Consider the following 113692-nt stretch of genomic DNA (forward strand, 5'->3'; position numbering starts at 1 on the left):
GGCGTCACCTCCGAGACCGCGGGCCTGGTGTACTCCGGGGAGTCCGGCGGGCTCAACGAGGCCACCAGCGACATCTTCGGCACCATGGTGGAGTTCTCCGCGGGCAACGCCGCCGACCCGGGCGACTACCTCATCGGGGAGCGCATCGACCTGTTCGGCACCGGGGAGCCGCTGCGGTACATGGACGACCCGACCAAGGACGGCAAGTCGGTGGGCTGCTGGACCTCCAGCACCGGCGGCCTGGACGTGCACCACTCCTCCGGCGTGGCGAACCACTTCTTCTACCTGCTGGCCGAGGGCAGCGCGAACAGCCCGACGTGCGGCGCCCCCGCGGTGACCGGGATCGGCCGGGAGAAGGCCGCCGCGATCTGGTACAACGCGCTGACCACGAAGTTCGTCTCCACCACGGACTACGCCGACGCGCGCACCCAGACCCTCGCCGCCGCCGAGGAGCTCTACGGCGCGGGCAGCGCTGAGGTGTCCGCGGTGGCCGCCGCGTGGTCGGCGGCGGCCGTCGACTGAGGCCCCCACCTGGTCCGACCGCCCCGGCGCTGCCCTCGGCGCCGGGGCGGTCCCCTGTCCCCGGCGGGAATGGCAGGGCATTGCGGCAAGCTCTGAAAAGCTTGAGGTATCAAGCGTTATCTGGATCTGACAAACTGGCCGGTAGCCTTTTGCGCCGTCGCGCGGTGCCGCTGGACCTGCGGTAACGTCGTCACAGATGATCTGCGCCACTGCACGCTCACCGAGGTGAGTGTTCGGCGCGGCGGCTTCTGCGGATTGGTGCGCTCTTTCCTGTCGCCTGTTTTCCCGCGTGTAACGCTGCATTAGCGTGCGAACCCCAGGACCCGTTCAGTGTCGAGGAGTTCGGACGTGCGAGGTACTTTCCTGAAGCGCTCGGCGGTGGCCGCCGCGGCGCTCGCGGTGGCCACCACCGCGGCGTTCGTGGCGCCCCAGGCGTTCGCCGGGCAGGCGCCCACCACCGCGGCGCAGGTGCGTGCGAGCGCCTTCGCCAAGGGCCCGGACCCGACGGAGCAGACGATCAAGGCCCAGCGCGGGCCGTTCCAGATCAAGCAGCTGTCGGTGGCCGCGCAGTCCGGTCGCGGCTTCAACCGCGGCACCATCTACTACCCGACCGACACCGGCCAGGGCACCTACGGCGCCATCGCGGTCATCCCCGGGTTCCTGGAGCCGGAGTTCATCACCTCCTGGTACGGCCCGACGCTGGCCTCCTACGGCTTCGTGGTCATGACCCTGGAGCCCTTCGCCATCACCGACTTCCCCGACCCGCGCAGCAACCAGCTGCTCGCCGCGGTGGACTGGCTGGCCGCCGACTCCCCGGTCAAGGCCCAGGTCGACCCGAACCGGCTCGCGGTCATGGGGCACTCGATGGGCGGCGGCGGCGCGCTGCTGGCCGCGAGCAAGCGCCCGTCGCTCAAGGCCGCCGTCCCGCTGGCGCCGTGGAACCTCTACGCCGACTTCGCGGGCGTCACCGTGCCCACGCTGGTCATCGGCGCGGACAACGACTTCATCGCCCCGGTCGGCATGCACGCGGACCCGATGTACGCCTCGATCAAGGCCAGCCCGAACGAGGGCTACCTCAAGCTGAAGAACGCCGACCACTTCACGGTGAACAGCTACAGCGCCACGCTGACCAAGTTCACCGTGTCGTGGATGAAGCGCTACGTCGACGAGGACACCCGCTACACCCAGTTCCTCTGCCCCGCTCCGCAGCCGGACCCCTCGTTCGCCAGCTTCCAGATGACCTGCCCCAGCTAGCCCGGCCGGTGGGGGCGGCCCGCGCCGGCCGCCCCCACCCACCCGTCCCGAGTACAGCCCGAGGGTGGAGGTGCACGATGACGACAGCCAGGACGACCACGAGGACCGCACGACCCCGACCCGCAGGCGAGCAGGACCACCGCCGCCTCGCCACCGCGGCCAGGGCCCGCCTGCCCGAGCTCGTCCGCGCCGCCGTCGGGGCCATCACCGGCGGGGTGGGCCCGGTCGACGCCCCCGCCGTCACCGCGGTCGAGGCGGCCGTGCTGGCGGGCATCGACGCGGTGTTCGCCGACGCCCCCACCCCGGCCGCGGCCAGGGCCGTGCTCAAGGGCGTCGGCGCCCAGGAGCGCCGCGCGGGCCGCGGCCTGGAGCGCGTGGAGTCGGCCGCCCGGCTGGCCTCCCGCGCCGTGTGGCGCAGGCTCACCGCCATCGCGGGCGAGCTGCGGGTGCCGCCGGTGGTGATGGTCTCGACCGTGGACGCGCTGTTCGCCTTCACCGACGACCTGGTCGACGCCGCCCGCGAGGGCCACGACTCGGTCACCGAGCCCTCCGACCCCCGCCGCGCCGAGCTGCTGGCCCTGCTGGTCACCCCCGGCCCGGTCAGCGACCTGGAGCGCCGCGCCGCCGACGCCCGCTGGCCGCTGCCCGAGCGGGTCGTGGCCGTGGTGTCCGACCTGCCCTTCCGCGTCGAGCCCGGCGAGCTGGACCCGCGCATCCTGGCCAACACCGACCGCGAGACCACCTGCCTGCTGGTGCCCGCCGACGTCGAGCTGCCGCAGGAGCTGGCGCAGGAGTTGGCCCGGGGCCGCGACACCCGCTTCGCCGCGGGCCTGCCCATGCCGGTCGCCGAGGCCCACCGGTCGGTGGAGTACGGCCGCAGGCTGCTCGACCTGGTCGAGCGCGGCAGCCTGCCCCCGGCCCGCCTCACCCGCGGCTGCGACCACCTGGTCACCCTGCTCACCGCCGCCGACGGCGGGCTGCTGCGCTGGATCAGGGAGGACAACCTCGGCCCGCTGGCCCAGCTGTCCGAGGGCCGCCGCGCCAAGCTGCTGACCACCCTCGCGCTCTGGTTGCGCCACGACGGCGACGCCCGCGAGGTCGCCAAGCGCGTCCAGCTGCACCCGCAGTCCGTCCGCTACCGCGTGCAGCAGGTCAAGGACCTCCTGGGCGACCAGGCGCTGGAGGGCGAGAAGCGGTTCCTGCTCCAGCTCGCCCTCTGCACCCGCACCCGCGGCCGGTGACCGGGCGCGGGTGACCGGGGCGCCGTGGCGCAGAATGCCCCGGTGCCCACCACCTGCCCCTGCGGCTCCACCCTCCCCCGCGCGGACTGCTGCGGCCGGGTGATCGACACCGGGTCCGCGGCCACCGCCGAGGCGCTGATGCGGTCCCGCTTCACCGCCTTCACCGAGGGCGACACCGCGCACCTGCTGCACACCTGGCACCCCAGCACCCGGCCCGCGCGCCTGGACCTGGACCCGGACTTGCAGTGGGTGCGCTTGGAGGTGCTCTCGCGCACCGGGGGCGGGTTGCTGCACGCCGAGGGGACGGTGTCCTTCCGCGCGCATTTCCTGACGGTGAACGGGCCGGACGTCCTGGTCGAGGACAGCCGGTTCACCCGGTTCGAGGGGCAGTGGAAGTACCTGGCGGCGCGGTAGCCGCGGCGGCGGGTGGTCCCGCTACCCTCGTGCCCATGGCTCGTGAGCGCCGTCCGGCCGCCAAGTACGCGGTCTAGCTGTGCGGACCCAGCCCGCCTGCGACAGCAGGTGGGCCGAGATCCCCTGTCCGCACACACCTCACGAGGCGATCACCCATGCGCAGACTGGTCTTGCCGACCGTCCTGCTGTCCTCCGCCGCATTCCCCCTGACCATCACCGGCGCCTCGCTGGCGCTGGCCGACATCCAGACCACCCTCGGACCCGCCCGCTGGGTCGTGAACGGGTACAACATCGCGTTCGCCGCCTGCCTCGTCCTCGCGGGTTCGCTCGCGGACCGGGTGGGCAAGCGGCGGGTCTACGCCGCGGGTGTCCTGCTGTTCTGCCTGGCGGGCGCGGTCAGCGCGACCGCCGCTGACGTCGCCGTCCTCACCGCCTCGCGGGTCGCCGCGGGCGTCGGTGCCGCCGCGGCCGTGGCGGGCGGCACCGCGATCCTCGCCGAGGTCGCCACCGGGGCGGCCCGGGCGAGGGCCTTGGGGCTCCTCGGCACCGTCCTGGGCGGGGGCCTGGCGTTCGGCCCCGCGGTCGGCGGCCTGCTCGTCCACGGCTTCGGGTGGCGCGCCGTCTTCGCCCTCCCGGCCGGGTTGGCGCTCGTCGCCCTGGTCCTCTCCGCCTGGTTCCCCGCGACCCCGGCCGGGCGGCGCGCCGCCGAACCCGCCGGGGCGCGCTCGCTCGGCAACCCGACCTTCCTGGCCTGGGCGGTCGCGGCGGGGGCGTTCATGGCCGTGCTCGTGCCCCTGCTCGTCTACCTGCCCACTTACCTGATCACCGTCGGCGGGCACGACGCGGGCGCGGCGGGCGCGTGGCTGCTGTTCCTGACCGTGCCCACGGTCGTGCTGCCGTCGGTCGGGGCGCGGCTGGGCAGGCCGGGGGCGGTCGTGCTCGGCGCGCTCTGCCTCACCGGCCTCGGCGCGCTGCTGCTGGTGACCATCGCCCCCGACAGCGGGCTGCTCGCGCTCGCGGGCCCGTTCCTGCTGGTGGGCTCCGGTGTCGGGCTCACCACCGGGCTGCTGGACGGGCTCGCGCTCGGCAGCGTGGAGCCGGGTCAGGCGGGGGCCGCCGCCGGGCTGTTCAACACCTCACGGCTCGCCACCGAGACCGCCTCGCTGGCGGCGGTGGGGGCGTTGCTGCAAGCGGTCAGCGGCGGGGCGCTGGTGGACACCACCGGGTTGCGCGTCGCCTGCGCGGTGCTGGCGGGGGTCGCCGGGCTCGCCGCGGTGCTGGTCGTGGTCCTGCGGCGGGGCACCGGGGCCCGCGTGGCATGATGAACAGTGGAATTCGGTTTCGGTTCACCCCTCCGGCCCTGGTGGGGACCCGACGACCACGTCACGAGGAGAACACTGTGAAGAGCGGCATCCACCCGGACTACGCCCCCATCGAGGTCACCTGCAGCTGTGGTGTCAAGTTCACCACCCGCAGCACCAACACCTCGGGGTCCCTCTACGTCGACATGTGCTCGAGCTGCCACCCGTTCTACACCGGCAAGCAGCGCATCCTCGACACCGGCGGCCGGGTCGCGCGCTTCGAGAAGCGGTACGGCAAGCGCCAGAAGTAACCGCTGGAGCCACCCGGACGGCGCTCGGCCCCCCGCGGGCCGGGCGCCGTCCGGCGTTCCCGGGCGGCCACGCCTGCCCCCGGGGGCAAGGCGGGTCCCGCTACGATCCGCTGACCCGACCTGGAGGGAGGCGGTCGTGGCCTGCGAGGTCACCTTCCGGCTCACGGCCCCCGGGACCACCGCCGGTGGCGAGGAGCTGCTGCTGCGGGTCGTGGACGTGCTCGACGCCGAGGACGGGCACACCGACGCCGACGGGTCCGTGGTGGACCTGGTGGGCGGCGATGTCGCCGGGGCTCCCGGCGCGCTGGTCTGCTCGGTCACCGTCGGCACCGACCGGCTGGCCCGGGCGGTGGAGGCGGGCACCGACCTGGCCGAGCTGCTGCGCGCCCGCATCCCCGACCTGCTGGATTGGCAGCTCGACGCCGTCGGCGCGCAGCGGGTCGACGCCGACGCCGACCCCGGCGGCGAGCCCGACCCCACCCGCGCCACCCCCGCCGAGCACCTGCCGCTGGAGCTGGTCGAGCTGTGCTCGGCGCACCTGGTCGCCGGTGCCGTGCGTGGCCTCTACGCCCCCGACCCGCTGCGCAGGCACATGGTCGACCCCGCCGACCTGGTCGCGGGCGCCGCCGAGGGCGCGCCGTGGGCGCGGACGCTGCCCGGGGTGCTCGGGGACCTGCTGCTGCGCGCGGCGCTGCTGGAGCGCGAGCACGGCGAGCGGGTGCAGCAGGTGGGGCGCGGCGGGGGCGACCCGGCGCTGGCCGAGGCGCTGCTGGCGCACGTGCGCGCCGAGGCCGACCACCCGTCCACCGGGTACGCCGAGCACAACCTGCGGATGCGCGCGCACGCGCTGGTCGAGGAGTTCACCGCGCGCCACGAGCTGTCCCGGCGCGGCGAGCAGGAGCCCGAGCAGCTGGCCGCGTTCCTCTGGGCGGGCCTGCGCGCCCTGACCGCCCTCACCTCCGCCGTGCACGCCGACGCCCCGACCCCGTGGGCGCTGCTGGACGAGCTGGTCGACGACCCGGTGGTGGCGCACTTCGCCGAGCGCGACCGCGACTACCTCGACCGGGTGGGCGTGGCGGTGACCGGGGAGACCGCGGGCGCCGCGCTGGCCGTGCTGCTGGTGCGCGTCGCCCTGGTGCACCCCGACCTGCTCGACGGGCCGCTGCCCGGCGCCGACGACCCGGACGTCGTCGGCGGCCCGCTGCACCACGTGCTCTTCCACGTCCTGCTCGACCTGGGCGCCGACGCGGTGGAGGCGGCGGCCCTCGACGGCACCGACCCGGTGGCCGCCGCGCTGCGCCCGGTGCTGCGCGCGGTGGCCGACGCCGACGCCGAGGACCTGTTCGACCCCTACGACGACCTGCACGCCGCCCTGGAGGACCTGCTGCGCACCGAGGCGGGCGACCCCGGCCCGGCGCGGGCGGTGCTGCGGTCGCTGGCGGAGGCGGCGGCGTTCGCGGGCGCCGACCGGGTGGCGGCCTGGCGGGCGGACCTGGTGCACGACCCGCGCGAGTACGCCTGCGTGCTGGTCGACGCCGACGACGACGAGGTCGACCGGCGCATCCGCGCGCTGCTGCTGGCGCACGCGTGCGCGCTGGACGTGGCGGTGGCCACCGAGCTGGCCGCCGACCTGCCCGAGCTGGTGGGCGCGGACCCCCGGGACGACCCGGCCATCCGCACCACCGCGCTGCGCTGGTGGAAGTCGCTGACCGAGCTGGGCGCCGAGGCCGCGGGCGGCCCCCCGGCAGACGGCCCCGAGCCGGGGTCGCTGGCCACCCGGGACCTGGTGGTCGGCGTGGTGCAGGCGGTGGCCGTGGTGTCCGCCGCGCTCGGCGGCGACGTGGCCTTCGAGGTCTTCGGCGCCTGAGCAGGAACCGCCGCGGGCCGCCGTCCGACCACTCCGGCGGGGGCTGACCCCAGCGGAGGGAGCGGACGGTGCTCGGGTTCGACGGGACGCAGGCGGGCCGGGTGCTGGCGGCGGTGTTCGACGCCGTGGCGGACAAGGGGTACGCGGCGACCACGGTCGCGGACGTGGTGGCGGGCGCGGCCGTGTCCAAGCGGACCTTCTACCAGCACCACGACGACAAGGAGGGCTGCTTCGCCGCCGCGTGCGGCGCGGCCGCCACCGACCTCGCGCGGACCCTGCGCGCCGCCGTGGCCCCGATCGCCCCGCACGACTGGCACGCGCGCGTCCACACCGCCTGGCAGGTCCTGCTCGACGCGCTGGCCACCCACCCGACCGCCGCGTGGTGCCTGTTCGTCGAGGCGCCGAGCGCGGGGGCGGCCACCACCGCGGGGCTGCTGGCCGCGCACGAGTCCGCCGCGGGCTCGCTGGCCCGGCTGCACGAGCGCGCCCGGCTCCGCCACCCCGGCATGCGCCGCCCCTCGCCGGACGCCTTCGGCCTGCACGTCGGCGGGGCTGTCGAACTGGTCCGGCGGACCCTGCTGCGCGCGGGCGCCCCCGCCCTGCCCGGCCTGCTGCCCTCAGTGGTGGAGAACGCGCTCGTCCTGTTCGAGCCCGCGCCCGCGGTCCGCCGCACGGCCTGAGCGGGGGAACGCCGAGCGGGCCAGGCCCACCACCACCGCGGCGACCACGGCCACCCCGGCGGCCAGCGGGGTGAGCAGCCCCAGGTGCCCGCCGCCGACCAGCAGCTCGCCGAAGTAGGCTCCGGACCCGATGCCGACCTGGAACGACACCACGTACACGGCGCTGGCCGCGTCCTGGGCGTGCGGGGCCACGCGCAGCACGGCCGACTGCAAGCAGACGGGGACCGCGGCGAACCCGAAGCCCCACACCAGCACCGACAGCACCGTGACCAGCGGGCCGTCGAACACCGACAGCACCACCAGGGCGGCGGCCACCGCGCCGACGCAGCAGATGAAGGTGGTGCCGGGGTGGCGGTCGACCACGTGCCCGACGGCGACGTTGCCGACCAGGCCGACCAGCCCGTACCCGAGCAGCAGCGCGCTGAGCCCGAACCCGTCCAGGCCGCCGGTCTCGCGCACCAGCGGCGCGAGGTAGGTGTAGGCGGCGAAGTGGCCGACCACGACGACCACCGTCACCAGGCACACCACGGCGACGCCGGGGGAGCGCACGACCGCGCCCGCCGCCCGCAGCCGCCGCAGCGCCCCGTCGCCGCGCGGCACGGCCAGCACGGGCAGCCGCCACAGCAGCGCCACCGCGCTGAGCGCCCCCGCGGCCGCCAGCACGCCGAACGACACGCGCCAGTCGGTCGCCTGGCCGAGGGCGGTGCCCAGCGGCACCCCGAGCACCAGCGCGCCGGAACTGCCGACGAAGACGAACGCGGTGGCCTTGCCCGCCTGGTCCGGGGGCGCGAGCCGGGCCGCGGCGGGGGCCAGGGTGGACCAGAACACCCCGTGCGCCAGCGAGGTCACCAGCCGGGTCAGCACCAGCACGGAGAAGGTCGGGGCGACGGCGGCGAACGCCTGGGACACGGCGAACACCGCCACCAGCGCGACCAGCAGCCGGTGCCGGGGCACGCGCATGGTCAGTGCGGTGAGCGGGATCGTCGTCATCGCGGCGATCGCGGCGTAGGAGGTGAGCAGGAAGCCCACCCGGGACTCCGGCACCCCCAGGTCGGCGGCGATCTGCGGCAGCAGCCCGATCGGCAGCGTCTCGGCGGTGACGAACACGAACGACGCCGTCGCGAGCGCGGCGAGGGCGGCGCGCTGGAAGCGCGCGGGCGGGTCGGTCTGCACCGGCCCGAATATAATCGGTCGCAGAGCAAATTAGGAGCCGCCGGTGCGTGACCTCCCCGAGCGGGCCCGCGCCGTCCTGCGCGCCGCGCACGACCGACCGGGCCTCACCAGGGCCGACGCCGCCCGCCTGCTCGGCATGGGCAGCGGCGCGGTCACCGAGGCCGTGGCCAGGCTCACCGCCGGGGACCTGCTCGCCGAGGCCCCGGCCGCCCCCAGCGGCGCCCGCGGCCGCCCCACCACCACCCTCGTGCCGCACCCCGGCGGGCCCGTCGTGCTCGCCGCCGCGATCTCCCACGAGGGCTGGCGCGTCGACGCCGTGCAGCTCGGCGGCACCTCCCTGACCTCGCGCACCGGCACCCACGGCGGCTCCTGGCCCCGGGCCCGCGACGGCCTGCGCGCCGCCGTGCGCGCCCTGCACCGCGCCCCGGGCCGGGTGGCGGGCCTGGGCCTGTCCGTGCCCGGCACCGTCCTCGACGGCCACCGCCTCGACGCCACCATCCTCGGCTGGCGCGAGGTCGACCTGCGCACCCTGTGGCCGGGCGCCGAGGTCTTCGCCGCCGACAACGACGCGACCCTGGCGGGCCTGGCCGAGGCCCGCCGCGGCGCCGCGGCGGAGGCGGCGCTGGCTCTGCACGTGCTCGTCGCCGCAGGGCTGGGCGGCGCGCTGCTCGACCGCGGGCGGGTGGTCGCCGGGGCCCGGGGCGTGGCGGGGGAGTTCGGGCACATGCCCTTCGGGCCGCCGGACCTGGCCTGCCCCTGCGGCGCCTCCGGCTGCTGGGGCGCGGAGACCGACGCGATCGCACTGTCCACACTGGTCGACGGGCAGGCCCCGGAGGACCCGGTCACCCGCGCCAAGGCCATCCTCGCCGCGGCGGCGGCCCCCGGCCGGGAGCGGGACGCCGCGGTCGTGCTGGCCCGGCGGCTCGGCCGCGGGTTGGCCGCCCTGGTCAACTCGCTGGACCCGGACCTGATCACCCTGGGCGGCCTGGCGGTCGACCTGCTCGTGGTCGCGCCCGAGCCGCTGTTCGAGGCCTACCGCGGCGGCCTGATGGCCTACCGCAGGCAAACCCCGACCCCGGTGATCCCCGCCGCCCTGGGCGACTCCGGGCCCCTCACCGGCGCAGCCGAGGTCGTGTGGGACCGCCTGCTCGCCCCGCCGCACCCATGACGGATGTCATGGCAGACCCGTGACGGGCGGCCTGCGCGTCGGCGCCCCGGCCGCGCCAGGCTCGGTGCATGACGCAGACACAGCAGCGCACCCGGGTCCCCGCGGTGGAGGTCTCCGGGGTGCGCAAGCGGTTCGGGGAGGTGCGCGCACTCGACGGCATCGACCTGACCATCGCCCCGGGCGAGGTGGTCGCCCTGCTCGGGCCCAACGGGGCGGGCAAGTCGACGGCGGTGGACCTGCTGCTCGGCCTGGCGCGCCCGGACTCCGGCAGCGTCCGCGTGTTCGGGCTCGACCCGCGCGCGGCCGTCGTCGCGGGCCGGGTCGGGGCCATGCTCCAGGACGGCGCCCTGCTGCCCGACGCCACCGTGGCCGAGGTCGTCGGCATGGTCGCCGCGCTGCACCGCCAGCCCGTGGGCGCCGCGCTTGACCGCGCGGGCGTCGGGGACCTCGCCGGGCGCCGGTGCGCGGCGCTGTCCGGCGGGCAGAAGCAGCGGGTGCGCTTCGCCGTCGCCCTGGTCAGCGAACCCGACCTGCTCGTGCTCGACGAGCCGACCGCCGCCATGGACGTCGAGACCCGCAGGCAGTTCTGGCGGTCCATGCGCGACTACACCGACGCCGGGCGCACGGTCCTGTTCGCCACGCACTACCTGGAGGAGGCGGAGGAGTTCGCCGACCGGGTGGTACTGGTGCGCCGGGGCAGGGTCGCCGCGGACGGCACGGTCGCCCAGGTCCGCGCCACCGTCGCCGGTCGCACGCTCACCGCCGCCGTGCCCGGCGCCACCGCGGACCGGCTCGCCGCCCTGCCGGGGGTGCGCTCCGCCCAGGTGCGCGCCGGTCGCGCCGAACTGGCCTGCGCGGACTCCGACGCCGCGGTGCGCGCCCTGCTCGCCGCCCACCCCGGCGCCCGCGACATCGAGATCAGCGCCCTCGGCCTGGAGGACGCCTTCCTCGCCCTCACCGCACAGGAGCAGAAGTGAACGCCCGCTACCTCGCGCTGGAGCTGCGCCGCACCGCCCGCGCGCCCCGGTTCCTCATCTTCACCGTCGGCTTCCCCGTCGTGTTCTACCTGCTGTTCTCCTCGGTGTACGGAGGCAGCGCGGACGGCAAGGCCGTGCTCATGGTCGGCATGGCCGCCTTCGGCGGGATGACCGCCGCGGTGTCCACCGGCACCCGCATCGCCGCCGAGCGGGCGGCGGGCTGGCAGCGCCAACTGCTGCTGACCCCGCTGTCGGGCACCGGCTACCTGCTGGCCAAGGCCATGACCGCGATGGTGGTCGCCCTCGGCCCGATCCTGCTGGTCGGCGCCGTCGGCGCGGCCACCGGCGTGCACCTGCCCGCGACCGGCTGGCTCCAGGCGCTCGGCGGCACCTGGGTGGCGCTGCTGCCCTTCGCCGTCCTCGGAGTGCTGATCGGCCAGGTGGCCACCGCCGACAGCGTGCAGGCGATCGGCAGCGCCACCTTCCTGCTGCTCAGCCTGGGCGGGGGCCTGTGGTTCCCGCCCGAGCAGATGCCCGCGTGGCTGCGCGGGGCCGTCCACGTCCTGCCGAGCTACTGGTACGGCGGCATCGGCCGCGACGTCGTCCTGCACGACCTGCGCCCCGGGCAGGCCGTCGCGGTGCTGGCCGCGTGGACGGCGGGCCTCGGGCTGGTGGTCGCCCGCCGGTTCCGGGCCGACGGCGCGCGGGCCTGAGCCGTACCGTGGACGCCGTGCGCAGCGAGGTTGTCGTGGCGGGGTGGACCCGCACCCGGCGGGTGTGGCTGCTGCTCGGCGTCGCCGTGTCGCTGGGCTTCCTGCCCCGCTCGGTGCTGGCGGTGCTGCGCGACGACCACCCCGGCTGGGCGAAGGCGCTGCTGCTGACCGCGGTCGCCGCCTTCGGGGTGGGCGGGGTCGCCGTCCCGTGGACGTCGCGGCGGGTGGGGGAGCGGACCAGGGTCGCCGGGTGCGCCGCGCTGCTCGTGCTCGGCTCCGCGATCACCCTCGCCCTCGGCCCGGACGCCAGCAGCGCGGTGGTGTTCGCCGCGGCGCTCACCGCCCTCATGCTGCCCTCGCTGTGGGTGCTGGCCCTCGACGGCGCCGTGGTGGCGGTGTTCGCGGTGCTGACGGTCTTCGACATCGGGCTCACCGGCGGCTGGGGCGCGCTGACCACCCTGGTGTCGGTCACGATGGCCCTGGGCTTCATCGGCAGGCTCACCCGTACCGTGCGCGAGCTGCGCCGGGCCCGCGACGAGATCGCCACCCTGGCCGCCGCCGCGGAGCGCAACCGGGTGGCCAGGGACCTGCACGACCTGCTCGGCCACAGCCTGACCACCATCACCGTCAAGGCGTCGCTGGCCCGCCGGGTGCTGGAGCGCGGCGACGACCCGGGGCGCGCGCTGGCCGAGGTCCGCGAGCTGGAGGAGCTGGCCCGCCAGGCCACCCAGGACGTCCGCGCCGCGGTCTCCGGCTACCGGGAGGTCACCCTCGCCGCGGAGCTGGCGGGGGCGGGAGCCGCCCTGCGCGCGGCCGGGGTCACCGCCGAGCTGCCCTCCGCCGTGGACACCGTCGCCCCGGCCCTGCGCGGGGTGTTCGGCCACGTCGTGCGCGAGGCCACCACCAACGTCCTGCGCCACAGCGGCGCCTCCCGCTGCACCGTCCGCCTGGGCCCGGACTGGGTCGAGGTGCGCGACGACGGCCGGGGCGGCGCGGCCGGGGCGCCCGGCTCGGGCCTGGCGGGCCTGCGCGAACGGCTCGCCGAGGTCGGCGGGGCGCTGGAGGCCGGACCCCTGCCGCAGGGCGGTTTCCGGCTGCGGGCCGTGGTTCCGTCGGGCGTGGTTCCGTCCGGTGGGGTTCCGTCCGGCGCGGCCCCCTCGGACGGGGTGCGGTCGGGCGTGGTGCCGTCGTGATCCGCGTCCTGCTCGCCGACGACCAGGCCCTCGTGCGCGGCGCGCTCGCCGCCCTGCTGGGCCTGGAACCCGACATCGAGGTCGTGGCCGAGGTCAGCACCGGCGACGAGGTGCTGCCCGCCGCCCGCCGCGCGCACCCCGACGTCGCCCTGCTCGACGTCCAGATGCCCGGCCTCGACGGCCTGTCCGCCGCCGCCGCGCTGACCGCCGCCCTGCCCGCGTGCAAGGTCGTCATCTGCACCACCTTCGGCCGACCCGGCTACCTGGCCAGGGCGATGGCGGCGGGCTGCGCGGGCTTCGTGGTCAAGGACGCCCCACCGGAGCGGCTGGTCGACGCCGTCCGCCGCGTCCACGGCGGCCTGCGCGTGGTCGACCCTGCCCTGGCCGCGGAGTCCCTGGCCAGCGGGCCCGACCCGCTCACCGACCGCGAGCGCGACACCCTGCGCGCCGCGGCCGAGGGCGGCAGCGTCGCGGACCTGGCCCGCGCGCTGCACCTGTCCGAGGGCACCGTGCGCAACCACCTGTCGTCCGCCATCGGCAAGACCGGCGCCCGCAACCGGGCCGAGGCGGCGAAGCTGGCGGAGGCGCGGGGCTGGCTGTGAAGCCCTGGAGCCCGCGTCCCGCCTTCCGGAATGTGAGAGCGGCGCCGCCCGCGCGCGGACCACGTCCTAGGGTCATCACCCATGAGCAGCCAGGAGCAGGTGACCGCCCTCCCGCTGATGGACATCTCCCGCTTCCGCGGTGCGGACCGGGAGGCGTTCCTGGACGACCTGCGGCGGGCCGCGCACGAGGTGGGGTTCTTCTACGTCGTGGGCCACGGCGTGCCCGAGGAGCTGATGACCGGCGTGTTCGACGCCGCGCGGGCGTTCTTCGCGCTCCCGGAGGAGCGCAGGCTCGCGATCGAGAACATCAACTCCCCGCAGTTCCGCGGCTACACCCGCACCGGGTACGAGTACACCGGCGGCACCCGCGACTGGCGCGAGCAGGTCGACATCGGACCGGAGCGGGCCGCGCTCGACGCCCCCGAGCACGCCTGGCAGCGGCTCATCGGCCCGAACCAGTGGCCGCAGGACGTGCCCGGGTTCCGCGACACCGTGCTGGCCTGGCAGGACGAGGCGCTGCGGGTGAGCCGGGAGGTGCTGCGGGCGCTGGCGGCGGCGATCGGGGCCGACGAGGGCTACTTCGACCGGTGGTTCGACGAGGAGGCCTCCACCCACGTCAAGATCGTGCGCTACCCCGGGCGCCCCGACGACGGCACCGAGCAGGGGGTGGGCGCGCACAAGGACTACGGCTACCTGGCGCTGCTCCAGCAGGACGAGGTCGGCGGGTTGCAGGTGCAGGCGCAGGACGGGGGCTGGATCGACGCCACGCCGGTGCCGGGCAGCTTCGTGTTCAACATCGGGGAGATGCTGGAGATCGCCACCGGCGGCTACCTGACCGCGACCCGGCACCGGGTCGTCAGCCCGCCCGCGGGGGTGCAGCGCTACTCGATCCCGTTCTTCCTCGGCCCCCGCCTCGACGCCGTGGTCGAGCCGATCGAGCTGCCCGCCGAACTGGCCGGGCGGGCGCGCGGGGTCAGCCAGGAGGCGGACAACCCGCTGCACGCCGCGTACGGGGAGAACGCGCTGGTGGGTTGGCTGCGCTCGCACCCGAAGGTCGCCCAGCGCTGGTGGGGCGACGTGCTGGCGGAGCGGTCGTGACCCACCGGTTCGAGACCCGGCAGGTGCACGCGGGCGCCCAGCCCGACCCGGTCACCGGCGCGCGCGCCACCCCGGTCTACGCCACCACCTCCTACGCCTTCCGCGACGCAGAGCACGCCCTGGCGGCCTTCGCCCTGCAGGACCTGGAGACCCACGCCTACAGCAGGCTGTCCAACCCCACCTCCGCCGTGGTCGAGGCCCGGCTGGCCGACCTGGAGGGCGGCACCGCGGCGGTCGCGGTGGCCAGCGGGCAGTCGGCCACGGCGCTGGCGGTGCTGAACCTGGCCAAGGCCGGGCAGCACGTGGTCGCCGCGTCCGCGCTGTACGGGGGCACCCACACCCTGTTCGCGCACACCCTCGCCGACCTCGGCGTCGAGGTGGACTTCGTCGACGACCAGGACGACCCGGCCGCGTGGCTGGCCCTGGTGCGCCCGACGACCCGCGCCTTCTACGCCGAGGCGATCGGCAACCCCCGGGGCAACGTCCTCGACATCGCCGCCGTCGCGGCGGCCGCGCACAGCGCGGGCGTGCCGCTCATCGTCGACAACACCGTGCCCACGCCGTACCTGTGCAGGCCGCTGGAGCACGGCGCGGACGTGGTGGTGCACTCGACGACGAAGTTCCTCGCGGGCCACGGCACGGCCATCGGCGGCGCGGTCGTCAGCGGCACCTTCGACTTCACCGCCGACGCCGAGCGCTGGCCCCAGTTCACCCGGCCCGACCCGACCTACCACGGCCTCGCCTTCGCCGACCACGGCGACCTGGCCTACTGCCTGCGCCTGCGCACCCGCCTGGTGCGCGACCTGGGGCCCGCGGTGTCGCCGTTCAACTCGTTCCTGCTGCTGCACGGCGTGGAGACGCTGTCGCTGCGCTTGGAGCGCCACGTCGCCAACGCCACCGCCGTCGCCCGGTGGCTCGACGCGCGCCCGGAGGTCTCGGCGGTGCACTACGCGGGCCTGCCGGGCAACCCCTGGCACGCCGCCGCCCAGCGGTACCTGCCGCTCGGGGTGGGCGGGGTGCTCGCCTTCGAGCTGCCCGACCTGGCCGCGGGCCGCCGCCTGGTCGACCGGCTGCGGCTGTTCAGCCACCTGGCCAACATCGGTGACCTGCGCAGCCTGGTCATCCACCCGGCCTCCACCACCCACGCCCAGCTCGACGAGGACCAGCAGCGCGCGGCGGGGGTCAGCCCCGGCCTGGTGCGGCTGTCGGTCGGGCTGGAGGGCGTGGATGACATCATCGCTGACCTGGACCAGGCCCTGTCGGGCTGACCACCACCAGAGGAGCCCCAGCACCATGCGCCCCCTGCTCAGCCTCCCGGCCGTGCTCGCGGCCGCGATCCTGGCGACCACGGCCTGCGGCACCGGGGCCGACCCGGGCGCCACCACCGCGAGCACCCAGGCGGCCACGCCCACCGACGACCAGCTCGACCTCGGCGCCACCGTGGACGTGCGGTTCGCGCTCGAACCGGTCAGCCTCAACCCGTTCCCCACCTCCGGGGTCGCGGTCGACCAGCTGCTGCTCGACAACGTCTACGAGGGACTGGTCAGCGCCGACACCTCCCAGGGCGACAAGGTCGTGCCGCGGCTGGCGTCCTCGTGGCAGGTCTCCGACGACGGCAAGTCCTACACCTTCACCCTGGTGCCCGGCGCGAGGTTCCACGACGGGTCCCCGCTGACCTCCGCCGACGTGGTGTGGTCGCTCCAGCAGGTGATCGCCCCCGGTTCCAAGGCGCTGCGCGCGGCCGAGTTCACCTCCGTCGCCGCGGTGTCCGCGCCGGACCCCACCACCGTCAAGGTCGACCTCAAGCAGCGCGACACGTTCCTGCTGTTCAACCTGACCCAGCGCGGCGGCATCGTCTACAAGCAGGGCACCGACTTCGCCGCGCTCGACGCGAAGGACAACGGCTCCGGGCCCTACCGGATCACCAACTGGAACCGGGGCGCGGACATCACCCTCACCCGTGACGACGCGTACTGGGGCGCCAAGCCCAAGAACGCCAAGGTGGTCTTCCACTACATCCCCGAGCCCAGCGCGGCCAACAACGCCGAGACCACCGGGCAGACCGACGTGCAGACCAACGCCGACCCCACGCTGCTCGCGCCGTACCAGGGCAACACCGGCTTCACCGTCCTCAAGGGCACGACGACGGACAAGTTCACCCTGGCGTTCAACAACAAGCGCGCCCCCTTCGACAACCCCGACGTGCGGCACGCCTTCCGCCAGGCGATCAACAAGAAGGACGTCATCGCCGCCTACGGCGCGGGCATCCAGGTCGGCGGACCGGTGCCGCCGCAGGACCCCTGGTACGAGGACCTGACCGGCGTCGACGCCTACAACCCCGACGGCGCCAAGGCGCTGCTGGCCAAGGCGGGCGCGGCGAACCTCTCGGTGACCCTGGACATCCCCAACGTCTACCCGCGGGCGATCTCCGACGTGCTGGTGTCCAACCTCAAGCAGGTCGGCGTGACCCTCACCGTGCGGCAGGTGGAGTTCCCGACCTGGCTGTCGCGGGTGTTCACCAACCACGACTACGAGCTGAGCGTCGTCGACCACGCCGAGGCGCGCGACATCGGCAACTACGCCAAGCCGGACTACTACTTCGGTTACGACAACGAGCAGGTGCAGGCCGACTACGCCGCCGCGCGGGCCGCTGCCTCCGACGGCGAGCGCGACGACCTGCTCAAGAAGGTGGCCAAGCAGGCCGCGGCCGACGCCGCGACCGACTGGCTGTTCGTCAACGAGACCCACACCGTCGTGCGCACAGGCGTCTACGGCGTGCCCTCGGCGGAGACGACCAACCGGTTCCCGGTGAGCGGCATCGCGGTCGGCAAGTGACGCTCTGGCTGCTGCGCCGCACGGCCCTGTTCGCCTGCTCCCTGCTCGCCGCCAGCCTGCTGGTGTTCCTGCTGCTGCGGCTGCTGCCCGGCGACGTGGCGGCGACCATCGCGGGCACCGACGCCACGCCCGAGCGGCTGGCGGCGATCCGGGCCGAGCTGGGCCTGGACCGCTCGGTGCTGGCCCAGTACTGGTCGTGGTTGACCGGGGTGCTGCGCGGCGACTTCGGCACCTCCCAGCTCAACGGCGCGTCGGTCAGCGCCGAGCTGGGCAACAAGCTCACCGTGACCGCGCCGCTGGTGCTCGGCGGCGCGGTCGTGGCGGTGCTGGTCGCGGTGCCGCTGGGCGTGCTCGCCGCCGTGCGCAACCGCACCGCCGCGGGCACGGTCATCAGCGCGGTGTCGCAGGTGGGCATCGCCGTCCCCGCGCTGTGGCTGGGGCTGGTGCTCGTGCTGGTGTTCTCGGTGCAGCTGGGTCTGCTGCCCGCGCAGGGCTTCCCGGTGGACGGCTGGTCGTCCCCGGGGACGGCGGTGCAGAGCCTCGTGCTGCCGTGGGTGGCGCTGGGCCTGACCGAGGGCGCGGTGCTGCTGCGGTTCGTCCGCTCCTCGGTGCTGGGCGTGCTGACCTCGGAGTTCCTGCGCGCCGCCCGCGCCAAGGGGCTCACCCGCGGGCAGGCGCTGCGCGCGCACGGGTTCCGCAACGCCGCGCTGCCGGTGGTGTCCGTGCTGGGCGTGCAGCTGGCCACCCTGGTCGTCGGGGCGGTCGTGGTGGAGCGGGTGTTCACCCTGCCGGGCGTGGGCAGCATGCTCGTGGCCGACGTGGGCAACCGCGACCTGGTGAAGGTGCAGGGTGAGGTGTTCCTGGTGGTGGCGGTGGTGCTGCTGATCAGCCTGCTGGTCGACCTCGCGCACCGGGTGATCGACCCGCGGCTGCGGGAGGTGGCGCGGTGAGGGTGCTGGCACTGGTGTGGCGCCGCCGGACCGGCGCGTTCGGCCTGGTGTGGCTCGGGCTGCTGGCGCTGGGCGCGCTGGTCTCGGCGTTCTGGACGCCGTTCGACCCGCAGCGCACCGACCCGGCCGCGTCCTGGCTGCTGCCGTTCACCGACGGGCACGTGCTGGGCACCGACCGGATCGGCCGCGACCAGTTCAGCCAGCTGCTCGTCGGCGCCCGCGAGACCCTGGTGGTGGCGGTGTGCTCGGCGCTGGTGGCCGCGGTGGTGGGGCTGCTGCTCGGGCTCGCCGCGGGCTACGGGCCGCGCTGGCTGGGCTCGGCGGCCGTGGGCGTGATCGACGTGCTGGTCGCGTTCCCGACGCTGCTGCTGGCCATGGTGCTCGCCGCGGTCTACGGCAGCTCGCTGGCCACCGTCGTCGCCGCCATCGGCATCGGCTTCGGGGTGGCGGTCGCCAGGGTCGCCCGCGCGGAGATCACCGCGGTGCGGCGCAGCGACTACGTGCTGGCCGCGCGCGTCGGCGGGGCGGGCACCGGGCGCGTCATCGCCCGGCACGTGCTGCCCAACATCGCCCCCACCCTGATCGTGCAGCTGTCGCTGGTGATGGCGCTGGCCGTGCTGGTCGAGGCGGCGCTGACCTACCTCGGCTACGGCAGCGCCCCGTCCTCGCCGTCCTGGGGCGGGATGCTGCACGAGCAGCAGGCGCACATCGCCGCCCGCCCCCTGCTGGTCATCTGGCCCGGCCTGGCCGTGGCGCTGACCGTCCTGGCCCTCAACCTGCTCGGCGACGCGCTGCGCGAGGCCACCGACCCGAGGCTGGTGCACGCCCGATGACCCTGCTCCAGGTGGCCGACCTGACCGTGCGCGTCGGCGGGCGCACCGTGGTCGACGCGGTCTCGTTCGACCTCGACGCGGGCGGGCGGCTGGGCCTGATCGGGGAGTCCGGGTCGGGCAAGTCGCTCACCGCGCTGGCGGTGCTGGGCCTGCTGCCCGACGCCGCCACCGCCACAGGGTCGGTGCGCCTCGACGGCCGCGAGCTCCTCGGGCTGGGCGACCGCGCGCTCTCGCGGGTGCGCGGCAGGCAGGTCGCCATGGTGTTCCAGGAGCCGCGCTCGGCGCTCGACCCGCTCATGCGCGTCGGCAAGCAGGTCGCCGAGCCGCTGGTGCGCCACCTGGGCCTGTCCCGCGCCGCGGCGGCCCGCCGGGCGGTGGCCCTGCTCGCCGACGTCGGCCTGCCCGACCCCGAGCACACCGCCCGCGCCTACCCCCACCAGCTCTCCGGCGGCCAGCTCCAGCGGGTCGGCATCGCGGGCGCGCTGGCCTGCGAACCCGCCCTGCTGCTCGCGGACGAACCCACCACCGCCCTGGACGTGACGGTGCAGGCGGAGGTGCTGTCCCTGCTCGACCGGCTCGTCGACGAACGCGGCGCCGCGCTGCTGTTCATCACCCACGACCTCGCCGTGCTCGCCAGGGTGGCCCGCCGCGTGCTCGTGCTGGGCCACGGCCGGGTGCTGGAGGAAGGCGCGCTCACCGACGTCCTGCGCTCGCCGGCCCACGACTACACCCGCACCCTGCTCGCGGCCGCCCGCGCCGCGTCGTTCCGGAGGGACGCCTGATGCTCACCGCCGCGGGCGTGCACCGCTCCTACACCCTGCCCCGCCGCTCCCTGTTCGGCCCCGCCGCCGTCCGCCACGCCGTCCGCGACGTCAGCCTCGACCTCGCGGCGGGGGAGCGGCTGGGGGTGGTGGGGGAGTCCGGCTCGGGCAAGTCGACCCTGCTGCGCGTGCTGCTCGGCCTCGACCGCCCGGACGCGGGCACGGTGCAGTTCCGCGGCAGGCCGGTGCTCGCGGGCCGGGACCTGGGCTGGTTCCGCCGCGAGGTCCAGATGGTGCCCCAGGACCCGTACGGCTCCCTCGACCCCCGCATGCGCGTCGGCAGCAGCATCCGCGAACCCCTGGAGTGCCTGTCCGTCCCCGGCGACCACACCGCCAGGGTCGCCGCCCTGCTGGCCGCGGTGGGCCTGGAACCGGACGCGGCGACCCGCTACCCCCACGAGTTCTCCGGTGGCCAGCGCCAGCGCATCGCCATCGCCCGCGCCCTGGGCCCCGAACCCGCCGTCCTCCTGGCCGACGAACCGTTCTCCGCCCTGGACGTGGCCGTCCGCGCCCAGGTGCTCACCCTCGTGCAGGACCTGGTCGACCGCCTTGGCCTGGCCCTGGTCCTGGTCTCCCACGACATCGGCGTGGTGCAGCAGCTGTGCGACCGGGTGCTGGTGCTCAAGGACGGCGTGGCCGTCGAGCAGGGCCGCACGGCGGACGTCCTGCGCGCACCGTCCCACCCGTACACCCGAGCCCTCCTCGACGCCGTCCCCCGCCTGCCGGACCTCTGAGCCCGGGAGCGGTGCCGCGGCGCGGGTGTCGGCGGGCTGGGCGACAATCACCCCATGCGACCCGGTGCCCACAACGCGCTGACCGACGTGCCCGGCGTCCTCGTCGGGCACACCACCCACCTCGGCGGGGGCCGCCTCACCGGCACCACGGTCGTCCTGCTGCCCCCGGGCACCACCACAGCCGTCGACGTGCGCGGCGGCGGCCCCAGCACCCGCGACACCGCGGCGCTCGACCCCCGCCAGGACCACCGCGAGGTCGCCGCCCTCGTCCTGACCGGCGGCAGCTCCTACGGCCTGGCCAGCGCCCACGGCGTCCTGGAGTGGGTGCTCGGGCACCGCCCCGACGCCGACCCCGTCGTCCCCACCGCCGCCCTGTTCGACCTCGGCCGCGGCGGCGACTTCACCGCCCACCCCACCGCCGCGTCCGGCCGCGCCGCCGCCGCAGCCGCCACCGCCGGCCCGGTCGCCCAGGGCAACGTCGGAGCGGGCACGGGTGCGCTGACCGCCCAGATGAAGGGCGGCCTCGGCACCGCCAGCGCCGTCCTCGACGACGGCACCGTGGTCGGCGCGGTCGTCGGCATGAACTCCCACCACCCCGCCCTCGACCACGCCACCGGCCTCCCCCTCGGCGCCGCCTTCGGCTTCCCCGGCGAGTTCCCCCAGCAGCCCCACGGTGAACCGGCCCGCACCCGCGCCGCCGCCCGCCTCGCCGCGACCATGGACACCCGAGTCATGCGCCAACCCCTCAACACCGTCATCGGCATCGTCGCCACCACCGCCCCCCTCACCCGCCCCCAGACCACCCGCCTCGCCGAACAAGCCCACGACGGCCTGGCCCTGGCCATCACCCCCTCCCACGGCCTCAGCGACGGCGACACCATCTTCACCGCCGCCACCGGCACGGCGGGCACCCCCGAAGCCGCCCTCGCCGCCGCCCCCGCCGTCTTCGCCCGCGCCATCGCCCACGCCGTCCTCGCCGCCGAGTCCGTCACGACCCCCTGGGGCCACCTGGCCGCCTACCACGAACTCTTCGCCGACTGACCGCACGCCGCCCGGCGGCACACCTTTCGGCGGGATCGCAAGGGTTCGCCCACGATCCGGGACGCGACGGGAGGGGGGTTCGGCTCAGGTAGCTTCGTGCGCGATCGAGCGAACGGAGTTCCTGGTGGCACAGCGGTTGTCCGGCGTCGCGCGCGACGTCGGGGTGCGGGTGGCGGCGGTGGCGGTGCTGCTCATCATCTGGGAAGGCCTTGCGCTGGCGGCGTTCTGGCCCCCGGTGGTGCTGCCCAGCCCCGGGCAGGTGTGGGACCAGTTCGTGGTGACGCTCACCGACGGGTACGCCGGGTCCACTGTGGTCGAACGGCTCGGGGTGAGCCTGCGGCGGGTGGGGCTGGGGTCGGTGTACGGCATCGGGATCGGCGTCGGGCTGGGGCTGGTGATGGGGTTGGTGCCGCTGGTGCGGACCATCACCGAACCGCTGGTGACGTTCCTGCGGGCGCTGCCGCCGCTGGCGTACCTGAGCCTGCTGGTGATCTGGTTCGGCATCGACGAGGAGCCCAAGGTCTACCTGCTGATGGTGGCCGCCTTCCCGCCGGTGGCGGTGGCGACCGCGGCGGCGGTCACCGGGGTCAACCGGCAGTACGTCGAGGCCGCGCAGGCCCTCGGCGGCAACCGGTGGCACGTCATCGGCACCGTCATCCTGCCCGCGTCGGCGCCGGAGATCATCACCGGGGTGCGGATCGCGGTGGGCATCGCCTACAGCTCCGTGGTGGCCGCCGAGACGGTCAACGGGGCGGACGGCATCGGCGGCATGGTGCTCAACGCCCAGCGCTACAACCAGACCTCCACCGTCATCCTCGGGCTCATCGTCATCGGGCTCACCGGGTTGCTCATCGACACCCTCATCCTGCTGGTCCAACGCGTGCTCTCCCCGTGGCGGGGGCTGGTGTGAGCAGCGATCCCCACCCTGGAGACAACACCGTGCAGTTCTCGCGCAGATCCGTGCTGACCATGCTCGCCGCGGCCCCCGTGCTGGCCGCGTGCGGCGTCGGCGGCTCGTCGTCCTCCGGTGAGCGCAAGAAGGTGCGCATCGCCTACCAGAACTTCGCCGACAGCACCCTGCTGGTCAAGGACCAGGGCACGCTGGAGAAGGCGCTGCCCGACCACGACATCGCCTGGACCCCGTTCGACTCCGGGGCGAGCATCAACACCGCGTTCCTCGGCGGCGCCATCGACCTCGCGGTGATCGGCAGCAGCCCCGCCGCGGGCGGCCTGTGCCCGCCGCTGCAGATCCCCTACCAGGTCATCGAGCTGCTCAACGTCATCGGCGACAGCGAGGCCCTGGTGGTGCGCAACGCCAGCGGCATCACCGACGTCAAGGGCCTGGTGGGCAAGAAGGTCGCGGCGCCGTTCAGCTCCACCGCGCACTACAGCCTGCTCGCCGCCCTCCAGCAGGGCGGGGTCGACCCGGCCTCGGTCACCCTCGTCGACCTGGAGCCGCAGAACATCCAGGCGGCCTGGCAGCGCGGCGACATCGACGGCGCCTACGTCTGGACGCCCGTGCTCAGCGTGCTGCAGAAGGACGGCAAGACGCTGACCGACAGCGCCAAGCTCGCCGCCGCGGGAAAGCCGACGCTCACCTTCACCGTGGCGCGCAAGGACTTCCTCGACGCCAACCCCGACGTCATCGCCCGCTGGCTCGCCGCGACCGACGCCGCGATCAAGCTCATCAAGACCGACCCGCAGCAGGTCGCCGCCGCGGTGAGCCGCCAGATCGGCGCCACCACCGAGGACGCCCTCTCGCAGCTCAAGCAGAACATCTACCTCGACCACGCCGAGCAGCGCTCGCCGGAGTACTTCGGCACCGCGCAGGCCCCCGGCAAGCTGGCCGAGCAGCTGCGGGCGACCGCGGAGTTCCTGCTGTCGCAGAAGAAGGTCGACTCGGTGCCCGACCTGTCGGTGTTCCAGTCCGCGCTGCGGGTGCCCACCGATGGCTGACGCGCTGCTGGAGCTCGCGGGCGTCGAGCACCACTACCGGACCAAGCGCGGCACCGTGCCCGCGCTCGGCCCCGTCGACCTGCGCGTCGAGCCGGGGGAGTTCCTGGTGGTGGTCGGCCCGTCCGGCTCCGGCAAGAGCACCCTGCTGCGGCTCGTGGCGGGCTTCGAGCGGCCCAGCACCGGCGCGGTGGCCCTCGACGGCCACCCGCCGGTGCCCGGCCGCGACGTGGGCGTGGTGTTCCAGCAGCCGCGGCTGTTCCCGTGGCAGACCGTCGGCGGCAACGTCGGCACCGCGCTGCGCTGGGCGGGCACCCCCAAGAACCAGCGCGCCGCGCGCACCCGCGAGCTGCTGGGCACCGTCGGCCTGGCGGACCTGGGGCCCCGGCGCACCTGGGAGATCTCCGGCGGCCAGCAGCAGCGGGTGGCCATCGCCCGCGCGCTGGCCACCCGGCCCCGGCTGCTGCTCATGGACGAGCCGTTCGCCGCGCTGGACGCGATGACCCGCGAGCGGCTGCAGGAGGACGTCCGCGCGTTCACCAGCACGGGCGAGCAGTCGGTCGTGTTCGTCACGCACAGCGTCGACGAGGCCGTCTTCCTCGCCACCCGGGTGATCGTGCTCAGCGACCGCCCCGGGCGCGTCACCCTGGACCTGCCCATCGACCTGCCCCGCACCGGGGCGGGCGCGGACGAGCTGCGCGGGTCGGCGGAGTTCGCCGGGTACCGCGGCGAGGTCTCCGCCGCCGTCCGCGCGGCAGTGCGCACCGGCACCGCCCAACCGGAAGGAGCCCAGCCATGACCGCCCCCACCCTCGACCGGCTCACCCCCACCCTCGGCGCCCGCGTCGACGGCGTCGACCTGTCCCGCCCGCTGCCGCCCGAGCAGGTGGCGGCGGTGCGGGCGGCCCTGCTGGAGCACAAGGTGCTGGTGTTCCGCGGCCAGCAGGACCTCACCCCCACCCGGCACCGCGACTTCGCCGCGGGCCTGGGCGAGCTGACCCCGGCGCACCCGGTCGTGCCCGGCCTGGACGCCGACCACCCGGAGATCTACGTCCTGGACGCGGGCGACGGCGGCAAGGCCCCGGTGTGGCACACCGACGTCACCTTCATGCGCCGCCCCCCGCTGGGCTCGGTGCTGCGCGCCGTCGAGCTGCCCCCAACCGGCGGCGACACCTGCTGGACCGACCTGGAGGCCGCCTACCTGCGGCTGTCCCCGCCCCTGCGCGACCTGGCCGACGGCCTCACCGCCCTGCACGACGGCCGCGCGGACTTCGACGAGTACCTGCACAAGCGCCTCGGCGGCGAGGGCGGCACCTGGGAGGGCGAGCGGATCCGCTCCCTGGAGCCGGTCGAGCACCCGGTGGTGCGCGTGCACCCCGAGACCGGCCGCAGGTCCCTGTTCGTCAACCCCGGCTTCACCACCCGCGTCGTCGGCCTCACCCCCGCCGAGAGCCGCGCCCTCCTGGACGTGTTCTTCGCCGTCATCGGCCTCCCCGAGCACACCGTCCGCCACCGCTGGGCCCCCGGCGACCTGGTCATCTGGGACAACCGCGCCACCGCCCACTACGCCATCGACGACTACGGCGACCAGCGCCGCGTCATGCACCGGGTCACCCTGCGCGGCACCGAACCCTTCGGCCCCGGCGGCCGGATCCCGCACCAGGGCCGCGCGGCGGCCTGAGGACGGCCCGCGGGAAAAGGCGCTTGACCGCCGAGAGCGAGGACTGGCACCATCGTCGGCATGCGCTACTGAGACGCCGAGACCCATCCCCCTGATCGGACCGCGGGCCTTCTCGCACCGCCTGTCCGGGGACTCTCGCTGCACACCACTTGACCTCCCGTCGGTGGTACCCGCATGTCCACGCTCGGCCTGGTCCACGCTCAGCCAGGCCGATCCCTCGCATGAGCGCCTTCAGCACGACCTGCTCCGTGGAGGCCACCTTGGCTGCCAACAAGTCCCGCACCGCGTCCCTGGACGACATCCGCGACCGCTTCTCCCAGGCGCTCGCGCAGAAGAACCGCGGTTCGCACCCCCGCGAGTCGCACGTGGACAACCAGGTCCGCGGCGGGTCGTCCACCGTCCCGGTCCCGCGCAAGCACCAGCTGCGCCGCAAGACCGGCTGACCCGGGAGCGCTGCCCCGGCGCGGGATCCGCGCCGGGGCAGTCCCGTGTCTACTGTGGATCCGCCTTGACCGGCGCCGAGCCCTCCACGAAGGAGGGGAGGACGTGCGCTTGGCCCAGCGTCCACAGGTTGTTCGCGAGGAAGTACACCAGAACCCCGATCGGCACGGGGAACAGCAGCCCGGATACCAGCACCCCGACAGGCGCCAGGTACCCCAGCCACCTGCCGATCGTCGCCGCCTGCCCGGTGGCGGGGTTGCGCCGCTGCGACACCCGGATCGACAGGAACGTCGCCAACCCGGCCAGCAGCATCAACGGCAACCCCACCCCGAGCACGTGCGCGCGATCGGTGGCGAACGCGGCCAGTTCGTGCGCGGGCTGGCTCACCCAGTTCCCCAACCGCGCCCCGAAGAGGTCCGCCCGCAGGAACGACTCCACCCCGGCCCGGTCGAACACGTGGTTGCCCGCGGCCCCGGGCGTGAAGTCGCGCAAGACCGCGTAGAGGCTCAGGAACACCGGGATCTGCACCAGCGCGGGCACGATCGCCCCGAACGGGCTGGTCCCGTGCTCGGCGTAGAGCTCCTGCACCTCCCGCGCCAACCGGGCCCGATCACCCCGGTGCTCCTCCTGGACCCGCTTCAGCGCGGGCGCAAGCGATTGCGCGACCCGCGCCGCCCGCAACTGCCGCACCGCGGACCGCACCAGCAGCAACCGCACGGTGAACACGAGGAACGCGATGGCCAACACCCACGCGGCCCCGCTGTCGGACCCGAAAAACCCCCCGAACACCCAGTGCCAGAACCAGAGCACGGCGGAAACGGGGTAGAGGAAGACGTCGAACAAAGCAAGCTCCTGATGGGAGAGGTGGCGGACGAGGACGTCAACCGCCCACGCCGGAACCCTCCCGGCGCCCTACAGGACGGCGACCCCCGCGCCGGACGGAGCCCTCGGCCGCGTCCGCCCCCGCCCATCCGGATCCCGGAACCGCACCCCACCAACACCCCGGGCCCGCTCCCGCAGGCTGACCGCCCGAACCCCCGCAGGCGCGACCCCCACCACCACGACGCACAACAACGCCACGGCGATGACCACAGCCACACCAGCCGTCACCGTCGAGGCGACCAGCCCACCGCCGGAACCTCCGGGCAGGGCCAGGAAGAGGGCAGGCAGGAACAGCGCGAGCACGAACCGCAAGCGCGTCCCCGGGAACCCCATGCCCGCGATGCTACCCCTCACCTCACCACCGGGTCCCCCCACGCCAACTCCGGCGGTCGCCCGGCGAACGAGCCGGGCAGGGCAGGCGGGCGCTCCATCTCCAGGCGGAGCACCTGACCCTGCACCACCACGTCGACGCGCTGCGGTTGCCCGATGCCCGCCGTGGCCTCCCAGCGCGGCTTGCCGTCCACCAGCACGCGGAACCGACCGGTCTGGAACCGCTCCACGGCGTCGTCCAGCACGCCCGCCACCGCGGTGAACCGGTGCCGCCCGGCGGGTAGTTCGACCTCGACGAACCCCTGCGCGGGCACCCCCGGGCTCAGCACGACGCTGTCAGCGTGCTCGACGCCGCCCAGCCGGGCGCCGCCCGCCCGCACCTGGGGGCTGCTGCGCAGCCACCGCTCCTGCTCGCACACCCGCGCGGGCCCGGCCGCCGCGTCCCGCAGCACCCCGTCCGGCCCCACCTTGCCCAGCCACTGACCGCGCTTCTTCCGCTGGTGGCGCGCCACCCCGGTGATGGCCCGCACGATGTCGCCCAACCCCGCGGCCGAGACGTCCTGGACCAGGAAGTGGGTCATGGAGTGGGGGTTGAGGATCCGGGGGATGTCGTCGACGGTCCAGCCGGGCAGCACCACGGGGAGGATCTTCCGCGTGCCCGCCACCGCGTCCTCGGTCATGATGTCCCGGAGGATGCCGCCCTCGAACTGGGCGCCGCGCCCCTCGCCGGCGGCGGCTTCGCCGTCGATGCGCCGCCGGTAGTCGCGCGAGGCCACCGCGATGATCCGGTCCGCCGACCGCATCTGGTGGGCGAACAAGCCCCAATCGATGCGGATGGCGTCCTCGTACTGGTCGAGCAGCACCTCCAGCCCCAGCTCCTCCTCCAGGCAGTCGGCGAACCTCCCCACCGCGTCCCGGTGGTGCTCGCTGTCGTGCGAATAGCTCATGAACACCCGCGGTGCCGCGTCGAGCACGGGTTCGGCCATCGTTCCCCCTCCACCTCCGGTCCGGGGCATTGTGACCCCCGAAGTGTGCCTGTGAACACCGCTCCGAACAGGCTGTCGCCCATTTGTCGCCCGCGCCGGAACAGGCGTGCCGGGCGGCCCGGTGGCATGCTGGGGGCACGCCCGGCGGAAGGAAAGAAATGATCTTCATTACGGCCAAGTTCCAGGTCAAGCCCGAGGACGCCGACCAGTGGCCGGAGATCTCCCGCGAGTTCACCGAGGCCACCAGGGCCGAACCGGGGTGCCTGTGGTTCGACTGGTCCCGCTCCCTGGACGACCCCACCGAGTACGTCCTCGTCGAGGCCTTCCGCGACGGCGAGGCGGGCGGCGCGCACGTCAACGCCCCGCACTTCAAGAAGGCCCAGGAGACCCTCCCCCCGCACCTCGTCTCGACCCCGAAGATCGTCAACTTCGAGACCCCCGGCACGGAGTGGTCCCTGCTCGGCGAACTCGCCGTCGACTGATCACAACACGGTCCCGGCGCGCTTTTGTCTAGTTTTTGCCGGCCTCTCACCCCTGCCCAAGACCGGCCCGAGCGACCTACGCTCGGGCCGGTCCTGTTGCGGCACAAGGGGAGTGGCTGGGCGTGTACCAGTACGACGCGTTCATCAGCTATCAGCGCGGCAGCCGCGCGGGCGAGTGGGTCAAGACCCACTTCGAGCCTCGGCTGCGCGCCCTCCTCGACGAGAACTCCCTGCACGAGGTCCGGGTGTTCACGGTCGATTCCGGCAGGTCGGGCGGCAGGTGGCCGGATGACCTGCGGCACGCGCTCCTGCACGCCAAGGTCCTGATCCCGGTCTGCACCCCGAAGTACTTCACCAACGAGTGGTGCAAAGCCGAGTGGGCCTCGATGGAGGGCCGGGAACAGCTCCTCGGGCTGGGCGTCAACGACCCCCGGGGTCTGATTCACCCGGTGGTGTTCGGTGATGGCGACCTCTACCCGGACTGGGCCAGCCGCAGGCACATGACCAGCTTCAAGGACTACGCGCACCCGGAACCGCAGTTCGCCAACAGCCAGGGGTACTTCGACTTCGTCAAGCTCATGTTGACGTTCGTCGAGGACCTGGTGATCGCGCTCGACGACGTGCCCCCGTGGGAGGACGGCTGGCCCATCCACACCCCCGACGTCGAGCCGCTCGGGCCGTCCCCCCTGCCGAGGTTGTGACGCCGTGCCCGGTTCGGTGATCACCTTCTACTCCTTCAAGGGCGGCGTCGGGCGCAGCTTCACCCTGGCCAACGTCGCGCTGCTGCTGGCCCGGTGGGGCTACTCGGTGCTCTGCGTCGACTGGGACCTGGAGGCGCCCGGCCTCAACTACTACTTCCAGGACATGCTCAGCAGCCCGCCGGAATCCGGGGTCATCGATCTCGTCGACGACTTCACCACCGACCCGGACGGCCCCCTCGTCGACCGCACCATCAGCCTCATCGGGGTGGGCGCGCTCGACCTGCTGGCCGCGGGCCGGGCCGACGCCCGCTACTCCGAGAGGGTGCAGGCGGCGGACTGGGACGGGCTCTACAAGCGCAGGTTCGGGGACTTCCTCGAACGCCACCGCGACGCCTGGCTGGCCAGGTACGACTACGTGCTGATCGACAGCCGCACCGGTGTGTCGGACACCGGCGGCATCTGCACCGCCCAACTCCCCGACCGGCTGGTGCTCGTCACGGTGCCCAACATGCAGAGCATCCGGGGCGTCGTGGACATCGCGACCCGCGCGGCGGCCGCCAGGGACGGGCTCCCGTACGACCGGAGCAGGTTGAGCGCGCTGCCGGTGCTCTCGCGGCTCGACACCAACGAACTCGAACGGGCGGAGAGCTGGCACCGCCGCTTCCTCGAAGAAGCGCTCCCGCTCTACCGGAACTGGCTCGACGTCGGGGTGTCGGCGGAAGTGGTGTCGCGGCTCACCACCGTGCCCTACAGCGCCTACTGGAGCCTGGGGGAACAACTCCCCGCCGCGGCCGAGACCGAGCCGACCCCGGACCAGATCACCTACCCGCTGGAGACGATCGCCGCCCTGGTGGCGCAGGGCTTCGACCGCACAGACCTGCTGGGCGAGAACCGGGACGCCTACGTGACCCGCGTGCGGGAGCGGAACCGGGAGTTCTCGCACGAGGTCCTGGTCAGCGCCAACCGCCCGACGATGGAGTTGGCGGAGACCCTGGCCAAGGCGCTCGCGGAGCGCGGGGTGCGCGCGGAGCGGTCGCTGTCCGGTGACCGGTCTCTGATCCCCAGGGCGGAGGCGGAGGCCCGGCACCTGTGCCTGGTCGTCGACGGGAAGCTGACGCGCTGGCAGGAGGCCGAGGTCGAGCTGTTCCTGCACCGGACCATCGGCCAGGACCGCAGGGTCATCCCGATCCTCACCGAGACGGCGAACCCGGAGGAGTTGCCGGGGTTCATCGCCAACCTGCGCTACGTGCGGATGAGCCAGTCCCGGGGCGCCGACGAGGTCGCCAAGGCGGTGGTCGACCAGGTCCTCAAGCGGGTTCCGCTCGTCGACCAGGGCGACGCGGATTTCCCGGGCTTGCTCGCGAAGGTCTCGGCAGCCCGGTTGCCCGAAGCGCTCTGGGCGCTGATCGATGAACTGGTGGGTGAACTGCTCAGTGTTGTGGGCAGCGGAGACGCCGTCCTGGCCGCCGAGATCGCCGACGAGATCGCGGCGGTGATCACCCCTCGGCCCCGGCGGTCGACTGTGCCCAGGACACCCGCGCCCAGGGACACCGTCGGCGCGATCGAGTGGGCGATCCGCGTCCTCAACGCGCGTGTGATCAACAAGCGCGAGTAGCCGCCCCACGCCGTTCCACCCACGAACCTGCTCCACCACCCCAGCGGGACACCCGGTCCCGCGTCTTCGGTGCGGAAGGAAAGTCGGATGGCAGACCGTTTGTCGCACAAGCAGACCGCGGCCATGTTCGCGCTCATGGTGACGGCCCGGGAGGTGAGCAACCCCGACCTGACCGAGATCGCCGGGTTCCCCCTCAACGGGGCCGAGCGCAGGCAGCTCAACGACCTCGGGCTGGTCGTGAGCAGCAAGCAGGGGCGCTGCTACGTCCACGAGCTGACCGACGACGGCTGGGCCTGGTGCTCGGCCGAGCTGGCGGAGGGCACCCCGCCACCGCCGCAGCCCCGCAGCCTGCTCGTCGGCTCGTTCTACCTGGTGCTGGCCTCGCTGCACCGCTACCTGGCGCGGCAGGGGCACCCGCTGTCGGAGGTCTTCCGGCCGGTGGTCGACCTGACCGCGGAGCAGATCGAGGACCGCATCCGGGAGGCCTACACCAAGCTGGCCCGCAGGCCCCAGGACTGGGTGCGCCTCGCGGACCTGCGCCCCTTGCTCGACGGCGCCCCGAGCGCGGAGGTCGATGCTGTGCTGCTGGATCTGAGCAAGCTCGGCGCCGTGCACTTGGCGCCGCTGTCCGACCGCAAGCGCCTGACCCCGGCTGATCACGCGGCCGCGATCCGGGTCGGCGGTGCGGATAGCCACCTCGTCGTCGTCGAGGCGTCATGAGCGAGCAGTTGCGAGCGCTGTCCTCGCTCTACCTCGACTCCGCGGACACCCCCGACCACGTCTGGGTCGACTCCCAATACCACGTCGAGGGCCTGCACGCTGAGGTCATCGATAGCATCGACCTGGGCATCCGTGCGGCGCAGATGAGTTCGAACGGAAGCCCTATCGGCTTGGTGCTGCAAGGGCTCAAAGGTGTGGGCAAGACCCACCTGCTCGGCACCGTGCGAAGGCGGGTGCACGCGGCTGAGGGCTACTTCTTCCTGAACGACCTCACCACGGGGGAGGCGTTCTGGGACAACACGGTGGACGCCCTGCGCACCGGGTTCAACCGCCCTGACGCCTCCGGTGAGACGCAGCTGCGCAGCTTCTTGCGCCGCATCTGCGAGCAGGCGGACGTTCCCCCGGAGGTCACCAAGGTGATCCTGGGTGGCAAGCGGCTGACCCGGGAGCAGGTCGACGAGTTCGTCGTGGGTGTGCGTCGATTGGACCGCCAAGTGGGCGTGGAGTGCGCTGACATGGCCAGGTCCCTGGTGCTTTACGGGTCGGACAACCAAGAGCAGAACGACGTCGGGGAGGGATTCCTCGCCGGGTACACCGAGACCCGCCGGGGTGAGCGGGAGGTGTGGGGGATCCGGGCGAGGGTCCCGCGCGCGGAGTTCCGCGTCCGGGATGTGACCCGCCTGCTCGCACTCACCGGGCCGCTGGTGGTGGGGGTCGACCAGCTCGACACCCTGCTGAACCAAGCGGAGAAGCAGGCCGACGGCGATGGCAACAGCCAGATCGACCTGATGGTCGGTCAGGTCGCGGACGGACTGATGCGGTTGCGGGAGGTCACCCGCCGCACCCTGACGGTCCTGAGCTGCCTGCCGGACACGTGGCTGAAGATCGAGAACAAGGCCGCTGACACGGTGACGGACCGGTTCCGCCCATCGCGCATCCTGGGCCGCATCCGCGACGCCGAGGTGGGGAGGTCGCTCATCGCGCGCAGGCTCGAAGGCTCCTACGCGGCGGTCGGGTTCACCCCACCGCACTCGACGTGGCCGATCGCGCCGTCTGCCTTCGACAGCCACGGGTGGAACCAGTTCACCCCGCGGGTGCTGCTGCGGAAGCTGCACATGCACGTCGAGATGTGCCTGCGGGCGGGGCAGGTGTGGGAGTTGGTCTCGTTCGACGATGAGTCGCTGCCGCCGAACAAGGTCCCAGAGGTCGAGCCCGCGCCCGTCCAGGTGCAGAGCCAGAAGCAGGCCGCCCAGGCCCAGGCGCAGGTGGTGGACCGGCACGCGGAGCTGGACGAGCTGTTCGAGCGGCTGCGGGCCTCGGCGGACGTGCAGGGGATGCTCGACGCCCAGAACGAGGACGTCCTGATGCCGGAGCTGCTGTCCACTGTGCTGCGCGCGTGGATCACCGAGGTCGGTGACGACAACATGGAGTGGGAGTGCCGCACCTGGTCCAACCGCAACGAGGTGCACGCCTGGCTCACGCGCACGCTGGACGAGGAGAAGGACCTGGAGGAGCACTGGGCCTTCCGGTTCATCGCGGTGCCGGACCCCCGGGCGGCGCTGAGCCGGGTGCGCAAGGCGATCTCCGCGACGAAGCTGAACCAGGGGGCGGACAACCGGCACCTGGTGCTGATCCGCAACCTGAAGTGGTCGACGGGGCTGAAGACCCGGGAGGAGCTGGCGTCGTTCGACCAGGCGGGGGGCGATCGGCTGGCCTTCGCGGAGGACGACCTGCGCACGTACTGGGCGCTCAAGGAGCTGATCGCGGCGAACCGACCCGACCTGCACGACTGGCTGGTGGCGCGCAGGCCCGCCAGCCGCTCGGCGCTGCTGCGCGCGGTGCTGCCCGAGCCGCCGGCGGCGGGGGAGACGCACCCGCCGCCGGGGGACGGGGTGGTGGTGCTGGGCCGGGAGGTCGAGTCCGGGGCGGCGGTGGGCGTGGAGCTGGAGGCGCTGCGCAAGCACGCCGTGGTGTTCGCCGGGTCCGGGTCGGGCAAGACGGTGCTGCTGCGCAGGATCATCGAGGAGTGCGCGCTGCTGGGCGTGTCGTCCATCGTGCTCGACCCGAACAACGACCTCGCGCGGCTCGGTGACCCGTGGCCGCAGCCGCCGACCGGGTGGGCGCCCGGTGACGCCGAGGCGGCGCGGCGGTACATCGAGGGCACCGAGGTGGTGGTGTGGACGCCCGCGCGCGCCAACGGGCGGCCGCTGGCGTTCCAGCCGTTGCCGGACTTCGCCGGGGTGCTCGACGACCATGACGAGTTCGCCGCGGCCGTGGAGGTCGCGGTGGCCGCGCTGGCGCCGCAGGTGCGGTTGACCGGCAGCGGGCCGCGCAACCACATCAAGCTCGCCGTGCTCAAACAGGTCGTCGAGCACTTCGCCAGGGCGGGCTCGCGCAGCCTGCCGGGGCTGATCGCGCTGCTGGAGGAGCTGCCGGAGGACGTCAGCACGCTGCGCGACGCGGGCAAGATCGCCGCGGAGCTGGCCGAGGCGCTCAAGGCGGCCATGGTCAACGACCCGCTGTTCGCGGGGACGGGGACGCCGGTGGACCCGGGTGAGCTGCTCACCCCGAGCGTGGGGAAGCGCGCGCGGGTGTCGGTCATCAGCTTCGTCGGCCTCCAGTCGGACGCGCAGCGCCAGAGCTTCGTCAACCAGTTGCAGATGGAGCTGTTCTCCTGGTTCAAGCGCAACCCCGCCGGTGATCGGCCGCTCGGGGGTCTGTTCGTCATGGACGAAGCGCAGACCCTGGCGGCCGGGGGGACGATGACGGCGAGCACGCGGAGCACGATCGTGCTGGCGTCGCAGGCGCGCAAGTACGGGTTGGGGTTGTTGTTCGCCACGCAGGCGCCGAAGGGGTTGCACAACCAGATCACGGGGAACGCGATGACGCAGTTCTTCGGGCGGTTGAACAGCCCGGCGCAGATCGACGCGGCGAACGAGATGGCCAGGGCGAAGGGGAGCCAGGTGGCCGACATCTCCCGGTTGGAGCGTGCTCAGTTCTACGTGTCGGGGGAGGCGTTCGGGTTCCGGCAGGTGGCGACGCCGTTGTGCTTGAGCCACCACCCGGCGAGCCCGCTGCGGTTGGAGGAGGTGCTGGAACGGGCTCGGCGGGGGTAGGCGGGTGGGCACCGGGCCCGGGGGTGGTCCGGTGCCCAGACCGCGTGTGGCTCGACTTCGGGAACCGGGTGGGAGGAGGGGCCGTCGGACGGGGTGAATGGCATCCTGTTCGGCAACCGGTTGCCGGGGTGAGGAGTTCGTGGTGTCCGCTGAGTTGGATCGGCTCGCAGCCGAGTTCGGGAAGTTCCAGGCCAGGATCCGGGAGGCCGAGGCCCGGTTCGACGGCGTCGCGGCCGTGCAGGGGGAGTTGACCGCGCTGGAGGTGGTGGCGACCTCCCCGGACCGGGCGGTGCGGGTGGTGGCCGGGGCCGGGGGCGCGGTCAAGGACATCCAGCTCGGGGCCGACGCGATGCGCAGGCCCGCGCAGGCGCTGGCGCAGACCATCATGGCGACCCTGCGCGAGGCGGTGGCCGAGGCCGCGCGGCGGCAGGCCGGGATCGTCGACGGCGCCTTCGGGGGCGGGTTGGGCACCACCGGGCTCGTCGAGCGGGCCCAGCAGGAGGCCGCCGAGCAGCAGGCCGCGGGAACCGGCGGGCCCGCTGCGGCGTCCCAGCGCCGAGAGCGGCCGGCGCGGCGCACCGCGCCGGACGACGACTTCGACGACTACAGCGACCAGTCGATCTACCAGGGGCCCCGATGACCACACCGGACCACATCGACGTCGACATCTCGGCGTTGCAGTCGTACTCGGGCCAGCTCGGGTACTACCAGTCCGAAGCGGACGGCTTCGGGCGGCTCATCGACGTCGCCGACGTCAGCGGCGAGGCCTGGGGCGTGATGGGCGCGTTCGCCAAGGGCCAGTACACCGAGAAGCTGACCGAGCTGCGGTCGCTGCTGGAGGAGATGAAGTCCGGCGTGGAGGCGCTGTCGACCAAGATCTCCGACACCGCCGCGACCTACCAGGGCACCGAGGACGACGCGGTGATGCGCTTCGGCGCGCACGAGGCCGTCATCGACGGTCCGCGATAAGGGGGAGACGTGACCGAGCCCAAGCAGAGCATCTCCGGACAGCTGGACGTCTCCGCCTACGACGAGAGCTTCGGCGCCAACCTCGACCGCGCCGCCGAGGCGACCCCGGTCGTGGGCAACGTCTACTCCACCGGCAAGTCCATCGCCGAGCACGCCCAGCAGTTCGGCGAGGCCGACGGGCTGGCGGAGCTGGCGGCGGCGTCGAAGGGGCTGGCCTCCGACGGCGCGGCGTTCGTCGCCGGGGCCGCCGCGGACGTCACCACCTTCGCCATGGACCCGATCGGCTGGCTGGTCAGCAACGGGCTGAACATGCTGCTGGAGCTGGTGCAGCCGCTGCAGGACGCGCTGCACCAGGTCAGCGGCGACGGCCCGGCCATCGGCCACGCCTCGGGCAACTTCACCACCATCGCCCAGGGCTTCCTCGCCCTCGCCGACGACTTCGAGGCGACCGGGGACAAGGCGCTCAAGGACTGGCGCGACGAGGCGGGCGACGCCGCGCGCGAGGCGCTGGGCGAGTTCTCCACCGGCATCCGCGGCGTCGGGTCCAGCGCGGGCTCGGTGGCCGAGGTGCTGCAGATGTGGTCGATGGTCATGGTGGTCATCGAGGAGGTGATCAAGGCGATCATCTCCGAGCTGGTGTCCTGGCTGATCACGCTGTGGCTGCCCGCGCTGGCCTCGTCGGTGATCACCCTCGGCGGCTCGGTGGCCGCGGCGATGACCGCCTCGATCGCCAAGGCCGCGACCGTGCTGGCCAAGGTCACCCGCTACCTGGGCAAGTTCGGCAAGCTGCTGGACGAGTTCATGCAGTTCCTGGTCAAGTACGCGGGCAAGCTGGAGAAGTTCGCCGAGCGCTTCCGCGTCGGCAAGGTCGTCGACTCCGGCGGCCGCCAGGTGTTCCAGCCCAGCAGGCGCGTGCTCACCACCGCGCTGGGCACCCACGCGGGCGTGACGCCGTTCCTCACCGGGGCGGGCATCAAGGCGGGCATCGGCGCGGGCAAGGCGCTCTACGAGGAGGCCGACCAGACCGCCCGCGAGGCGATCAGCGGGGACGCACCGGTGCGCAAGGGTGACATCGGCGGCGGTCAGAGCCCCGAGGAGACCCGCCGCAACCTCGACATCTAGTGGGGGTCGCGCAGACCTCGGCGCTCGGCGGCGCGGTGGCCGTCGCCGCCCTCCTGCTCGGCGTGCTCGCGCAGAACCGGGGGTGGCGGCTCGCGTCGGCCGTGGCGTACGGGATCGCGGGCGGTGTCGGCGCGCTGACCACCGGGTATGCCGTGTCCGGCGGCACGTTCGACGGCGGCTGGTACCAGGTGTGGACGCTGCTGCCGCTCGCCTTCACCGTCCTGGTGTGGTGGCTGGGGCACCGCCAGGCGGGCTGGATGCGCAGGCTCGGCGTGGTGCTCGACGAGGGCACCGCGCCGAGCTTCGGCGTGCTCCCCGGGCCCGTGGCCGCCGTGGCGCACGACGACCCCGCAGGCCGGTTCACCACCGCCGTCGAGTTCACCGCGCAGGGCCACCGCGTGCTGGCCGCCCAGTACACCTCGCACACCTCAGACCGGCCGGGCGTGCGGCCCGGGGGTCGCCTCGACCAGGCGATCACCCTCGTCGACGCCACGTGCGCGCTGGTGCAGGTGCGCGTCCCCCGCGTGCCCGCGGTCGTGCTGACCCCGGTGCCGGGCCACCACAACCCGGCCGAGGACGCCCGCACCACCCGCAACCTCGTCGGCGCGGTGCGCCCCGACGCCGTGCTGCACCCCGTCGAGGGCGCGATCACCCTGGCCGACCGGTTCGAGGTGCACGCCGAGGACCCGGACGCCGCCCGCCTGCTGCTCACCCCGCGCGTGCAGGAGGCCATCGCGGGCGACCCGTGGTGCCGCGTGCGCCCGCTGGCCCTCGCCCACGGCGCGCTGTGGACCACCGAGGCGGGCCACCTCACCGAGACCGCCGCGCTCGACGGCTCCCGGCACCTCGCGCGCCTCGCCGCCGTCGTGCCGTGGGACGACGCCGACTACGCCGCCACCGCCGCGGCCGCCGACACCTCGGCCGCGGCCTGGTACGGCGGCAGGCGCAGGCTGCTGGCGCGCGTCAACGACCGCCGCCTCGCCGCGGACCGGCCGCCGCTGTCGGCGGGGTCACTGGCGCGCAGGCTGCTGGTCCTCACCGCGGTCGACGCCCTGTGCCTGGGGGCCGCGACGCAGGGCGCCCAGCAGGCGTTCGCCGGTGTCCTCGTCGCCGCGCTGGCGACCCTGGTCGTGGTGCGCTGGACGTTCTTCCCGAAGCGCCAGGCCTAGGCGTTGTTCAGATCCGCCACCGTCCCCGGCCTGGCACCACGGCTGCCCCTCGTGCGGGCTAGCCCTTCTGGTAAGCCAGGTCCAGGTACTCGGGGTGGCGCTGCATCCACCCGGCGATGAACGGGCAGGTCGCCAGCACCGGCACCCCGCGCTCGCGCACGTCGTCCAGCGCGGCCCTGGCCAGCGCCCCGCCGACGCCCTTGCCCTCGAACGCGCTGTCCACCTCGGTGTGCGGCAGCACGACCAGGTTGTCGTGGCGCAGGTACTCGGCGAACCCGGCCAGCTTGCCGTCCACGCGGGCCTCGAAGCGCTTGCGCTCGGGCACGTCCACGACCTCGACTCCGCTCATGGCCCCACGCTACCCCGCACCGGGGAGGGGACCGCCCCCCAGTGGCGGCCCCCTCCCCGGGGGGTGGGTGGTGGACAGACCCCCAGCCGGTCCACCACCCGGCTTCAGCAGCTCAGCGCGGCCAGGACGAGGCAGCCCAGGGCGGCGGTGGCGGCGACGACCCTGGCGTGGTTGGCCCGGGTCCACGGCCGCTCGTAGGCGGCCCGCGCGGCCGCGTGGTCCTCGCCCGCGGCGTCCAGGCGGTTGTTGAGCGGCACGTTGACCACCACCGTCGTGGCGAAGGCGACCAGGTAGCAGGCGAGCCCGGCCAGCGCCCACCCCGCCGCCGGGCCGTCGAGCGACCACGCCGCCGCGGCGGGCAGCACGGCGGCGCCGAAGAACGCCGCGAAGAACAGCGGGTTCTGGATGGCGGCGTTGGCCTGGCGCATCGCCTCGACGAACGTGCGGTCCGAGCCGCGCGCCAGGCCGGGCAGCACGGCCGCGCTGAAGGCGGCGAAGGTGCCCGCCACCAGCCCGGTCGCGATCGCGGCGGCGACCAGGAGCGCCTGCTGGGACATGATCGACATGAGCACCAGTCAACAACGGCGGGGCGGCGCGCTCCATAGCCCACGAGCGCGCGCGCATCATCGAACGTCTACGCCGTGCCCAGCCACTACGATCGGGGCTGTGGACGCCCTCGCCGCCCTCCTCGACGGGCCCCGCGCCCAGGGGGCCTTCCTGCTGCGCTCGGTGATGCGCGCGCCGTGGTCGCTGCGGGTCGTGGACGAGGCCCCGCTGACCCTGGTCGCCGCCGTGGCGGGCGAGTCCTGGCTGGTCGTCGACAGCCAGCCGCCGCTGCGCCTGCGCGCGGGCGACGTCGCGGTGCTGCGCGGCCCGGAGCACTACACCGCCGCCGACGACCCGGCCACCGAGCCGCAGATCGTCATCGGCCCCGACCAGGCCTGCCGCGCGCCCGACAGCGGCCCCGGCGGCGACTACCGCGACCTGGGCGTGCGGACCTGGGGCAACGACCCGGACGGGGAGACGGTGCTGCTCACCGGCACCTACAACCTGCGCGGGGCGGTCAGCGAGCGGTTGCTCAGCGCGCTGCCGCCGCTGGTCGCGCTGTCGGACGCGCCGCTGATCCCGCTGCTGGCCGCCGAGGTCGGCAAGGACGAACCCGGCCAGGCCGCCGTCCTCGACCGGCTGCTGGACCTGCTGCTCACCACCACCCTGCGCTCCTGGTTCGCCCGGCCGGACGCGATGGCCCCGGCCTGGTACCGGGCGCACACCGACGAGGTCGTCGGCGCCGCGCTGCGGCTGATGCACACCGAACCGGCCCGGCCCTGGACGGTGGACGCGCTGGCCAGGGCGACCGGGGTGTCCCGGGCGGCGCTGGCCCGCCGGTTCACCCGGCTGGTGGGCGAGCCGCCGATGGCCTTCCTCACCGGGTGGCGCCTGGCCCTGGCCGCCGACCTGCTGCGCGAGCCCGGCGCCACCGTCGGCTCGGTGGCGGCCAAGGTCGGCTACGGCAGCGGGTTCGCGCTGAGCACGGCGTTCAAGCGGGTGCACGGCGTCAGCCCGGCCCACCACCGCAAGCACGAGTTGGCCGTGCACGGCATCGAGCAGCAGGACGCGGTCGTCTGAGCGGGCCGGGGCCCTCAGACGGCGAAGACCTGGTCGTCGTCGGCGAACGCCTTGAACTCCAGGGCGTTGCCCGCCGGGTCGAGCAGGAACATCGTCCACTGCTCGCCAGGCTGACCCGCGAAGCGCACGTGGGGCTCGATGACGAACCCGGTGCCCGCGGCCCGCACCCGCTCGGCCAGCTCGTGGAACCGCTCGACGGTGAGGATCAGCCCGAAGTGCGGCACCGGCACGTCGTGGCCGTCAACCGGGTTGTGCACCCGGGCCTGCCGCCCGGGCGCGAGGTGGGTGACGAACTGGTGCCCGTGCAGGTCCCAGTCCACCCACCGCTCGGCGCTGCGCCCCTGTGTCAGGCCGAGCACGCCGCCGTAGAAGGCGCGGGCGGCGTCGAGGTCGTCGACCGGGACGGCCAAGTGGAAGCGCGGGATGGGGGAGTCCAGGACGCTCACGGTGCCTCCGTTCGTGGGATGTCTGGATGTTAACATCACGACAAGTGAGCGGGGAGGACGCGATGACCAGCCACGAGGTCCGCCCGGCCCGGCGCCGGGGCCTGTCCGACGAGGTGGCCGACCGCATCCGCGACGGCATCCTCGGCGGCGCCTACCCGCCCGGCGCCGCCCTGCGCGAGGTCGAGCTGGCCGGGGTGTTGCAGGTCAGCCGCGGGCCGGTGCGCGAGGCCCTGCGCGCGCTGGAGGGCGAGGGGCTGGTGCACGTCACCTGGCACCGCGGCGCCACCGTCACCGCGCTGTCGGACCAGGACGTCGTCGAGCTGGACAGCCTGCGCGGCGCGCTGGAGGAGCTGGCCGTGCGCGCCGCCGCCGCCCGCGCCACCGAGGCCGACCTCGACGCCGTCGACCGCGCCGCGGCGGCCATGGCCCGCGCCGCCGACCCGCACGAGCTGGCGGCCCGCGACATCGCCTTCCACGACGCGGTGTTCGCCGCCGCCCACCACGGGCGGTTGGCGGCGGCGTGGCGCGCGATCCGCAACCAGGTGCACCTGTTCCTGCTCACCCGCATCGCCCGCAGCGCCGACGACTACCTCACCGGCGTCCCGGCCGAGCACCGCGCCCTCGCCGCCGCCCTGCGCGCCCGCGACGCCGCCACCGCGCTGCCGCTGTTCGCCGCGCACCGCAAGCAGGCCTTCGACGTCCTCACCGCCGGGCGCTGACCCGCCCGGGGCGCCCGCGCCCGGCCGGGCTGCGACGATGGGCGCGAGACCCGGGAGGGCGCTGTGGACAGCGGGACGCACGTGCGGTTGGCGAACCACGCCTGGTCGGTGGCCGAACTGCTGCGCGGCAGCTACCGCCAGCACGACTACGGCAAGGTCATCCTGCCCTTCACCGTCCTGCGCAGGCTGGAGTGCGTCCTGGCGGCACCGGCCGGGCGGCCCGCGTTCGCCAACGCCAGCACCCACACCCTCGCCTCGATCGCGGCGGACCCCGAGCCCGCCGAGCGGCTGCTGGAGTACCTGGCGGCCTTCTCGCCGCAGGCGCGGGAGGTGCTGGACAGCTACGAGTTCCCCCAGCAGGTGCGCAGGCTGGCCGCGGCGGGCCTGCTGCCGCAGGTCGCGGCCCGCTTCGCCGACCTGGACCTGCGGCAGGAGGTCGTCGGCAACCACCAGGTCGGCTACGTCTTCGAGGACCTGATCCGCCGCTTCGCCGAGCAGTCGAACGAGACCGCGGGGGAGCACTTCACCCCGCGCGAGGTCGTCGAGCTGATGGTGGACCTGCTCGTGGCCCCCGACCGGGACGCGCTCGCCGTGCCGGGGGTCGTGCGCACCGTGTTCGACCCGGCGTGCGGCACCGGCGGCATGCTCAGCGCCGCCGCCGAGCGCATCACCCGGCTCAACCCGGACGCGCGCGTGGCGGTGTCCGGGCAGGAGCTCAACGGCGAGTCCTGGGCGATCTGCCGCTCCGACCTGCTCATCACCGGCCGCGACCCGGGCGCGATCGCCCTCGGCAACTGCTTCAGCCACGACGGGCACCCCGGCGCGACCTTCGACTACCTGCTGGCCAACCCGCCCTTCGGCGTGGAGTGGAAGGTGGTGCGCGAGGTCGTCGAGCGCGAGCACGCCGACCTGGGCCACGACGGCCGCTTCGGCGCCGGGCTGCCGCCGATCAACGACGGCTCGCTGCTGTTCCTGCAGCACATGCTGGCCAAGGCCAAGCCGGTGGCCGAGGGCGGCAGCCGGGTCGCGCTGGTGTTCAACGGCTCCCCGCTGTTCTCCGGCGGCGCGGACTCCGGCCCGTCCCGGATCCGGCGGTGGGTGCTGGAGAACGACTGGCTCGAAGGCGTCGTGGCGCTGCCGGACCAGCTGTTCTACAACACCGCGATCTCCACGTACCTGTGGGTGCTGAGCAACCGCAAGCCCGCGCGGCTGCGCGGCAAGGTGATCCTGCTGGACGCGCGCGACCAGTGGCAGCGGATGCGGAAGTCGTTGGGGGACAAGCGCAAGCAGATCAGCCCCGAGCAGGTCGCGGAGATCACCCGGCGTTACACCACCGCGGACGGGAACTCGGACGCGGTGAAGGTCCTGCGCACCGAGGACTTCGGCTACCGGCGCATCACCGTGGAACGCCCGCTGCGCCTGCGGTTCGAGGTCACCGAGGAGGCGCTGTCGGCGCTGGCGGCGGCCAAACCCGTCCAGCGCGCCACGGACGCGGCGGCCCTGGCGGACGCGCTGCGCCCGCTGCTGGGCGAGCGCTGGCCCGACAAGGCGACCGCGTGGGCGGCGGTGCGCGCCGCGGCCGACTCGGCGGGCGTGCCGTGGCCGACCACGGCCACCGCCGCCAAGGCCCTGCGCGACATCCTCGGCACCCGCGACCCCGATGGCGAGCCCCAGCGCGCCAAGGGGACCCCCGAACCCGACCCCGACCTGCGCGACCAGGAGAACGTCCCGCTCACCGAGGACCCCGAGGACTTCCTCCGCCGCGAAGTCCACCCGCACGCCCCGGACGCCTGGATCGACCCCGCCAAGACCCGGATCGGCTACGAGATCCCCTTCACCCGCCACTTCCACGTCGAACGCCCGCTGCGCCCCCTCGCCGAGATCGACGCCGAGATCCGCGCGCTGGACGCCGAGATCCGCGCCCTCCTCGCCAAGGTCATCGACTGACCGCGCAACACCCCGAGCGGGTGCCCCAGTAGTGCCGGCCACGCTTCTGTTCCGGGCATCCCGGGCGGTCCACGAGTGGCGGCGGCGAGCCCGGACTGGGGGAGGGCCTCCCGCCGACTGCGGCGCAGCGCGGACCGGTCGGCCCTGTCCGACCCGAGCGCCCGCCGAAGCAGCCTGCTGAACCGGCGTGCCACACCCCTCACCAGCCCCGATCGTCGTCGACCGGAGGTGGTGAGGGGTGGTCGAAGCCCGTCGGGTCAGGCGGGCGTGCCCCACCGCTGGGTCGCGGACCCGGTGCAGGTGGACAGGAACAGCTGTCCCGTGCCGCCGTCGGCGGGGGCGGTGAGGCAGAGCCCGCTCTGCGGGTTGCGCAGGCCGTCCGCCCCGTTCCTGGTCCAGCGCTGGGTCCGTGCGCCGCTGCACGGGTCCATCTCGACCAGGGTGCCGTTCGCCGCGGGGACGGCGGTCACGGTGACGCAGCTCTTGACCGCGCGCAGGGAGCCGCCGCTGGCCGGTGTCCACGCCCACTTCTGGGCGGCGATGTCCGAGCACGGGTAGACCCGGACCGGGGTGCCCGGATCGGAGGACCCGCCCTTGACGCTGAGGCACTTGCCGTCGAAGCCGGAGGTGGCCGACCCGTAGGCGGTGAGCCCGAGCGTGACCAGCGTGGACTTGACCAGCTGCGCCGCCCTCCCCATGCCCTCCTCCGTCGGGTGCCACTTGCCGCTCGGGGCGGAGTAGTCGAAGATCCACGAGTCGGCGGCGCACACGTCGTGGCGGTCGGTGGCGGTGCTCTCCGCCTCCATGTCGATCACCGTCGTCCCGGTGGACTCCCGGGCCGCTTCCCGGATCTTCTTGTTGACCTCTGTCCCCGCCGCCGAGATGGTCGACCACTGGGCCGAGGTGAGGGGCACGTTCGCGCACAGGTGGGTGCTGTCCAGCGGTGTGATGCTGCCGAAGTCGGGGAGGATCTTGAAGTAGGTGAACAGCAGGACCCGCACGTCGGCACCCGCCCTGGAGCGGATCTCCGCGATGACGTTCTTGATGTTGCCCTTCATGGCGTCGTAGTTGCCGGACGGGTTCTTCGAGCACGCGGGGATGTTGTCGGGGGTGTTGGTGTTGCGCGCGGTGCACTGGGCGTCCTGGATCAGGCTGCCGACGTAGCCGACGTCGTTGCCGCCGATGGTCAGCGTCACCAGCTTGGTCCCGCTCTGGACGGCGTTGATCTGCGCCGGTTGGCCGTGCTGGCCGGTGACCAGGACGTTGTTCGTCGTCGCGCTGCTGCAACTGACGTCGGTGAGGTTGGCGCCCAGGTCGCGGCCGAGCTGGTTGGCGTAGTTGTCGTTGGACCGCTCGCAGTCGGACGCGGCGGTCCCGGCCTGGGTCGGCTTGATGCCGGGCCCCGCCGCGAAGGAGCTGCCCAGGGCCACGAAGGGCAGCCCGGCGGGATCGGCAACCGTGTCCGCCACCGCCTGCCCGGCGCCCGCGGTGGCGAGGGCCACCAGTCCTGCGACCAGCGCGGCGAGCCGTTTCCCGTTGCGGGATCTCATGGTGTTCCTCGGGGTGTCGGTGTTGTCGTGGTGCGGTGTTGTCGTGGTGCGGTGCGGGTCGGGGGGCCCGGCGGCCGGGAAAGCGTAGGACCCGGCAGGCGCACGATTCCAGGACCGAATCGGGAAATGGGAACCGCATACCCTTCGGCAGCTTCACTCGGCGACGAATTGTCCGATTCAATTCCCCGGAGCACGTCGACGACCTGCGGAAACGAAGATTACCAGCGTGCGCCAGCAATGCAACCGGGTCGATCCGACCATTGACAACGGCGTCGAACTTGTCCACCGCGCGGGGTTTTCGGGCAAGAATCCAGTCCATTTGGCCACGGCGGGCGATCGAGGAAAAGCGGATCGACAGTGGTTGTGGGGGGTGGGGGCGCGATCGACACCGACCGCGCCGACGCAGGCTGGCTCGGCTCCCTCCCGTGACCCGGCGCGCTCGGCCCCGCCTGTGTCGGAGGTCGGTTCCTGGCGTGCCGCCACTTTGGGAGCGCTCTCACCCGCGCGGAGGGGATTGGCGCAGGTAGGCATGGCGCTGAGCAGGTGATGCTTGACGAGCGCGCGTGTGCTGGACCACACTTCACCCGTCCTTATTGGGAGCGCTCCCAATTTCCAGACGCCGGGGTCGTGGTGGCCCGGGTGGTACCCGAGGGGTCGATGTGCGCCAACGAATGTGCAGAGCCGTGGCTCTGGCAGCCGCCATCGCGGTGGTGGGGGGAGGGCTGGCCGCCTGCGGTGGGGGCCAGGAGCAGGCGAGCGGGGGGAAGGTCGAGCTGAGCATCGGGACGTTCACCGAGTTCGGCTACGAGGAGCTGCTGGCCGAGTACCAGCGGCTGCACCCCGGGATCACGGTCAAGCACAACAAGACCGGGCAGGGCGGGCCCTACCACCAGCAGCTGTTCACCAAGCTCGGGGCGAACAAGGGCCTGGAGGACGTGGTGGCGGTCGAGGAGGGCTACCTCTCCGACGTGCTGGCCAAGTCGAACCTGTTCAACAACCTGGAGGAGATCGGCCCGGAGGACGTCACCGCCGCGCGGTGGCTGGACTGGAAGTACCAGGCGGGCAAGGACAAGAAGGGCGCGCTGATCGGCTACGGGACCGACGTCGGGCCGCTGGCCATGTGCTACCGCAAGGACCTGTTCGAGGCCGCGGGGCTACCCAGCGACCCCGAGGCGGTCAAGCCGCTGTTCGCCAGCTGGGACGCCTACTTCGCCGCCGGTGACGAGTACGTGCGCAAGACCGGCAAGGCGTGGTTCGACTCCGACGCGCAGATCTTCAACGCCATGCACAACCAGCTGCCCACCGGGTTCTTCACCCCCGACGACACCCTCGCCATCGAGTCCAACGCCGCGATCCGGCAGAACTGGAACACCGTCACCGCCGCGGGCGCGCGCGGGCAGACGGCCAAGCTCACCGCCTTCTCCAACGAGTGGAACTCCGGGTTCAAGTCCGCGGCCTTCGCCACCAAGACCTGCCCGTCGTGGATGCTCGGGGTGGTCAAGGCGCAGGCCGGGCCGGAGAACGCGGGCAAGTGGGCGGTCACCGCGGCGTTCCCCGGTGGCGGCGGCAACTGGGGCGGGTCGTACCTGACCGTGCCCAAGCAGAGCAAGCACCCCAGGGAGGCCGCCGAGCTCGCCGCCTGGCTGACCGCCCCCGAGCAGCAGATCAAGGCGTTCCTCAAGACCGGCAACTTCCCCAGCCAGGTCGCGGCGCTGGAGTCCCCGCAGCTGCTCGACACCACCGACGCCTACTTCGGCGGGATCAAGTCCGGGCAGCTGTTCGCCGAGCAGGCCCGCAAGGTCGCCAAGCCGCAGTACAAGGGCCCCGGCGACGGGCGCATCCAGGAGACCGTCACCAGCACCGCCCTGCAGGCCGTGGAGCAGGGCGCCACCCCCGACGAGGGGTGGCAGCGGGTGGTCGACGGCGCCGAGAAGATCGCCCGGTAGCCGTGGTCAGCACCCGGCAGTCCCCGGCTCCCGCCCCCGCGCGGGAGCCGGGGCCCGCGCCCCGCCCGGCCTGGCGGGACCGGTTGACCCGCTGGGACGTCAAGGCCTCCCCGTACCTCTACATCGCCCCGTTCTTCGTCGTCTTCGCCGTGGTGGGGCTGTTCCCGCTGCTCTACACCGGCTACCTGTCGCTGTTCGACCGGGACCTGCTCGACGACAGCCCGACGTTCGTGGGCCTGGGCAACTACGCCGACCTGCTCGCCGACGCGCAGTTCTGGAACGCGCTGGTGAACACCCTCAGCATCTTCCTGCTCTCCACCGTCCCGCAGATCACCGTCGCCGTCGGGCTCGCCGCGCTGCTCAACACCCGGCTTCGGCTGCCGACGGCGTGGCGGGTCAGCGTGCTGCTGCCGTACGTGGCGAGCCTGGTCGCGCTCGGGATCATCTTCGCGAACCTGTTCGGCCCGCAGTACGGGCTGGTCAACGGCGTGCTGGAGACGCTGGGCCTGGACCGGGTGGACTGGCAGGCCGACCGGTTCTCCAGCCACGTCGCCATCGCCGTGATGGTGAACTGGCGGTGGACCGGCTACAACGCCCTGATCGTGCTCGCCGCGATGCAGGCCATCCCCAAGGACCTGCACGAGGCGGCCACCGTCGACGGCGCCGGGCCGCTGCGCCGGTTCACCTCGATCACCCTGCCGCTGCTGCGCCCGACGCTGATCTTCGTGGTGATCACCTCGACGATCGGCGGGTTGCAGGTGTTCACCGAGCCCAAGCTGTTCGACGCCATGCCGGGGTCGAACAACGGCGGTGCGGTGAACCAGTTCCAGACCGTGACGCTCTACATGTACCAGTCGGCGTTCGAGACCCAGCACCTCGGCTACGCCTCGGCGATCGCGTGGGTGCTCTTCCTCGTCGTCATCGTGATCGCGCTGGTCAACTTCCTGCTCACGCGCAGGATCGCGGGCACCGGGGGTGAGCGGTGACGCTGACCCTGCCGCGCGCGCTGCGCCGCTCGGCGCGCAACGAGGAGCGCTCCTCCGGGGGCCGCGCCCGCTTCTGGACCTACGGGCTGCTGATCGCGTTCGTCGCGGGCTCGGCCTTCCCGTTCTACTGGTCGTTCCTGGTGGCCAGCCGCGACTCCGGCATGCTCACCGAGACCGTGCCGCCGCTGCTGCCCGGTGGCAACTTCCTCGCCAACGCCCAGCGCGTGTTCGACTCGGTGCCGTTCTGGAAGGCGCTGGGCAACAGCGTCGTCGTCTCCGGCACGGTGACCCTGACGACCGTGCTGTTCTCCACCCTGGCCGGGTTCGCCTTCGCCAAGCTGCGCTTCCGCGGGCGCAACGCGCTGTTCCTGTTCGTGGTGGCGACCCTGGCCGTGCCGACCCAGCTCGGCATCATCCCGCTCTACCTGGCGATGTCGGAGCTGGGCTGGGCGGGCGGGTTGCAGGCGGTGGTCGTGCCGAACCTGGTCACCGCGATCGGGGTGTTCTGGATGCGCCAGTACACCGTGGAGGCCGTGCCGTTCGAGCTGATCGAGGCGGCCAGGGTGGACGGCTGCTCGATGCTGCGGGTGTTCTGGCACGTCTGCCTGCCCGCGGTGCGCCCGGCGGCGGCGTTCCTGGGCATGTTCACGTTCATGACCAGCTGGAACGACTTCCTCTGGCCGCTGGTCGTGCTCGACGCGGAGAACCCCACCGTGCAGCTGGCGCTGGAGCGGTTGCAGTCGGGGTTCTACGTGGACTACTCGCTGGTGCTGGCCGGGACGACGCTGGCCACCATCCCCGTCCTCGTCGTGTTCGTCCTGCTCGGCCGCCAGATCGTGGCCGGGATCATGCAAGGTGCCGTGAAGGGATGAGACCCGTGTCCGTTCAACCCGTGCCCGCCGGACCCCGAGCCGCCGCAGGCGCGCTGGAGTTCCCGCCGGGGTTCGTCTGGGGGGCCGCGACCGCGGCGTTCCAGGTGGAGGGGTCCACCACCGCCGACGGGCGCACCGAGTCCATCTGGGACGCCTTCTGCCGACAGCCCGGCCGGGTCGTCGGCGGCGACACCGGGGAGCCGGGCGCCGACCACTACCTGCGGATGCGCTCGGACGTGGCGCTGATGCGGGAGCTGGGCCTGGGCGCCTACCGGTTCTCCATCGCCTGGCCCCGTGTGCGCCCCGACGGCGGCGGGCCCAACCACCGCGGGATCGCCTTCTACGACGCCCTGGTCGACGAACTGCTCGACAACGGCATCACCCCGGTCGCCACGCTCTACCACTGGGACCTGCCGCAGGCGCTGGAGGACGCGGGCGGCTGGACCTCCCGCGACACCGCGGCCCGCTTCGCCGAGTACGCCGACACCGCCACCGCCGTGCTCGGTGACCGCGTGTCGATGTGGACGACGCTGAACGAGCCGTGGTGCTCGGCGTTCCTCGGCTACGGCAGCGGCGTGCACGCCCCCGGCCGCACCGACCCCGCGGCAGCGCTGGCCGCCGCGCACCACCTGCTGCTCGCGCACGGCCTGGCGGTGCCGGTGATCCGCTCGAACGTCCCCGGCGCGGTCGCGGGCATCACGCTCAACCTGTTCCCCGTGCTGCCCGCGAGCCCGTCCGCCGCGGACGCCGACGCCGCCCGCCGGGTGGACGCCCTGCAGAACCGGCTCTTCCTCGACCCGGTGCTGCGCGGCGGCTACCCGCCCGACCTGCTCTCCGACGTCGCCCACCTCGGGTTCGCCGAGCACGTCCGGCCCGGGGACGCGCAGGTGATCGCCGCGCCGGTCGACTTCGTGGGGGTCAACTTCTACCGCGACCACCACGTCGCCGCCGGGGGCGCGGGGGAGCGGGCGGGCGGGGCGTGGCCGGGCAGTGAGCACCTGGTGTTCCCGCCGCGCGGGCTGCCCGTCACCGCCGCCGGGTGGGAGATCCGCGCCGAGGGGCTGCGCGACCTGCTGGTCGACCTCGACCGCGGGTACCCGGGCGTCACCTGGTACGTCACCGAGAACGGCGCCGCCTTCGACGACCGGGTCGAGGCGGGCCAGGTGTTCGACCACGACCGGCGCGACTACCTGGAGGGCCACCTGCGCGCCGCGCACGCCGCCATCGCCGCGGGCGTCGACCTGCGCGGCTACTTCGCCTGGTCGCTGCTGGACAACTTCGAGTGGGCCGAGGGCTACGCCAAGCGGTTCGGCATCGTCCACGTCGACTACGCCACGCAGGCGCGCGCGGTGAAGCTCAGCGGGCGCTGGTATGCCAAGGTGGCAGCGGAGAACCGGGTGCCGGGCGGTGCGGAGGTGCGGTGAGCGGACTGGAGCCGGGGGAGCGCGACGCGGCGACCCTGGAGGAGGTGGCCAGGATCGCGGGGGTGTCGCGCTCCACGGTGTCCCGGGTGGTCAACAACTCCCCGGGGGTCAGCGCCAGGGCCAGGGCGGCGGTGTCCGAGGCCATCGCCGCCACCCGCTACGTGCCCAACCCCGCCGCCCGCAACCTCGCCACCCGCCGCACCGACACCATCGCCCTGGTCGTCTCCGAGGACGGCGAGCGCGTGTTCGGCGACCCGTTCTTCGCGGGGGTGCTGCGCGGGGTGTCGGCCACCGTCGCCGCCGCCGACCGGCAGATGGTGCTGGTGATGAGCCACGGCGCCGACCGCGAGCGCCTGGAGCAGTACCTCGCCGCGGGCCACGTCGACGGCGCGGTGGTGGTCAGCCTGCACGGGATGGACCCGCTGCCGCAGCGGCTCACCGACGCCGGGGTGGCCGTTGCCCTGCTCGGCCGCCCGCTCACCGCCACGACCGTGCCCTACGTCGACGCGGACAACCTCGGCGGCGCGCTGGCCGCCACCCGCCACCTCGCCGCGACCGGGCGGCGGCGCATCGGCACCATCGCGGGCCCGCAGGACATGGCGGCGGGCATCGACCGGCTGCTCGGCTGGCGGCGGGCGATGGGCGAGCTGGGCCACCGGGCGGACGCGGTGGTGCACGCGGACTTCACCGTCGAGGCCGGGGCGGCGGCCATGGCCGAGCTGCTGGCCGCCCACCCCGACCTCGACGCCGTGTTCGCCGCGGCCGACCTGCTCGCCGTCGGCGCCCTGCGGCACCTGCGCTCGCGCGGGGTCCGGGTGCCCGACGACCTCGCCGTGGTCGGCTTCGACGACTCGGTCCTGGCCACGACGACGAACCCGACCCTGACCACGGTGCGCCAGCCGGTCGAGGAGCTGGGCCGCAGCACCGCGTGGCGCCTGCTGGCCCAGCTGGCGGGGGAGCGGCACCTGCCCCCCTCGGTGCTGCTCCCCACCGAACTGGTCGTGCGCGACTCGACCTGACCCCCGGCTCCCGGCCCGGTGTCAGCCCGGCTCCACCGGCAGCCACAGCTCGCAGGTGGCGGTGCTGAAGTCCGCGGCGCGGTCGAGGATGGCCACGATCGACGGGCCCGGCCGCAGCCGCCACGGGTTCGACGGGAACCACTCGGTCGCCGTGGCCGCCCACGTGTCCTGCAACGCCCGGGGGTGCGGGCCGCTGGTGCGGAACACCGCCCACCGGCCCGCGGCCACCTCGATGCCGTCGAGGTCGTCGGGCACCGGGGTGCCCGCGGCCACGGCGACCCCGTGCAGGTAGGTCAGCTCGGTGCCCTCGGCGGCGTCGGGCGCCAGGTCGTCGGTGACCTGGAGCAGGCCGGGTGGCTCGGCGTCACCGAGGTCCTTGAGCCGCTGGTGCTCCTGCGGCGTGAGCGTGGCGACGTGGCGCTGGATGTGCTCGTTGACGCCGCGGTGGACCAGCGGCACGCGGGCGGCGTGCCCGACGAGCCGGAACGCGGGCTTGTCGACGACGCGGGTGTCCATGGGGGTGCTCCCTTCGACGGTCAGGCGGAACCTGAGCTGCGGTTGTGCGCGCAGGGGGCCGCCGTCGCGGCGGACCTCGCCGGGACCGGCGCCGTGCACGGACCGGAACGCCCGCCCGAACGCCTCGGTCGAGCCGTACCCGTACCGCACGGCGATGCCCAGCAGGTCGTCGTCGCCGCGCACCACCTCGGCCGCCGCGACGGTCATCCGCCGCCGCCGGACGTACTCCGACAGCGGCATGCCCGCCAGCGTGGAGAACATCCGCCGCAGGTGGTGCTCGGTCGTCCCGGTGGCCCTGGCCAGCCGGTCGAGGTCGACACCGCCGTCGGTCAGGGTGTCCTCGACCAGGTCGACCAGGCAGTTGAGCGCTGAGATCACCAGGCCCCCTTTCGCCTGTCCAGCTTGTCCCGGGGCACCGCCCGCGCGCCCGATCGCGGCGGTCGCGTTCGATCAGCCGGTGCGCTTGGCCGTCGACCGCCGCTCGATCGCCGCGCCGACGCCCGCGATCGCCCCCCGGATCATCTCGCCGTAGCCGTCGTCGCCGAGCGCGTGCTGCCGCTCCCGCGCGGCGTCGAGGTGGTGCCGGGCGGCGTCGAACGACCCCAGCCTGCGGAAGTTGTCCGCGAGGTTGAGGTGCAGGGAGGGGTAGAAGCCCGCCACGTGCAGGCTGGCGTGGTGGTCGCGCACCCGCTCGTCGGTGAGGGACGCGGCGGCGTCGAGCGCGCGGACGTCCCACACGAGCGCTTGCGCGGGGTCGTCGTGGAGGTCAGCGAGGTAGTGCGACAGCACGCAGCGGTGGAAGGCGTCCCCCGCCGGGCCGATCTCGTCCCACAGCTCACCCAGCCGGGCGCGGGCGGTGTCGGGGTCCCCGGCGTGCCCGAGGGCGACGGCCTCGGTGATCCGGTCGATGGTGGTCACGTGGTGGTTCCTCCTGGCTCTGGCCGCACCGGCATGACGAGGGTGGTCACGTCGCCGTCGTCGGCGGAACGGATGACAACGGGCTGGTCCGCCCCGGCGAGGTCGAGCATCACGTCCGGCCCCACCGCGCTGCTGACCGCCGGGTGCAGGGTGGTGACGGCGAAGTGGACGGTGGTGGGCGGCCCGTCCACCACGGCGTCGACGGCGCGTCCCAAGGAGACGGCCGCGTCGGTGACGTCCAGCCGCACGACGGGGTCGTGGTGCTGCTCCAGCGCCTCCACCAGCGCGTTGCGGGCCACGACCACCCGGGTGGACACCGGCGGCAGCGACTCCAGCACCTGCCGGTAGTCGGGGAAGGGCTCGGCGAGCACGCGGCACTCGCGCACCGCGTCGTCCCCGGCGAGCTGGAGCACCCACGACCGCACGCCGATCCGCAGGTGGTGCTGGCGCCGCACCCACGCCATCGCCAACCGCAGGTCGTCGGCGTGCGCGGTGGCGGTCCACCCGTCCTCACCGGACTCGTCCGGGACCAGCGTGCGCGTCGACAGCCGGTACCTGTCGGTGGCGGTCAACCCGATCGCGCCCGCCGACACCTCGACGTGCACCCCGTTCAGCACGGGCACGTCGCCCTCCGGTGCCGTCGCCGTGAGCACCTGCTCCACAGCGGCCGCGAACACCGCTCCCCGGACCCGCACGACCGGCACCGGCGCCGCCCCCAGCGCCGCCTTGACCGCCACCGCCACCTCCCGGGCGCGGTCCACCCGCCGCACCAACCCGGCGACGTGCTCGTCCACCAGGCGCGCGGCCCCCTGCCCGCCCGCCAGCACCCGCGCGACCTGCTCCAGCGGCATGTCGATCTCCCGCAACCGCCGGATCAGCTCGGCCCGCGGCACCTGCTCGACCGCGTAGTACCGGTACCCCGTCGCCCCCACGCTCGCGGGCGCGAGCAGGCCGGAGTCGGCGTAGAAGCGCAGCGCGCTGGCCGTCACCCCGCACGCCCGCGCGAAGTCCCCGATGGTCAGCAGCTCGGACTTGGGCACGCCCCCATCATCGGGCTTCGACCAACTCGAAGGTCAAGCCCCGTCCCGGGGCGTGATGAGCCCGCGCTTGCGGCGGACGGCGGTGACGGCGGCGAACACGGCGCCCACGGCGAGGACGATGCCGCCGCGCACCCAGACCGCGCCCTCCACGCGGGTCAGCAGGAGCAGGCAGGAGGCGATGCCGAGCCAGGGCACGACCACGGGGACGCGGAAGTGCCCCGGCTCGCCGGGGGCGCGGCGCAGGGCGATCACCGCGGCGTTGACGACGGCGAACACGATCACCAGCAGCAGCACCAGGGTGCCCGCCAGCGCGTCGACCTCGCCGGTCAGCGCCAGCAGCAGGGCCAACCCCGCCGTGGCCAGGGCCGCCACCCACGGCGTGCGCCTGCCGGGCAGGACCTTGGCCAGCGCGGCGGGCAGCAGCCCGTCGCGGGCCATGCCGAAGGCGAGCCGGGACGACATGATGCCGGTCAGCAGCGCCGTGTTGGCCACGGCGACCACGGCGATGGCGCCGAACAGCCACGTCGGCACGCCCCCGGCCACCCGCACGACCTCCAGCAGCGGCGCCGACGACCCGGCCAGGGTGCCCGCGGGCACGGCGGCCCCCGCCACGACGCCGATCAGCACGTAGAGCACCCCGGCCGCGGCGAGCGCCCCGAACAACGCCCGCGGGTAGGACCGGCGCGGGTCCTTGGTCTCCTCGGCGACGTTCACCGACGTCTCGAACCCCACGAACGAGTAGTACGCCAGCACGGTCGCGGCCAGCACGCCGCTGACCGCCCCGCCCCCGCTGCCGCTGAAGTCCGTCAGCCGCCCCAGGTCCGCGTCGCCGCGCAGCACCACCCACAACCCCAGCACGACCACCAGCACCAACCCACCGGCCTCCACGCACGTCGCGACCACGTTCGCCCCCAGGGACTCCCGGATCCCGCGGATGTTCAGCAACGCCAACGCGGCCAGGAACACCACGGCGGCCACCACGACCGGCACGGTCACGAACTCCGCCAGGTAGTCACCCCCGAACGCCCGCGCCAGCGCCCCCACGGAGACGATCCCCGCGGCGAGCATGCAGAACCCCGTGAGGGCACCGGCCACCGGCCCGAACGCCTCCTGCGCGTAGTGCGCGGCCCCGCCCGCTCGCGGGTACTTCGTCACCAGTTCCGCGTACGACCCCGCCGTCAGCGCGGCCAACCCGAGCGCCACCACCATCGGCACCCACAACGCGCCGCCCACCTGCTCGGCAACCGTCCCCACGAGCACGTACACCCCGGCCCCGAGGATGTCCCCGAGCACGAAGAGGAACAACAGCGGTGTGCTCACCGCCCGGCGCAACGTCTCAGCCATCCTGGCAGTCTCGCCGGACCCGCTCACCCCCGCACGCCGTGCGTCACGGCCCTGTCACGCGGGGCCGGGGTCAGGCCGTGATTCCCAGGCGGTGCTGTTCGGCGCGGACGATGCCCTGCTCGGTGACCGCGGCGCCGTCGTCGGCGGGGCGGTGCTCGGTGGTGTCCGTGGCCCTGCGGTCGGCGTCCTTGGCGTCGCTCTTGCGCGCGAACTCGTCGAACAGCGTGCTCTTGCGCTCCTGGACCTCGCGGATGCGCTCGTCGACGCTGGACTGGGCGAGCAGCCGGTGCACCTGGACCTTGCGCACCTGGCCCATCCGGTGCGCGCGGGCGATGGCCTGCTCCTCGGTGCCGGGCTTCCACTGCGGCTCGGCGATGATGACGACGGACGCGGCCTGGACGTTGAGGCCGACACCGCCCGCGTCGATCTGGCTGAGCAGCACGGCGTGGCCCTCGCGGCGGGTGAAGTCGTCGACCACCCGCTGGCGGGCCGCGGGGGGCACGGCGCCCGTGATCACCCCCACCACGGCCGCGCCCAGCGCCACCCGCACGACCTCCAGGACGTCCAGGAAGGTCGAGAACACGAGCACCTTGAGGCCGTCCTCCCGGGCTTCCCGCACCACCTCCACGAGCCGTTCGAGCTTGGCCGACTGGGACGAGGCGAAGGCCGCCCGCCGCATGGCCATGAAGTTCCCGCTGCGCACGGCCTGCTCGTAGGCGGCGCTGTCGTCGGGGGAGAAGCGCACCCAGTCCTCGACCTCGATCTTGTCGGGCAGTTCGGTGAGGACGTCCTCCTGGTTGCGGCGCAGGTACACCGACGCCACGGCGCGCCGGAACCGCTTGGCCCCCGCCAGGGCGTCCGCTGGGTCCAAGCCGCGCGCGACCGCGGGTTGCAAGTGCTCGACCAGGTTGCGGAACTCCTCGACCCGGTTCTCCATCGGCGTGCCGGTGAGGAACAGCGCCCGCTGCGCCTCACCCACCACCGCCGCCACGTGCCGCGCGCGTTGGGCGTTGGGGTTCTTCACGTAGTGCGCCTCGTCGACCACCACCAGCGCGATGCCCGACCCGGTGATGCCGGTCAGCTTGCCCAGGGTGGTGAACGTCGTGACCGCGACACCGCCGGTGCGCAGCCAGTGGTGCATGGCGATGAGCCGGTCCGCGCCGTGCAGGCTGTGCCCGGTGAGATCGGTGTGCTTGCTGATCTCGTTGAGCCAGTTGACCTGCACGCTCGCCGGGCACACCACCAGGAAGCGCGTTTGCCCGTTCGCCGCCAGGTGCGCGATGGTTGCCAGCGCCTGCACGGTCTTGCCCAGCCCCATCTCGTCGCCCAGCACCGCGCGCTCCCGGTGGATGGCGTACTGCGCGCCGAAGACCTGGTACCCGCGCAGGGTGGCCCGCAGGCGCCTGGTGTCCAGCGGGACGGCGCTGATCGCCTGGCGCAGCTCGTCGGGCAGGAAGCCCTGCGCCGCTTCGCGTTCGTCGTCGCGGTGGCCGGTGAGCGTGGACACCAGCGCGGTGAACGCGGCGGCGTCCTGCCCGAACTCCCGCCACACCTGGTCCGGCCGGTGGGTGGCGGGGTCGACGGCCCGCTCCAGCTGTTCCACTTCCTGGAACAGGGCCCTGGTGCTCGGGTCGGACAGCAGCGCGTCGAGCCGGGCGAGCGCGACGAGCGCGTCCTGCTTCCGGCTGCCGAAGCGGAACAGCATGCCCGCCCGGCTGCTCGTCGGCTCCGCGGCTCGCACCAGGGCCTCGGCCCGCGCCACGAACCGCCGCAACGGCTCCTGCGGGACGCCGCCTGCCCGGCGGGCGGCGGCGAGGGTCGCGAGCAGTTGCGTCTCCGCCGGGCGCTTGCGGTCGGGGTCGAAGCGGAAGCGGACTTCCAGCCGGGTGTCGCGCGCGAGCCGCCGCGCGGCGGCGTGGACCTGCCTGGCGGACTGCTGCCCGACCCCCTGCACGGCTTGCAACCGGTGGACGTCGACACGCAGGACGCGCTCGACCGTGCTGTACCCGGCGTCGTCGAGGACGTTCAGCCGCACGCCCTTGCCCACCAGCCCGCGCAGGTCGGTGATCGGGCGCTGGGCGAGTTCGGTCCTCACCAGCTCGTCCAGCAGCCCGCCGAGCTGGTCGCCCGCCCGCTCCCGCAGCGCCTCCGACGCGCCGAGCAGCGCGTGCGCGCGGCCCGCCAACACGCCCGCCCTCGCCATCAACGCCTTGGCCGCAGCGCCGACCATCCCCCGCGCGGACGCGAGATCGCCCGCGTGTCCCTCGGTCACCCGTCCCCCTGTCCCGCGCAGCACATCGCCTGGGCGGTCGGGGACGTTTCTACCCGCCGACCCGGCGGCCCGGCGAGCGCGTCCCCCGGACGGCCGAGCCGCCCGGCAGCCGCACCTCGACGCGCAGGCCGCCCGCGCGCAGCGGCGCGAGGTCCAGGGTCCCGTCGTGGGCGCGCACGATGCTGTGCACGATCGCGAGGCCGAGCCCGACGCCCGCGTGCTCGTCCGACCGGGTGCGCTCGGTCCCGCGGCGGAAGGGCTCGACCAGGGTCGGCACCAGGTCGGCGGGCAGCACCGGCCCGGTGTTCTCGACGGCGAGCACGGTGGTGGCGCCCTCGGTGCCGGTGCGGACCGCCGCGCGGCCACCCGCAGGCAGGTTGTGCACGACGGAGTTCTGCACGAGGTTCACGACCACCTGCGTGAGCAGGTCCGCCGAACCGGAGGTGGGGGCGGGGCTCGCGGTGACGGTCAAGCCGACTCCGCGCTGCTCTGCGAGAGGAAGCAGGGTCTCCACCGCGTCCTCCGCGAGCAGCGACAGGTCCACCGGCCCGCGGGCGAACGCTCCCCGGTCGCCCCGGCTGAGCAGCAGCAGCGACTCGGTGAGGTGGATGGCGCGCTCGTTGACCGCGTGCAGGCGCGCCACGAGTTCGCGGGGGTCGTGGTCGGGGTCGGTGCGGGCGACGTCGAGCAGCGTGCGGGAGATGGCCAGCGGGGTGCGCAGCTCGTGCGAGGCGTTGGCGGCGAAGCGCTGCTGCTCGGCGGCGTTGGCCTCCAGCTGGGCGAGCATCGAGTCGAACGCGTCGGCCAGCTCGCGGAACTCGTCGGCGCGGCCCGCCAACCGGATCCGGTGCGCCAGCGACCCGCCCGCGGCCACCCGGGTGGCGTGGGTGATGCGGGTCAGCGGCGCGAGCATCCTGCCCGCCAGGAACCACCCGCCGAGCAGGCCGAACCCCAGCAGGAGCAGCAGCACGACCGCGGCCCGGGGCGCGAAGGCGGCCAGCAGGTCGGCCCGGTCCGGGATGAACAGCCCCGGCTGCCCCGGCGGGCCCAGCGGGTAGCTGACGATCACCTCAGGCACGTAGCGCAGCAGGAACACCCACACCGTCGCCATGAGCAGCGCCCCGGCGACCACGACGAACCCGGCGTAGCTCAGCGCGAGCCGCAGGCGCGCGCTCATCCCGGGCGCCCTGGTCATCGACCCGCTCGCTCACCGGTGTCGATGCGGTAGCCCACCCCCGGCACGGTCGCGATCACCCACGGTTCGCCCAGGCGCTTGCGCAGCGCGGACACGGTGATCCGCACGGCGTTGGTGAACGGGTCGGCGTTGCCGTCCCAGGCCCGCTCCAGCAGGTCCTCGGCGCTGACCACCCCGCCCTCGGCGGCGAGCAGCACCTCCAGCACCGCGAACTGCTTGCGGGTGAGCGCGACGTAGCGCCCGTCGCGGAACACCTCCCGGCGGAACGGGTCGAGCCGCAGCCCCGCCAGCTCGCGCACCGGTGGCCGGGCGTGCCCGCGCCTGCGGTCGAGCGCCCGCAGCCGCAGCACCAGCTCGCGCAGCACGAACGGCTTGGTCAGGTAGTCGTCGGCGCCCAGCTCGAACCCGGAGGCCTTGTCGTCGATGCGGTCGGCGGCGGTGAGCATGATGATCGGGGTGCCGCTGCCGGAGGCCACGATGTGCCGGGCCACCTCGTCGCCGGAGGGGCCGGGGACGTCGCGGTCGAGCACGGCGATGTCGTAGGTGTTGACCGCCAGCAGCTCCAGCGCGGTGCCGCCGTCGGCCGCGATGTCGGCGGCGATCGCCGCCAGCCGCAGGCCGTCCCGGATGGCCTCGGCCAGGTACGGCTCGTCCTCCACGATCAGCACGCGCATGAGCTGAGCCTAGGAGCCGTGCGCGGCGGTGGCGGCGCGGTCACCGTCGTGGCGCGCGTCCCGCCGCCACCAGCGGCGCGAAGCGAGCGCCGCCAGGGCGGCGCCCGCGGCGTTGAGCAGCACGTCGTCCACCGACGACACCCGGTCGAGGCGGAAGGCGAACTGCGCCACCTCCACCAGCGCCGAGCACACCGCCCCGAGCGCCAGGACCCGCGGCAGCGACGCCAGGGCGGCGAAGCGCACCGGGGCGAAGAACCCCAGCGCGGCGAACACCAGCAGGTTGCCCGCGATCCCGAGCGCCCCCATCGTGGCGAGGTCGCGCAGCGGCACCAGGCTCACCCGACCGGGGACGACCCCGGCGCCCGATCCCGGCATCAGCGTCAGCCACACCCACGGCACCGTCCCGTAGACCAGGCCCACCTCGGCCAGCGACCTGCGCCACGCCCACCCGGCCCCGCCCGCCCGCCGGGCGCGCGCCAGCGCCCACGCCACCAGGACGGCCAGCGGGACCCCGGCCAGCATCGCCAGCAGGACGCCGTTCACCGTGTCCAGGCAGCCGTGCCACCGCCCCGCCACGCAGGCCGGGGCGGCCATCAGCAGCGGTCGCCGCAGGAGGAACACCCCGGCGGCGACCAGGACGAGCGCGCAGCAGGCGAGGACGACAGGCGAGCGGCGGGACGGGCTGTGGTTCACGCCCCCAGTGAAGGCGACGCGGGGTTGCCGGGGCGTACGCGGTTGCGCATACGCCTGCGATACGCGGTCAGGCCGGGTCGACGAGCACGCGCTGGAGGGCGTCCTCCACGCTGGTCGTGGCGGGCAGGGCCGTGCTGAGCACACCGGTGAGGTCGAGCGCCCGGCGCACGGCCTGGTCCTCGTCCATGCACAGCACCAGCTCCACCCCGCGCAGGCTGCAATTGGCGCTCAGCAGCATCAGCGCCGAGATCCCCACCGAGGACAGGAAGCCGACCTGGCGCAGGTCCACGATGAGCAACCCCGCCCCGGCCCGCACCGCGGCCACGGCGGCCCGCTCCCACTTCGTCTGCACCCCGTCGGCCGTGCTGAGGTCGACGTCCTCGGTGGTGGTCACCACCACCGCCCGTCCCCCCGCCACCAGCTCGAAGGCGTTCTCCCGCGCCTCGTCCATGCCGCCAGTCAACCACCGGTCGGCCCGTCCCACCGGACGGCCCGTCCCACCGACGAGGGAGGTCAGCCCTCGACGTCCACCAGGACCTTGCCGACGGTGCCCGCCTCCACCGCGCGGTGGGCGTCGGCGGTGCGGGCGAGGGGGAAGCGGACCAGGGGCAGCCCGTGCTCCTCCCCGACCGGCAGCGCCCCGTCCCGCACGGCGGCGGCGACGTCCTCGGCGCCCGCGGTCAGGGCGGCCTGGCCGACGGTGTAGAGGACGAGGAACTGGAAGCGGGTGTTGAGCATCATGTTCTGGCGCACGTCCAGGCCCACGGGCTTGTCGCCGTCGTTGGCGTAGGTCGAGATGGTGCCCCGGGTGCGCAGGACGGACAGGTCCAGGGCGAGGTTGGCGCCCAACGCGACCTCCGCGATGAGGTCGACCCCGTCCGGGGCCAGCTCGCGGATGCGCGCCGCGGGGTCGCCCTCGCGGTAGTTCACGACGTGGTGCGCGCCCGCGGCCGTGGCCAGGCGGGCCTTGTCCGGGCCGCTGATCGTGCTGATCACCGTGGCCCCCGCCCACCGCGCGAGCTGGATGACGGCGTGGCCCACGGCCCCCGCCCCGCCCGCGGCCAGCACGACCTTCCCGGCCAGCGCCCCCGGTGCCAGCCGCGTCGGCCCGTCCTCGGCCACCGTCAGCGCCCGGTGCGCGGTCACCGCGGGCACGCCCAGCGAGGCGCCCAGGTCGAACCCGGCGCCCTCGGGCAGCGGCACGGCCAGCTCTCCCGGGACCACCAGGAACTCCGCGGCGGTGCCGAACGGGCGCCCCACGGTCGCCATGAACAGCCACACCCGCTGGCCCACCCGACCCGGGTCGACGCCATCCCCGACCGCGTCGACGACGCCCGCGCCGTCGAGGTGCGGGGTGACCTCGGGGAACTGCTTGGGGTTGGTGGCGCCCGCCCGCGTCTTCCAGTCGGTCGGGTTCACCCCCGACACCACCACCCGCACCCGGACCTCGCCGGGGCCGGGCTCGGGCAGGTCGCGCTCGACCAGCTCCAGCACCTCGGGTCCGCCGTTGTCCCGGTAGATGACCGCCTTCATGGGGGTCCGCCTCCTGTCCGCTCGGGTGCACCTCTCCGGGCCAACACGACCCGCACCCGGTTTATTCGGCCCCCGCACGCGCCGAGGCCCCCGGAGCGGGGGTGCTCCGGGGGCCTCGGGTGGTCGTCATCGGGGGTTAGTCGTAACCGCGGATGATGTGGTCGGGGTCGATGGCGTCTTCCACCGGTGCCCCCCTCTCAACGAAAGGGCCGGACAGGCGAGGGCCTGCGGGGCGCGAGTGCGAGGTCGGGCGGCGCGGGTACATGGGCTGCGGCGGCCTGTGGGCCGTCGCGGTGCCGCGGCCGCCGGGGCGGCCTGCTCTCCGGGGGACGGGTGGCCTCGTCCCGCTCGGATGTCCCGTTCGCTCGATCCGATCATGGTGGACCCGGTCGTGGTGTCCGCCACGACAAGTTGTACCGCAAACGGCGGCTGATCGCGAGCTGAACTGCACGTTGCGGCAACCGGGTAACATCATGGATCTGGAAACACATCGTCACGGAATGGGCTGTCGATGATCAGGTTGTCCCGCGCGGAGCAGCAGCGGCAGACCCGCGAACGCCTGCTCGCGGCCGGTGCGGCGGTGTTCGCCCGGCGCGGGTTCCTCGCCGCCACGGTCGAGGAGGTCGTGGCCGAGGCCGGGTACACGCGGGGCGCGCTCTACAAGCACTTCGGCGGCAAGGAGGGCCTGTGGCAGGCGATCTCCGACGCCCAGGTCGAGCACCACCTGCGCCACCTCGCGGACCGGCTGGACCAGGTCGAAGACCGGGCGGGGTTGATCGCGGCGCTGGTCCCCGTCGGCCCCGCGTTCGGGGCGGACGAACCGCGGTGGGGGGTGGCCGCGCACGAGTTCGCCACGTGGGTCGCAGGTCACCCTGAGCTGTCGGTCACCGTCCTGTCCGCCCAGCGGGAGCGCGAGCGGCGGATCGAGGCGGCGGTGGCCCGCGCCTGCGCGCGGCTGGGCGTGCGCGCCGCGATGCCGCTGGCGCAGGTCGTGGTCGTCATCGGCGCGCTCGGCGGCAGCCTCGCCCTGCGCCGGGCGGTCGACCCGGGCACCGACGTGCACGCCATCGCCGCGGGCACGGTCGCGGCCCTGTTCCCCGAGCCGAAGGGGGCCGCATGACCACCCGAGCGGCGCGCGACAGCGAGCCCGCGACCGGGAGCGCCGCCCCATGACCGCCCTCGCCGCACCCCTGATCGTCCTGACCCTGTTCGCGACGGTGCTCGCGGGCCTGCCCTGGCTCGCCTCCCGCGTCCGCCGCCGCGGTGTGGGCAGCGAGGTGCTGGGCCCGTTCGAGGAGATGTGGCACCCCGCCGCCGTCCGCACCCGGGTCGAGGTCCAGGCCCAGGAGGAGCGGCCCGCCCCCACACCGAACCCCGGCGACCCGCCGCTCCTGCCGTGGGAGCTGTGACCGACCAGGTCAGAACAGGGTGGCGGGCTCGACCGGGTCCGGTTCGGGCAGCGGGGTCAGGTCGGGGACGAGCGCCCGGACGTCCTCGTGGAACCGGCGGGCCAGGGCGGGGGCGTCGTCGTTGTCGGGGGTGTGCAGGAAGACCGTGGGGGAGCGGCCCTCGCGCAGCCACCCCGCCACCACCTCGACCCACGGCCGCCACCCCGCGACCGTCTCCTCCGCCGTCTCCCCGCCCAGGTAGCGCACGACCGGGTGGTCGGTGAGCGCCCGGGTGCGGCGGGGCAGGCGGGGCTTGCGCTCCCAGGCCTCCTGGGCGGCGGCGGTGGTCGGCGGGCGCTGGAAGAAGACCGTGGTGTCGAACGGCACCCACTCGGCGTCGGCGCCCGCGAGCGCCCTCTCCAGCAGCGAGGTCGAGCGCGGGTCGGTGAAGAAGCCGGGGTGGCGCACCTCCACGGCCCGCCGCAGGCCCGCGGGGAGCCTGCGCAGGAAGCGGGCGAGGGCGTCGACCTCGCCCGCGCCGAACGAGCCCGGCAGCTGGGTCCACAGCACCGCCCGGTCGCCGAGGGGCTCGACGGCGTCGAGGAACGCCCGCATCTCGGCCTCCACCCCGACCAACCGGCGCTCGTGGGTGACGGTCTTGGGCACCTTGACCACGAACCGGAAGTCGGGGCCGGTCTGCTCGGCCCAGGACTCGACGGTCGTGCGGGCGGGCGTGGCGTAGAAGGTGGTGTTGCCCTCCACCGCGTTGCACCAGCCCGCGTAGGCCCGCAGCCGCTCCTTCGCGGGCACCGACTGCGCCACGAACCGCCCCGCCCACGCCTTGTGGGTCCACATCGCGCAGCCGACGTGCAGCCGTGCCACCCGGTTCGCTCCTCGTCGCTCGTGGTCCCCGCGCGTCCGCGGGGTCGCGCGACCATCCTCCCACCACCCGTTCGGGCGGCGGCACGGCCTGGGCGGGGGTGATCACTCCTAGGATGGGCGGGGTGAGCGACGACAACCACCGGCGCCTGGTGCTGCTGCGCCACGGCCACGCCGAGTGGGCCGACGTGCCCGACCGCGACCGCCTCCTCACCGACCGGGGACGCGCCGCCGCGACGGGCGTGGGCCGGTGGCTCCAGAGCACCGGTGTCGCCCCGGACCTGGTGCTGTGCTCCCCCGCGGTGCGCACCCGCGAGACGTGGAAGCTCGTGGCGGCCCAGTTGGCCCGCCGCCCGCGCACTGTCTACGAGGACCGCGTGTACGAGGCCTCGCCCGGTGAGCTGATCGCCCTCCTCAACGAGCTGCCCGACGATGCCACCGCGGTCGCCGTCATCGGGCACAACCCCGGCCTGCACGGGCTCGCGCAGGTCCTCGCGGGCGACGCCGCGGACGACCTCGCGGCGCGGCTCCAGCGCGAGGGCTTCCCCGCCGCCGCGGCCGCCGTCCTGACCTTCGACGGCGGCTGGCCGGACCTCGAACCGGGTGTGGGCACGCTCGTGTCCCTGCGGCAGTCGGAGTCCTGACCCGGTCCAGGTGACCGCGCTCAGGTGGTGGGCAGGACGATGACCTTGCCCGCGAGGGTTCCCGCCGCCGCGCGGGCGTGGACGGTGACGAGCTCGTCCAGTCGGACCCGCTCGGTGACGGCGACGGTCAGCTCACCGCGGTCGACCCGGGCGGACAGCTCGGCCAGCTGGGCGGCGTCGCTGCGGACGAAGACGTCGATGCCGCGCACGCCGCGGGTGTCGTCGGAGGGCGCGGGCATCCACACGGTCGTGTTGACCACGACCCCGCCGTCGCCGACCCGGGCCGCCAGGGCGGCGAACTGCTCCGGGGTGATGGGCGCCAGGTTCAGCAGGACGTCGACCGGCGCGTCGAGCGCGGCCGCCACGTCGGCGGTGGCGTGGTCGATGACCTCGTCGGCGCCCTGGGCCCGGACCTGCTCGCGGCTGCGGGCGCTCGCCGTGGCGATGACGTGGGCACCCGTGGCCTTGGCCAGCTGCACGGCGTAGCCGCCCACGGCGCCGCCCGCGCCGTTGACCAGCACGCGCTGCCCGGCCCGCAGGCCGGCGTGGTCGAACAGGGCCTGCCGGGCGGTGAGCCCCACCAGCGGCAGCGCCGCCGCGTCCGCCAGGGGGATGCTGGTGGGCGCCGGTGCCAGGTCCGCGGCGGCGACCAGCACGTGCTCGGCCGCGGCGCCGTCGTCGCCGAACGGCAGGAAGCCGATCACCGGGTCGCCCACCCCCAGCCCGGTCACCCCGTCGCCGAGGGCGTCGACGGTCCCGGCCACGTCCAGGCCCGGGGTGTGCGGGAGGTCCATCGGCATCGGGCCCTGCATGAGCCCCGCCCGGATGTTGCCGTCCACCCCGTTGAACGACGTCGCGGCGACCCGCACCCGCACCTGCCCGGCGCCGGGGGTGGGCACGTCGACGTCCTCCACCCGCAGCACCTCGGGGTCGCCGTACTCGTGGAAGCGCACTGCCTTCATGGCTGGTCCTCGTCTCCGTCTCGATGCTTCGAATTCGAAGCACTGGAGCGACCGTAGCACTGCTTCAAATTCGAAGCAACAGTCGGTACGCTCACCCCCATGACCGGCCAGCGACCCCAGCTCGACCCCGCCCAGCTGCGGGCGTACTTCGCCCTCATGGAGGTCGCGGGCCTGCTGCGGCACGGCGTCGAGCAGCAGCTGCGCGAGGCGGGCGACCTCAGCTACGTGCAGTTCCACCTGCTCGCCCAGCTCGGCATCGACGCCCCCACCGGCAGCCGCCGCATGACCGACCTCGCCGACGGCGTCGTCTACAGCCGCAGCGGCCTGACCTACCAGGCGGGCCTGCTGGAGAAGGCGGGCCTGGTCGAGCGCGGCCCCTCCCCGGACGACGAGCGCAGCGTCATGGTCACCATCACCCCCGCGGGCCGCGACCGCCTCGCCCGCGTCCTCCCCGGCCACGTCGAGGTCCTGCGCGCCCTGTTCCTGGCCCCCCTCACCCCCACCGACGTCGACGCCCTCGCCGCCCTGCTCACCCCCGTGCGCGACCACATGCGCGCCACCACCCAGCCCTCCACCGCCCGCCGCCGCCGCAACACCTGACCGCGACCGCCTGGCACACTGCGGTGCTGCCGGAACGTCTGGGGAGGCCACGATGGGCGTGTTCGTCCGGGTCCGCGGCTGGCTCGACTGCGACGAGGACCACCTGGCAGGCGCCCGCGCCGTGATCGCCGCGCACGCCCACGAGCACTACAGCCGCGGGTGGGTGATCCGGGACCACATCCCCGGCTACACCCCGTGCGTCCTGTACACCGGCGACCTCCGCGAGCACTGGCTCGACTGGCTGCTCACCCAGGTGCGGGCCATCGCCGCTCTGCCCGCCCGCGACGACGACCACGTGCGGGGGCTGTTCTTCGCCATGCACGAAACCCGCGGCACGACGACCTGGCGGGTCCACGCGGGCCAGGTGAGCCCAGCCTCGCCACCGCAAGGTTTGGCATACCTGGACGAGTGAGCCACGCTGACCCCGTGGAGCCCGCGCCGCGCCAGACCCCAACCACCCCGGACAAGGTGGACCTGAAGTTCACCGCCTCGGAGAGCGGCCCCATCCAGGTCTCCTTCGAGCCGATAGGCACCTTCTTCGTCCTGGAACCAGACGAGTCCATCTACCTCCGCACCCCCATCGGCACCCTGGACTCCCTCCAGGTCGTCTGGTGGACCGGCGGCATCGAGGTGTGGGTCGACCACCCCGGCGACCACACGGTCCTCGACGAAAACGGAACCGAACTCGACACCCTCTGAGCGCCCACCGCAACCACCGTGCACTCGCTGGCGCCCGACAACCCCAGGGGCGCCGGAGCGCCGGCGGGTCAGGTGTCGCCGCGGGCCAGGCGCATGAGGTCGGTGTCGAAGTCGACGTCGGCCGCGGTGTGGGGGGAGCGGGTGGCGTTCCCGGCGAAGTTGTGCTGGTGGTCGTCCCAGTTGGTCTCGGTGATGGCGCGGGTGATGCCGCTGGTCATGAGGGCGGCGAGTTCGGCCGCGGCGCGTGAGGTGCGGGTGCCGAGGCCGGGGGAGGCCCAGTCCTCGGGGGTGGCGAACAGCGACGTCGGGGCGGGCAGGGCGCGCAGGAAGGCGAACAGGGGCCGCAGGTGGTCGTCGACCACCATGGCGTGCCGCGCGCTGCCCGCGGTGGCGGCCAGGAGGACCGGTTTCGCGATCAGCAGGTCGTTGTCGAGCAGGTCGACGAAGGACTTGAACAGGCCGCTGAGGCCCGCCTTGTAGACCGGGGTGGAGACGACGACCCCGTCGGCGGTGGCCACGGCGTCGATCGCGGGTTGCACGGCGGCGTTCGGGAAGCCGGTGACCAGGCTCTGGGCGATCCCGACGGCGATCGGGGCGAGTTCGACGACGGTGACCGCGGGGTCGTGGCCCGACCGCCGGAGCCGTTCGGTGGTCGCCTGCACGGCCCGGTCGGCGAGCATCCTCGTGGTCGACGGGTCGGACGTGCCCGCGCTGATGGCGACGAGCCGCAGGGGTGCTCCCGGCGCGTTCACGCGTACCTCGGCATCTGCGCCACCTTGGCGGGGTCGCTGTCGAGGTAGGGGAGGGGACCGGAGGTGTTGTCGCCGCTGTTGGGGCGGGGGCGGGCCTGCCGGGGTTCGGCGTCGCCGTAGGCGGCGCGCACCAGGGAGGCGTGCGTGGGGGCGTCGGGCACGCCGGGGGCGCGGCGGGACTCCATCTCCTTGCGCAGCACCGGCACGACCTCGGTCGCCAGCAGCTCCACCTGCTCCAGCGCGACCTCGACGGGGATGGAGCCGATGTCCATCGCCCACAGCTGCCGCTGGTAGTCGCCGAAGCCCTCGCGGAAGGTGAGGGTCTTGTCGATGACCTGCTGCGGCGAGCCGACCGACAGCGGCGTGCCCTCGGCCATCTGCTCCAGGCTCGTGCCCCGGAACATCGGGTAGGACTCGAAGTACGGGCGGAACCGGGCGAAGGCGTCCTGCGAGCGGTGCGCGAGGAACGCCTGCCCGCCCAGGCCGACGATCGCGTCCTGCGCCCGGCCGTGGCCGTGGTGCTCGTAGCGCTGCCGGTAGAACTCGACCAGGGGCTTGAAGTGGAAGTTGGGGGCGAGGATGTGGTTGGCGAAGTACCCGTTGCCGTAGTACGCCGCCTGCTCGGCGATCTCCGGCGTGCGGATCGCCCCGTGCCAGACGAACGGCGGCACCCCGTCCAGCGGGCGCGGCGTGGCGGTGAACCCCTGCAGCGGCGTGCGGAAGCGGCCCTCCCAGTCCACGACGTCCTCGCGCCAGAGCCGGTGCAGCAGGTTGTAGTTCTCCAGCGCCAGCGGCACGCCCTCGCGGATGTCCTGGCCGAACCACGGGTAGACCGGCACGGTGTTGCCGCGCCCCAGCATCACGTCCACGCGGCCCTGCGCGACGTGCTGGAGGAAGGCGTAGTCCTCCGCGACCTTCACCGGGTCGTTGGTCGTGATCAGCGTGATCGAGGTGGACAGGGTGATCCGCTTCGTCCTGGCCGCGACGTGCGCGAGCAGCACCGGCGGGGCGGACGCCACGAACGGCGGGTTGTGGTGCTCGCCGAAGGCGAACACGTCCAGGCCCAGCTCGTCCGCGGCCTCCGCCACCCGGATCGTGTCCTGGATGCGCTGCGCCTCCGACCGCGGGACGCCGGTGGTCGGGTCGGGGGCGATGTCCCCGACCCCGAAGATGCCGAACTGCATGGTGGAGCCCTTTCGCTGAGGAGGAGCGAAGGGACCGTGCGGGTGCGTGCGTGCCGTGGCGCGCGGTCTCCTCGGAGGAGGGTGGTGCTCAGGTGCGCGCGTCCCACCCGAGGTGGGCGCGCAGCGCGGTGGTCAGGGCGTCGAGCTGGTCGAGCTGGCGGGCGTCGAACGCGTCGACGAACGTCTCGCGGACCGCGCGCAGGTGCGGGACGGAACTGGCGCGGAAGGCCGCCGCGCCCTGGTTCGTCAGCGCGATCTCCGCGCCCCGGCTGTCGTCCGCGCACGGGGTCCGCTGGAGCAGCCCGCGCTTCTCCATGCGCCCCAGGTGGTGCGAGAGGCGGCTGCGCTCCCACCCGATCAGCTCCGCCAGCGCGGACGAGCGCAGGTTGCGCCCCTCCGCCTCGCTCAGCGCGAGCAGCACCTGGTAGTCGGCCGACGAGATGCCCGACTCGCCCTGCAGGCGGCTGCCCAGCAGCGACCGCAACGCCTCCGCGGTCTCGATGTAGTCGCGCCACACCCGCAGCTGGTCCTTCGTCGGCAGCGCCCGCGCCATCCCGACCTCCCTGATTGACACGTCAATCGTAGAGCCGTGATGACTGACGTGTCAACTACCAGGGGAGGGCGCGGACGTCGGCGTCCCGGTGCTCGCGGAGCGCTATCGTGCACCGCATGGTCGACATCGTCATCACCGTCGGCGGCTCGGACCCCTCGCTGGTCGACGAGGACGCCCGGCAGCTGCACGCGGAGCTGGAACCGCTGCCCGCCCAGGACGTCCGGTTCGCCCCGGCCGAACCCGCGCCGGGCGGTGCCAAGGGGCTGGACGCGGCGTCGGTGACCACGATCATCGTCGCCCTGGCCAGCTCGCCCGTGCTGCGCCAGCTCGGGTTGGTGCTGCGGGACTGGGTCAACCGCGACCAGCACCGCAAGCTGGTCGCCCGCCGCGGCGAGGACGAGGTCGAGATCGTCGGACGGCTCGACGCCGAGCAGGAGAAGCTGGTGGAGGAGTTCTTCCGCAGGCAGGTCGAGTAGCGGGCCCCGCCCCGGGCGGGGCGCCCGGGGCGAGGGGCGGCGTCAGGCGGTGGGGCCGGTCCAGCCCGCGGGGAGGTGGGCCAGGCGGACGCGCTGGGGGTGGTCCCCGACGGGGATGGAGACGATCTTGCGGCCGGTGGCGAAGCTGATGGCGGTCACCTGGTCGGCGTCGCTCTCGGAGATGACGCAGGCCGTGCCGTCGCCGCTGACGGTGGCCCAGTAGGGCTTGGCGGCGGGCACCAGCGGGCCCTGCTGGAGGGTCGCGCGGTCGACGACGGTGGCGTAGTCGTCCATCGTGCCCGCGACGCAGAGCTTGCCGCCGTCCGGGCTCATCGACAGGCCGTGGTGGCGGGAGTCGTTGACGTAGGTGGTGCGGTCGTCGCTGGTGGCGGGGTTCTTCGGCAACACCTTCACGCGGGTGATCCGGTCCGCGGCGATGTCGTACTCGAAGAAGCCGTTGAAGAACGACACCTGGAAGTACAGCGTCGACTCGTCCGGGGTGAAGGCGACCGGCCGCACCGCGTCGGAGAAGTCCCGGCCTCCGGGGAAGGCGTCCAGGCGCTGCCGCATGTCGATCGTCCTGACGACCCGCAGGGTGCGGGCGTCGGCGATGGTGATCTTGCGGTCGCCCTTGAGGAAGTCCTGCCACGGCGCGTCGAAGTCGTTGTTGACGTCCCCGATCGACATGTTCCACAGCTCGCCGTCGCGGGTGAAGGTGTTCTCGTGCGGCTTGTCGCCGGTGGCGAACGAGCCCACCGGGGCGCCCGTGCGGATGTCCAGGACGTGCACGGTGTTGCCGGTGGAGGCCGACACCGCCACCCGGGCGCCGTCGGGGGAGACCGCCATGTGGTCGGCCCGGAAGCCCGCGACGCGGAAGCGCCACCGCAGCCTGCCCGTGGCGGTGTCGATGGAGGCGACGTCGCCGAAGCTGGGGCGCGACACCACGATCGCCGAGCCGTCCGGGGTGGTGTACATGTCGTCGATGTACTGGTCGTGGCCCTCGCCCACGGTCTCCCGGATGCCCAGGAAGAACACCAGGCGGATCGGGTCGGCGTAGATCTCCCGCAGCCGTTCGCCCTTGTCCGGCACGAGGTTGACACGCCCGATCCTGGCGAAGGTCCCGCTCGACCTGATGACGTCCGCGACGCCCTCCCAGTTGTTGCCGACCAGCATCACCTCCTGGAGCGCGGGTGCGGCCTCCGCGGGCGCGATAGCGGGTGCGAGCAGCCCAGCGCCGACGGTCACGGCGGCCGCGGCGGCTGTCCTCCGCCAGGAACGCCTGCGGCCTGCGCGGTCCGGGCCTGTGGGTGCGGGGGTGTCCATCAGGGCTCAGTCCTTCCTGGGGTGGAGGGGGTGGTGGCGTGAGCGCGCTGCGATGGCGGGCTCATCGGAAGCACCCGGGCGGTCGGGAGCCCAGTCCCGAGAAGCGCTTGTCGCCGCTCAGGTCGGGGGATTGCGCCGGCTGTTACGCTCCGGCAACCACAAGGAAACCACCCGCTCAGCGTGGGGGGTAGGGCCTCACCCCCAAGGTCATCCGCGGTGGTTGTGGGCCGTTCACAACGACGTCGCGGAGGTGCCGTGGACCAGCGCTCGCGGGACGCGGCCACGCGGGTGCTGACCGCGCTGGCCGCGGACGACGCCCTCGTGTCCGCCGTCGTCGACGCCGCCCGCGCGCGCTCGCCCGAGGTCGCCCGGTTGCCGGCCGAGGAGAACCGCAGGCACATCGCCTCCCTCATCGCGGGGGCCGCCGCCCACGTCGAGCGCGGGGGCGCCCACGACGACGGCGACTTCTCCGCCGCCTGCGCCCTGGGCGCCGACCGGGCCGCGCAGGGGGTGCCGATCGCGGACGTGCTGCGCGGGGTGCGGGCGGGGCGCGGTGAGGTCGTGCGCACCTGCCGGGCGCTCGCCCGCGGGCTGGGCGTCGACGACGGCGTGGTGCTGGACGTAGTCGTCGACCTCGACGACTACGTCGGGCTGCTCCAGCAGCACATCGTCAGCGGGCACCGCGCCGCCGAGCTGGAGCTGTCGCGCACCAGCCGCGAGCTGACCACCCAGGTCCTGCGGCGGCTCCTGCTGCCCGGCGGCGGGCCGCCCGCGGACGCCGAGCTCCGGCAGGCGGGCCTGCGCCCCGGCCAGGACTACCACTGCGCCGTGTCGGCGGAGACCGACCCGGGCCGCGCGCGGCGGCTGGAGCAGCGGCTGGCCCCCTTCGGCGGCGTCTTCGGCTTCGTGGAGGGCACGCTGAGCGGGCTGCTGCACGCGGTGCCGGTGCTCCCCGAGGACGCGCCGCTGGTGGTTGTCTCCCCGGCCAAGCCGCTGCACGACCTGCGCGTGCACTACCCCGTGTGCACCCAGGCCGTGCGCGTCGCCGCGGCCCAGGGGCGCACCGGCGTGCACGCGCTGGCCTCGCTCGGCGCGGAGACCGCGCTCGCGGGCTACCCGGTCCTCGCCGCCGCGCTCGTTGACGACCTGCTCGGCGCGCTGGACCCGGGCAACGACTTCCACCGCGAACTCGCCGCCACCGCCCTGTCCTTCCTCGACCGCGGCTGCGGCCTGGCCGTGACGGCGAAGGCGCTGCACGTCCACGCCAACACCGTCCGGTACCGCCTCGACCGCTTCCGCGAGCTGACCGACGTCGACGTGACCGACACCAACCGCAGGTTCGTCCCCACCCTCCAGGCGTGGTGGGCGTTGCGCACGTGGCTCGACAGCTGTCGATGACCGGCGGTCCGGGGCGGGCTCGGAGCGGGTGTGGAGTCCACCCGCGACGGTGACACCCGTTGGTGTTGCTCGGATTGCTGCGCACGGGTGCGTCGCTACTTTGACGGCACTTGTCGGAAGTCGATCTCGTGGGAGTGGGCGTCATGGCGCGCGGAGTCGGGGTGCGGGTGGGGTTGGTGGTGCCCGTGGTGGTCGCCGTGGTGGGGGCCGTGGGGGTGGTGACGATCGCCAACGCGGCCCGGGAGGACGCCGCGGGGAGCGCGGCGATCGCGATCAGCGAGGAGACCGGGCTCTCGGAACTGGTGGTGTACAAGGGGGCGAAGCCCAGCGAGTACGCCACGTTGATGGCCAGGCCCGACCGGGTGCGCGGGGACATCCACGACGGGGACTTTTACGGGCTGATGGGCGTGTCCTCCCCGGCGCGGGCGGCGGGGGCCAGCATCTCCGCGGTCAGCTACGACAACGGGGTCTCCGACGACGAGGGCGCGCAGCCCGACAGCGAGGACGACTGCCCGGACCGCCCCGCCGCGCACTGCCTCCCCGAGGAGACCGAACTCCCCGAGGTCGACGGGCCGGACGAGGCAGGCGGGCCCGACGAGGACGAGGCGCCGGAGGACGAGGCGCAGGAGGACGGCGGTGCCGACGAGCGGTCGAGTTGCCCGGGCGGGTGCAGGCGCTACGTCACCGTCGCCGAGGCGGGCGGGATCGTCAAGTACACCGTCCCCGGGCCGCTGGACCTGATCACCGTCGAGCACCCCGCCGACACCGACCCGTCCGAGGTGGCGAAGGCGGTGAAGGCGGAGTACGGCATCGATCAGGGCAAGAACCTCGTCGCGGAGCTGCACCGCGACGGCAGGCACAAGGCGCTGCGGCTGCGGGCCACGACGGCGAACGGCTCGGTGCGCGAAGACCTCGTCGTCCCGTGGCAGTTCACCGAGGACAGCAGCAAGCCGGTCAAGGTCGAGAGCGCGCGCGCGTTCGACGGCATCGCCAACTACGAGTCCGGCAGGCCAGGGCCTGAACCGTCGTGGACGCAGGCCGCCGAGCTCAAGCGCGCCGCCGAGTGCGAGCGCGCCGACGGGGACCGGCTCGTCTCGGCGTTCTGCTCGCTGAGCCAGGACCAGCTCGACCAGGCGGTCGCGGACGCGCAGGCCACCGCGCACCAGGTCATCGACGACCCGCGCAGCTTCGAGCTGCCGGAGTTGGCGAAGGGCCAGGTGCTCTCCGAGCAGGAGTTGGCGGCGCTGGCGAACGGGGTGGCGCAGGACGTGGCGGCGGCGAACTCCGGTGGCGAGCGGGCCATCGTGCCTGCGTACGTGACCAGGGCGCTCAGCAAGGCCATCCCCGCGATCGCCGAGCACGGGCACGACGCCTTCCTCAAGGTCTCCGCCGTCGAGGGCGTGCTCACCGAGGGCAACGGGGCGCTGGCGAAGGTGACCTCGGTGGTCGGGCCGGTGCCCGTCCTGGGCAGCCTGGCGGGCATCGTCAACGAGGCCGTGGGCATCAGCGCCGACGACCCGCCCGCCGCGATCGCGCAGAAGGCGCTGGAGATCGCCAAGAACGTCGCGGGCGTCGCCCTGACCGTCATGGCCATCGCGTTCCCGCCGTTCGCCCCGGTCGCCGCCCTGGCCACCGCGGCCTGGGAGGTGGGCGCGGCCCTGGGCAAGTACCTGCTCGGTTTCCTGCTGCCCGACCCGCCGGACCCGCGCGAGGCGCCCTACCAGCAGAACCAGGCCCAGCTCACCGCCGCGGGCGTGCAGGCGCAGTGGGAGTACGAGCGCTACGGCACCGTGCAGGCCAACCGGAAGGGCGCGAACGTGACCCAATCGCTCGTCCTGCAACCCACCGCGGGCAACAAGGCGGCGGGGATCGCGCTCGGCGGCTTCGACGACGTGGGCTACCGCCAGTTCTACCTGCGCACCGAGGCCGTCCGCGTCTACCGCGACGGGGTCCGCGACGTCGACCTCACGTGCGAGTTCGACGAGAGCGGGTACGGCAGCGACACCTGCACCAGCCCCATCCCGCTCCTCGCCACCCGGGACCACCCCCTGCGCGTGGAGTTCTCCTACACCAGCCAAGGCCCGTGCGGCAGCGGGACGGTGTGCCGCAACCGCGACGCGTCCATGGACCTCGTGCGCCCCGGCGAGCCTGCCCTGCCCCTGTACTACACGGTCTACGGCTGATCAGTCCGGGGTGGACGGTGCCGCGAGCGGTGCCAGCCACGCGTCGAACACCGCCGCCGTCCTGGCCGGGTCGGCGGTGGTGAGCGGCGCGAGGTCGAGGAAGTGCCGCGCGATGGTGAGCCCGAGGATGCTGGAGACGATGACGGCGGCGCGCAGTTCGCCGTCGTCATCGGGCATCGCGCCTGCCAGCACCGATGCCCGTTCCTGGAGGTAGTCCCGCATCACCGAGGTGGCCTCCGGTGAGGTGAGCATCGACCGCATCAGCGCCCGGGTGGCGGGGGGCAGGTCGCGCATGCGCGCGTCCAGCACCTCGCCCAGGTGGCCCGCGACGTCGTCGGCCCGCAGTTCCGCGACCGGGCGGACGGCGAGGGCGAACAGCTCCTGCTTCGAGCCGTAGTGCTGGAGCACCAGCGACGGGTCGACGCCCGCGCGCCGGGCGATGGAGCGCACCGTCGCGCTCTCGCCCCGCTCACCGAACTCGGCCCGGGCCGCTTCGAGGATCTTGGCCGCGGTCGCCGCGCGCCGCTCGGCCCTGGTTCGTCCCTGTTCCACGAATCACACTCTACAAGCGTTGAGCGAATCGTGCTACGTTGGCTCAACAAGTGATGAGCGAAAGTGGAGCCAGGAGGAAGCGCCGATGAACACCACTGCTGTCCAGGACGTCTTGGTCGTGGGGGCCTCGCGGGGGCTAGGGGAGGCCTTGGTCGAGGAGTACGCGGGCCGCGGGGCGCACGTCGTGGCGACGGTGCGCGATGACCGTCCCTCGCCGCTGCTGGACTTCGCGGGCCGCAACCCGGGGTCGGTCGAGGTCGAGCACGTCGACATCACCGACCGGGAGCGGCTGGCGGGGCTGCGCGACCGCCTGTCCGCGCGGCGGTTCGACCTGCTCTGGGTCGTGGCGGGGGTGTCCCTGGCCGACCAGCAGGCGGTCGGCGTGGACATCGCGGACGACGACTTCGACCTGATGATGCGCACCAACGTCCTGGGCGTGATGCGCGCGGTCGAGACCTTGCAGGACCTGGTCGACCCCGAGGGCACCATCGCCGTCATGTCCTCCGGGCAGGGCAGCGTCGCGGACAACACCAAGGGCGGCTTCGAGGTCTACCGGGCGACCAAGTCCGCGCTCAACCAGATGTTCCGCAGCTACGCGGTGCGCCACCGCGACGACCGGCGCGCGCTGCTGCTCATGGCCCCGGGCTGGGTCAAGACCGAACTCGGCGGGCCGAACGCGGTCCTGGGCATCGAGGACAGCATCCCGCCACTGGTGGACGCGGTCGACGCCGAGCGCGGCACCCCCGGGCTGCGCTACCTCGACCGGTTCGGCAAGGCGGTGAACTGGTGACCCTTATCGGCATCGAGGAGCACTGGGCGCTCGACCGCGTCGACCGCGCCCTGCGCGCGCTCCCGCCGGGGCGCGTCGACGACAGCCTCGTCCTCAACGAGCACGGCGACGCGGGCCCCCGGCTGCACGACCTCGGCGCCCTGCGGACCGGCGTGATGGACCAGCAGGGGGTCGACGTCCACATCCTCTCCCTCGCCCCGCCCGGCGCCCAGGTCGCCTCGCCCGCCGAGGCGGTGGCGCTGAGCCGCGAGGCCAACGACGTGGCCGCCGACGCGGTCCGGGCGAACCCGCACCGCTTCCGCGCCATGGCGACGCTGCCGCTGGCCGATCCGACGGCCGCGGCGGGCGAGCTCGAACGCGCCGCGGCGCTCGGGCTCACCGGCGTGATGGTCTACGGCCGGGTCGGTGACGTGCCGCTCGACGACCCGCGCTTCGACGACGTGTGGGCGGTCGCGGAGCGCTTGCGCCAGCCGGTGTTCCTCCACCCGCAGATCCCGCCGGACGCCGTGCGCCGGGCCGCTTACGACGGCCTCGGTGACCCGGTGGACCTGGCCCTGGCCACGTTCGGCTGGGGCTGGCACCTCGAAGCCGGGACCGCGGCCCTGCGCCTGATGGCCGCGGGCACCCTCGACCGGTACCCGCACCTGCGCCTCGTCCTCGGCCACTGGGGCGAGCTGCTGCTGTTCTGGCACCGGCGGGCGGACAGCGTGGCGAGGGTGGCGGGCCTGGACCGGAGCATCACCGAGTACCTGCGGCAGAACGTGTGGATCACCGCGTCCGGCATGCTCGACCCCGCGCTGCTCGACCACGCCCTGAGCGTGACCACGCCCGACCGGCTCCTGTTCTCCACCGACTACCCCTTCCAGGCGCCGACGCGGCAGGACATCGACCGGTTCCTGCGCGCCTTCCCGGACGACGCCTCCCGGGATGCCTTCACCTCGACCAACGCCCGCCGCCTCTACCTCGAGGACGCCCGGGTGGGGGCGTCGGAATAGTTGTATACTTGCTGTATACAGCTCACGAGAGAGGTGGACCATGGGACGTCCGACGCCCTACGCGACGCAGGTGACCGTGCCGATGCCCGACGAGGACTCCACCCGGGCCGTGATCGGTGACTCCTACGACCCCGCGACGGCGCTCAACGTCGTGCGGATGTTCGCCGGGACCGAGGAGTTCTACCCGGCGCTGATCGGCATGGTGCAGGCGGTGTTCGGCACGCCGGACATCTCCGCCCCGCACCGCGAGGTGATCATCCTGCGGGCGGCGGCGGTGCTCAACGTGCCCTACGAGTGGCAGGCCAACGAGCAGATGGCGCACAACGCGGGACTGACGAGCGCGCAGGTCGACGCGCTGGCCGCGGACGGGCCGGTGACCGGCCTCGACCCCGAGCCCGCGCTGCTGGCCACCGCCACGGACGAGATGCTGACGACCGGCACCCTCACCGACCCGACGCTCCAGTCCCTGCTCGACGCCTTCGGCGCGGTGGTCACGCGCAAGTACATCGCCACGATCGCGTGGTTCAGCATGCTCAGCCTGTTCCTCAACGCCACGCGCGTGCCGCTGGAGACCACCGACAAGATCGGTGACCGGGTCAGCCCCTTGGGGTAGGCCGTGTCCGCGCGAGGGGCGGGTCGGGGCCGCCGCGCCCCACCGCCTAACGTCCGGGGCATGGCGACACGCGGGATCGACGTCTACTCGGCGCTGCTGGCCGACATCACCTCGTGGCAGCTGCCGCCGGGCGACCCGCTGCGCGAAGAGGAACTAGCCGCTCGCCTGGGCGTCTCGCGCACCCCGGTGCGCGAGGCCCTGGCGCGGCTGCGCGCCGACGGCCTCGTCGAGCAGCGCTCCGGCCAGATCGCCACCGTGTCGGCCGTGGGCGTGGACGCCACCATCGCCGTGTACCAGGCGCGCGACGCCCTGGAGACCTACGCCGTCCAGCTCGCCGCGCTGTCGCCGCAGCGCACGCTGTTCGCCCCGCTGGCGGACGACTACGCCCGCTTCGCCGACGACGCGCAGGACCCGGACCGCTCGGTCGACCGCCTGTACGGGATCTCGGACGCGTTCGACCAGGCCCTGCTGCGCGCCGTGCCGAACCCCCACCTGCTCGGCCCGCTGCAAGCCACTCGCGCACTCCTGCTGCGCCTGCGGCGACTGTCCTCTGCGGACCCGTCCCGGATGACGACCGCCGCGCGCCACCGCGCCGAGGAGTGCCGCGCCATCGCGGCGGGCGACGCGGGCGAGGCGGGCCGGATCAGCCACGACCGCATCCAGTCCTCCCTCCAGCACATGGTCACCACCCTGCTCGCGGGCCGCGCGGCCGACCTCGTGCCCCCGGCGCTGCACCTCACCGAGCCCTGACCAGGCCTGGGCGGCTCCACCGCGAACCACCGCACACCAGATGAGATGGAGCACATTCCGGTCGAGGCCGTGACGTTCGCGCCGCTGCTGTGTCCCACCAGTGTTGGAACGCCTCACCCCGACCGTGCGGATCGGGACCGCGCAGATCCTGGCAAGGAGGACACCATGACCCCGGCGAACCTGGGCCTGCTCACCCACGTCGTGCTCGGTTTCACCGTTGTCTTCGGCGGGCTGGGTGCCGTCCTGATCGTGCTGTTCTTCAGCGCTGTCGCCACCGGCGGCACCGGGGCGGGAGCGTTCCGCAGGCGCGAGCGCCTGCGTTCCCGCAGGCTGGGCCTGCGCGCTTCGCGGCTCGGGCCGCCGCCCACCGGCGGGCTCGGCGGGACCCGGGTCCGGCGCGACGACCGTCGACCGACCTGATCCGCGGAGAGATCCCCGTGCCTTCCCGTTCCCCAGCACCGCAGCCCAAGACGTGCCAGTCGTGCGGGCGGTCGATCGAGTGGCGCAAGAAGTGGGAGCGCGACTGGGACAGCGTCCGCTACTGCTCCACCGCGTGCCGCAAGCGCGGCGTGACCCAGGTCGACCGGCAACTCGAAGACGCGATCCTGGACCTGCTGGCGCGGAGTCCCGCCTCCGCCGCGGTCAGCCCGTCCGACGCGGCGCGCGTGGTCGCAGGCGACGACGGGTGGCAGGACCTGGTGGAGCCTGCGCGCCGGGCCGCTCGCCGGTTGGTCGAGCGGGACCAAGTGGAGATCGTCCAGCACGGCAGGGTGGTCGACCCGTCGACGGCGCGCGGGCCGATCCACATCCGGCGCGCCCGCTGACCCGGACGGCGGGTCGGCGGGCGCTCGGGACGCGTCAGGGGCGCAGGAGGACCTTGCCGCGGCGGCCGGGTGCGGTGTTCGCCCGGGCGGCGTCGCTGATCTCCGCCAGCGGGTAGACGTGCTCGACGGGCAGGGTGAGCGCGCCGGAGGCGATGCCCTCGACCAGCTCGCCCAGCAGGGCGGCCCGCTTGTCGGCGGCCATGGCCGGGAAGACCTTGCTGCCCCAGAAGCCGGTGATGGTGAGCTGCTTGAAGATCACCTCTCCCGAGGGGATCTGGAGCGTGGGGGAGTGCATGGCGCCGAACACCACCAGCGCGCCGTCCTCGGCCAGCAGCGAGACGAGGTCGCCCGCCGCGGCGCCGCCGACCGAGTCGACCGCCGCCTTGAGCGGGGCGTCGCCGACGACCTCGCGGACCCGGTCGCGCCAGCCGTCGTCGTCGGTGGCGACGACGTCGTCGATGCCCTGCTCGCGCAGCTCGGCCACCCCCTCCGCGCGGCGCACGAGGCCCAGGACGCGGATGCCGCGGGCCGCGGCGAGCTGGGCGACGAGCCTGCCGACGGCGCCGTTGGCGGCGTTCTGGACGAACCAGTCGCCCGCGGCCAGGCCGAGCGAGTCGAGCAGCGCGATGGCGGAGAAGGGCATCGACACCAGCTGGCTGGCGGCCTCGTCCCCGATGGCGTCGGGCACCGGGATCAGCGCGCGGGCGGGCGCCACCACCAGCTCGGCCCACGCGCCGAAGGTGCCGCCGGAGGCGACCCGCTGGCCGACCGCGAGACCGTCCACGCCCGCGCCGAGCGCCTCGACGACGCCGACCAGCTCGGTGCCGGAGCGCGCGGGCAGCTCGGGCTTGAAGCCGTAGTCGCCGCGCACGGTCCACAGGTCGTGGTTGTGGATGGGGGACAGCAGCACCCGCACCAGGGCCTGACCGGGACCGGGCTGGGGGTCGGGCACCTCCTGCACGGCGAGGACCTCGGCCGGGTCACCGAACTTCTGCTGGACCAGTGCGCGCATGACGTGCCTTTCGTGGTGCGGGTGCCGCCGGGAGCCCCGGTGGGCGTGCCCCCCAGCCTGCCCCACGCCGGGTCGAGGCGGCGGCGGGCGTCACGCGGTCCGGTGACGGCGCACGGCGACGGCCGCGTAGCCGACGATCGCCACCGCCAGGACCAGCGCGGTGAGCGCGGCGGAGGTGACCACGCCCCACTGCTCGACGACGATGGCGATCAAGCCCCACGCCACCGCCGCGGCGTACGCGACCGTGCCCGCGACCGGCCCGCGCGAGCTGGACCGGACCACCGCGACCGCGACCGCGGTGGCGACCAGCAGCAGCACGATCCCGGGCACGGCGCCCGCCTGGCCGCTGCCGGACAGCCCGGTCGAGACGAGCGTGTTGGCGAAGCCGACGAACGTGGCCGCGGTGAGCCAGCCCGCGACCAGCCCGTGGGCGGTGCCGACCAGGCCGCCGACCGGGCGGTCCCGCGGGTCGGCCGCCGCCTGGAGCCGGACGAGGGCCAGGACCGCCGTCACCGCGCCGACGACGATCACCACCTGCGCCAGGGTGAACAGCCGCTGGGGGAAGAGCAGCACCCAGACCGCGTTGCAGGCGTAGGCGACCGCGATCAACCAGCCGCTCGCGCGCAGGGCGGGTCTGCCCATGACCGAGGGTCGCAGGGACACCGCGGCGGCCACCAGCGACACCAGGAAGATCAACCCCCAGATGGCGAAGGCGTAGCCCGCGGGCAGGATCGCCGAGACGTCCTCCCGGGCGACACCGCCCACCGACTGCCCGAAGAACGACGAGGTCACGACCTGGGCGATGGCGGCCAGCAGCACCACGACCTGCCTCGTGCGGTCGGCGGCGGTGGCGCGAATTGATTCATTCACTGAGATATTCATGGGATGAGGCTAAGCTGGCCCGGTGACCGCCCGCAACTCGACGACCCGCCGCATCGGCCTGCTCCTGCGGACCTACGGGCTGCTCGGCCTGCGCCTGGGGGAGACGATCTCCGGCCGCCTCGGCATGGAGCACGTCGACATGCGCGCGCTGACCCTGATCGGCCAAGCCCAGCAGGACGGCGCCCCCACCACCGTCAGCGACCTGCGCCAGCGCCTCGGCCTGTCCTCCGGCGGCACCACCCTCGTCCTGGACCGGCTCGAACGGCTGGGCCACGTCCGCAGGGTCCGCGACCACCGCGACCGCCGCGTCGTGCGCCTGGAGGTCACCACCGAGGGCACCAGGACCGGCCACCGCTACTTCGGCGGGCTCGCCACCCGCCTGGCCGCCGTGGGCGAGGACTTCACCGAGGACGAACTGGCCACCGTGCACCGCTTCCTGGAAGCCGTGGTCGACATGACCAGCGCCCACCTGGACGACGTCCTCGCTGACGCGGGCGCGGGTCCCGGCGACGCCCGCTGACCGGCCGCGCGCTCACCCCGCCACGGGGACGCACTCGGTGAGCAGGTCGACGACGTCGCGCCAGGCCCGCTGCGCGTGCCGCGGGTGGTGGCCGACGCCGGGCAGGGTGGCGTGGTCGACCGCCGGGTGGTGGAAGGCGTGCAGCGCGCCGCCGTAGACCACCAGGCGCCAGTCGACGCCCGCGGCCTGCATCTCGGCGGTGAACGCCTCCCGCTGCGCGGGCGGCATGATCGGGTCGTCGGACCCGACACCGGCCCACACCGGGCAGCGGATGCGGGCGGCCTCGCCCGGCCTGCCCGTGGTCACGGCGTTGACCGTCCCGATCGCGCGCAGGTCGACGCCGTCGCGGCCGAGTTCGAGCCCGATGGCGCCCCCGGTGCCGTAGCCGATGGCGGCGATCCGGTCGGGGTCGCTGCGCGGTTCGGCGCGCAGCACCGCGAGGGCGGCGTGGCCGATGTCCCGCATCCGGTCGGGGTCGGCCAGCAGCGGCAGGCAGCGGGCCAGCATCTCGTCGGGGTCGGCCAGGTAGCGCCCGCCGTGCAGGTCGAAGGCCAGCGCCACGTACCCCAACCCCGCGAGCGCGTCGGCCCGGCGGCGCTCGACGTCGCTGAGCCCGGTGCCCTCCGGTCCGACCAGCACCGCGGGTCGGCGGTCGACGCCTGCCGGGAGCGCGAGGTGCCCCACCATCGTCAGGCCGTCGGCCGTGTATCGGACCTCGCGCGTGGTGATCCCCATGGGCTCGACGCTAGCCGTGGTCGAGCCCGGTCGGACCGGGGTTCACAGCGAGCAGAACAGCGGGGGGTCAGGTGAGGTTGTCGATCAGGGTTTCGAGGTGGCGCTCGCCCTCGCGGGTCTGCGCGCCCGCGGCGAGGGCCGCTCGGCCGAGGCGGGCGGCGGCGGGGGTGCCGAAGAGGTCGTGGAGGAGGCGGTCGGCGGTGCGCAGCCCGTGGGCGGTCGAGGTGGCGGCGGCGTCGACGGCCTCGACCGCCGCGCGCGCGACACCCGGCGCGAGGGCGGCGATGCGGGCGGCGAGGGTGTCGACGACGTGGTCGAGCTCGGCGCCCGGGACGGCGCGGTTCACCCAGCCGATCCGCTCGGCGGTGACGGCGTCGACGAGCCCGGCGCCGAGGATGACCTCCAGCGCGCGGGCGCGGCCGAGCAGCCCGGGCAGGTAGGCGGTCGCGCCCGCGCCGGGGATGATGCCCATCCTGGCCTCCGGGTGGGCCAAGCCCGCGCGCTCGCGGGCGGCGAAGCGCATGTCCATCGCGGAGAGCAGTTCCGCGCCGCCCCCGCGGGCCACCCCGCGCAGCTTGGCGATGGTGATCTGCGGCAGCGCCCGCACGCGCTCGTGCAGGCGCATCATCGGGTTCAGCGCCGGGTCCTGCTCCGGGGCCGTGTCCAGCGCGGCGAACGCCACGGGGTCCTGCGCGATGCGCATGTCGCCGTGCGCGACGAAGAAGTCCGGGTCGGCGCTGTCGAAGACCACCACCCGCACCTCGGGGTCCCGCGCCACCGCGCCCGCGAACCGGTCCAGGTCGGTCATGAGGGCGGCGTCGAGCAGGTTGACGGGCGGGTTGTCGATCACGACGTGCGCCACGCCGCCCGCGGCGGAGACCCGCAGGGTCGAGTAGGTGTCGGTCATGGTGGCCTCCAGCCGGTCGGGAACCAGGTATCCGAGGTATATCTGATACCTTCCAGGTACTTCAACGAGACCAGGTATCGCCGAGGAGACCGCCATGGCCGGGATGGACCTCGACGACGAGGGGCGCCGCCTGCTCGACCAGCTCTTCGACAAGTGGTCGCTGCTGGTGCTCAACGCCCTCTGCGACCGCCCCCAGCGCTTCAACGAACTCCGCCAGCACCTGCCCGCCGTCACCCCCAAGTCCCTCACCGCGTGCCTGCGCAGGCTCGAACGCAACGGCGTGGTCGACCGCGTGGTCCTCTCCACCGAACCGGTGGCGGTCGAATACCGCATCTCCCCCTTGGGCCGCACCCTCCAAGCCCCCTTGCAAACCCTCCTGGCGTGGGTCGTCGACAACCTCGCCACCGTCGACACCGCCCGCTCCGACTACGACGAGCGCCACCCCCACGACCACTGACGTTGGTCGGTGGCTCCGCTGTGACCAGATGTTCCCGGTACCTCGACCGGCGCGCTTGTGGGATGGGAGCTTGCCGAAGCGCGTTGAGATGCCGAACGGATCTGTAGACGCACGTTGTAGAGGTAGCTGCCCGTCCATCGAGGATGGCACTTGAGTGAGCTTGGGTGCGTCCACCCAAGTTGCGGATTACTCTGCGGGCGATGCTCCAGCGCAAGGGCCTCTGGTTGAGACGTGAGCACGAGCCCGGTCGGCAGACGGCTTGGGGATAGTACCGAGCTGGAAGATGGGAAGGTGCGCTAGCAGTGTCGAGAAATCCGCCGCGTGCAGCTGTGATTGAGGTGCCTTCCTGGCTATGGGGTGGCGACCCGGTTGCCTACTTCAAGACTGTCGAGATGCACGCCACGCGCGAAGCCGATACCGACGCATGGCGCATCCAGCCGGTGGAGCGGTACCGGAACGTCGCCCCCAACCTGGTGGAGGTTCAGCACATCGCTGGTGCCCGCAGGCGTCCGCCCAGATTCGACATCCTCGGGCATGCCCAACCACCACCCGGCGGAACCCAAGCGCACATCGAGTACCAGCGGGCCCGTGGACGCATTGCCGCCAAGGTGGCAGCCGTAGGATCGGCGGTCAACACGTTCAACCTCGTGAGACTTGATACGAGTTTCGCTTCCGAGGCAGATCTACCTGCCACCGTCGAGACTGCGCTGAAAAGGCTGAAAAGCCTCCCAGGTCAGAACGGTGACCCCTACTTCACTGACCCGGGTGTTCACGTGGTCAGCGGTCGCCGTGAGCTCCAGTTCCGCATGCGGATGCCGGGCACCCTCGCCCGCGTCCAGTACGACAGCCGGTTGGCGGCGGGAGATACCAGTGGGGTGCGCGCGGCCTTGGAGGCGGATGACCTGGCGTTCGCGTCTTCGGAACACCTGCTCGACGGTGCCACCTTGATGGACGCCTACCTCGGGCCACTGCTCGGTGCGCTCACGCCAGCGGTCTGGGCCCAGCACGCTGTCCGCCCCGCAGGGGTTATCGTCTACACCTTCGGGCGGTGCCTCCCTGGCGCGTCGGGCGAGGCGGTGGAGCCACTGCAAGCACTCCCCCTGCGCACAGCGGACAAGGCCGTCCTGGGAACTGCGATCAGTCCTGCTGCGTGCGCGGATGCGATCGAGTGGTGGGTGTCGAAGATCGACAAGATGCTCGGGGTTCTGACCGACCCGGCTGTGTTCACCGACGCTGCGGGCAACTACTCCTCGGCCAAGCACATCCAGGGGCTCAGCACTGTGGAACAGCTCTTCCGCAGAGTGTGTTCGCTGCAAGCCGCGCACCGCGATCTAGAAGCGCGGCGTGTTCTGTTGTTCTCCACTCTCGACACCGTGCAGAGACTTACGGCGCAAAACATCGAAGGCATCGCTTCATTGAAGTTCGCGACCACCACGTTGCACCGGCTCGAGCAGGCCATCCCCGAGGGCGCCAAACCGATCCTCCTACCGGCCGCCGCTCGTGCGGTTGAGGCACTGCGCCAAGTCCAGTACGGCTTCTACGTCGCGCGCCAAGCGGGTGCAACATCCATTGACGTCCTTGACCGCGGACGTGTCATCGAGAAGATGTCGCTAGAAGCAGCAGCTGCCGAGTATGTCAAGCTGCTGCGGAACGCGACCCACGGATTTGGAAGCAATAGAGCGAACGCGCAGAACCGGGTCAAGGCCCTCATGGCACACCACACTGGAGAGGTGCCCCCCGACCTGTCCCTTCTGGGTTATCTCTACCTGTTGGATCTGCTGATCGATCCGGACCGACTCCGGCGCGTCCTCTACCGCAACGGCGAGGAGTGAACGTCAAGTCGGATCACTCCATCGCTGGCGTGCTCCAGTTGGCTGTCGTACGCCTACGGCTCCAGCAGAGAGGTGTCGGAGGTATGCGGGGCGTCGGGCAAGAGCTTGGCGATGACCGGGTACTCGGCGGATCCGTTCCCACTGCGCCGCGTTATCGCCGCTGTCCTCGACGGATGAAGACCGGGACAGCAGTTGGCAGTTGCGTACTCCCAAACTGGCGGTGGCACCACGCGGCTGCGTGCGCGTTCGCGCGGCGTCGGCCGTGTTCGCTGGGGAGTCCGCGATCCTTGAGTCGTCAACAGGCACCGTCCCAGCCGTGCCGAGCACGCTATGCGGCAAGAGTTGAACGTCCACGGTTAAGCGCGGCAAACATTCTTGGCGCCTTGTCAGGGATCTCTACCACCGTCCGCAAGGGACATTGCAACACGGTGATTAACGGGATTTCCGGGGGGTAGCCGCACCTTCGTCTGGGGGGCCGCGGTGCGGATGTCACCGCGACGCTCGTCCGGGCTCGGACGGACAGGGCGCGATCGGATGCGGAGGCTGCTCATGGCGCACCACCCGGCACGACGTACGGCAGGGCGAGCGGGGCGGGAGGGGGTGCGGCGGCGGGGTCGGTTGCTGGGGTGGCTCAGCCTCGGGCTGGGTGCGGCGCAGCTGGTGGCACCGGACCGGGTGCGCCGGATCAGCGGTGTGGACGACTCCGCGCGGTCGCGGGTGGTCGTGCCGCTGGTCGGGGCTCGGGAGCTGGTGCACGCCGCCGGGCTCCTGACCAGCGGGCGCAAGGGCTTCTGGGCGTGGACCAGGGTCGCGGGCGACGCGATGGACCTGACCGCGCTGGGCGTGGCCCTCTCCCACCGCACCGGGGCCCGGCGGCGGCGGCTCGTGGGCATCACCGGCGCCATAGCCGGGATCACCCTCGTGGACGTGCTGACCGCGGTGCGGGCCGGTCGAGCGAAGGACACCGACCCCGCGCCCGGTGCGCGGGGCGCACGCGAAGGAGAACCCATGGACCTGACCGCGACGACGACCATCCGCAAACCCGCGACGGAGGTGTACGCGTTCTGGCGCGACCTGGAGAACCTCCCCACCTTCATGGCGCACCTGGAGGAGGTGCGCACCACCGGCGACCGGACGAGCCACTGGTCGGCCAGCGCACCGTTCGGCAAGAGCGTCGAGTGGGACGCGGAGATCACCGGCGAGACCGCCGACGAGCGGATCGAGTGGCGCTCGACCGGGGACGCCGCCGTGCCGAACCAGGGCGCCGTCCGGTTCGTCCCCGCCCCGGACGGGGTGAGCACCGAGGTGCACGTGGCGCTGGCCTACGAGATCCCGGGCGGCGCGGTGGGCAAGGCGGTCGCCAAGTACTTCGGCGAGGAACCGCACCAGCAGCTCGACGACGACCTGCGCAGGCTCAAGCAGGTGCTGGAGACCGGGGAGGTGGCCCGGTCCGACGGCGCCCCCTGGGGCAAGCGGGCGCGCCAGGAGTTCCCGCAGCGCCCCGCGCAGCCGTTGTCCGACGCCGAACTGGAGAAGGGAGCGGGCGCATGAGGGCGAACACCTGGGCGGGCCGCAACAAGGTCGAGGTCCGCGACGTGCCGGACCCGAAGATCCTCAACGGCCGCGACGCCATTGTCCGGATCACCTCCACCGCGATCTGCGGCTCGGACCTGCACCTGGTCGACGGGTACGTGCCGACGATGCAGGACGGCGACATCCTCGGCCACGAGTTCATGGGCGAGGTCGTCGAGGTCGGCCGGGACGTGGCCCCGGACCGGCTGCGCGTCGGGGACCGGGTCGTCGTGCCGTTCCCGATCAGCTGCGGCGCGTGCGGCGCCTGCGCCGCCGAGCTGTACTCCTGCTGCGAGAACTCCAACCCCAACGCCGGGATCGCGGAGAAGATGTTCGGCCACCCGGTCGCCGGGATCTTCGGCTACTCGCACCTGACCGGCGGGTACGCGGGCGGGCAGGCGCAGTACGCGCGGGTGCCGTTCGCCGACGTCGGCCCGGTCAAGGTCGGGTCCGACCTGACTGACGAGCAGGTGCTGTTCCTGTCCGACATCCTGCCCACCGGCTACATGGGCGCCGAGATGTGCGACATCCAGCCCGACGACGTGGTGGCCGTGTGGGGCGCGGGCCCGGTGGGCCAGTTCGCCATGGACAGCGCCCGGCTGCTCGGCGCCGCGCGGGTCATCGCCATCGACAAGGAGCCCTACCGGCTGCGGATGGCCGAGGCGGCGGGCCACACCCCGCTGAACTTCGACGAGGTCGACGTGCGGTCGGCGCTGCTGGAGCTGACCGGCGGGCGCGGCCCGGACAAGTGCATCGACGCGGTCGGCCTGGAGGCCACCCACGGCAGCGCGCACGTCGCCGCCTACGACCGGGTCAAGCAGGCCGTGCGGTCGGAGACCGAGCGCCCGCACGCGCTGCGCCAGGCGATCCTGTCCTGCCGCAGCGGCGGGGTGGTGTCGGTGATCGGCGTCTACGGCGGACTGCTGGACAAGTTCCCGGCGGGCGCGTGGATGAACCGGTCGCTGACCCTGCGCACGGGGCAGTGCCACGTGCAGCGCTACACCCAGCCGCTGCTGGAGCGCATCGAGCGCGGGGAGATCGATCCCACCCGGATCATCACCCACACCCTGCCGCTGGAGGAGGCCCCGCGCGGCTTCGAGCTCTTCAAGAACAAGCAGGAGGACTGCGAGAAGGTCGTCCTCAAGGCGTGACCGACCGACCGGCGACATCGACGAGCGAGGTGGGCACCGTGGACGAACGGCACCAGGTGGTGGTCGGCGTGCTGGCCGACGAGGGGTTGCCTGAGCAGGTGGTCACCTCGCTCGCCGATGAGCTGCCCGAGGTCCTCGCCGCGCAGGTGGGCGGGCAGGCGCGGTGGCGGGTGGAGCACGTCGTCGACCAGCTGCCGCTGGACGACGACGGCGAGATCCCGATGCGGGAGCTGTCGCGGCGGCACCGGCGCGACCGGGGTTGGGACCTGCTGGTCCTGGTCACCGACCTGCCCCGGCGGTCGGGGACCAGCCCCGTCGCCGCCGGTGTCGACGTCGACCACGGCGTTGCGGTGATCTCGCTGCCCGCGCTCGGCGCCGTCCTGGTGCGGCGGCGGGCGCGGGCGCTGCTCGTCCGCGTGGTGCGGCACCTGCTGTCGCGGCGCTCCGGCGCCGAGGGCGATCCCGGTGACCAGGGCGGGGTGACGCGGTTGAGCGAGGCGCTGGCCCCCACGAAACCGCTGTCCGACGACGACGGGTCTGCTCAGACGCACGTCGCCCTGGTCGGGCTGCGCGGGAGGCTGCGGCTGCTGGCCGGGATGGTGCGCGACAACCGCCCGGGTCGGCTCGTCCCCCACCTCGCGGGCGCCACCGCGGCCGCGGCGGGGACCGCCGCCTACGGCGTCATCACCAGTTCGTTCTGGAAGCTCGCCGACGCCCTCTCCCCGCTGCGGCTGGCGGTGATCTCGGTGGTGGCCATCCTGGTGATGACGGCGTGGCTGGTCGTGTACAACCGCCTCCGGGACCGCCCCCGCGACGCCGCCGAGCGGCGCAAGGCGGTGCTGTACAACATCTCCACGGCGACCACGCTGGCGATCGGGGTGGCGTGCATGTACGCGATCCTGTTCGTGCTCTCGCTGCTCGGCGCGGCTGTGCTGATCAACAGCGACTACTTCGCGCAGACGCTGGGCCACCCGGTCGGTGCGGGGTCCTACCTGAACCTGGTGTGGCTGTGCACCTCGGTCGGCATCGTCGCGGGCGCGCTCGGGTCGAGCCTGGAGGACGAGGAGACCATCCGCAACGCGACCTACGGCCGCCGCGAGCGGGAACGGCAGGAGCGCAACCGGCGCGAGCGGGGGCACCGGGAGTCCGCCGACCGCTGATGCCCGCCTTGGCGGCTTCGGTGCTGAACAGGTTCGTGCGCCTTGGATCCCGGTGCGGGCGTCACGATGCGTCAGCCGTGGCGTAGACGACGATGTTGTCCTCATAGGAGCGCTTGCCGCTGTCGAAGTCGCCGCCGCAGGTGATCAGGCGCAGGGACGGGCCGGGGGTGGGGCCGTAGACGGCCGCGGTCGGGAACTCCGCCTTGGGGTAGCGCTCGACGGCGTCGACGGTGAAGCTCGCGCTGGTGGCGTCGGAGCGGGTGACGGCGACCCGGTCACCGGGGACCAGGTCGCGCAACCGGAAGAACACCGCCGGGCCGGAGCGGGAGTCGACGTGGCCCGCGATCACCGCGGGCCCGGGGTCGCCGGGGGTGGGGCCGTCGGTGTACCACCCCGCCAGGGCGTAGTCGCTCGGTGCTTGCAGCGCCCCCGCGGCGTCGAGGGTGAGGGGCACGAGGGTCGAGTCGACACCGATCGACGGGATGGTGACCCGCTGCGCCGTGGTGGCGGCTCGCTCTGGCAGCGGCTGCGGCCCCGGGGCGGTGGTGCTGGTCGTCGGCGGCGGAGCGGTGACGGGCCGCTCCGCGGTGCCGCAGGCGGTCAGGGTGAGCAGGCAGGCGGCGGTGGCCAGGGTCCTCATGCGGGGTCCTCGCAGGCGCTGAGCAGGTCGGTGGTGAGCAGGACGCGGCCCAGGGCGGTCCACGCCGCCCCGTAGTAGGTGGGCGTGCCTGCCTGGAGGGCGTCGGCCCGGTCGAGCAGTTCGGCCCGCCTGCCGGGGTCCGCGGCCGCGGCGGCGACGAGCCCGAGCGGGTGCTGCCAGTCCACCCTGGGCGTGCCGTCGAGGGCGTGCACGCCCCGCGGGTCGCCCCGGGGGACGGCGCGGGCGGCCACGGCGCGGTCGTCCTGCGCGCAGGACTCCGCGAAGCGGGGCGCGGTGCGGGCGGCGTCGAGGCCGTACTGGGGTTCGGCGGTGCCCAGCGCGGTGGGCGAGGCGCGGCCTGAACCGTCCACGGTGGACCAGTCCGGTGGCAGCCCGCCGCCCGCCATGAGGTCGTCGAGCTGGCCGCGGCCCGCGGCGGCGACCTGCGCCCAGCGCGGGTCGCCGGTCGCGCGGGCGAGGGTGGTGGTGGCCGCGGGGGACAGGTAGCTGGGGTTCACCGTGGGCGGCGCGGCCCGCGCCCAGTTGCCCGCGACGAGGAAGCGGGACCCGCCCGCCTCGGCGGTGGCGTGGTCGAGGACGGCGGTCGCGAGCGCCCGGCCGTCCGCGGCCAGCGCCGGGTCCGCGAACCGCGTACCGGCGACGACCAGCGCCCGGGCGGCGTCGAGGTCGGCGTCGGTGGCGGAGTTGGGATCGCTGACCCGCCCGTCGACCCACCGCCAGGACAGCAGCCCGTCCGGGCGCCGCAGGTGCTCGGCGCTCCAGCGCCACACCGACCGGAACCGGTCGGCGTCGCCCGCCGCGACGGCGAGCAGCATCGCGTACGCCTGCCCCTCGCTGACGGTGTCACCGCCCTGGTCCCGGCGCACGACCCGGCCGTCGGGGTCGGCGTAGCGGTCGAGGAACGCGGCGGCGGCCGCCCTGGCGGTGCCCTGGGCCGGATCGCCCCCCGCTGAGCAGGCCGTCGCCGCGGCCAGCACGACCGCGGCGACGGCTGCGCGCAGCGGGATCACCGCGACCAGAGGTCCCGGCGGCGCAGCAGGACGGCGACACCCCCGATGACGACCACCACCAGACCCGCGGCGCCGAGACCGGCCGGGTGCGCGGCGGTGCCGCCCCCGCCGGTCTCCACCCCGCCCGCGGGCGGGGTGGGCACGCCGGACCCGTCGGCGACCGGGCGCACCTCGAAGCCGCCGCCCGGCTTGTCCAGCACGAGCAGCGACTGCACGGTGGCCGCGCGGGCGTCGACGGCCTGCTCCGAGGAGCTGCCCGAGGCGGGGGCGGTGGAACCGGGCGTGCTCGACCCGGCGACCTTCAGCGTCCAGCGCCCCTCGGGCACCTCGGCGTAGCCGGTGGCGGTGCCGTAGACGACGTCGCGGGCCAGCACCGGGCCGCCCTCGGCGACGACGTCGACCCGCTCCTGGCTCGGCGCACCCTGGATGAGCCGGACCTTGGCCTTGCCGTCGGCGGGGGCCGACAGGTCGTCGACGACCACGGCGTTGCGCAACTGGTCCCGGGTACCCACGGCCAGCACCGTCGCCGCCGACCCCGCGTCCACGCGCACGGTCCGCAGCAGCATGGCGGGGGACCGCGCGTCGGACCCCGCGGGGCGCATCGCCACGGTGTACTCGCCGGGCCGCAGCGTGGCGTAGGGGGAGATGTCGCCGTAGGCGGCCTTGCGGATGGTCTCGCGGGCGGTGCCGTCGAACGTGGACAGGTAGACGTCGACCGCGGGGGTGTCGGGGGACAGGTGCCCGACCCGGATCCACCCGGTCGGGGTGGCCGGGGCGGCGTGGGCCGCGGCGGGGAAGCCGAGCCCGACCAGGACCGCGGCGAGCGCGGCCGCGGAGGTGGTGGCTGCCAGGGAGCGGGGCATGCTGGTGGTTCCTTCCAGTGGGGACGCCGGTCAGGGGGCGGTCAGCTCACCGAGCAGCCCCGGTGGGGCGGTCGGCGGGTACGACACGGCGAGGCCGTCCGGGCCCTCGGTGGTCGAGGCGGGCCGGTACGGCGGCTGCTGGTCCCGGTAGAACCCGGCGAGGCGGGTCCCGGTGAACAGCGCCTGCCTGCGCGGCTGACCGGCGATGTCCTCCCCGGCGACGCCGGGGAAGTCGGTGACCGCCACCGGCCCCGAGGTCAGGGCGGTGGCGATGGTGCCGAGCAGGCGCGCGTCGACCTGCCCGTCGAGGAGCAGCCGCCGGGCTGGGTCGCCCAGCGCCAGCCCGGGGTTGGCCGCCAGCGCCCGGCCGAAGCGCAGGCGGGCGTCCCGGTCGGCGGCGGTCTGCCGCGCGAGCACCTCCGGGCCGCGCTTGTCCACGCGCAGGATGTCGACGCGGTCCCGGCCGGTGCCGAAGGTGGCGACCGCGGTGGCCGAGCGCATGGCCTGCTCGACGACCGGGAAGCCGTCGGGGAACGTGCGCAGCGAGTTGGTGGAGACCACCCAGTCGTAGTCCCGCCACCCGCCGGGGGCCAGCGCGACGACCGCGGGGTCGGTGTCCACCTTGTAGTACCAGACGACGTCCTCGCGGGCGCGGCCCGCGCGCACCAGGTCCACCCACAGGGCGTCGTCGACCACGACCCGGTCGTCGACCGGGACGTTGCCGCGCACCCACTCCTCGGCCTGGCGCACGGGCGCGTCCAGGTCGGCGACCAGCAGTCCCCGCCACTGGCCCGCCCACGCGGGCGCCGCGGTGGCGACCCCGAGCACGGCCGCGACGAGGACCGGCACCGCGACCCGCCGGGCGCGCGGGCGCCGGGCCCGGCGCACGGCGATGTCGAGAACCCCACCGACCAGCAGCGCGCCCAGCGGGATCATCGCGATCACGTACGGCACCGGCAGGTAGCCCGGCCGCAGCACCACCAGCAGCAGGAACAGGAACCCGGCGGCCACCGGCCGCAGCCGCGTCGACCACAGGGCGGCCACGGCGGCCACCAACGCCGCCACCGGGAAGGCCGTGTCCAGCGCGAGCCAGATCCCGGTGTTGCGGCGGCTGAGGCTCGCGGGGTCGAACAGGCTGCCGCTGGACTCGCGGCCGACCAGCTGGAACCGGACGCCGTCGAGCAGGCTGACCCGCCCGGCGCCGGGCACCAGCTCGCCCTTGAGCACCGACAGCAGCACGTAGGACAGCCCCGCCAGGACGAACACCGACGCGGCGACGGCCAGCACGTAGCGGCGGGTGCTGCGGTCGACGTTGCGCCACACCAGCCACACCAGCACCGGGAGCAGCAGCAGGTAGGTCTCCTTGCTCAGCACCGCCACCGCGAAGGCGACCGCCGCGCCCGCGGTGGCCAGCAGGCGCCGCTGCGGGGAGAGGGCGAGCACGAACGCGCCCAGCACCCACGGGGTCGCCACGTTGTCCAGGTACACCGTGCGCTGGAACTGCAACGCCAGCGGCGACAGCGCCATCACCGCGACGGCCGCCCCGGCGCCGAACCGCGACACCCCGAGCCTGCGGGCCAGCAGCCACAGCAGCGCCGCGCTGACCGCGGCGGCCAGCACCATGAACTCGCGGCCCGCCGCCACGGCGTTGGGGGCGCGGTCGAACGCGCCGGTGAGCGCGGTGTAGGCCGAGATCTGGAGCCAGCCCAGGGGCGGGTGGTCGTACCAGTAGGTGTAGTGCGACAGCTCCCCGAAGTGCGACGCGGCGTAGGCCTGCGCGACGTAGGTGCCCTCGTCGTCGATGCGCTGCGGGGCGGTGGTGAGCCCGATCCAGCGCATGAGACCGGTCAGCAGCACCAGCGGCGCCGCGACGAGCAGGGACGTGCGGCGCACGCGCAACCACTCCGCGACGCGGTGGGGACGCGGCGTGGACGCCTGCGGCCCGGTGGTGCCGGGCCGGTCGAGTGTCGTGGTCACCGGGTGCTCCCCGCGGGCTCGACCGCGGGTGCGCGGTGCAGGTTGGAGTGGGCCGTCTTCTCCCAGCTGCCGTCGCCGCGCGCCTCGCGCCAGATCGAGCGCAGCGCGGCGAACGCCAGCAGCACCTGGTACGGGAACGTGCCCAGGACCAGCCGCAGGTAGTCGCGCGGCCGGGCGCGCAGCCCGAACGAGCGGGCGAACTCGCCCAGCCCCGCCACCTCCACCACCAGGGTGATCACCGTGGGGGCCAGGGGCAGGAACGTCAGCAGGGTGACCGGCGTGGGCACCTTGGCGGTCAGCATCACCACGACCGCGATGGGGATCATGACCCCGGTGAACGCCTGCAGGAACGGCATCGCCAGGGTGTAGCGGGCCAGCGCCCGCTGCCCGCGGCCCGGCAGCCGCCGCCACTCGCCCTTGCGCAGCACCTGCAGGAAGCCCTGGTCCCAGCGGGTGCGCTGCTTCACCAGCGACCGCACGGTGTCCGGGGTCTCCTCCCGGGTGACGACCTCGGGGTCGTAGGCCACCGCGACCACCGCCCCCGCCGAGGACAGCCGCACACCGATCTCGCAGTCCTCGGCCAGGCACTCGGGGTCCCAGCCGCCGTGCTCGCGCAGCAGCGCGGTCCTGGTGAACACGGTGTTGCCGCCGAGCGGGATGAACCGGGCGTCGGCGTGGTAGTGCAGCCGCGAGCGGAACCAGAAGTAGTACTCCAGGCAGTTGCGCAGCGACCACCACGTCGAGTGGATGTTCATCAGCTGCACCCCGGCCTGCACGACGTCCGCCCCGGTCTCGTCGAACCGGCCCTCCACCAGCCGGAGCAGGTCCGGGTGCACGTCGTCCTCGGCGTCGAACACGCCGGTGACCTCGCCGCGGCACTCGGCCAGGGCCGTGTTGAGCGCCTTGGGCTTGTTCTTGGGCAGGCTGTGGTCGATGACCACGCGGATGACGCCGGGGTGGCGCTCGGCGGCGGCGCGCGCCACGGCCTCGGTCTCCGGGTCGTCGTGCCCGATGATCGCCAGCACCTCGAAGTCCGGGTGGTCGATCGCGGCCAGGGTGTCCAACGTGGTCCCCAGCACCGCCTGCTCGTGCCGCGCCGGGACCAGCAGCGAGAACGACAGCGGCCTGCTCGCCGCGCGCCGGGTGAAGCCGGTCGCGGCCAGCGCCTGCGGCGTGCGCCAGGCGTGCAGCATCCACCACAGCGTCGACCCGGCCACCCCGGTCAGCAGCACCGACACCAGGACCAGCAGTCCGATCACCGCCCACTGCCCGATTCCGGTACCCGGTTCCGCAGGCGGAACCGGTTCGACAGTGGAACGGCTCCGGAATTCTCCCGGGTCGCCGTCGAATTCATTCGCCGGGGCGGGTGGGAGCAATTGCCCGTCATCCGCCGGATCCTGTTCCGCTTGGTCGGCGGCGGCCACCGCGGCCGTCCGCACGCCCCCGGCCGCTGCCGAATTCCCTGCGCCAGCGAGCAAGAGGCCCAGCGTGATCAGGGCTAACAGGACTGTCGAGCGGATCGGGCGCGATCGCGCGCGCAACGCCATGGACGAACCTCGCCATCGCCTGATCGAGTGAAATCATTTCCTGTGGACTTCGACCGTACCGCGCCGGTCGGGTTGGTCGGAAAGCGTTTTTGTGAGGCGACACACGTTCCCGGTTAATTCTCGGGAAAGTGTGCACGGCGATGTTTTGGCGGCATCCGGGTGCGTGAGGTGCGCGATTCGGGAAATGTGGGCGGCGGGGTGCTGCCAAGCGTTTGCCGGGTGGGCGCGCGGGTAGCCGGAGCGCCGCTCGGCCGGATGTCGGGGCACCCGTGCGGATCACCACCGGCCCCGGCGCGCCGATCCGGCCACTCGGGACGCGCGCCCGTTCGGCCCTCGACCGGTCCCGCCCGCGGCGCGGCGGACCCCGTCGCCGTGTGCGCGTCCCGTGCCCGACCGCGGGAACCGGTGGTGATCACCGGCGGCACCGGGTACCTGGAGTGAACCCGGAAAGACCCAGCGCGGGAGGCGTGATGTCGTGGTGGCAGGCCCACAGGCTGCGTTCGGCCCTCACGAGGGTCCGGTTCGTCCGCCCCGAGGGGCGGAGCAGGGCGGCCTCGGACGCGGGGCGGATGGCCATCGACATCTGCCACGACATCGGGGACCAGGAGTCCGCCAAGCAGTTCCTCGAATCGTTCGAGGCCGACCTCCGCGCGGCGGCGAACGGGGAGGCCCCGGGCGGCACGGGCCGCGACCGCCGAGGGGCGGCCGAGTCCGCATGACGACCTGCTGCCGCTGAGCCATTTCCGATAACGGCGCTAGCTCGCCTCGGTGGCGGTCCACCGCGGCGCCGCGCGGGTGTGAGCTGCCTCAAGCGTCGTCAGGATCGGCCGCGGTCGTTGTCTTCCTCTTCCGTGAGCAGCCGAAGCGAGGGAGGCGGACGCGTGCAGGACGCGGTCTACGTGGACTACCAGGAGTCGGGTGGCGGGTGGGTGGTCACCGTCAAGCACGACGGGGAAGAGCTCGTGGACCGGGCGGACGGCGATCTCGTGTCAGCGCGCGATTGCGCCAACACGCTCATCGCGACCCTCGCCGCGGTGCACGGCCACCGACCGGTGGTCCACCTGCTCGACGGGGACGCGGTGGCCTACTCCGCCGCGTACCTCAGCGAACGCGCGGGACTGCCCTGGAAGCGCGAGGACCCGGCCGAGACCCCCGCGGTCGAACCCGCCGAGGCCGCGGGCGAACCGACCCAGCCGGACCAGCCGCCTGCCGAGCCGGACCACCCCGCCCCGCCGGTCCAGGCAGAGGAAGCCGGGGACGCGACCGAGGAACAGGCCGTCTAGGCGCGCGGCCGGTCCCTGGGCCACCACAGCTGCTGCTCCTCGCGGTCGACGGCCGAGCCGATCCTCGCCTCGACGAGGACCACCCGGTCCTCCGGCGCGGGCCTGGCCAGGCGCACCGCCAACCGCGCGACCGCCCACGGCTGGAGCGGCTCGTCGCTCGTGCAGACCGCGCCCGCGCACTCGAACCCCGCTGAGCCGACCCGCTGGACGGGGCGGTCGAACACCACCGAGACCCGGCCGGGGCGCGAGCCCGTGTTGCGCACGACGGTGTCCAGCACAGGTCCGTCACCGACGCCCGGTCGTGCGAACACCGCCAGCGACACCCCGTCCGAACCCGCCTGCTCGCGCACCGTGACGACGATGCGGATCTCGGCGCCGCCGACGCTCCCCGAGATCACGCCGCCCGGCGCGCCTTCCTCGGCCATCAACCGCACCACGAAGTCGTGCGACTCCCCGGGGGCGAGCGGACCGCCGGTGCACACGACCTCGGTGTCGCCCGAGCACGAGGACGCCGCCCGCGCCTGGGTGGCGTGCACGCCCTGCGGGAGGCGCAGGACGAGGGAGATCGGCTCGGACGGCGCCCCGCCGGTGTTGCGCACCCGCACCGGGAGGTCCACGGCCTGCCCGGGTTCGAGCTCGTGCTCGGTCCCGTCGACGCCGATCTCCAGCTTGGCCGGGCTGGTGCCCGGCGCCGGGCTGGACCCGGGCGGCTGGGCGGCGCCCGGTGGGCGGCTGGGGCTGGGCGGCGGGCTACCCGGCCCGGTGGGCGCGGAGGCGCCCGGCGCGGGTGGCGGCTCGGCGGGTCCGGTCCCGCCGGGAGGTGCGGCGGCCGGGTCCTGCGCCTCGGGCGTCGTCTGGGCAGGCCGGCCACCCGCGGGCGCCTGCTGCTCCGGGGTGCCTGCCGCGACCCCCTGCCCGGTGGCGGGCACCTGGGCCCCGGCCGGTGTGACCGCGGCGGCCGCCACGACCGCCGCGACGAGCATGAGCCCGGAGACGCCCGCGATGGCCGCTTGGCGCACCGAGCTCGAACCGGTTCCGGCGGACCCCGACGTGCCCGCGGCAGCGGTAGCCGCCACGCCCCACCCCGCGCCCGGTGTCGCGGCGAGGTAGGCCACCGCCGCCGGACCCAGGACCAGCGGGGCGATCAGCGCGCCCAGACCGCTGTTCACCTCGTGCAGGTGCGCCACGAGCGAGCGGCACCGGCCGCACCCGTCGAGGTGGCACTCCACCTGGGCCCGTTCGCGCGCCTTGAGACCGCCCCGCACCCACGCCCCGAGCCGTTCGGCGGTCGCGCGGCAGGCCGGGTCCGCCGCCTCGGCGAGGTGCGCCTGGAGGTAGGCCTGGCGCATGCCCTCCCGAGCGCGGTAAGCCAGCGCGGACACCCCGTTGGGGGTCAGCCCCAGCAACGGCGCCACGTCGCGCGGGGCCTGCCCCTCCACGTGCAGGTGCCACAGGACCGCCTGCCACCGCTCGGGCAGCGAGGCGAACGCCTTCGCCGTCAGCGCCCGCTCCAACCCCGCGATCGCCGGGTCCGTGAACGGGACGCTCAGCGCCTCCACCCGGACCCCCGCCGCCTGCGTCACGTCGTCGACGAGGTTGACGCGGCGTTCCTTGCGGGACCGGGTGTAGGCGGTGTTGCGGACGGCGGTCAGCAGGTAGGGGCGGAACGCGAGGTCCGGCCCCCTGCCGTGCTTGAGCGCGTCGAACACCTTCGAGAACGCCTCGGACACCAGGTCCTCCGCGGCCGCGGCGGACCGCTCCAGGTGCCGCGCGAGCTTGGTCGCCGCTTCCACGTGCCGCTCGTAGAGGACGCTGAACGCCTCGGTGTCCCCCTCCCTGACCGAGCTGATCAGATCGGGGTCACTGGGCTCATCTGTCTCGTCCATGACTCCCCCTCGACCTTTCCTGGCCATAGTGGCACACGGTCCAGCCGGGGTAGGTGACCCCAAACGTGACGAAGCGCACCGCGTCGCGCCCCTGGGGCGTCCACGGCGGTGCGCCGAGCCGGGAAGTCTATTGTGGAGGGATGGGTGGTTGTCCTCCGCAACCTGTCGCGGTGGGCTTGCCCCCGGGCAGCACCCGGGGGCAAGCCCACCGGCGGGCTACTTGACGAACGCGATGCCGACCGGGGTCGACGACAGGAACGCGAGGAACGTCAGGCGGCCGGTGGCGAGGTCGACCCGGGTGAGGGCGCGGGCGCTCAGCAGGCCGAGCAGGCCCTCGGTGCGCACGGCGGCGACCGCGGCACCGCTGGTCCCGCTGATGTCGAAGCCGTTGGCCTCGGTGATGCCGATGCCGAGCTTGCCGGTGGTGAACAGCTGCCCGGTGTTGGGCGACACCGCGGGCGTCGCGCCGGGCAGGGTGCCCTGGGTGGCGAGGGTGTCGGAGCGGGTGTCGATCACGTACAGGCCCGTGCTGGTGGCACCCGCCACGCTGTTGGTGTAGCCGGCGGCGGAGACGGCGGGGGTCTTGCCCGCCAGGCGGTCACCGGGGGCGTAGGCGAGCGCGCCGTCGGTCGCCGCGACCGCGCCGGTGTCGGGCACCAGGCGCAGGTTCTGCCCCGCGTCGGTCACCAGCCGGATGCGGTCCACCGTGGGGTTGAAGTCGAAGCCCACGGCGGTGCCGGACAGCGCGACCGGCGCGCCCACCGCGGTGGCCCTGCCGCTCCGGGCGTCCACCGTGTACAGCTGGCCGGACTTGCCGATGCCGTAGACGCCGCCGGTCGCCGGGCGCACGTCGATGCCGACCAGGCGGTCCCCGGCGCCCAGGCCGGTGATCCTGACCTTCTTCTCCACGTGCTTGAGCCGGTCGCCGTCGTGGCGGCTGAGCACCCCGTCGGAACCGAGCACGAGCAGGTCCGGCGCGCCCGCGCCGGTCGCGGCGGCCGGGGTGGCGAGCAGGCAGGCCGCGCCCGCGGCGGCGACGGCGGCGGCGAGCGCCTTGATCGAGGTGCGCATGGTTCTCCTGGGGTCGTGGGTGGTGCGCCCGCCGACCGAGCCCCGGTCGTCGTGGCACCGAATGTCTACGGAGGCGGACACCGCGGCGTTCACCGGACTTTTCTCCACTTTCGGGTGAACGCGGCGCCCTGCCGCCCCGTACCCACCCCTGGCCGACAGGAGGAGCCGGTGGACCGCACGCGACGGCGCGGCGCTGACCGCGCCCGCCCCGACCTGGCGAGGGAGGACGAGTTGCGCGCCGCCTACGACGCCCACGCCGCCGAGCTGCACCGCTACGCCCGCCGCCAGCTGGGCGACGACGGCGCGGCCCGCGACGTGGTGCAGGAGGTGTTCCTGCGCGCGTGGCGCGCGGCCGACCGGTTCGACCCGGAGGTGGCCAGCCTGCGCGTGTGGCTGTTCGCCATCGCCCGCAACGCCGTCATCGACCACGAGCGCGGCCGCCGGGTCCGCCCCCTGCGCCTGCTCCCCGGCGACGAGCTCTCGGCGCTGGCCGAGTCCGAGGCCGACTTCGTCGACGACGTCGTCGTCGGCTGGGTGCTGGAGGAGGCCCTGCGGCGGCTGTCCCAGGAGCACCGCACCGCCCTGGTCGAGACCTACCTGCGCGGCAGGCCCCACGACCAGGTCGCCGCCGAGCTGGGGGTGCCCGTGGGCACGGTGCGCAGCCGCGTCTTCTACGGTCTCAAGGCGCTGAGGTTGGCCATGGACGAGATCGGGGTGCAGCTGTGAGGCCGGACGACCACCGCGCCCTGCGCGAGTCCCTGGGCGCCTTCGCCCTCGACCAGCTCACCCCCGCCGAACGCACCGCCGTCCAAGCCCACCTCGACGGCTGCCCCACCTGCCGCGCGGAGCTCACCGAACTCGCGGAACTGGCCGAACCCCTCCGCAGGGTCGACCCCGACCGCCTCCTCCCCACCCCCGCCCTGCCCCCCGACCTCTGGGACGGCATCACCGCCCGGATCCGCGCCGAACGCCGCCGCCCGCGCCCACCCCACCTCCGCCGAGCGCTGGCCGCCACAGCCGCCGCAGCAGCGGTCGTGATCGCCCTGGCCGTCGGCTACCAGCTCGGCCAACCCCCCGACCTACCCCTCGAACACGTCGCCGTCTCCACCACGACCCCCGACCTCCAGGTCAGCGCAGACCTCGTCCCGCACACCTGGGGCACGGAGATCAAGCTGACCGGCTCCGGCTTCACCCCCGGCACCCGCTACCGAGTCCTCATCCGCGGCACCACCGAGGGCGAACGAGTCGCGGGCGAGTTCATCGGCACCGGCTCCGCACCGATGGTGTGCAACCTGAACTCCTCCCTGCCGCGCACCTCCGCCACCGGCTTCGTCGTGCTGGACGGGCAGGGCTCAGTGGTCCTCTCCTCCACCTTCTGACCCCGCTAGTGGGGAATGCCTGCTCGATGGGCAAGAGCGCGAAGTTCGTGCTTGGCGGTGATACCGGAGGAGCCGAGGAGGTCACCGACCAAGCGGCGGATGGTGCTGCGGGTTCGGATCTCGTCGGGTGCGAAGCCGTCGATCGCCGCCAGCACTTTGTGGGCTTGGTTTGGCTTGTCCCATTGGTTGAAGCAAAGCGCCAGGTCGGCTAGGTAGCGGGCATGGCGTTCGGTGTCAGGGAAGCGCGGTGCCGGTGCGGTGTGTGCGTGATGGAGGGCTGTTCCTGCATCGCCGAGCAGGTAGTGGGCGGAGACGCGGTGGCTGAGGACGTTCGCCGCCAGCTCGGCGTGGGCTGGTGTCTGAGGGGTGAGCCGTGCTGTGGTGGAGTGGGCCTCGTCGAGGAGTTCGACCGCGCGGTGCCGGTCTCCGGCTCGGGCGGCGGCGTACCCGGCGGAGCACATGAGCAGGCCGTGCAGGGCCAGGTGGCCCTGGTGCGGTGCGCGGGTGCGGACGTCGAGGTGGTCGGCGGCGGCGAGGGTGAGTTCTTGCGCGCGGTCGTGGTCGCCCGCGCGGCGGAAGGCCGACCCGAGCATGCGGTGGGCTTCTGCGAGCACGAGCGGATCACCCGCGGCGTTCGCGGCGCGCATCGCCCGGTCGGCGGCGATCCACTCCGATCCGCTGGCGTCGGATTTGAGCAGGACGCGCGTGACGAGGTTGTAGGTCGCGGCCAGCAGCGCGGCGGTCGTGGGGGTGCCGTCGTGTCGATCGGTGGCCTCGGCGATGCCGATCAGGTCGGTGAGACGGGTGGCCAGGTCGAGGTAGCGGCAGGAGCGGAAATCGGTTCGCGCGCAGGCCAGGGCGGTGGTGAGCGCTTGAGCTGTGGCAGGCTGCGCTGTGGTCGGCGGCCGGATCAGCGCGTCCTCCAGGCTGGTGGCCAGGCGGACGGTGGTGTCTCCCGGGGCGGCCAACGCGCGGGGCGCGGCGGCTGCGGCGCCGACCATGCCCGCGGTCAGCAGGAACGCGCGGCGACGCACCGGATCGACCCCCTCTGGCCCCGTGGAGTGGAGGCCCAGCGTATTCCCGGCGCCCAGGTGTGCCGGTGACGTGGGCGGGGTCGGGGTGTCGAGGATGCCGAACGCACGTGCGGGCAGTTCGAGGACTGCTGCGAGGCGGCGCAGGGTCTCGACGTCGTTGATGCCGTCGCGGCGCCCGTTCTCCAGCCGAGAGATCACCGAGCGCGAGCACCCGAACCTCGCACCCAGATCAGCTTGGGACCAGCCGCGGTGCTCGCGCGCCGCTCGCAGGACGGCTGGTCGGTCGCCGCGGCGGCTGGCGTCCCACACCGACGCGGGCCACGGGTTCGCCACCGTCCACCCCCTTGCGTCCGAGCAGGCAACCCTGTCGGGGATTGTCGCATCGACCTCGGGTTGCCGGTGGCGTTGTCCAGCAGTTGTGCCGCATTGGCACACCTGCTCCGAGGTGGCACACCCGTTGGCTTCCGGCCCGCCCGCGCGCCTAACTTCGAGCCAGGCCGACTCGGGGTGCGCGCCGGGTCACCCGTTCGAGACACGGCGGGGGTGAGGACAATGCGGCGACTCCGCACGTCGAGAGGACCACCGGTGACTGCTGTGACCCTGATGACCGACCACCCGGCATGGTGCCCGTCGCCGTCGGCGGCGGACACGTGGGTGCGGGCCGTGCACACCCTTGACGGGCCCGTGGGTGTCGTTGCCCGCGCGGGACACCGCCCCGACGCCGGTGCGCTCCGGGTCGACATCGTCGACCCGGCTGCGATCGGAGGTGACCCGGTCCTGACCGGTCCCTTGCGGGTGGCGGGCCCGGTGGTCCGGGTCCGCACCCCTGACTTGTGGGAGTCGGTCAGCACCGCCGCGGTGCGACAGGTCATCAAGGCGACGCAGGCGCGCAAGCTGCACCGAGCGCTCTGCCAAGCCCATGGGACCCCGGTGGGCACGGACGCGGGTACCGCGTGGGCGTTCCCCCGCCCGGAGGTCGTCCTGGGCCTGACCGACGCCGACTTCGCCGGGCTGCGGATGACCTTCTTCCGCACCGCCCTGCGCGCCGCGGCCGAAGCGGTCACCAAGCGCGGTGAGGAGTGGTCGGCTCTGCCTGCGGACGAACTCGTGCCCGCGCTGTGCACGATCCCGCGCATCGGCCCCTGGTCCGCGGGCGCCGCGGTGGCTGATCACACCAACCGCTTCGACCTGTACCCCTACGGCGACCTGGCTGTGCGCACCTGGGCGGCCCGCCTCGCCCCCTCGATCGACTGGCCCGCCGACGAGAAGGCCTTCGCCGCCCGGTGGGCATCGATGACGGGGGACCACCTGTCCGACCTGACATTGCTGACCTTGGCCTGGGGAGTCCGTCATGCCACTGGGGGCGCCGTCTAGCCCTTCCACCGCCACTGCGTTCGACCTCATCGCCGGCCTCGACCCGGCGCACCCGGTCGACGTCGTCCTCGTCAACGCCCCGCTGCGCGACTACGCGCTGCGCCCAAGGGTCAACGACTTCACCCTGCCCGTGCTGGGCATGGCCTACATCGCCACCGTCGCCGCCGAGGCCGGGTTCAACGTCGGAGTCTTGGACGCCGAGGCCCACGGCCTCGGCATCGACCACACCGCCGCCCTGGTCAACGCCGTGTCGCCGCGGTGGGCCGGGTTCAACCTGCTGGCGCCCACCTACGAGGTCAGCGCGACGATCGCCGCGGCCCTCGACCCCGCCATCAAGCTCATGCTCGGCGGCCACCAGGCCAAGGCGCTGCCCGCGCGCATCCTCACCGACCCGCGGATGGCCCGCTGCGAGGCGCTGGTCCTCGGCGAGGGCGAGACCCGAGTGGTGCGCCTGCTGCACGACCACCTCGACCGCGCAACCCTGCCCGGGGTGATGTGGCTGGACCCCGTCACCCGCATCCCTGTCACCGGAGGCAAGCCCGGCACGGGGCACTTGCTGGCCCCCGACGTCAACGCCTTGCCGTTCGTCGACCGCCGCTTCCTCACCCAGGACCCGCGATTGGACCAGGGCCGGTGGGAGGCGAACATGGTCGGCGCCCGTGGCTGCCCCTACGACTGTTCGTTCTGCGGCGCCGCAGTCAGCGCCAATCCCGATGTCACCATCCGCACCCGCACCCCGACCGACATCCTCGCCGAGATGCACCAACTCCGCGATGCCCGAGGGGTGACCGCTTTCCGGTTCGTCGACGACCTGTTCCTGGGTGCCCGCAAGGTCATCCACTCCATGCGCGACGCCTTCGCCGCGGAGGATGTCGGTCGCTGGGCCGCATGGGACGCCACCGGGAGGATCAACGTCCTCGATCGCGAGCCCGACCACGTGCTCGCGGAGCTGCGCGCCAACGGCCTGCGTGAAGTCGCGTTGGGTATCGAGTCCGGCAGCGAGCGCATGCTGGAGCTGATCGACAAGAGGATCACCCCGCAGACCACGACCCGGGTCGTGCGGCGGCTGACCGAGCACGGCATCAACGTCAAGGGGTACCTGATCCTCGGCCTGCCCACCGAGACAACCGCTGAGATCGACGCCACCGTCGGCTTGGCCCACCGCCTCTGGGACATCACCGACGACCAGCCCGGCCGCTTCCGCGTCTCGGCCTTCGAGTACCGCCCCTACCCCGGAACCCCCGACTGGCACCGCATCAAGGCCACGGGCCGCTACACCGACGACCAACTCCTCAACTACTCCCCGGTCGACCTCACCGCCGACGGCCGGGAAGACTCGATGCTGGACCGCGACGAATTCAACTTCACCGTCAACCTCCAGCTCAGCGATGCTCCCATCGACCACGTCCGCACCCGCCTGTTGGAACTCACCCGCGCCCAGCACGCCCGCGAGGCAGGTGCCCGGTGATGACCGACCTGGGATTGTTGATCAGCATCGACGGGCCCGCCGGGGCGGGCAAGTCCACCTTGGTCGCTGCACTCGCCCGCTACCTGGCCGACCGCGGGCACCGGGTGCACGCCACCGCCGAGCCCTCCCACGGCCCTATCGGCACATTGGCACGGGCGAACGCGGACACCCTGCACGGTTACGCCCTGGCCTGTCTCGTCGCCGCTGACCGCTACCACCACCTCGACACCGAACTACGGCCCCGTCGCAACGACGGCCACCTCGTGCTCTGCGATCGCTACCTGCCTTCCACACTGGTCCTCCAGCGCATGGACGGCCTGCCACTCGACTTCCTCGAAGCCCTCAACGCCCACGTCGACCTCCCCGACCTCGCCGTCGTCCTCACCCTCGACCCGTTCGAGGCGGCGGACAGGGTCCGGGCCCGCGGCGCGCACAGCCGCTTCCACCAGGGCGTCGACTCCACCATCAAAGAAATCAACTTGTATGACCACGTCGGCGCGTGGCTGTCGACCAGGCGCGTGCCGGTCCTGCACCTCGACACCACCAGCACCCCGATCCGCCGACTCTGCGATGTGATCACCACGCAGGTGGAGGCCATGTTGGCCGCTCGGCGGCCAGCGATTGAGCGCGGGTAGCCTGCCACTACCGCGACGACCGCCACCAGGGACATGACGGGCAATGCCAGACCAGCACACCGTGATCGACGTTCACGTTCTCCTGCTGCGGGACGACCACGTCCTGCTCACCCGACGCCGTGGCGGGTACGGCGATGGGATGTGGCACCTGCCCTCCGGCAAGCTCGACCCCTCCGAGTCCCTGCCCGCGGGGGCTGTCCGCGAGGTCTTCGAGGAAGTCGGTGTCACCGTCGACCCGGCCGACCTCCACCACTCGGCGGTGCTCCACGTCGCTGACTCCGGCCCGACCCCGCGACTGGGCGTCTTCTTCCACGCGCGGCGCTGGACGGGAACACCCACCAACCGGGAACCCGACAAGTGCGGGGGCATCGACTGGTTCGCCCTCGACGACCTGCCCGACAACGTCATCCCCTACCCGCTGGCCGGGATCCGCGCCCACACCACCGGAACCACCTTCGCCGCGCTCGGCTGGCCGATCTAGCGGCTCTACCGTTTGCCGAAACCCTGAGCGGACAAAGTGTCGCAAGTGGATTGAGACTGGTCGACAAGCCCGTCACCGAGATCGGCCTATAGTCGAGGTGTGAACAAACCTTCTCCGGACAGCCGCGGTTTCACCTACCCGGAAGTGGGGGCGACGGCCTCAGCGCTGCCTGACGGGTATCGCACGGTTCGCCGGTCGCGGCTGTTGGCTCCGGGGAGGACCTTCGCGGAGGCTTCCGAGCTGTTGATGGGGTGGAAGGTGCACGAGCGCGCCGGGTTGGCCGTGACCGCCTCCGCTCCTCGCGCGAAAGCCGGGGTCGACGTGACGATGCGGTTCGCGTTCGTCTTCTCGGTCCCGTGCAGGGTGGTCTATACCGTCGAGGAGGACGACGTGTGCGGGTTCGCCTACGGGACGCTGCCCGGTCATCCTGAGCGCGGGGAGGAGCGGTTCGTGCTGTCGAAGACCGACGCGGGCGTCCTGTTCGAGATCGTGGCCTTCTCCCGGCACGCCTCGCTGGTGGCGCGTGCCGGTGGGCCCGTCACCAGGTTGGTGCAGGACGCGATGACGAGCCGCTACTTGCGGGCGATCTAGGGCCTGTCCTCACAGCCTCGCCCAGCGATAGCCGCGCCAGATCGAACGCAGGCGGCACCGGACGAGGAACCGAGTACATCCAGTACGAGGTCCCTCGTCCGGGCACCGCCTGCGTCCGATCTGATCACGACTCTCACAGAGCAGGCTTTGAGGACAGGCCCTAGGCCTGCGCTCCCGGTGGTCCCCGAGGTGCCGATGACTACGATGGACCGGTGAGCGATGACGACGCGGCCTCGATCGTCGGGCGTCTCCTCGACACCCGCGAGGAGTTCATCGCGGTCCTGATCGACGAGATGCGCGCGCGGATCCCCGAGTTGGACCACGACGCCGCGATCGTGCGGCTGTTGAAGGCGAGCGTGTCGGAGAACGTCGTCAGCGGGATGAACTCGCTCATGCACGACGGTGAGCCGGGATCGGTGGAGGCCCCCGACTCCGCGCTGTCCTACGCCCGGGCGCTGGCCCGCAACGGCGTGCCGCTGTCCGCGCTGATCCGCGCCTACTGGGTCGGGCACTCCCGCTCCACCGACCTGATCTTCCAGTTCGGGGCGCAGGTCCGCGCGGACGTGCGCACCGAGGTGGTCGCCGTGCTGGTCCGGCGGAACACGACCTGGCTCGACGAGGTGACCTCGCAGGTCGCGCGCGCGTACGAGGTGGAGCGGGAGGCGTGGCTGTCGGGCAGCCAGGGGCTGCGGCGGCGCGTGGTCGGTGACCTGCTCGACCGCAAGCCCATCACCGCCGAGCAGGCCGAACGCGTCCTCGGGTACGGCTTCGACGGCGTCCACCGCTGCGTGCTCGTCCAGACGACGGGCGTCCCGCGCGCCGCCGACGCCGTCGTGGAGGCCCTGCGCCTGGGGTCGCGGGCGCGGGCGCACCTGGCCGTCGAGCTGGGCGACGGGGTGACCGCGGTGTGGTTGACCGTGTCCGACCCGGCCGAGACGACCATCGCCGCGGGCGGCCTGCCCCCCGCCCTGGTGGCCATCGGCAACGCCGAGCCCGGCGTCGAGGGGTTCCGCCGCTCCTACCGCCAGGCCGAGCGCGTGCGGCTCGTGCTCACCACGGGGGAGGGCGGCGCGCCCGCCGGGGTCGACGGGCGGCCCGGCTGGGCCCGCTTCAGCGAGCTGACCCCCCTCGCGCTGATGGTGCACGACGTCGACGAGGTGCGGGCGTTCGTGCGGCGGCAGCTGGGCGAGCTGGCCGGGTCGGACTCCCGCGTCGAGGTCCTGCGGGAGACGCTGTGGGCCTACCTGTGCGCCCGCGGCAGCGTGACGGCGACGGCCGCGGCGTTGACCATGCACCGCAACTCGGTGCAGTACCGGGTCGAGCGGGCGGTGGAGCTGCTGCCCGGGCAGGCGCTGCCCGACCCGGCGCACGACCTGCAGACCGCCCTGGACGCCGCGCGGTGGCTCGGAGCAGCGGTCCTGGCCTGACCAGCCGTTTTGTGCAGAGTGCACGAAGGCGCCGATGATGTTCGGAGCGCGTGCCGTGGTGTGCACCACAGCCCCGCTCGTACGGTCCGGTGACCTGCCGATCGGGCGGGTCCCCGACGACGAGGACCGGTCTCATGCACTTCGCCTTGCTGCCCGAGGAACGCCGCCGCACCGCGCCGGACGCGCCTGCCCTCGCCGACGACGGGCACCCGGCCGTGTCCAACGACGACTTCGCGACCATGGTCGGCGCCGCCGCCGACCGGCTGCGCGACGCCGGGGTGCGCGCCGGGGGCGTCGTCGCGGTGAAGCTGACCAACCGGGTCGAGCTGGTGGTGGCGATGTTCGCCGCGTGGCGGCTGGGCGCCGCCCTCACCCCGGTCAACCCCGCCCTCACGGCCGCCGAGACCGCCTACCAGCTGACCGACTCCGGGGCGGCGGTGCTGGTCACCGACCATCTCGACGACGCGCCCGCGGACGGGCCGGTGGTGGTGCCGGTCGACCAGCTCACCACGGGCACCCCGGGCGGCTCGACCGAGGCCGTGGCCGCCGAGGACGAGGACATCGCGCTGATCATCTACACCAGCGGCACCACCGGTCGCCCGAAGGGGGTGCTGCTGACCCACGCCAACCTCGACGCGATGACCGAGTCGTCGCTGCTGGCGACCGGGATCGGCGCCGACGACCACTGCCTGCTGATCCTGCCGCTGTTCCACGTCAACGGCATCGTGGTCAGCGTCCTGACCCCGCTGCGCGCCGGTGGCCGCACGACGATCGTGGGCAAGTTCAGCGCCCGCAGCTTCTTCACCTCGGTGGAGCGCGCCCGGCCGACCTACTTCTCCGGCGTGCCCGCCATCTTCGCGATGCTGGCGAACCTGCCCGACGACCAGATGCCGGACACCTCCTCGCTGCGCTTCGTCGTCTGCGGCGCGGCGCCGATGCCCGCCCCCCTGATCAGCGCGGTCGAGAAGCGCTACGGCGTCACCCTGGTGGAGGGGTACGGGCTGTCGGAGGCCACCTGCGGGTCCACGCTCAACCCCGTGCGCGGCACGCGCAAGCCGGGCACGGTCGGCCTGCCGATGCCCGGTCAGCGGGTGGCGGTCATGGCCGAGGACGGCACGCTGCTCCCGCCAGGCGAGACCGGCGAGGTCGTCGTGTCCGGCCCGACGGTGATGAAGGGCTACCTCAACCGGCCGGAAGCCACGGACGAGGCGCTGCGCGGGGGCTGGCTGCACACCGGGGACGTCGGCCGGTTCGACGAGGACGGCTACCTCGTCCTGGTCGACCGGATCAAGGACATGATCATCCGGGGTGGCGAGAACATCTACCCCAAGGAGATCGAGACGGTCCTGCACGAGCACCCGGAGGTGTTCGAGGCCGCTGTCATCGGGGTCCCCGACCCGGTGCTGGGCGAGGTCCCGGTGGCGGTGGTGTCCCTGCGCGGTGCCGCCACCACCACGGCCGAGGAGCTGACCGACTTCCTGCGCGAGCGGCTCGCCGCGTACAAGGTGCCCTCGCGCGTCGACCTCGTGGCCGAGGTGCCCAAGAACCAGGTCGGGAAGATCGACAAGCCCGCCCTGCGCGCCCGCGCGGCCCCGATCACCGCCTGACCCGGCAGCACCCCCGGCGCAGCACCCCCGGCGCAGAGCACCCGGGGCGGTGACGCGCTCGTCCCACACACCACGACAACGAGGTTGTTCCCATGGGATTGCTGAAACCCACCTTGCCCGACGTCCAGGACATGACCGAGTGGCAGCAGCGCTCTCGCGCTGAGCGCCTGCAGGTGCTGACCCGCCACTGGGTCGACCACGGCTTCGGCAGCCCGCAGTCGGTGTACAGCTTCTACCTGCTCAAGCTCGTCATCTACGCGGGCGGCGCGCTCCTGTTCGTCGCCGCGACACCGGGCATCGGCGGTCTCGGCGACATCGCCTCGTGGTGGGACGAGGGCATCGTCTACCAGAAGCTCGTCGTCTGGACGCTGCTGTACGAGGTGATCGGGCTCGGGTGCGGCTCCGGGCCGCTGTCCTCCCGGTTCATGCCTCCCATCGGCTCGATCCTGTACTGGGTGCGGCCGGGCACGATCCGGCTGCCACCGTGGCCCAACCGGGTCCCCCTGACCAAGGGCAGCAGGCGCACGGTCTTCGACGTCGCGGTCTACCTGGTCGTGCTGCTGTCCGCGGTGTACGCCCTCTTGCAACCGGGGGGCCAGGAGGTCGCGGGCGCAGAGGGCGTGGGGCTCCTCGACCCGCTGACCGTCGTCCCGCTCATCGTGGCGCTGGCCGTGCTGGGCCTGCGCGACAAGACGATCTTCCTCGCGGCGCGCGGTGAGCAGTACTGGCTGTCGCTGTTCATCTTCTTCTTCGCCTACGGCGACCAGCTCGTCGGCTTCAAGCTGGTGATGCTCGCGCTGTGGTGGGGTGCGGCGACCTCCAAGCTCAACCACCACTTCCCGTACGTGGTGGCCGTGATGATGAGCAACGCGCCCTTCATGCGGTTCCGGGCGGTCAAGCGCCTGATGTACCGCGACTTCCCGAACGACCTGCGCCCGTCCTGGGTGCCCTCGGTGCTGGCGCACGTCGGCACGGCCACCGAGTACGGCGTGCCCCTGTTCCTGGTCTTCTTCGGCGACGGCGGGCCCCTGACGTGGGCGGCGCTGATCTACATGGCGCTGTTCCACCTCCACATCCTCTCGACCATCCCCATGGGCGTGCCGCTGGAGTGGAACGTCTTCTTCATCTTCTCGCTGTTCTACCTCTTCGGTGCCCACGGCGACCAGACGGTGTGGCAGCTGGAGAACCCGTGGCTGCTGGCGGTGCTGCTCCCGAGCCTGGTGGTGCTGCCGCTGCTGGGCAACGTGCGGCCCGACCTCGTGTCGTTCCTGCCCGCCATGCGGTACTACGCGGGCAACTGGGCGACGAGCAGCTGGATGTTCCGCCCGGCGGCCCTGGCGCGGATGTCCGAGGCCCTCACCACCAGCTGCACCCTGCCCACCGAGCAGCTGGCGCGCCTCTACGACCCGCGCACGGCCGTCCTCATGGCGGGCAAGGCGCAGAGCTGGCGGGCGATGCACTCGCACGGCCGCGCCCACAACGGGCTCGTGGACAGGGTCGCGGGCGACGACCCGGATGTGGTCGTCATCGACGGCGAGTTGATCGCGGGCTTCGCGATCGGCTGGAACTTCGGTGAGGGGCACCTGCACAACGCCCAGCTCCTCAACGCCATCCAGGAGCGCTGCGGGTTCGCCCCCGGCGACGTGCGGATCATGACGCTCGAAGGACAGCCGATCCAGCGCCAGGACCAGCGCTACGAGATCCACGACGCCGCGCTCGGCCTGCTGGAGACGGGTACGGTCACCGTGGCGCAGATGCGCGAACGCCAGCCCTGGCCCACCGACGGGCGCGACTACCCCGTGCACGACGTGCGCCGCACCGAAGCCGGGATCGCCGCGTTGGCGGGGACGGCGGACGTCGAGAGCCCGACCGCGCCCACTTCCTGACGAGCGGCCCACCGCGCGTCGGGCGACCCCCGACCCCCGACGCGCGGTGGGCCGCAGGTCTTGCCGGAGGAGAACACCAGATGACGACCGCCACCATCGTCGGCAGCGGGCCCAACGGCCTCGTCGCCGCGGCCGTCCTGGCCCGCGCCGGGCTGGAGGTCACCGTCCTTGAGGCGGCCGAGACGACCGGGGGCGGCACCAGGACCGTCGAGGCCCTCGTGCCCGGTCTGCTGCACGACCACTGCTCGGCGGTGCACCCCATGGCGGTGGGCTCGCCGGTCCTCTCCGAGCTGGGCCTCGACGAGTACGGGCTGCGCTGGCTGCTCCCCGAGGTCGACTGCGCGCACCCCCTCGACGACGGGACCGCAGGCGTCCTGCACCAGTCCGTCGAGCGGACCGCGGTGGAACTGGGCCGCGACGAGGGCCGGTGGCGGGCGCTGTTCGAGCGGCCGGTGGCCGGGTACGACGCGCTCAGCGACGACATCCTGGGACCGCTGCTGCGCGTTCCCCACCACCCGGTGCGCCTGGCCCGGTTCGGCGTCCCGACGCTGGCACCGGCGGCGCTCCTGGCGCGGGCGTTCCGCACCGAGCAGGCGCGCGCCCTGTGGCTGGGCGTGGCCGCGCACGCCTTCCGACCGCTGGACCTGCCGCTGTCCTCCGCCATCGGCCTGGGCATCGTCACCGCCGGGCACCGGCACGGGTGGGCCGTCGCCCAGGGCGGGTCGAGGTCGATCACCGACGCGCTGACCGCCCTGCTCCTCGACCTCGGGGGCAAGGTCGAGACCGGCGTGCGGATCCGGACGGCGTCGCAGCTGCCCCCCAGCGACGTCGTGGTCTGGGACCTCGCCCCGACCGCCCTGGCCGACGTCCTGGGGGACCGGTTGCCCGCGCGCGTCGCCCGCGCCTACCGGCGCTTCCGCCCTGGCCACGCAGCCTTCAAGGTCGACTACGCCGTCGAGGGCGGAGTCCCCTGGACCGCGCTCGACGCGCGCAAGGCAGGCACCGTCCACGTGGCGGGGAGCGCCGAGGAGGTCGCCGCGGTCGAACGCGACGTGCACGCCGGGCGCATGCCCCAGCGCCCCTTCGTCCTGGTCGGCCAGCAGTACCTCGCCGACCCCAGCCGCTCCGCGGGCGACATCCACCCGCTCTACGCCTACGCCCACGTCCCCCGCGGCTGGACCGGCGACGCCACCGAGGCGATCACCGCCCAGATCGAGCGCTTCGCCCCCGGCTTCCGCGACCGCGTCGTGGCCAGCACCAGCACGTCCCCCGCGCAGTTCGCGGCGGACAACCCCAACTTCCACGACGGGAACATCCTCACCGGCGCCAAGGACGTGCGGCAGCTCGTCTTCGGCCCTCGCACGACCCTGCAACCCTACGACACCGGCCTGCCAGGCCACTTCCTCTGCTCCGCGGCGACCCCGCCCGGACCCGGGGCGCACGGCATGTGCGGCGCCCACGCCGCCCAACGGGCCCTCCGATACCTGCGCTAGCCCCCAGACCGCGTCGAGCCAGCCCGGCTGGCAGCCGGTTCGTTGCTGCTCCCGCTGTGGTGACCGGGTGGGCGGACATCACCCACGCGCTCACCATCGCTCGCGCGGCGCGGATCGTCACGCAGGTGTCCTCCACGACCGGCGCACCGCTCAACACCGGGACGCTCGCGACACCGAGGCGTAGGGCCCGCGCGGGTAGGTGGCCGGGGGCTTCGGCGGTCGGTCCGACGAAGTGGCTGCGTGCCCGGCTCAGGTCGCCGGGGCCGCGGTGATCACGGCGTCCAGGATCTGGCGGGACGTGGTGAGGTCCAGGATGACCTGGTCGATGCGGTCGCGCTCCTGGCGCAGTTGCGCGACGAGGTCCGGGCAGGTCGGCACCAGCCGCTCGTCGTCCTCGCGGATGCACGGCAGCACCGACGAGATCGTCGCGGTGGACAGCCCGGCGGCCAACAGCCCGCGGATGCGGCGCACCACGTCGACATCGGTGGACAGGTACTCCCGGTACCCGCTCGGTCGGCGCTGCGGCCGGAGCAGCCCCTGCTCCTCGTAGTAGCGCAGCAGCCGCTGGCTCACGCCGCTGCGCCGAGACAGCTCGCCGATCCTGATCGTCCGCGCCGACACCGCGACTCCCGTCACACCGCGTTGACTCTCACACCCATGTGAAACTTTAGGGTCCTTCGCATGGCACCCGCAACGACCCCATCCGCCGCCCACACCGCAGGAGGCGTGATGCGCGCCATCCAACTCGACCGACCCGGTGGTCCCGACGCGCTGACGGTTCGCGAACTCCCGGCCCCAGCCCGGGCGGACGGCGAGGTCCTCATCCGCACCATCGCCAGCAGCATCAACCCGGTGGACTCGAAGACCAGGGCCATGGCCGGACCCGAGCGCCTGCCGATGACCCTCGGCTGGGACCTCGCCGGGGTCGTCCTCGCCAGCGACCACCCCGGCTTCAGCACCGGCGACCGGGTGATCGCGATGTCCGCGCAGTTCGCCACCGGCCGGGGCACCTGGGCCGACATCGTCTCGCTGCCCGCGGACCTGCTCGCCGTCGCCCCGGCGTCGGTCAGCCTGTCCGAAGCCGCGACGTTGCCCCTGGCAGGCCTCACCGCGTTGCAGGTGATGGACCGCCTGCGGCTCACAGCGGGGCAGACGCTCCTGGTCACCGGTGCGGCCGGAGCGGTGGGCGGCCTGGCCGTCCAGCTCGCCGCGCACGACGGCATCACCGTCCACGGCCTCGTGTCCCGACCGGAACACGTCGAC

115 protein-coding genes (2 of these 115 cut by a window edge) are annotated in these 113692 nt (G+C 73.6%); 78 read left to right on the top strand and 37 right to left on the bottom strand.

Features of this window, described 5'->3' with window-relative positions; genetic code table 11:
• From BJP25_RS05725 to BJP25_RS05760, 8 genes are all read left to right on the top strand, one after another.
• Positions 1 to 522 carry the 3' portion of a M4 family metallopeptidase gene (locus tag BJP25_RS05725; RefSeq protein ID WP_075973703.1) on the top strand. Its footprint begins 1035 nt before the window's first position, so only the last 522 of its 1557 coding nucleotides appear in the window; its start codon lies beyond the left edge, outside the window; it ends in the stop codon at positions 520 to 522.
• 348 nt (positions 523 to 870) lie between these two features.
• Positions 871 to 1776, top strand: coding sequence for an alpha/beta hydrolase family protein (locus BJP25_RS05730; protein ID WP_075973704.1), 906 nt, complete (start codon positions 871 to 873; stop codon positions 1774 to 1776).
• A gap of 77 nt (positions 1777 to 1853) precedes the next feature.
• Entirely contained in the window at positions 1854 to 3017 is a 1164-nt protein-coding gene (locus BJP25_RS05735; protein ID WP_075973705.1) for a PucR family transcriptional regulator, read from the top strand.
• Positions 3018 to 3059: 42 nt separating this feature from the next.
• Positions 3060 to 3431 carry a YchJ family protein gene (locus BJP25_RS05740; RefSeq protein ID WP_075973706.1) on the top strand — a complete coding sequence of 124 codons (372 nt, stop codon included), beginning with the start codon at positions 3060 to 3062 and terminating at the stop codon, positions 3429 to 3431.
• Between the two features lie 155 nt (positions 3432 to 3586).
• A complete protein-coding gene (locus BJP25_RS05745; protein ID WP_075973707.1) occupies positions 3587 to 4753 on the top strand; it encodes an MFS transporter in 1167 nt (388 codons plus the stop codon).
• Between the two features lie 77 nt (positions 4754 to 4830).
• A complete protein-coding gene (gene rpmE / locus BJP25_RS05750; protein WP_075973708.1) occupies positions 4831 to 5043 on the top strand; it encodes a 50S ribosomal protein L31 in 213 nt (70 codons plus the stop codon).
• A 136-nt stretch (positions 5044 to 5179) separates the two neighbouring features.
• Positions 5180 to 6910: a hypothetical protein gene (locus BJP25_RS34015; protein ID WP_075973709.1), complete on the top strand. Its 1731-nt coding sequence runs from the start codon at positions 5180 to 5182 to the stop codon at positions 6908 to 6910.
• 68 nt (positions 6911 to 6978) lie between these two features.
• Positions 6979 to 7590 (top strand): TetR family transcriptional regulator, encoded by a 612-nt coding sequence (locus tag BJP25_RS05760; RefSeq protein ID WP_075973710.1) that lies wholly within the window; start codon positions 6979 to 6981, stop codon positions 7588 to 7590.
• On the opposite strand, the gene BJP25_RS05765 is transcribed toward BJP25_RS05760, so the two are convergent.
• The gene (locus tag BJP25_RS05765; protein WP_075973711.1) at positions 7528 to 8763 is read right to left on the bottom strand and encodes an MFS transporter; all 1236 of its coding nucleotides are present in this window, start codon (positions 8761 to 8763) and stop codon (positions 7528 to 7530) included. The two genes, BJP25_RS05760 and BJP25_RS05765, sit on opposite strands and share 63 nt — an antisense overlap.
• Positions 8764 to 8806: 43 nt before the next feature.
• Between BJP25_RS05765 and BJP25_RS05770 the strand changes: the two genes are divergently transcribed.
• The 18 genes from BJP25_RS05770 (at position 8807) to BJP25_RS05855 (ending at position 25804) form a co-directional block, all read left to right on the top strand.
• The gene (locus tag BJP25_RS05770) at positions 8807 to 9931 is read left to right on the top strand and encodes an ROK family transcriptional regulator (protein ID WP_075973712.1); all 1125 of its coding nucleotides are present in this window, start codon (positions 8807 to 8809) and stop codon (positions 9929 to 9931) included.
• Between the two features lie 68 nt (positions 9932 to 9999).
• Positions 10000 to 10908, top strand: coding sequence for an ABC transporter ATP-binding protein (locus BJP25_RS05775; protein ID WP_075973713.1), 909 nt, complete (start codon positions 10000 to 10002; stop codon positions 10906 to 10908).
• Positions 10905 to 11621, top strand: coding sequence for an ABC transporter permease (locus BJP25_RS05780; RefSeq protein ID WP_075973714.1), 717 nt, complete (start codon positions 10905 to 10907; stop codon positions 11619 to 11621). Before BJP25_RS05775 ends, BJP25_RS05780 begins: the two co-directional genes overlap by 4 nt.
• Before the next feature lie 17 nt (positions 11622 to 11638).
• A complete protein-coding gene (locus tag BJP25_RS05785; RefSeq protein ID WP_233157924.1) occupies positions 11639 to 12814 on the top strand; it encodes a sensor histidine kinase in 1176 nt (391 codons plus the stop codon).
• On the top strand, positions 12811 to 13416 hold the full coding sequence (locus BJP25_RS05790) for a response regulator transcription factor (protein WP_075973716.1): 606 nt from the start codon (positions 12811 to 12813) through the stop codon (positions 13414 to 13416). The genes BJP25_RS05785 and BJP25_RS05790 overlap by 4 nt, the downstream gene beginning before the upstream one ends.
• A gap of 81 nt (positions 13417 to 13497) precedes the next feature.
• The gene (locus BJP25_RS05795; RefSeq protein WP_075973717.1) at positions 13498 to 14514 is read left to right on the top strand and encodes an isopenicillin N synthase family dioxygenase; all 1017 of its coding nucleotides are present in this window, start codon (positions 13498 to 13500) and stop codon (positions 14512 to 14514) included.
• The gene (locus BJP25_RS05800; protein WP_198943352.1) at positions 14511 to 15782 is read left to right on the top strand and encodes an O-acetylhomoserine aminocarboxypropyltransferase/cysteine synthase family protein; all 1272 of its coding nucleotides are present in this window, start codon (positions 14511 to 14513) and stop codon (positions 15780 to 15782) included. Before BJP25_RS05795 ends, BJP25_RS05800 begins: the two co-directional genes overlap by 4 nt.
• Positions 15783 to 15807: 25 nt before the next feature.
• The gene (locus BJP25_RS05805) at positions 15808 to 17349 is read left to right on the top strand and encodes an ABC transporter substrate-binding protein (protein WP_075973719.1); all 1542 of its coding nucleotides are present in this window, start codon (positions 15808 to 15810) and stop codon (positions 17347 to 17349) included.
• The gene (locus BJP25_RS05810; RefSeq protein ID WP_075973720.1) at positions 17346 to 18299 is read left to right on the top strand and encodes an ABC transporter permease; all 954 of its coding nucleotides are present in this window, start codon (positions 17346 to 17348) and stop codon (positions 18297 to 18299) included. Before BJP25_RS05805 ends, BJP25_RS05810 begins: the two co-directional genes overlap by 4 nt.
• The gene (locus tag BJP25_RS05815) at positions 18296 to 19132 is read left to right on the top strand and encodes an ABC transporter permease (RefSeq protein ID WP_332888626.1); all 837 of its coding nucleotides are present in this window, start codon (positions 18296 to 18298) and stop codon (positions 19130 to 19132) included. Before BJP25_RS05810 ends, BJP25_RS05815 begins: the two co-directional genes overlap by 4 nt.
• The gene (locus BJP25_RS05820) at positions 19129 to 19914 is read left to right on the top strand and encodes an ATP-binding cassette domain-containing protein (RefSeq protein ID WP_075973721.1); all 786 of its coding nucleotides are present in this window, start codon (positions 19129 to 19131) and stop codon (positions 19912 to 19914) included. The genes BJP25_RS05815 and BJP25_RS05820 overlap by 4 nt, the downstream gene beginning before the upstream one ends.
• Positions 19914 to 20687, top strand: a complete 774-nt coding sequence (locus BJP25_RS05825) for an ABC transporter ATP-binding protein (protein ID WP_075973722.1) — start codon at positions 19914 to 19916, stop codon at positions 20685 to 20687. Before BJP25_RS05820 ends, BJP25_RS05825 begins: the two co-directional genes overlap by 1 nt.
• 54 nt (positions 20688 to 20741) lie before the next feature.
• On the top strand, positions 20742 to 21728 hold the full coding sequence (locus BJP25_RS05830; RefSeq protein ID WP_075973723.1) for a P1 family peptidase: 987 nt from the start codon (positions 20742 to 20744) through the stop codon (positions 21726 to 21728).
• A gap of 124 nt (positions 21729 to 21852) precedes the next feature.
• Entirely contained in the window at positions 21853 to 22638 is a 786-nt protein-coding gene (locus BJP25_RS05835) for an ABC transporter permease (protein WP_233157925.1), read from the top strand.
• Between the two features lie 29 nt (positions 22639 to 22667).
• Positions 22668 to 23684, top strand: coding sequence for a taurine ABC transporter substrate-binding protein (locus tag BJP25_RS05840; RefSeq protein WP_198943353.1), 1017 nt, complete (start codon positions 22668 to 22670; stop codon positions 23682 to 23684).
• Positions 23677 to 24480: an ABC transporter ATP-binding protein gene (locus BJP25_RS05845; RefSeq protein ID WP_075973724.1), complete on the top strand. Its 804-nt coding sequence runs from the start codon at positions 23677 to 23679 to the stop codon at positions 24478 to 24480. Before BJP25_RS05840 ends, BJP25_RS05845 begins: the two co-directional genes overlap by 8 nt.
• The gene (locus BJP25_RS05850) at positions 24477 to 25361 is read left to right on the top strand and encodes a TauD/TfdA dioxygenase family protein (RefSeq protein ID WP_075973725.1); all 885 of its coding nucleotides are present in this window, start codon (positions 24477 to 24479) and stop codon (positions 25359 to 25361) included. The genes BJP25_RS05845 and BJP25_RS05850 overlap by 4 nt, the downstream gene beginning before the upstream one ends.
• A gap of 221 nt (positions 25362 to 25582) precedes the next feature.
• Positions 25583 to 25804: a DUF5302 family protein gene (locus tag BJP25_RS05855; protein ID WP_075973726.1), complete on the top strand. Its 222-nt coding sequence runs from the start codon at positions 25583 to 25585 to the stop codon at positions 25802 to 25804.
• 49 nt (positions 25805 to 25853) lie between these two features.
• Here BJP25_RS05855 and yidC read toward each other — a convergent pair whose 3' ends face one another.
• On the bottom strand, positions 25854 to 26645 hold the full coding sequence (yidC, locus tag BJP25_RS05860) for a membrane protein insertase YidC (RefSeq protein WP_075973727.1): 792 nt from the start codon (positions 26643 to 26645) through the stop codon (positions 25854 to 25856).
• A gap of 389 nt (positions 26646 to 27034) precedes the next feature.
• Entirely contained in the window at positions 27035 to 28000 is a 966-nt protein-coding gene (locus BJP25_RS05870; RefSeq protein WP_075973728.1) for an SEFIR domain-containing protein, read from the bottom strand.
• A 158-nt stretch (positions 28001 to 28158) separates the two neighbouring features.
• On the opposite strand from BJP25_RS05870, the gene BJP25_RS05875 reads away from it, so the two are divergent.
• From BJP25_RS05875 to BJP25_RS05915, 9 genes are all read left to right on the top strand, one after another.
• Positions 28159 to 28482 carry a putative quinol monooxygenase gene (locus tag BJP25_RS05875; RefSeq protein ID WP_075973729.1) on the top strand — a complete coding sequence of 108 codons (324 nt, stop codon included), beginning with the start codon at positions 28159 to 28161 and terminating at the stop codon, positions 28480 to 28482.
• Between the two features lie 122 nt (positions 28483 to 28604).
• Complete coding sequence (locus tag BJP25_RS05880) at positions 28605 to 29183, top strand: toll/interleukin-1 receptor domain-containing protein (RefSeq protein ID WP_075973730.1); 579 nt, start codon at positions 28605 to 28607, stop codon at positions 29181 to 29183.
• Positions 29184 to 29187: 4 nt separating this feature from the next.
• Complete coding sequence (locus BJP25_RS05885) at positions 29188 to 30798, top strand: tyrosine-protein kinase family protein (protein WP_075973731.1); 1611 nt, start codon at positions 29188 to 29190, stop codon at positions 30796 to 30798.
• Between the two features lie 87 nt (positions 30799 to 30885).
• A complete protein-coding gene (locus tag BJP25_RS05890; protein WP_075973732.1) occupies positions 30886 to 31518 on the top strand; it encodes a hypothetical protein in 633 nt (210 codons plus the stop codon).
• Positions 31515 to 34634 (top strand): ATP-binding protein, encoded by a 3120-nt coding sequence (locus tag BJP25_RS05895; protein WP_075973733.1) that lies wholly within the window; start codon positions 31515 to 31517, stop codon positions 34632 to 34634. The genes BJP25_RS05890 and BJP25_RS05895 overlap by 4 nt, the downstream gene beginning before the upstream one ends.
• 142 nt (positions 34635 to 34776) lie before the next feature.
• Positions 34777 to 35274 carry a YbaB/EbfC family nucleoid-associated protein gene (locus BJP25_RS05900; protein ID WP_075973734.1) on the top strand — a complete coding sequence of 166 codons (498 nt, stop codon included), beginning with the start codon at positions 34777 to 34779 and terminating at the stop codon, positions 35272 to 35274.
• On the top strand, positions 35271 to 35603 hold the full coding sequence (locus tag BJP25_RS05905; protein WP_075973735.1) for a hypothetical protein: 333 nt from the start codon (positions 35271 to 35273) through the stop codon (positions 35601 to 35603). The genes BJP25_RS05900 and BJP25_RS05905 overlap by 4 nt, the downstream gene beginning before the upstream one ends.
• Positions 35604 to 35612: 9 nt before the next feature.
• On the top strand, positions 35613 to 36725 hold the full coding sequence (locus BJP25_RS05910) for a hypothetical protein (RefSeq protein ID WP_075973736.1): 1113 nt from the start codon (positions 35613 to 35615) through the stop codon (positions 36723 to 36725).
• Positions 36725 to 37894: a hypothetical protein gene (locus BJP25_RS05915; RefSeq protein WP_075973737.1), complete on the top strand. Its 1170-nt coding sequence runs from the start codon at positions 36725 to 36727 to the stop codon at positions 37892 to 37894. The genes BJP25_RS05910 and BJP25_RS05915 overlap by 1 nt, the downstream gene beginning before the upstream one ends.
• 58 nt (positions 37895 to 37952) lie before the next feature.
• Here BJP25_RS05915 and BJP25_RS05920 read toward each other — a convergent pair whose 3' ends face one another.
• Both BJP25_RS05920 and BJP25_RS05925 read right to left on the bottom strand, forming a co-directional pair.
• Positions 37953 to 38243 (bottom strand): GNAT family N-acetyltransferase, encoded by a 291-nt coding sequence (locus BJP25_RS05920; protein ID WP_075973738.1) that lies wholly within the window; start codon positions 38241 to 38243, stop codon positions 37953 to 37955.
• 104 nt (positions 38244 to 38347) lie between these two features.
• Positions 38348 to 38809 carry an anthrone oxygenase family protein gene (locus tag BJP25_RS05925; protein ID WP_084793764.1) on the bottom strand — a complete coding sequence of 154 codons (462 nt, stop codon included), beginning with the start codon at positions 38807 to 38809 and terminating at the stop codon, positions 38348 to 38350.
• A gap of 100 nt (positions 38810 to 38909) precedes the next feature.
• Here BJP25_RS05925 and BJP25_RS05930 point away from each other — a divergent pair, with 100 nt between their 5' ends.
• Entirely contained in the window at positions 38910 to 39869 is a 960-nt protein-coding gene (locus BJP25_RS05930) for an AraC family transcriptional regulator (protein ID WP_075973739.1), read from the top strand.
• A gap of 14 nt (positions 39870 to 39883) precedes the next feature.
• Here BJP25_RS05930 and BJP25_RS05935 read toward each other — a convergent pair whose 3' ends face one another.
• A complete protein-coding gene (locus BJP25_RS05935) occupies positions 39884 to 40315 on the bottom strand; it encodes a VOC family protein (RefSeq protein ID WP_075973740.1) in 432 nt (143 codons plus the stop codon).
• Between the two features lie 62 nt (positions 40316 to 40377).
• Between BJP25_RS05935 and BJP25_RS05940 the strand changes: the two genes are divergently transcribed.
• Both BJP25_RS05940 and BJP25_RS05945 read left to right on the top strand, forming a co-directional pair.
• Positions 40378 to 41034, top strand: coding sequence for a GntR family transcriptional regulator (locus BJP25_RS05940; protein ID WP_075973741.1), 657 nt, complete (start codon positions 40378 to 40380; stop codon positions 41032 to 41034).
• Positions 41035 to 41097: 63 nt separating this feature from the next.
• Complete coding sequence (locus BJP25_RS05945; protein ID WP_075973742.1) at positions 41098 to 42981, top strand: type I restriction-modification system subunit M; 1884 nt, start codon at positions 41098 to 41100, stop codon at positions 42979 to 42981.
• A 257-nt stretch (positions 42982 to 43238) separates the two neighbouring features.
• Here the strand turns inward: BJP25_RS05945 and BJP25_RS05950 are convergent, their stop codons facing one another.
• The gene (locus BJP25_RS05950) at positions 43239 to 44531 is read right to left on the bottom strand and encodes a ricin-type beta-trefoil lectin domain protein (protein WP_075973743.1); all 1293 of its coding nucleotides are present in this window, start codon (positions 44529 to 44531) and stop codon (positions 43239 to 43241) included.
• A gap of 671 nt (positions 44532 to 45202) precedes the next feature.
• On the opposite strand from BJP25_RS05950, the gene BJP25_RS05955 reads away from it, so the two are divergent.
• From BJP25_RS05955 to BJP25_RS05975, 5 genes are read left to right on the top strand one after another with little or no spacing between them, the layout of a single operon-like run.
• Positions 45203 to 46477 carry an ABC transporter substrate-binding protein gene (locus tag BJP25_RS05955; RefSeq protein ID WP_075973744.1) on the top strand — a complete coding sequence of 425 codons (1275 nt, stop codon included), beginning with the start codon at positions 45203 to 45205 and terminating at the stop codon, positions 46475 to 46477.
• Positions 46478 to 46479: 2 nt separating this feature from the next.
• A complete protein-coding gene (locus BJP25_RS05960) occupies positions 46480 to 47463 on the top strand; it encodes a carbohydrate ABC transporter permease (RefSeq protein WP_075973745.1) in 984 nt (327 codons plus the stop codon).
• 20 nt (positions 47464 to 47483) lie between these two features.
• Positions 47484 to 48335 carry a carbohydrate ABC transporter permease gene (locus BJP25_RS05965; protein ID WP_198943381.1) on the top strand — a complete coding sequence of 284 codons (852 nt, stop codon included), beginning with the start codon at positions 47484 to 47486 and terminating at the stop codon, positions 48333 to 48335.
• 5 nt (positions 48336 to 48340) lie between these two features.
• Complete coding sequence (locus tag BJP25_RS05970) at positions 48341 to 49759, top strand: GH1 family beta-glucosidase (RefSeq protein WP_075973746.1); 1419 nt, start codon at positions 48341 to 48343, stop codon at positions 49757 to 49759.
• Positions 49756 to 50778 carry a LacI family DNA-binding transcriptional regulator gene (locus BJP25_RS05975; protein ID WP_075973747.1) on the top strand — a complete coding sequence of 341 codons (1023 nt, stop codon included), beginning with the start codon at positions 49756 to 49758 and terminating at the stop codon, positions 50776 to 50778. Before BJP25_RS05970 ends, BJP25_RS05975 begins: the two co-directional genes overlap by 4 nt.
• A gap of 21 nt (positions 50779 to 50799) precedes the next feature.
• On the opposite strand, the gene BJP25_RS05980 is transcribed toward BJP25_RS05975, so the two are convergent.
• The 10 genes from BJP25_RS05980 to BJP25_RS06025 form a co-directional block, all read right to left on the bottom strand.
• Positions 50800 to 51672: an AraC family transcriptional regulator gene (locus BJP25_RS05980; RefSeq protein ID WP_075973748.1), complete on the bottom strand. Its 873-nt coding sequence runs from the start codon at positions 51670 to 51672 to the stop codon at positions 50800 to 50802.
• A 72-nt stretch (positions 51673 to 51744) separates the two neighbouring features.
• Positions 51745 to 52212, bottom strand: coding sequence for a soluble NSF attachment family protein (locus tag BJP25_RS05985; RefSeq protein ID WP_075973749.1), 468 nt, complete (start codon positions 52210 to 52212; stop codon positions 51745 to 51747).
• Positions 52209 to 53252, bottom strand: coding sequence for a DNA polymerase III subunit beta family protein (locus BJP25_RS05990; protein ID WP_075973750.1), 1044 nt, complete (start codon positions 53250 to 53252; stop codon positions 52209 to 52211). The genes BJP25_RS05985 and BJP25_RS05990 overlap by 4 nt, the downstream gene beginning before the upstream one ends.
• A gap of 33 nt (positions 53253 to 53285) precedes the next feature.
• Positions 53286 to 54596, bottom strand: a complete 1311-nt coding sequence (locus BJP25_RS05995) for an APC family permease (protein WP_075973751.1) — start codon at positions 54594 to 54596, stop codon at positions 53286 to 53288.
• A 70-nt stretch (positions 54597 to 54666) separates the two neighbouring features.
• Positions 54667 to 56868 carry a DEAD/DEAH box helicase gene (locus tag BJP25_RS06000; RefSeq protein ID WP_075973752.1) on the bottom strand — a complete coding sequence of 734 codons (2202 nt, stop codon included), beginning with the start codon at positions 56866 to 56868 and terminating at the stop codon, positions 54667 to 54669.
• A gap of 49 nt (positions 56869 to 56917) precedes the next feature.
• A complete protein-coding gene (locus tag BJP25_RS06005) occupies positions 56918 to 58063 on the bottom strand; it encodes a sensor histidine kinase (RefSeq protein ID WP_075973753.1) in 1146 nt (381 codons plus the stop codon).
• On the bottom strand, positions 58060 to 58737 hold the full coding sequence (locus BJP25_RS06010) for a response regulator transcription factor (protein WP_075973754.1): 678 nt from the start codon (positions 58735 to 58737) through the stop codon (positions 58060 to 58062). The genes BJP25_RS06005 and BJP25_RS06010 overlap by 4 nt, the downstream gene beginning before the upstream one ends.
• Positions 58738 to 58746: 9 nt before the next feature.
• Positions 58747 to 59430, bottom strand: coding sequence for a VanZ family protein (locus BJP25_RS06015; protein WP_075973755.1), 684 nt, complete (start codon positions 59428 to 59430; stop codon positions 58747 to 58749).
• A 67-nt stretch (positions 59431 to 59497) separates the two neighbouring features.
• Positions 59498 to 59881 carry an STAS domain-containing protein gene (locus BJP25_RS06020; RefSeq protein WP_075973756.1) on the bottom strand — a complete coding sequence of 128 codons (384 nt, stop codon included), beginning with the start codon at positions 59879 to 59881 and terminating at the stop codon, positions 59498 to 59500.
• Positions 59882 to 59943: 62 nt separating this feature from the next.
• Positions 59944 to 60963 carry an NADPH:quinone reductase gene (locus BJP25_RS06025; protein WP_075973757.1) on the bottom strand — a complete coding sequence of 340 codons (1020 nt, stop codon included), beginning with the start codon at positions 60961 to 60963 and terminating at the stop codon, positions 59944 to 59946.
• A 511-nt stretch (positions 60964 to 61474) separates the two neighbouring features.
• Between BJP25_RS06025 and BJP25_RS06030 the strand changes: the two genes are divergently transcribed.
• Both BJP25_RS06030 and BJP25_RS06035 read left to right on the top strand, forming a co-directional pair.
• Positions 61475 to 62083: a TetR/AcrR family transcriptional regulator gene (locus tag BJP25_RS06030; protein WP_075973758.1), complete on the top strand. Its 609-nt coding sequence runs from the start codon at positions 61475 to 61477 to the stop codon at positions 62081 to 62083.
• Between the two features lie 49 nt (positions 62084 to 62132).
• On the top strand, positions 62133 to 62372 hold the full coding sequence (locus tag BJP25_RS06035) for a hypothetical protein (protein WP_075973759.1): 240 nt from the start codon (positions 62133 to 62135) through the stop codon (positions 62370 to 62372).
• 9 nt (positions 62373 to 62381) lie between these two features.
• Here BJP25_RS06035 and BJP25_RS06040 read toward each other — a convergent pair whose 3' ends face one another.
• Positions 62382 to 63206 (bottom strand): DUF72 domain-containing protein, encoded by an 825-nt coding sequence (locus BJP25_RS06040; protein ID WP_075974116.1) that lies wholly within the window; start codon positions 63204 to 63206, stop codon positions 62382 to 62384.
• 149 nt (positions 63207 to 63355) lie between these two features.
• Between BJP25_RS06040 and BJP25_RS06045 the strand changes: the two genes are divergently transcribed.
• Complete coding sequence (locus BJP25_RS06045) at positions 63356 to 63874, top strand: SixA phosphatase family protein (RefSeq protein WP_198943355.1); 519 nt, start codon at positions 63356 to 63358, stop codon at positions 63872 to 63874.
• Positions 63875 to 63894: 20 nt separating this feature from the next.
• Here the strand turns inward: BJP25_RS06045 and BJP25_RS06050 are convergent, their stop codons facing one another.
• On the bottom strand, positions 63895 to 64836 hold the full coding sequence (locus tag BJP25_RS06050) for an NADP-dependent oxidoreductase (protein ID WP_075973761.1): 942 nt from the start codon (positions 64834 to 64836) through the stop codon (positions 63895 to 63897).
• 99 nt (positions 64837 to 64935) lie between these two features.
• Between BJP25_RS06050 and BJP25_RS06055 the strand changes: the two genes are divergently transcribed.
• From BJP25_RS06055 to BJP25_RS06065, 3 genes are read left to right on the top strand one after another with little or no spacing between them, the layout of a single operon-like run.
• Complete coding sequence (locus tag BJP25_RS06055; protein WP_075973762.1) at positions 64936 to 65436, top strand: MarR family winged helix-turn-helix transcriptional regulator; 501 nt, start codon at positions 64936 to 64938, stop codon at positions 65434 to 65436.
• Between the two features lie 52 nt (positions 65437 to 65488).
• Positions 65489 to 65848 (top strand): hypothetical protein, encoded by a 360-nt coding sequence (locus BJP25_RS06060; protein ID WP_075973763.1) that lies wholly within the window; start codon positions 65489 to 65491, stop codon positions 65846 to 65848.
• A gap of 14 nt (positions 65849 to 65862) precedes the next feature.
• Positions 65863 to 66135, top strand: a complete 273-nt coding sequence (locus tag BJP25_RS06065) for a hypothetical protein (protein ID WP_198943356.1) — start codon at positions 65863 to 65865, stop codon at positions 66133 to 66135.
• Positions 66136 to 66203: 68 nt separating this feature from the next.
• Here BJP25_RS06065 and BJP25_RS06070 read toward each other — a convergent pair whose 3' ends face one another.
• The 3 genes from BJP25_RS06070 to BJP25_RS06080 form a co-directional block, all read right to left on the bottom strand.
• Positions 66204 to 66887 carry a CE1759 family FMN reductase gene (locus BJP25_RS06070; protein ID WP_198943357.1) on the bottom strand — a complete coding sequence of 228 codons (684 nt, stop codon included), beginning with the start codon at positions 66885 to 66887 and terminating at the stop codon, positions 66204 to 66206.
• Positions 66884 to 68071: a CE1758 family FMN-dependent luciferase-like monooxygenase gene (locus tag BJP25_RS06075; RefSeq protein WP_075973764.1), complete on the bottom strand. Its 1188-nt coding sequence runs from the start codon at positions 68069 to 68071 to the stop codon at positions 66884 to 66886. Before BJP25_RS06075 ends, BJP25_RS06070 begins: the two co-directional genes overlap by 4 nt.
• Before the next feature lie 88 nt (positions 68072 to 68159).
• Positions 68160 to 68645 (bottom strand): MarR family winged helix-turn-helix transcriptional regulator, encoded by a 486-nt coding sequence (locus tag BJP25_RS06080; RefSeq protein ID WP_233157926.1) that lies wholly within the window; start codon positions 68643 to 68645, stop codon positions 68160 to 68162.
• Between the two features lie 95 nt (positions 68646 to 68740).
• Here BJP25_RS06080 and BJP25_RS06085 point away from each other — a divergent pair, with 95 nt between their 5' ends.
• Positions 68741 to 69100 (top strand): hypothetical protein, encoded by a 360-nt coding sequence (locus tag BJP25_RS06085; RefSeq protein WP_143218891.1) that lies wholly within the window; start codon positions 68741 to 68743, stop codon positions 69098 to 69100.
• 42 nt (positions 69101 to 69142) lie between these two features.
• On the opposite strand, the gene BJP25_RS06090 is transcribed toward BJP25_RS06085, so the two are convergent.
• A complete protein-coding gene (locus BJP25_RS06090) occupies positions 69143 to 70423 on the bottom strand; it encodes a YncE family protein (RefSeq protein ID WP_075973767.1) in 1281 nt (426 codons plus the stop codon).
• 255 nt (positions 70424 to 70678) lie between these two features.
• Between BJP25_RS06090 and BJP25_RS06095 the strand changes: the two genes are divergently transcribed.
• Positions 70679 to 71821, top strand: a complete 1143-nt coding sequence (locus BJP25_RS06095; RefSeq protein WP_075973768.1) for a PucR family transcriptional regulator — start codon at positions 70679 to 70681, stop codon at positions 71819 to 71821.
• A gap of 143 nt (positions 71822 to 71964) precedes the next feature.
• Positions 71965 to 74004 carry a hypothetical protein gene (locus tag BJP25_RS06100; protein ID WP_143218892.1) on the top strand — a complete coding sequence of 680 codons (2040 nt, stop codon included), beginning with the start codon at positions 71965 to 71967 and terminating at the stop codon, positions 74002 to 74004.
• On the opposite strand, the gene BJP25_RS06105 is transcribed toward BJP25_RS06100, so the two are convergent.
• Positions 74005 to 74556 (bottom strand): TetR/AcrR family transcriptional regulator, encoded by a 552-nt coding sequence (locus BJP25_RS06105; RefSeq protein ID WP_075973770.1) that lies wholly within the window; start codon positions 74554 to 74556, stop codon positions 74005 to 74007.
• Positions 74557 to 74641: 85 nt separating this feature from the next.
• Between BJP25_RS06105 and BJP25_RS06110 the strand changes: the two genes are divergently transcribed.
• The 6 genes from BJP25_RS06110 to BJP25_RS06130 all read left to right on the top strand — a co-directional run bounded on the left by BJP25_RS06110 (position 74642) and on the right by BJP25_RS06130 (position 78528).
• Entirely contained in the window at positions 74642 to 75346 is a 705-nt protein-coding gene (locus BJP25_RS06110; protein WP_075973771.1) for an SDR family NAD(P)-dependent oxidoreductase, read from the top strand.
• The gene (locus BJP25_RS06115; RefSeq protein ID WP_075973772.1) at positions 75343 to 76341 is read left to right on the top strand and encodes an amidohydrolase family protein; all 999 of its coding nucleotides are present in this window, start codon (positions 75343 to 75345) and stop codon (positions 76339 to 76341) included. Before BJP25_RS06110 ends, BJP25_RS06115 begins: the two co-directional genes overlap by 4 nt.
• A gap of 40 nt (positions 76342 to 76381) precedes the next feature.
• The gene (locus tag BJP25_RS06120) at positions 76382 to 76954 is read left to right on the top strand and encodes a carboxymuconolactone decarboxylase family protein (protein WP_158075602.1); all 573 of its coding nucleotides are present in this window, start codon (positions 76382 to 76384) and stop codon (positions 76952 to 76954) included.
• A 60-nt stretch (positions 76955 to 77014) separates the two neighbouring features.
• Positions 77015 to 77704 (top strand): GntR family transcriptional regulator, encoded by a 690-nt coding sequence (locus BJP25_RS06125; protein ID WP_075973774.1) that lies wholly within the window; start codon positions 77015 to 77017, stop codon positions 77702 to 77704.
• A 165-nt stretch (positions 77705 to 77869) separates the two neighbouring features.
• The gene (locus BJP25_RS34520; RefSeq protein WP_198943358.1) at positions 77870 to 78124 is read left to right on the top strand and encodes a hypothetical protein; all 255 of its coding nucleotides are present in this window, start codon (positions 77870 to 77872) and stop codon (positions 78122 to 78124) included.
• Positions 78125 to 78141: 17 nt separating this feature from the next.
• Positions 78142 to 78528 (top strand): DUF2256 and DUF3253 domain-containing protein, encoded by a 387-nt coding sequence (locus tag BJP25_RS06130; protein ID WP_198943359.1) that lies wholly within the window; start codon positions 78142 to 78144, stop codon positions 78526 to 78528.
• A gap of 34 nt (positions 78529 to 78562) precedes the next feature.
• On the opposite strand, the gene BJP25_RS06135 is transcribed toward BJP25_RS06130, so the two are convergent.
• Entirely contained in the window at positions 78563 to 79540 is a 978-nt protein-coding gene (locus BJP25_RS06135; RefSeq protein ID WP_075973775.1) for a zinc-binding dehydrogenase, read from the bottom strand.
• A gap of 90 nt (positions 79541 to 79630) precedes the next feature.
• A complete protein-coding gene (locus tag BJP25_RS06140) occupies positions 79631 to 80422 on the bottom strand; it encodes a hypothetical protein (RefSeq protein ID WP_143218893.1) in 792 nt (263 codons plus the stop codon).
• Between the two features lie 22 nt (positions 80423 to 80444).
• On the opposite strand from BJP25_RS06140, the gene BJP25_RS06145 reads away from it, so the two are divergent.
• Positions 80445 to 80942: a MarR family transcriptional regulator gene (locus BJP25_RS06145; RefSeq protein WP_075973777.1), complete on the top strand. Its 498-nt coding sequence runs from the start codon at positions 80445 to 80447 to the stop codon at positions 80940 to 80942.
• Positions 80943 to 80954: 12 nt separating this feature from the next.
• Here BJP25_RS06145 and BJP25_RS06150 read toward each other — a convergent pair whose 3' ends face one another.
• Together BJP25_RS06150 and BJP25_RS06155 are read right to left on the bottom strand one after the other, a co-directional pair.
• Positions 80955 to 81677, bottom strand: coding sequence for a dienelactone hydrolase family protein (locus tag BJP25_RS06150; protein WP_075973778.1), 723 nt, complete (start codon positions 81675 to 81677; stop codon positions 80955 to 80957).
• A 67-nt stretch (positions 81678 to 81744) separates the two neighbouring features.
• On the bottom strand, positions 81745 to 82584 hold the full coding sequence (locus tag BJP25_RS06155) for an enoyl-CoA hydratase/isomerase family protein (protein WP_075973779.1): 840 nt from the start codon (positions 82582 to 82584) through the stop codon (positions 81745 to 81747).
• 94 nt (positions 82585 to 82678) lie between these two features.
• Here BJP25_RS06155 and BJP25_RS06160 point away from each other — a divergent pair, with 94 nt between their 5' ends.
• From BJP25_RS06160 to BJP25_RS06180, 5 genes are all read left to right on the top strand, one after another.
• Positions 82679 to 83041 (top strand): winged helix-turn-helix transcriptional regulator, encoded by a 363-nt coding sequence (locus BJP25_RS06160; RefSeq protein ID WP_075973780.1) that lies wholly within the window; start codon positions 82679 to 82681, stop codon positions 83039 to 83041.
• Between the two features lie 392 nt (positions 83042 to 83433).
• Positions 83434 to 84873 (top strand): hypothetical protein, encoded by a 1440-nt coding sequence (locus tag BJP25_RS06165; RefSeq protein WP_158075603.1) that lies wholly within the window; start codon positions 83434 to 83436, stop codon positions 84871 to 84873.
• Positions 84874 to 85533: 660 nt separating this feature from the next.
• Positions 85534 to 86424 (top strand): SRPBCC family protein, encoded by an 891-nt coding sequence (locus BJP25_RS06170; protein ID WP_233157927.1) that lies wholly within the window; start codon positions 85534 to 85536, stop codon positions 86422 to 86424.
• Positions 86421 to 87596, top strand: a complete 1176-nt coding sequence (locus BJP25_RS06175) for a zinc-dependent alcohol dehydrogenase (protein ID WP_075973783.1) — start codon at positions 86421 to 86423, stop codon at positions 87594 to 87596. The genes BJP25_RS06170 and BJP25_RS06175 overlap by 4 nt, the downstream gene beginning before the upstream one ends.
• Positions 87597 to 87634: 38 nt before the next feature.
• Positions 87635 to 88756, top strand: coding sequence for a hypothetical protein (locus BJP25_RS06180; protein ID WP_075974120.1), 1122 nt, complete (start codon positions 87635 to 87637; stop codon positions 88754 to 88756).
• A 61-nt stretch (positions 88757 to 88817) separates the two neighbouring features.
• Here the strand turns inward: BJP25_RS06180 and BJP25_RS06185 are convergent, their stop codons facing one another.
• The 5 genes from BJP25_RS06185 to BJP25_RS06205 are packed head-to-tail and all read right to left on the bottom strand — an operon-like array spanning position 88818 to position 94526.
• A complete protein-coding gene (locus tag BJP25_RS06185) occupies positions 88818 to 89396 on the bottom strand; it encodes a class F sortase (protein WP_075973784.1) in 579 nt (192 codons plus the stop codon).
• Positions 89393 to 90427 (bottom strand): glycosyl hydrolase family 8, encoded by a 1035-nt coding sequence (locus tag BJP25_RS06190; RefSeq protein WP_075973785.1) that lies wholly within the window; start codon positions 90425 to 90427, stop codon positions 89393 to 89395. The genes BJP25_RS06185 and BJP25_RS06190 overlap by 4 nt, the downstream gene beginning before the upstream one ends.
• On the bottom strand, positions 90424 to 91290 hold the full coding sequence (locus BJP25_RS06195) for a DUF4397 domain-containing protein (RefSeq protein WP_075973786.1): 867 nt from the start codon (positions 91288 to 91290) through the stop codon (positions 90424 to 90426). The genes BJP25_RS06190 and BJP25_RS06195 overlap by 4 nt, the downstream gene beginning before the upstream one ends.
• A 30-nt stretch (positions 91291 to 91320) precedes the next feature.
• Positions 91321 to 93267, bottom strand: coding sequence for a hypothetical protein (locus tag BJP25_RS06200; RefSeq protein WP_075973787.1), 1947 nt, complete (start codon positions 93265 to 93267; stop codon positions 91321 to 91323).
• Entirely contained in the window at positions 93264 to 94526 is a 1263-nt protein-coding gene (locus tag BJP25_RS06205) for a glycosyltransferase (protein WP_075973788.1), read from the bottom strand. Before BJP25_RS06205 ends, BJP25_RS06200 begins: the two co-directional genes overlap by 4 nt.
• Before the next feature lie 857 nt (positions 94527 to 95383).
• Here BJP25_RS06205 and BJP25_RS34020 point away from each other — a divergent pair.
• Positions 95384 to 95533: a hypothetical protein gene (locus BJP25_RS34020; RefSeq protein WP_158075604.1), complete on the top strand. Its 150-nt coding sequence runs from the start codon at positions 95384 to 95386 to the stop codon at positions 95531 to 95533.
• Positions 95534 to 95695: 162 nt separating this feature from the next.
• Positions 95696 to 96097 carry a hypothetical protein gene (locus tag BJP25_RS06215; protein WP_075973790.1) on the top strand — a complete coding sequence of 134 codons (402 nt, stop codon included), beginning with the start codon at positions 95696 to 95698 and terminating at the stop codon, positions 96095 to 96097.
• On the opposite strand, the gene BJP25_RS06220 is transcribed toward BJP25_RS06215, so the two are convergent.
• Positions 96094 to 97983, bottom strand: a complete 1890-nt coding sequence (locus BJP25_RS06220) for a sigma-70 family RNA polymerase sigma factor (protein WP_075973791.1) — start codon at positions 97981 to 97983, stop codon at positions 96094 to 96096. The two genes, BJP25_RS06215 and BJP25_RS06220, sit on opposite strands and share 4 nt — an antisense overlap.
• 216 nt (positions 97984 to 98199) lie before the next feature.
• Entirely contained in the window at positions 98200 to 99054 is an 855-nt protein-coding gene (locus BJP25_RS06225) for a DUF4394 domain-containing protein (protein ID WP_075973792.1), read from the bottom strand.
• 168 nt (positions 99055 to 99222) lie between these two features.
• On the opposite strand from BJP25_RS06225, the gene BJP25_RS06235 reads away from it, so the two are divergent.
• Both BJP25_RS06235 and BJP25_RS06240 read left to right on the top strand, forming a co-directional pair.
• Complete coding sequence (locus tag BJP25_RS06235) at positions 99223 to 99780, top strand: sigma-70 family RNA polymerase sigma factor (protein ID WP_075973794.1); 558 nt, start codon at positions 99223 to 99225, stop codon at positions 99778 to 99780.
• Positions 99777 to 100433: an anti-sigma factor family protein gene (locus BJP25_RS06240; RefSeq protein ID WP_075973795.1), complete on the top strand. Its 657-nt coding sequence runs from the start codon at positions 99777 to 99779 to the stop codon at positions 100431 to 100433. The genes BJP25_RS06235 and BJP25_RS06240 overlap by 4 nt, the downstream gene beginning before the upstream one ends.
• Before the next feature lie 5 nt (positions 100434 to 100438).
• On the opposite strand, the gene BJP25_RS06245 is transcribed toward BJP25_RS06240, so the two are convergent.
• Positions 100439 to 101800, bottom strand: coding sequence for a helix-turn-helix domain-containing protein (locus BJP25_RS06245; RefSeq protein WP_075973796.1), 1362 nt, complete (start codon positions 101798 to 101800; stop codon positions 100439 to 100441).
• Between the two features lie 597 nt (positions 101801 to 102397).
• Here BJP25_RS06245 and BJP25_RS06250 point away from each other — a divergent pair.
• The 9 genes from BJP25_RS06250 (at position 102398) to BJP25_RS06290 (ending at position 112429) form a co-directional block, all read left to right on the top strand.
• Entirely contained in the window at positions 102398 to 102841 is a 444-nt protein-coding gene (locus tag BJP25_RS06250; RefSeq protein WP_198943360.1) for a DNA glycosylase family protein, read from the top strand.
• Entirely contained in the window at positions 102819 to 104309 is a 1491-nt protein-coding gene (locus BJP25_RS06255) for a B12-binding domain-containing radical SAM protein (RefSeq protein ID WP_075973798.1), read from the top strand. The genes BJP25_RS06250 and BJP25_RS06255 overlap by 23 nt, the downstream gene beginning before the upstream one ends.
• Positions 104309 to 104944, top strand: a complete 636-nt coding sequence (gene tmk, locus BJP25_RS06260) for a dTMP kinase (RefSeq protein WP_075974121.1) — start codon at positions 104309 to 104311, stop codon at positions 104942 to 104944. Before BJP25_RS06255 ends, tmk begins: the two co-directional genes overlap by 1 nt.
• 61 nt (positions 104945 to 105005) lie before the next feature.
• Positions 105006 to 105425: an NUDIX hydrolase gene (locus tag BJP25_RS06265; RefSeq protein WP_332888627.1), complete on the top strand. Its 420-nt coding sequence runs from the start codon at positions 105006 to 105008 to the stop codon at positions 105423 to 105425.
• Positions 105426 to 105569: 144 nt separating this feature from the next.
• A complete protein-coding gene (locus tag BJP25_RS06270) occupies positions 105570 to 106016 on the top strand; it encodes a DUF1990 domain-containing protein (RefSeq protein WP_233157951.1) in 447 nt (148 codons plus the stop codon).
• Between the two features lie 212 nt (positions 106017 to 106228).
• The gene (locus BJP25_RS06275) at positions 106229 to 107443 is read left to right on the top strand and encodes a PucR family transcriptional regulator (protein WP_075973801.1); all 1215 of its coding nucleotides are present in this window, start codon (positions 106229 to 106231) and stop codon (positions 107441 to 107443) included.
• Positions 107444 to 107577: 134 nt separating this feature from the next.
• On the top strand, positions 107578 to 109050 hold the full coding sequence (locus BJP25_RS06280; RefSeq protein ID WP_075973802.1) for a class I adenylate-forming enzyme family protein: 1473 nt from the start codon (positions 107578 to 107580) through the stop codon (positions 109048 to 109050).
• A gap of 92 nt (positions 109051 to 109142) precedes the next feature.
• Positions 109143 to 110936, top strand: a complete 1794-nt coding sequence (locus BJP25_RS06285; RefSeq protein WP_075973803.1) for a DUF3556 domain-containing protein — start codon at positions 109143 to 109145, stop codon at positions 110934 to 110936.
• An 80-nt stretch (positions 110937 to 111016) separates the two neighbouring features.
• Entirely contained in the window at positions 111017 to 112429 is a 1413-nt protein-coding gene (locus BJP25_RS06290) for a phytoene desaturase family protein (protein ID WP_075973804.1), read from the top strand.
• 249 nt (positions 112430 to 112678) lie between these two features.
• Here the strand turns inward: BJP25_RS06290 and BJP25_RS06295 are convergent, their stop codons facing one another.
• The gene (locus BJP25_RS06295; RefSeq protein ID WP_408607102.1) at positions 112679 to 113050 is read right to left on the bottom strand and encodes a MerR family transcriptional regulator; all 372 of its coding nucleotides are present in this window, start codon (positions 113048 to 113050) and stop codon (positions 112679 to 112681) included.
• A 108-nt stretch (positions 113051 to 113158) separates the two neighbouring features.
• On the opposite strand from BJP25_RS06295, the gene BJP25_RS06300 reads away from it, so the two are divergent.
• Positions 113159 to 113692: the 5' portion of an NADP-dependent oxidoreductase gene (locus tag BJP25_RS06300; protein ID WP_075973805.1), read on the top strand. The gene runs 354 nt beyond the window's last position; only the first 534 of its 888 coding nucleotides appear in the window; it begins with the start codon at positions 113159 to 113161; the stop codon falls past the right edge of the window.

The sequence above is a fragment of the Actinokineospora bangkokensis genome (genome assembly GCF_001940455.1).
Taxonomy (GTDB): Bacteria; Actinomycetota; Actinomycetes; order Mycobacteriales; family Pseudonocardiaceae; genus Actinokineospora; species Actinokineospora bangkokensis.

Excerpts from the sequence above, each read along its gene's own strand:
- BJP25_RS05735 (WP_075973705.1), top strand. The coding sequence starts at position 1,854 with ATGACGACAGCCAGGACGACCACGAGGACCGCACGACCCCGACCCGCA.
- BJP25_RS05745 (WP_075973707.1), top strand. The coding sequence starts at position 3,587 with ATGCGCAGACTGGTCTTGCCGACCGTCCTGCTGTCCTCCGCCGCATTC.
- BJP25_RS05775 (WP_075973713.1), top strand. The coding sequence starts at position 10,000 with ATGACGCAGACACAGCAGCGCACCCGGGTCCCCGCGGTGGAGGTCTCC.
- BJP25_RS05795 (WP_075973717.1), top strand. The coding sequence starts at position 13,498 with ATGAGCAGCCAGGAGCAGGTGACCGCCCTCCCGCTGATGGACATCTCC.
- BJP25_RS05805 (WP_075973719.1), top strand. The coding sequence starts at position 15,808 with ATGCGCCCCCTGCTCAGCCTCCCGGCCGTGCTCGCGGCCGCGATCCTG.
- BJP25_RS05820 (WP_075973721.1), top strand. The coding sequence starts at position 19,129 with ATGACCCTGCTCCAGGTGGCCGACCTGACCGTGCGCGTCGGCGGGCGC.
- BJP25_RS05825 (WP_075973722.1), top strand. The coding sequence starts at position 19,914 with ATGCTCACCGCCGCGGGCGTGCACCGCTCCTACACCCTGCCCCGCCGC.
- BJP25_RS05830 (WP_075973723.1), top strand. The coding sequence starts at position 20,742 with ATGCGACCCGGTGCCCACAACGCGCTGACCGACGTGCCCGGCGTCCTC.
- BJP25_RS05845 (WP_075973724.1), top strand. The coding sequence starts at position 23,677 with ATGGCTGACGCGCTGCTGGAGCTCGCGGGCGTCGAGCACCACTACCGG.
- BJP25_RS05850 (WP_075973725.1), top strand. The coding sequence starts at position 24,477 with ATGACCGCCCCCACCCTCGACCGGCTCACCCCCACCCTCGGCGCCCGC.
- BJP25_RS05855 (WP_075973726.1), top strand. The coding sequence starts at position 25,583 with ATGAGCGCCTTCAGCACGACCTGCTCCGTGGAGGCCACCTTGGCTGCC.
- BJP25_RS05870 (WP_075973728.1), bottom strand. The coding sequence starts at position 28,000 with ATGGCCGAACCCGTGCTCGACGCGGCACCGCGGGTGTTCATGAGCTAT.
- BJP25_RS05875 (WP_075973729.1), top strand. The coding sequence starts at position 28,159 with ATGATCTTCATTACGGCCAAGTTCCAGGTCAAGCCCGAGGACGCCGAC.
- BJP25_RS05890 (WP_075973732.1), top strand. The coding sequence starts at position 30,886 with ATGGCAGACCGTTTGTCGCACAAGCAGACCGCGGCCATGTTCGCGCTC.
- BJP25_RS05895 (WP_075973733.1), top strand. The coding sequence starts at position 31,515 with ATGAGCGAGCAGTTGCGAGCGCTGTCCTCGCTCTACCTCGACTCCGCG.
- BJP25_RS05905 (WP_075973735.1), top strand. The coding sequence starts at position 35,271 with ATGACCACACCGGACCACATCGACGTCGACATCTCGGCGTTGCAGTCG.
- BJP25_RS05920 (WP_075973738.1), bottom strand. The coding sequence starts at position 38,243 with ATGAGCGGAGTCGAGGTCGTGGACGTGCCCGAGCGCAAGCGCTTCGAG.
- BJP25_RS05925 (WP_084793764.1), bottom strand. The coding sequence starts at position 38,809 with ATGTCGATCATGTCCCAGCAGGCGCTCCTGGTCGCCGCCGCGATCGCG.
- BJP25_RS05940 (WP_075973741.1), top strand. The coding sequence starts at position 40,378 with ATGACCAGCCACGAGGTCCGCCCGGCCCGGCGCCGGGGCCTGTCCGAC.
- BJP25_RS05950 (WP_075973743.1), bottom strand. The coding sequence starts at position 44,531 with ATGAGATCCCGCAACGGGAAACGGCTCGCCGCGCTGGTCGCAGGACTG.
- BJP25_RS05955 (WP_075973744.1), top strand. The coding sequence starts at position 45,203 with ATGTGCAGAGCCGTGGCTCTGGCAGCCGCCATCGCGGTGGTGGGGGGA.
- BJP25_RS05995 (WP_075973751.1), bottom strand. The coding sequence starts at position 54,596 with ATGGCTGAGACGTTGCGCCGGGCGGTGAGCACACCGCTGTTGTTCCTC.
- BJP25_RS06005 (WP_075973753.1), bottom strand. The coding sequence starts at position 58,063 with ATGACCAGGGCGCCCGGGATGAGCGCGCGCCTGCGGCTCGCGCTGAGC.
- BJP25_RS06010 (WP_075973754.1), bottom strand. The coding sequence starts at position 58,737 with ATGCGCGTGCTGATCGTGGAGGACGAGCCGTACCTGGCCGAGGCCATC.
- BJP25_RS06020 (WP_075973756.1), bottom strand. The coding sequence starts at position 59,881 with ATGGACGAGGCGCGGGAGAACGCCTTCGAGCTGGTGGCGGGGGGACGG.
- BJP25_RS06025 (WP_075973757.1), bottom strand. The coding sequence starts at position 60,963 with ATGAAGGCGGTCATCTACCGGGACAACGGCGGACCCGAGGTGCTGGAG.
- BJP25_RS06030 (WP_075973758.1), top strand. The coding sequence starts at position 61,475 with ATGATCAGGTTGTCCCGCGCGGAGCAGCAGCGGCAGACCCGCGAACGC.
- BJP25_RS06035 (WP_075973759.1), top strand. The coding sequence starts at position 62,133 with ATGACCGCCCTCGCCGCACCCCTGATCGTCCTGACCCTGTTCGCGACG.
- BJP25_RS06040 (WP_075974116.1), bottom strand. The coding sequence starts at position 63,206 with ATGTGGACCCACAAGGCGTGGGCGGGGCGGTTCGTGGCGCAGTCGGTG.
- BJP25_RS06050 (WP_075973761.1), bottom strand. The coding sequence starts at position 64,836 with ATGAAGGCAGTGCGCTTCCACGAGTACGGCGACCCCGAGGTGCTGCGG.
- BJP25_RS06055 (WP_075973762.1), top strand. The coding sequence starts at position 64,936 with ATGACCGGCCAGCGACCCCAGCTCGACCCCGCCCAGCTGCGGGCGTAC.
- BJP25_RS06060 (WP_075973763.1), top strand. The coding sequence starts at position 65,489 with ATGGGCGTGTTCGTCCGGGTCCGCGGCTGGCTCGACTGCGACGAGGAC.
- BJP25_RS06075 (WP_075973764.1), bottom strand. The coding sequence starts at position 68,071 with ATGCAGTTCGGCATCTTCGGGGTCGGGGACATCGCCCCCGACCCGACC.
- BJP25_RS06085 (WP_143218891.1), top strand. The coding sequence starts at position 68,741 with ATGGTCGACATCGTCATCACCGTCGGCGGCTCGGACCCCTCGCTGGTC.
- BJP25_RS06090 (WP_075973767.1), bottom strand. The coding sequence starts at position 70,423 with ATGGACACCCCCGCACCCACAGGCCCGGACCGCGCAGGCCGCAGGCGT.
- BJP25_RS06100 (WP_143218892.1), top strand. The coding sequence starts at position 71,965 with ATGGCGCGCGGAGTCGGGGTGCGGGTGGGGTTGGTGGTGCCCGTGGTG.
- BJP25_RS06110 (WP_075973771.1), top strand. The coding sequence starts at position 74,642 with ATGAACACCACTGCTGTCCAGGACGTCTTGGTCGTGGGGGCCTCGCGG.
- BJP25_RS06120 (WP_158075602.1), top strand. The coding sequence starts at position 76,382 with ATGGGACGTCCGACGCCCTACGCGACGCAGGTGACCGTGCCGATGCCC.
- BJP25_RS06125 (WP_075973774.1), top strand. The coding sequence starts at position 77,015 with ATGGCGACACGCGGGATCGACGTCTACTCGGCGCTGCTGGCCGACATC.
- BJP25_RS34520 (WP_198943358.1), top strand. The coding sequence starts at position 77,870 with ATGACCCCGGCGAACCTGGGCCTGCTCACCCACGTCGTGCTCGGTTTC.
- BJP25_RS06135 (WP_075973775.1), bottom strand. The coding sequence starts at position 79,540 with ATGCGCGCACTGGTCCAGCAGAAGTTCGGTGACCCGGCCGAGGTCCTC.
- BJP25_RS06140 (WP_143218893.1), bottom strand. The coding sequence starts at position 80,422 with ATGAATATCTCAGTGAATGAATCAATTCGCGCCACCGCCGCCGACCGC.
- BJP25_RS06150 (WP_075973778.1), bottom strand. The coding sequence starts at position 81,677 with ATGGGGATCACCACGCGCGAGGTCCGATACACGGCCGACGGCCTGACG.
- BJP25_RS06155 (WP_075973779.1), bottom strand. The coding sequence starts at position 82,584 with ATGACCGACACCTACTCGACCCTGCGGGTCTCCGCCGCGGGCGGCGTG.
- BJP25_RS06160 (WP_075973780.1), top strand. The coding sequence starts at position 82,679 with ATGGCCGGGATGGACCTCGACGACGAGGGGCGCCGCCTGCTCGACCAG.
- BJP25_RS06165 (WP_158075603.1), top strand. The coding sequence starts at position 83,434 with ATGCACGCCACGCGCGAAGCCGATACCGACGCATGGCGCATCCAGCCG.
- BJP25_RS06175 (WP_075973783.1), top strand. The coding sequence starts at position 86,421 with ATGAGGGCGAACACCTGGGCGGGCCGCAACAAGGTCGAGGTCCGCGAC.
- BJP25_RS06185 (WP_075973784.1), bottom strand. The coding sequence starts at position 89,396 with ATGAGGACCCTGGCCACCGCCGCCTGCCTGCTCACCCTGACCGCCTGC.
- BJP25_RS06195 (WP_075973786.1), bottom strand. The coding sequence starts at position 91,290 with ATGCCCCGCTCCCTGGCAGCCACCACCTCCGCGGCCGCGCTCGCCGCG.
- BJP25_RS34020 (WP_158075604.1), top strand. The coding sequence starts at position 95,384 with ATGGCCATCGACATCTGCCACGACATCGGGGACCAGGAGTCCGCCAAG.
- BJP25_RS06220 (WP_075973791.1), bottom strand. The coding sequence starts at position 97,983 with ATGGACGAGACAGATGAGCCCAGTGACCCCGATCTGATCAGCTCGGTC.
- BJP25_RS06225 (WP_075973792.1), bottom strand. The coding sequence starts at position 99,054 with ATGCGCACCTCGATCAAGGCGCTCGCCGCCGCCGTCGCCGCCGCGGGC.
- BJP25_RS06255 (WP_075973798.1), top strand. The coding sequence starts at position 102,819 with ATGCCACTGGGGGCGCCGTCTAGCCCTTCCACCGCCACTGCGTTCGAC.
- tmk (WP_075974121.1), top strand. The coding sequence starts at position 104,309 with ATGACCGACCTGGGATTGTTGATCAGCATCGACGGGCCCGCCGGGGCG.
- BJP25_RS06280 (WP_075973802.1), top strand. The coding sequence starts at position 107,578 with ATGCACTTCGCCTTGCTGCCCGAGGAACGCCGCCGCACCGCGCCGGAC.
- BJP25_RS06285 (WP_075973803.1), top strand. The coding sequence starts at position 109,143 with ATGGGATTGCTGAAACCCACCTTGCCCGACGTCCAGGACATGACCGAG.
- BJP25_RS06290 (WP_075973804.1), top strand. The coding sequence starts at position 111,017 with ATGACGACCGCCACCATCGTCGGCAGCGGGCCCAACGGCCTCGTCGCC.